Annotated in this window: 78 protein-coding genes and 1 pseudogene; 36 read left to right on the plus strand and 43 right to left on the minus strand. The window is 73.8% G+C overall.

Annotation, left to right across the window (positions count from 1 at the left end; translation table 11 throughout):
- The 4 genes from ACFXOZ_RS16230 to ACFXOZ_RS16245 form a co-directional block, all read right to left on the minus strand.
- Window positions 1–973, minus strand: a 973-nt coding sequence (locus ACFXOZ_RS16230; RefSeq protein WP_380590896.1) for an L-tyrosine/L-tryptophan isonitrile synthase family protein, incomplete at its 3' end; no start/stop codon positions are given.
- A 63-nt stretch (window positions 974–1,036) separates the two neighbouring features.
- Complete coding sequence (locus tag ACFXOZ_RS16235) at window positions 1,037–2,395, minus strand: cytochrome P450 (protein WP_380590899.1); 1,359 nt, start codon at window positions 2,393–2,395, stop codon at window positions 1,037–1,039.
- 39 nt (window positions 2,396–2,434) lie between these two features.
- Window positions 2,435–3,811: an MFS transporter gene (locus ACFXOZ_RS16240; protein WP_380590902.1), complete on the minus strand. Its 1,377-nt coding sequence runs from the start codon at window positions 3,809–3,811 to the stop codon at window positions 2,435–2,437.
- A 283-nt stretch (window positions 3,812–4,094) separates the two neighbouring features.
- Window positions 4,095–4,658 carry a sigma-70 family RNA polymerase sigma factor gene (locus ACFXOZ_RS16245; RefSeq protein WP_380520846.1) on the minus strand — a complete coding sequence of 188 codons (564 nt, stop codon included), beginning with the start codon at window positions 4,656–4,658 and terminating at the stop codon, window positions 4,095–4,097.
- A gap of 130 nt (window positions 4,659–4,788) precedes the next feature.
- On the opposite strand from ACFXOZ_RS16245, the gene ACFXOZ_RS16250 reads away from it, so the two are divergent.
- On the plus strand, window positions 4,789–5,055 hold the full coding sequence (locus ACFXOZ_RS16250; protein ID WP_380520848.1) for a zf-HC2 domain-containing protein: 267 nt from the start codon (window positions 4,789–4,791) through the stop codon (window positions 5,053–5,055).
- A 337-nt stretch (window positions 5,056–5,392) separates the two neighbouring features.
- On the opposite strand, the gene ACFXOZ_RS16255 is transcribed toward ACFXOZ_RS16250, so the two are convergent.
- Window positions 5,393–6,319: a hypothetical protein gene (locus tag ACFXOZ_RS16255; RefSeq protein ID WP_380590905.1), complete on the minus strand. Its 927-nt coding sequence runs from the start codon at window positions 6,317–6,319 to the stop codon at window positions 5,393–5,395.
- Between the two features lie 258 nt (window positions 6,320–6,577).
- On the opposite strand from ACFXOZ_RS16255, the gene ACFXOZ_RS16260 reads away from it, so the two are divergent.
- Window positions 6,578–7,837, plus strand: a complete 1,260-nt coding sequence (locus ACFXOZ_RS16260; protein WP_375890741.1) for a cytochrome P450 — start codon at window positions 6,578–6,580, stop codon at window positions 7,835–7,837.
- Window positions 7,838–7,899: 62 nt separating this feature from the next.
- On the opposite strand, the gene ACFXOZ_RS16265 is transcribed toward ACFXOZ_RS16260, so the two are convergent.
- Window positions 7,900–8,595, minus strand: a complete 696-nt coding sequence (locus ACFXOZ_RS16265; protein WP_375890739.1) for an N-acyl homoserine lactonase family protein — start codon at window positions 8,593–8,595, stop codon at window positions 7,900–7,902.
- A 227-nt stretch (window positions 8,596–8,822) separates the two neighbouring features.
- On the opposite strand from ACFXOZ_RS16265, the gene ACFXOZ_RS16270 reads away from it, so the two are divergent.
- On the plus strand, window positions 8,823–10,325 hold the full coding sequence (locus ACFXOZ_RS16270; RefSeq protein ID WP_380590909.1) for a CoA transferase: 1,503 nt from the start codon (window positions 8,823–8,825) through the stop codon (window positions 10,323–10,325).
- A gap of 97 nt (window positions 10,326–10,422) precedes the next feature.
- Window positions 10,423–11,061, plus strand: coding sequence for a DUF6461 domain-containing protein (locus ACFXOZ_RS16275; protein WP_380520858.1), 639 nt, complete (start codon window positions 10,423–10,425; stop codon window positions 11,059–11,061).
- 29 nt (window positions 11,062–11,090) lie between these two features.
- Here the strand turns inward: ACFXOZ_RS16275 and ACFXOZ_RS16280 are convergent, their stop codons facing one another.
- Window positions 11,091–11,771, minus strand: a complete 681-nt coding sequence (locus ACFXOZ_RS16280; protein WP_380520860.1) for an HdeD family acid-resistance protein — start codon at window positions 11,769–11,771, stop codon at window positions 11,091–11,093.
- A gap of 72 nt (window positions 11,772–11,843) precedes the next feature.
- On the opposite strand from ACFXOZ_RS16280, the gene ACFXOZ_RS16285 reads away from it, so the two are divergent.
- Complete coding sequence (locus ACFXOZ_RS16285; RefSeq protein WP_380590912.1) at window positions 11,844–13,754, plus strand: NAD-binding protein; 1,911 nt, start codon at window positions 11,844–11,846, stop codon at window positions 13,752–13,754.
- 142 nt (window positions 13,755–13,896) lie between these two features.
- Here ACFXOZ_RS16285 and ACFXOZ_RS16290 read toward each other — a convergent pair whose 3' ends face one another.
- From ACFXOZ_RS16290 to ACFXOZ_RS16310, 5 genes and pseudogenes are all read right to left on the minus strand, one after another.
- Window positions 13,897–14,688, minus strand: coding sequence for an enoyl-CoA hydratase (locus tag ACFXOZ_RS16290; protein WP_380590915.1), 792 nt, complete (start codon window positions 14,686–14,688; stop codon window positions 13,897–13,899).
- A gap of 142 nt (window positions 14,689–14,830) precedes the next feature.
- A pseudogene (locus ACFXOZ_RS16295) lies at window positions 14,831–17,484 on the minus strand (pyruvate dehydrogenase (acetyl-transferring), homodimeric type).
- 207 nt (window positions 17,485–17,691) lie between these two features.
- The gene (locus tag ACFXOZ_RS16300; protein WP_375890726.1) at window positions 17,692–18,369 is read right to left on the minus strand and encodes a GntR family transcriptional regulator; all 678 of its coding nucleotides are present in this window, start codon (window positions 18,367–18,369) and stop codon (window positions 17,692–17,694) included.
- Between the two features lie 103 nt (window positions 18,370–18,472).
- A complete protein-coding gene (locus ACFXOZ_RS16305; RefSeq protein WP_380590918.1) occupies window positions 18,473–19,597 on the minus strand; it encodes an enoyl-CoA hydratase/isomerase family protein in 1,125 nt (374 codons plus the stop codon).
- A gap of 189 nt (window positions 19,598–19,786) precedes the next feature.
- Window positions 19,787–20,431, minus strand: a complete 645-nt coding sequence (locus ACFXOZ_RS16310; protein ID WP_380520872.1) for a TetR/AcrR family transcriptional regulator — start codon at window positions 20,429–20,431, stop codon at window positions 19,787–19,789.
- 95 nt (window positions 20,432–20,526) lie between these two features.
- Here ACFXOZ_RS16310 and ACFXOZ_RS16315 point away from each other — a divergent pair, with 95 nt between their 5' ends.
- Window positions 20,527–21,300 (plus strand): SDR family oxidoreductase, encoded by a 774-nt coding sequence (locus ACFXOZ_RS16315; RefSeq protein ID WP_380590921.1) that lies wholly within the window; start codon window positions 20,527–20,529, stop codon window positions 21,298–21,300.
- 143 nt (window positions 21,301–21,443) lie between these two features.
- Here ACFXOZ_RS16315 and fahA read toward each other — a convergent pair whose 3' ends face one another.
- From fahA to ACFXOZ_RS16340, 5 genes are all read right to left on the minus strand, one after another.
- Window positions 21,444–22,664 carry a fumarylacetoacetase gene (gene fahA / locus ACFXOZ_RS16320; protein ID WP_380590923.1) on the minus strand — a complete coding sequence of 407 codons (1,221 nt, stop codon included), beginning with the start codon at window positions 22,662–22,664 and terminating at the stop codon, window positions 21,444–21,446.
- On the minus strand, window positions 22,661–23,530 hold the full coding sequence (locus ACFXOZ_RS16325; protein ID WP_380590926.1) for a hypothetical protein: 870 nt from the start codon (window positions 23,528–23,530) through the stop codon (window positions 22,661–22,663). The genes fahA and ACFXOZ_RS16325 overlap by 4 nt, the downstream gene beginning before the upstream one ends.
- Window positions 23,527–24,729: a homogentisate 1,2-dioxygenase gene (locus ACFXOZ_RS16330; RefSeq protein ID WP_380520880.1), complete on the minus strand. Its 1,203-nt coding sequence runs from the start codon at window positions 24,727–24,729 to the stop codon at window positions 23,527–23,529. Before ACFXOZ_RS16330 ends, ACFXOZ_RS16325 begins: the two co-directional genes overlap by 4 nt.
- Before the next feature lie 66 nt (window positions 24,730–24,795).
- Entirely contained in the window at window positions 24,796–26,010 is a 1,215-nt protein-coding gene (gene hppD, locus ACFXOZ_RS16335; protein WP_380590929.1) for a 4-hydroxyphenylpyruvate dioxygenase, read from the minus strand.
- A gap of 269 nt (window positions 26,011–26,279) precedes the next feature.
- On the minus strand, window positions 26,280–27,701 hold the full coding sequence (locus ACFXOZ_RS16340; protein ID WP_380590932.1) for a phosphoribosyltransferase family protein: 1,422 nt from the start codon (window positions 27,699–27,701) through the stop codon (window positions 26,280–26,282).
- Window positions 27,702–28,049: 348 nt separating this feature from the next.
- Between ACFXOZ_RS16340 and ACFXOZ_RS16345 the strand changes: the two genes are divergently transcribed.
- Genes ACFXOZ_RS16345 through ACFXOZ_RS16355 form a run of 3 tightly spaced genes read left to right on the plus strand, consistent with a single transcriptional unit; the run spans window position 28,050 to window position 29,598 of the window.
- Window positions 28,050–28,481 carry a hypothetical protein gene (locus ACFXOZ_RS16345; RefSeq protein ID WP_380590935.1) on the plus strand — a complete coding sequence of 144 codons (432 nt, stop codon included), beginning with the start codon at window positions 28,050–28,052 and terminating at the stop codon, window positions 28,479–28,481.
- Window positions 28,478–28,888 carry a hypothetical protein gene (locus ACFXOZ_RS16350; protein WP_380590938.1) on the plus strand — a complete coding sequence of 137 codons (411 nt, stop codon included), beginning with the start codon at window positions 28,478–28,480 and terminating at the stop codon, window positions 28,886–28,888. The genes ACFXOZ_RS16345 and ACFXOZ_RS16350 overlap by 4 nt, the downstream gene beginning before the upstream one ends.
- Before the next feature lie 26 nt (window positions 28,889–28,914).
- Window positions 28,915–29,598, plus strand: a complete 684-nt coding sequence (locus ACFXOZ_RS16355; protein ID WP_380590941.1) for a hypothetical protein — start codon at window positions 28,915–28,917, stop codon at window positions 29,596–29,598.
- 26 nt (window positions 29,599–29,624) lie between these two features.
- Here the strand turns inward: ACFXOZ_RS16355 and ACFXOZ_RS16360 are convergent, their stop codons facing one another.
- Together ACFXOZ_RS16360 and ACFXOZ_RS16365 are read right to left on the minus strand one after the other, a co-directional pair.
- Window positions 29,625–29,849: a hypothetical protein gene (locus tag ACFXOZ_RS16360; RefSeq protein WP_380590943.1), complete on the minus strand. Its 225-nt coding sequence runs from the start codon at window positions 29,847–29,849 to the stop codon at window positions 29,625–29,627.
- A gap of 178 nt (window positions 29,850–30,027) precedes the next feature.
- Window positions 30,028–32,127 (minus strand): ATP-binding protein, encoded by a 2,100-nt coding sequence (locus ACFXOZ_RS16365; RefSeq protein ID WP_380590945.1) that lies wholly within the window; start codon window positions 32,125–32,127, stop codon window positions 30,028–30,030.
- A 229-nt stretch (window positions 32,128–32,356) separates the two neighbouring features.
- Here ACFXOZ_RS16365 and ACFXOZ_RS16370 point away from each other — a divergent pair, with 229 nt between their 5' ends.
- Window positions 32,357–33,052, plus strand: a complete 696-nt coding sequence (locus ACFXOZ_RS16370) for a response regulator (protein ID WP_375890700.1) — start codon at window positions 32,357–32,359, stop codon at window positions 33,050–33,052.
- 110 nt (window positions 33,053–33,162) lie between these two features.
- Here ACFXOZ_RS16370 and ACFXOZ_RS16375 read toward each other — a convergent pair whose 3' ends face one another.
- Together ACFXOZ_RS16375 and ACFXOZ_RS16380 are read right to left on the minus strand one after the other, a co-directional pair.
- Window positions 33,163–34,863 carry an acyl-CoA dehydrogenase family protein gene (locus tag ACFXOZ_RS16375; RefSeq protein ID WP_380590948.1) on the minus strand — a complete coding sequence of 567 codons (1,701 nt, stop codon included), beginning with the start codon at window positions 34,861–34,863 and terminating at the stop codon, window positions 33,163–33,165.
- 143 nt (window positions 34,864–35,006) lie between these two features.
- Window positions 35,007–35,573, minus strand: coding sequence for a PadR family transcriptional regulator (locus ACFXOZ_RS16380; RefSeq protein WP_380395886.1), 567 nt, complete (start codon window positions 35,571–35,573; stop codon window positions 35,007–35,009).
- A gap of 188 nt (window positions 35,574–35,761) precedes the next feature.
- On the opposite strand from ACFXOZ_RS16380, the gene ACFXOZ_RS16385 reads away from it, so the two are divergent.
- Window positions 35,762–36,232: an SPW repeat protein gene (locus ACFXOZ_RS16385; RefSeq protein ID WP_380395887.1), complete on the plus strand. Its 471-nt coding sequence runs from the start codon at window positions 35,762–35,764 to the stop codon at window positions 36,230–36,232.
- Window positions 36,233–36,320: 88 nt separating this feature from the next.
- Here ACFXOZ_RS16385 and ACFXOZ_RS16390 read toward each other — a convergent pair whose 3' ends face one another.
- Together ACFXOZ_RS16390 and ACFXOZ_RS16395 are read right to left on the minus strand one after the other, a co-directional pair.
- The gene (locus ACFXOZ_RS16390; RefSeq protein WP_375890692.1) at window positions 36,321–37,727 is read right to left on the minus strand and encodes a class II fumarate hydratase; all 1,407 of its coding nucleotides are present in this window, start codon (window positions 37,725–37,727) and stop codon (window positions 36,321–36,323) included.
- A 53-nt stretch (window positions 37,728–37,780) separates the two neighbouring features.
- On the minus strand, window positions 37,781–38,581 hold the full coding sequence (locus ACFXOZ_RS16395) for a carbon-nitrogen hydrolase family protein (protein ID WP_380590951.1): 801 nt from the start codon (window positions 38,579–38,581) through the stop codon (window positions 37,781–37,783).
- Between the two features lie 295 nt (window positions 38,582–38,876).
- Between ACFXOZ_RS16395 and ACFXOZ_RS16400 the strand changes: the two genes are divergently transcribed.
- Window positions 38,877–40,745: a cholesterol oxidase substrate-binding domain-containing protein gene (locus tag ACFXOZ_RS16400; RefSeq protein ID WP_380590954.1), complete on the plus strand. Its 1,869-nt coding sequence runs from the start codon at window positions 38,877–38,879 to the stop codon at window positions 40,743–40,745.
- Window positions 40,746–40,838: 93 nt separating this feature from the next.
- Here ACFXOZ_RS16400 and ACFXOZ_RS16405 read toward each other — a convergent pair whose 3' ends face one another.
- Window positions 40,839–41,429: a helix-turn-helix domain-containing protein gene (locus ACFXOZ_RS16405; protein WP_375890687.1), complete on the minus strand. Its 591-nt coding sequence runs from the start codon at window positions 41,427–41,429 to the stop codon at window positions 40,839–40,841.
- 198 nt (window positions 41,430–41,627) lie between these two features.
- Between ACFXOZ_RS16405 and ACFXOZ_RS16410 the strand changes: the two genes are divergently transcribed.
- Both ACFXOZ_RS16410 and ACFXOZ_RS16415 read left to right on the plus strand, forming a co-directional pair.
- Window positions 41,628–42,383, plus strand: coding sequence for an AzlC family ABC transporter permease (locus tag ACFXOZ_RS16410; RefSeq protein ID WP_380590957.1), 756 nt, complete (start codon window positions 41,628–41,630; stop codon window positions 42,381–42,383).
- Complete coding sequence (locus ACFXOZ_RS16415; RefSeq protein WP_375890767.1) at window positions 42,383–42,691, plus strand: AzlD domain-containing protein; 309 nt, start codon at window positions 42,383–42,385, stop codon at window positions 42,689–42,691. The genes ACFXOZ_RS16410 and ACFXOZ_RS16415 overlap by 1 nt, the downstream gene beginning before the upstream one ends.
- 86 nt (window positions 42,692–42,777) lie before the next feature.
- Here the strand turns inward: ACFXOZ_RS16415 and ACFXOZ_RS16420 are convergent, their stop codons facing one another.
- Both ACFXOZ_RS16420 and ACFXOZ_RS16425 read right to left on the minus strand, forming a co-directional pair.
- Window positions 42,778–43,092, minus strand: a complete 315-nt coding sequence (locus ACFXOZ_RS16420) for a hypothetical protein (RefSeq protein ID WP_380395893.1) — start codon at window positions 43,090–43,092, stop codon at window positions 42,778–42,780.
- A gap of 59 nt (window positions 43,093–43,151) precedes the next feature.
- Entirely contained in the window at window positions 43,152–43,691 is a 540-nt protein-coding gene (locus ACFXOZ_RS16425; protein ID WP_380590960.1) for a GNAT family N-acetyltransferase, read from the minus strand.
- Window positions 43,692–43,780: 89 nt separating this feature from the next.
- Here ACFXOZ_RS16425 and ACFXOZ_RS16430 point away from each other — a divergent pair, with 89 nt between their 5' ends.
- The 6 genes from ACFXOZ_RS16430 to ACFXOZ_RS16455 all read left to right on the plus strand — a co-directional run bounded on the left by ACFXOZ_RS16430 (window position 43,781) and on the right by ACFXOZ_RS16455 (window position 49,801).
- Window positions 43,781–44,968, plus strand: coding sequence for an acyl-CoA dehydrogenase family protein (locus tag ACFXOZ_RS16430; RefSeq protein ID WP_380395895.1), 1,188 nt, complete (start codon window positions 43,781–43,783; stop codon window positions 44,966–44,968).
- 73 nt (window positions 44,969–45,041) lie between these two features.
- Window positions 45,042–45,419: a hypothetical protein gene (locus ACFXOZ_RS16435; RefSeq protein WP_375890678.1), complete on the plus strand. Its 378-nt coding sequence runs from the start codon at window positions 45,042–45,044 to the stop codon at window positions 45,417–45,419.
- 5 nt (window positions 45,420–45,424) lie between these two features.
- Window positions 45,425–46,222: an ATP-grasp domain-containing protein gene (locus ACFXOZ_RS16440; protein ID WP_380590963.1), complete on the plus strand. Its 798-nt coding sequence runs from the start codon at window positions 45,425–45,427 to the stop codon at window positions 46,220–46,222.
- 173 nt (window positions 46,223–46,395) lie between these two features.
- Complete coding sequence (locus tag ACFXOZ_RS16445; protein ID WP_380520916.1) at window positions 46,396–47,274, plus strand: alkaline phosphatase family protein; 879 nt, start codon at window positions 46,396–46,398, stop codon at window positions 47,272–47,274.
- 507 nt (window positions 47,275–47,781) lie between these two features.
- Window positions 47,782–48,264, plus strand: coding sequence for a hypothetical protein (locus ACFXOZ_RS16450; RefSeq protein WP_375890675.1), 483 nt, complete (start codon window positions 47,782–47,784; stop codon window positions 48,262–48,264).
- Between the two features lie 220 nt (window positions 48,265–48,484).
- Entirely contained in the window at window positions 48,485–49,801 is a 1,317-nt protein-coding gene (locus tag ACFXOZ_RS16455; protein WP_380520918.1) for a multidrug effflux MFS transporter, read from the plus strand.
- Between the two features lie 104 nt (window positions 49,802–49,905).
- On the opposite strand, the gene ACFXOZ_RS16460 is transcribed toward ACFXOZ_RS16455, so the two are convergent.
- The 10 genes from ACFXOZ_RS16460 to ACFXOZ_RS16505 all read right to left on the minus strand — a co-directional run bounded on the left by ACFXOZ_RS16460 (window position 49,906) and on the right by ACFXOZ_RS16505 (window position 61,639).
- Complete coding sequence (locus ACFXOZ_RS16460) at window positions 49,906–51,960, minus strand: glycosyl hydrolase family 18 protein (RefSeq protein WP_380590966.1); 2,055 nt, start codon at window positions 51,958–51,960, stop codon at window positions 49,906–49,908.
- A gap of 494 nt (window positions 51,961–52,454) precedes the next feature.
- Window positions 52,455–53,027, minus strand: coding sequence for a hypothetical protein (locus ACFXOZ_RS16465; protein WP_380590969.1), 573 nt, complete (start codon window positions 53,025–53,027; stop codon window positions 52,455–52,457).
- A 196-nt stretch (window positions 53,028–53,223) separates the two neighbouring features.
- The gene (locus ACFXOZ_RS16470) at window positions 53,224–54,201 is read right to left on the minus strand and encodes an ABC transporter substrate-binding protein (protein ID WP_375890666.1); all 978 of its coding nucleotides are present in this window, start codon (window positions 54,199–54,201) and stop codon (window positions 53,224–53,226) included.
- A 50-nt stretch (window positions 54,202–54,251) separates the two neighbouring features.
- On the minus strand, window positions 54,252–54,929 hold the full coding sequence (locus ACFXOZ_RS16475; RefSeq protein WP_380395903.1) for an ABC transporter permease: 678 nt from the start codon (window positions 54,927–54,929) through the stop codon (window positions 54,252–54,254).
- Window positions 54,926–55,594 (minus strand): ABC transporter permease, encoded by a 669-nt coding sequence (locus tag ACFXOZ_RS16480; protein WP_375890662.1) that lies wholly within the window; start codon window positions 55,592–55,594, stop codon window positions 54,926–54,928. Before ACFXOZ_RS16480 ends, ACFXOZ_RS16475 begins: the two co-directional genes overlap by 4 nt.
- The gene (locus ACFXOZ_RS16485) at window positions 55,584–56,765 is read right to left on the minus strand and encodes an ABC transporter ATP-binding protein (protein WP_380590972.1); all 1,182 of its coding nucleotides are present in this window, start codon (window positions 56,763–56,765) and stop codon (window positions 55,584–55,586) included. The genes ACFXOZ_RS16480 and ACFXOZ_RS16485 overlap by 11 nt, the downstream gene beginning before the upstream one ends.
- 278 nt (window positions 56,766–57,043) lie before the next feature.
- Window positions 57,044–57,430, minus strand: a complete 387-nt coding sequence (locus tag ACFXOZ_RS16490; RefSeq protein ID WP_375890658.1) for a rhodanese-like domain-containing protein — start codon at window positions 57,428–57,430, stop codon at window positions 57,044–57,046.
- Entirely contained in the window at window positions 57,424–58,011 is a 588-nt protein-coding gene (locus ACFXOZ_RS16495; RefSeq protein ID WP_380520929.1) for a cysteine dioxygenase, read from the minus strand. The genes ACFXOZ_RS16490 and ACFXOZ_RS16495 overlap by 7 nt, the downstream gene beginning before the upstream one ends.
- Window positions 58,012–58,228: 217 nt before the next feature.
- Entirely contained in the window at window positions 58,229–58,306 is a 78-nt protein-coding gene (locus tag ACFXOZ_RS16500) for a putative leader peptide (protein ID WP_101948289.1), read from the minus strand.
- Window positions 58,307–58,477: 171 nt separating this feature from the next.
- Window positions 58,478–61,639, minus strand: a complete 3,162-nt coding sequence (locus ACFXOZ_RS16505; protein ID WP_380590975.1) for a hypothetical protein — start codon at window positions 61,637–61,639, stop codon at window positions 58,478–58,480.
- Between the two features lie 485 nt (window positions 61,640–62,124).
- On the opposite strand from ACFXOZ_RS16505, the gene ACFXOZ_RS16510 reads away from it, so the two are divergent.
- From ACFXOZ_RS16510 to ACFXOZ_RS16525, 4 genes are all read left to right on the plus strand, one after another.
- Complete coding sequence (locus ACFXOZ_RS16510; RefSeq protein WP_375890653.1) at window positions 62,125–62,967, plus strand: nitrilase-related carbon-nitrogen hydrolase; 843 nt, start codon at window positions 62,125–62,127, stop codon at window positions 62,965–62,967.
- Window positions 62,968–62,978: 11 nt separating this feature from the next.
- Window positions 62,979–64,409 (plus strand): dihydropyrimidinase, encoded by a 1,431-nt coding sequence (gene hydA, locus ACFXOZ_RS16515; protein ID WP_380590978.1) that lies wholly within the window; start codon window positions 62,979–62,981, stop codon window positions 64,407–64,409.
- A gap of 146 nt (window positions 64,410–64,555) precedes the next feature.
- Window positions 64,556–65,569 carry a TIGR03842 family LLM class F420-dependent oxidoreductase gene (locus ACFXOZ_RS16520; protein WP_380520935.1) on the plus strand — a complete coding sequence of 338 codons (1,014 nt, stop codon included), beginning with the start codon at window positions 64,556–64,558 and terminating at the stop codon, window positions 65,567–65,569.
- 91 nt (window positions 65,570–65,660) lie between these two features.
- Window positions 65,661–67,244, plus strand: coding sequence for an NCS1 family nucleobase:cation symporter-1 (locus ACFXOZ_RS16525; RefSeq protein ID WP_380590981.1), 1,584 nt, complete (start codon window positions 65,661–65,663; stop codon window positions 67,242–67,244).
- Between the two features lie 107 nt (window positions 67,245–67,351).
- Here the strand turns inward: ACFXOZ_RS16525 and ACFXOZ_RS16530 are convergent, their stop codons facing one another.
- A complete protein-coding gene (locus ACFXOZ_RS16530; RefSeq protein WP_380590984.1) occupies window positions 67,352–68,593 on the minus strand; it encodes a glycosyltransferase in 1,242 nt (413 codons plus the stop codon).
- 185 nt (window positions 68,594–68,778) lie between these two features.
- On the opposite strand from ACFXOZ_RS16530, the gene ACFXOZ_RS16535 reads away from it, so the two are divergent.
- Both ACFXOZ_RS16535 and ACFXOZ_RS16540 read left to right on the plus strand, forming a co-directional pair.
- Window positions 68,779–69,045 carry a GlsB/YeaQ/YmgE family stress response membrane protein gene (locus ACFXOZ_RS16535; protein ID WP_375890644.1) on the plus strand — a complete coding sequence of 89 codons (267 nt, stop codon included), beginning with the start codon at window positions 68,779–68,781 and terminating at the stop codon, window positions 69,043–69,045.
- 50 nt (window positions 69,046–69,095) lie between these two features.
- Complete coding sequence (locus ACFXOZ_RS16540; protein WP_375890643.1) at window positions 69,096–69,359, plus strand: GlsB/YeaQ/YmgE family stress response membrane protein; 264 nt, start codon at window positions 69,096–69,098, stop codon at window positions 69,357–69,359.
- Window positions 69,360–69,440: 81 nt separating this feature from the next.
- Here ACFXOZ_RS16540 and ACFXOZ_RS16545 read toward each other — a convergent pair whose 3' ends face one another.
- The 4 genes from ACFXOZ_RS16545 to ACFXOZ_RS16560 all read right to left on the minus strand — a co-directional run bounded on the left by ACFXOZ_RS16545 (window position 69,441) and on the right by ACFXOZ_RS16560 (window position 73,231).
- A complete protein-coding gene (locus ACFXOZ_RS16545) occupies window positions 69,441–70,346 on the minus strand; it encodes an ADP-ribosylglycohydrolase family protein (protein WP_380590987.1) in 906 nt (301 codons plus the stop codon).
- Window positions 70,347–70,498: 152 nt separating this feature from the next.
- Window positions 70,499–71,119: a TetR family transcriptional regulator gene (locus ACFXOZ_RS16550; protein WP_380395915.1), complete on the minus strand. Its 621-nt coding sequence runs from the start codon at window positions 71,117–71,119 to the stop codon at window positions 70,499–70,501.
- A 66-nt stretch (window positions 71,120–71,185) separates the two neighbouring features.
- The gene (locus tag ACFXOZ_RS16555; RefSeq protein ID WP_380590990.1) at window positions 71,186–72,199 is read right to left on the minus strand and encodes an aldo/keto reductase; all 1,014 of its coding nucleotides are present in this window, start codon (window positions 72,197–72,199) and stop codon (window positions 71,186–71,188) included.
- Window positions 72,200–72,397: 198 nt separating this feature from the next.
- Window positions 72,398–73,231 carry a class I SAM-dependent methyltransferase gene (locus ACFXOZ_RS16560; RefSeq protein WP_380590993.1) on the minus strand — a complete coding sequence of 278 codons (834 nt, stop codon included), beginning with the start codon at window positions 73,229–73,231 and terminating at the stop codon, window positions 72,398–72,400.
- 163 nt (window positions 73,232–73,394) lie between these two features.
- Here ACFXOZ_RS16560 and ACFXOZ_RS16565 point away from each other — a divergent pair, with 163 nt between their 5' ends.
- The 8 genes from ACFXOZ_RS16565 (at window position 73,395) to paaE (ending at window position 81,918) form a co-directional block, all read left to right on the plus strand.
- Window positions 73,395–74,834 (plus strand): sensor histidine kinase, encoded by a 1,440-nt coding sequence (locus ACFXOZ_RS16565; protein ID WP_380590996.1) that lies wholly within the window; start codon window positions 73,395–73,397, stop codon window positions 74,832–74,834.
- Complete coding sequence (locus ACFXOZ_RS16570; RefSeq protein WP_380590999.1) at window positions 74,831–75,490, plus strand: response regulator; 660 nt, start codon at window positions 74,831–74,833, stop codon at window positions 75,488–75,490. Before ACFXOZ_RS16565 ends, ACFXOZ_RS16570 begins: the two co-directional genes overlap by 4 nt.
- A gap of 718 nt (window positions 75,491–76,208) precedes the next feature.
- A complete protein-coding gene (locus ACFXOZ_RS16575) occupies window positions 76,209–77,681 on the plus strand; it encodes a M20 family metallopeptidase (RefSeq protein WP_380591002.1) in 1,473 nt (490 codons plus the stop codon).
- A gap of 311 nt (window positions 77,682–77,992) precedes the next feature.
- Window positions 77,993–79,036 carry a 1,2-phenylacetyl-CoA epoxidase subunit PaaA gene (gene paaA / locus ACFXOZ_RS16580; protein ID WP_380591005.1) on the plus strand — a complete coding sequence of 348 codons (1,044 nt, stop codon included), beginning with the start codon at window positions 77,993–77,995 and terminating at the stop codon, window positions 79,034–79,036.
- Complete coding sequence (gene paaB, locus ACFXOZ_RS16585; protein WP_375890625.1) at window positions 79,033–79,338, plus strand: 1,2-phenylacetyl-CoA epoxidase subunit PaaB; 306 nt, start codon at window positions 79,033–79,035, stop codon at window positions 79,336–79,338. The genes paaA and paaB overlap by 4 nt, the downstream gene beginning before the upstream one ends.
- Window positions 79,322–80,257 (plus strand): 1,2-phenylacetyl-CoA epoxidase subunit PaaC, encoded by a 936-nt coding sequence (gene paaC, locus ACFXOZ_RS16590; protein WP_380591008.1) that lies wholly within the window; start codon window positions 79,322–79,324, stop codon window positions 80,255–80,257. Before paaB ends, paaC begins: the two co-directional genes overlap by 17 nt.
- Window positions 80,251–80,793, plus strand: a complete 543-nt coding sequence (paaD, locus tag ACFXOZ_RS16595) for a 1,2-phenylacetyl-CoA epoxidase subunit PaaD (protein WP_380591011.1) — start codon at window positions 80,251–80,253, stop codon at window positions 80,791–80,793. Before paaC ends, paaD begins: the two co-directional genes overlap by 7 nt.
- Window positions 80,794–81,918: a 1,2-phenylacetyl-CoA epoxidase subunit PaaE gene (gene paaE, locus ACFXOZ_RS16600; RefSeq protein ID WP_375890619.1), complete on the plus strand. Its 1,125-nt coding sequence runs from the start codon at window positions 80,794–80,796 to the stop codon at window positions 81,916–81,918.
- 9 nt (window positions 81,919–81,927) lie between these two features.
- Here the strand turns inward: paaE and ACFXOZ_RS16605 are convergent, their stop codons facing one another.
- Both ACFXOZ_RS16605 and ACFXOZ_RS16610 read right to left on the minus strand, forming a co-directional pair.
- Entirely contained in the window at window positions 81,928–83,079 is a 1,152-nt protein-coding gene (locus tag ACFXOZ_RS16605) for an NAD(P)-binding domain-containing protein (RefSeq protein ID WP_380591014.1), read from the minus strand.
- A gap of 196 nt (window positions 83,080–83,275) precedes the next feature.
- A complete protein-coding gene (locus ACFXOZ_RS16610) occupies window positions 83,276–83,647 on the minus strand; it encodes a YbjQ family protein (protein ID WP_375890615.1) in 372 nt (123 codons plus the stop codon).
- A gap of 124 nt (window positions 83,648–83,771) precedes the next feature.
- Here ACFXOZ_RS16610 and ACFXOZ_RS16615 point away from each other — a divergent pair, with 124 nt between their 5' ends.
- Together ACFXOZ_RS16615 and ACFXOZ_RS16620 are read left to right on the plus strand one after the other, a co-directional pair.
- Window positions 83,772–84,701 carry a hypothetical protein gene (locus tag ACFXOZ_RS16615; RefSeq protein ID WP_380520961.1) on the plus strand — a complete coding sequence of 310 codons (930 nt, stop codon included), beginning with the start codon at window positions 83,772–83,774 and terminating at the stop codon, window positions 84,699–84,701.
- A gap of 114 nt (window positions 84,702–84,815) precedes the next feature.
- Window positions 84,816–85,298, plus strand: coding sequence for a hypothetical protein (locus ACFXOZ_RS16620; RefSeq protein ID WP_380591017.1), 483 nt, complete (start codon window positions 84,816–84,818; stop codon window positions 85,296–85,298).
- Window positions 85,299–85,362: the final 64 nt, after the last annotated feature.

Genomic DNA, 85,362 nt, shown 5'->3' on the forward strand with positions numbered 1-85,362 from the left:
CCCGGGGCGGGGCGGGGTCCCCCCGGGGGGGGCCCGCCCGGCCGGCGCCCCCCCCGGGCCGCCCGAGCCGCGCGGCCTCCTCGTTGCGCAGCAACTCCCAGCCGCCGTCCGGCCGGTGGAGTGCCGCGGAGTGCCAGGGCGTCATCCAGGCGTCGGCGGCGGCGAGCAGCCGGATGCCGAACTTGGGCGCCCCGGCCGGCTGTGGATGGATCGACAGCCGCACCGCCCGAGGATGCTGCTCGGCGATCAACTCGCCCCAGGCGCGACTGCGTTGGATCACCCCGTAGGCGCGCCGGCGGCACTCCCGCTGGAGGGCCGACCTGGTGCCGGGGAAGTTCACGGCGTCCTCGGTGAGGAAGCGGGTGATGCCCCGGTAGAGCCGCAGGGTCTCCTGCTCGGTCAGCACCTGCTCGCGCAACTCCTCGACGCTCGGCGCGTACCGCGCGTGCACCCGGGCGCGCTTCTCGTCGTACGGCAGGTCGCCGAGCACCGCCCGCAGGTCGAAGGTGTCCAGGTGGCGCAGGCCCTCGCGCTCGATCATCGCGGTCAACTCGTCGGAGTACTCGTCGATGTGGTGGTCCGGGACGTCGATCAGGTCGCCGAAGATGTGGCCGTCCGAGCAGATCAGGATCCGGGCGCCGGGCGGGTGGATCCGGGCTATCCGCCGGCAGAGCCCGTCCAGGAAGGTCAGCGACAGCCGCTCGCCCTCGTCGGGCAGGTGGCCGAGCACCTTGGCCGGGTTCGGCGACTTGCAGGGGAAGCCCGGGAGGGTGAGGACGATCGGCTCACCGGCCGCGATGAAGTCCGCCAACTGCGCCAGCTGGAAGGGGAAGTGCTCGGGCCGGGCGTCGAACTCCGGGTCGGAGGCGCGGCGGTGCGGGAGCAGCAGGCCGAGGACGCGGGCGGCGAGCTGCGCCGTCGACGGCTGACCGGGGGCGCTGGTGGCGAGGGTGGCGGTGCCGACGGGCGGCATGATGGATCTCCTCCGGGGGCGGCGGGTAGGGCTGGTCGGTGGGTGTGGCGAGGGGCGGGGGGCTCAGCGGCGCCGGTCGTAGGCGACCGGCAGCCGGTTCACCCCGCGGGCCAGGACGGCCGGGATCCAGGCGAGTTCGTCCAGGCCGTCCCCGGGCGCACCGGCCGGGCGCAGCCCGTCCAGTCGGCCGACCAGGGCGTGGACGGCGATCTGGAGCTCGGCCCGGGCCAGGGCGGCGCCCGGGCAGTAGTGGATGCCGTGGCCGAAGGCGAGGTGGGCGTTCGGCGTGCGGTCGAGGTCGAGGCGGTCGGCCTCCGGGAACTGCGCGTCGTCCCGGTTGGCGGCGCAGAGCGAGACGATCACCGAGTCGCCGGCCGGTACGGTGGTGCCGAACAGGTCGCTGTCCTCGGCGAAGAAGCGCCAGGTGGTGAGCTCGAACGCGGCGTCGTGGCGCAGCAGTTCCTCCACCGCCCGGGCCAGTCGGCCGGGTTCGTCGAGGCCGGCGCGCAGCGCGGCCAGCTGCTCGGGGTGGCGCAGCAGGGTGATCAGCATGGTGGTGATCTGGTTGGTGACCGGCTCCTGGCCGGCGACCAGCAGCTGGAACACGATCGAGTCGAGCTCCTCGCGGCTCAACTCGCCCGCGTCGTGGGCGGCGACGAGCCGGCCCAGCAGGTCCTCGGCCTCGGTCCAGCCCGGCTCCCGGCAGTCCGCGCGCTTGCGGGCGACCACTTCGGCGATGTACGTCTGCAGCCCGCGCAGCCGTGCCTCGTACGCCGGTCGGCCAGGGTCCTGCGGGCCGACCGGCTGGACCACCTTGCCCCAGTCGCGGTCGAAGCGCTCGGCCAACTCGGCGGGCAGGCCGATGACTTCGGCCAGCACCCGGAAGGGGTAGTGGGCCGCGAAGCCCGCCACCAGGTCGGCGCCGCCGGTGGCGGGCAGGTCGTCCACCAGCGAGTCGGCGAGCTCCCGCAGCCGCGGGCGCAGCGACTCCACCCGGCGCGGGGCGAAGGCGTCCAGCACCAGGCGGCGCATCACGGTGTGCTTGGGCGGGTCCTGGTGCAGCAGGTGGACCTGGAGCTGGGAGTGCTGCGGCTCCGGCATGATCGAGGCCAGCCGGCGCCAGTTCTCGTTGCCCAGGCTGTGGTTCTTGCCGAGCCGGGGGTCGTTGAGGGTCGCGTGGGCGGCCTGGTGGCCGGTGACCAGCCAGGCGTGGATGCCGCTCGGGAACTCCACCCGGTGCACCGGCCCGGCCTCGCGCATCCGGGCGTAGAGCGGGTACGGGTCGCTCTTGTAGGCCTCGCCGTACAGCGGGACGGGACTGGGGAGCCGGTCGTGCCCGTACGGGCAGCGCGGGGGTTCGGCCTCGGCCGGGGCCTGCGCCCCGGTTCCGGACGTGGTGGGCATGGGTGCGGTGTCGGTCATGGGTGTGCTTCCTCCGAGGGGGCGGATGTGTCGGGGGCCCTACGCGCGCGGGCGGCGGCCGTGCAGGGCGAGCAGCGGTACGGCGGTGGCGGCGGCCACGGTGGCCAGGGCGATGCCCGCGTGGGTGCCGGTGGTGGCGCGGTCGCCCGCCAGGGCGGCGGCGGTGGCCAGGGCCGGGCCGAGGGCGAAGCCCAGGCTGCGGGAGAGTTGGACGGCGGAGCCGGCGGTGGCGAGCTTCCCGGGCGGGGCGGCGGTCATCACCAGGGCCTGGGTCGGGCCGCCGTTGAGGCCCATGCCGGCGCCCGCGACGGCCAGCCGGACGGCGATGTCGAGGGCCGACCAGTCGCCGCCCACCGGAATGAGCGAGGCCAGGCCGCAGGTGGTGACGACGGCGCCGGTGAGCGCCGTCGGCCGGGCGCCCCAGTGGTCGGCCAGCCGACCGCCGACCCGGCCGGCCAGCACCATGCCGAGCGGGAAGGCCAGCATGGTCAGCGCGGTGGCGGTGGCGCTCTCGCCCCGGGGGCCGCGCAACTGCTGGACCAGCAGGTACTGGCAGGCCGCGAAGCCGGCGGCGAGCGCGAGCACCGAGGCGTTCACCCCGGTCGTCCGGGCGGCCCGCAGCACCTCGGCGACCGGCCGCCCGCCCGGGCGGCGCAGCCACCGCAGCACCAGGGGGACGGCGGGCAGCGCGAGCAGCAGCCACGCCGGGGCCGTGGGTGCCAGGGTGAGCCCGAGCAGCACGGCGGCCACGGCTCCGCCGATCAGGGCGGCGTCGCCGAGCGAGCCCCGCTCGGGCAGACGGAGCCCACCGCGCCGCGGGGCGTGGCGGTGCACGATCAGTACGGCGGCCAAGCAGACCGGCAGCTTCACCAGGAAGACCGCCCGCCAGCCGAAGTGGTCCAGCAGCAGGCCGCCGACCACCGGCCCGGTGACGGCCCCGAGCGGCCCCAGCGTCGCGGGCACGCTCATCGCCCGCCCGCGCAGCTCGGGCCGGACGGAGGTCGCGGCCAGGACCGGCATCAGCACGAACAGGACGGCCCCGAAGACACCTTGCAGCAGCCGTGCGGCTATCAGCCAACTCGCCCACGGGGCAAGGGCGGCCAGCACGCTGCAGGCCGCGAAGCAGCTGACGGCGAGCAGGAGCGCGGACCGGGTGCCCACCTGGTCCAGCCACCGCCCGGCCGGCAACAGCAGCGCCACCAGGGGGAGTTGGTAGCCGAGCGCGGCCCACTGCGCGACCCCGGCGGAGACGTGCAGGCCGGAGGCCAGGTCGGTGAGCGCCAGGTTGACCACGTTCATGTCGAGCATCGCGACGAACGAGAGCATCCCTGCGGCCACGACCAGGCTCCACCGGTCCACCGGTTCGACCTGATGGTCCGTCAGGTCGTTCGTGGCCGAGGGGCGTTGCGCTCGCATGAAGGTCCTCCGTTCCCCGCTGCCGTACCGGCACCGCCTCGGCGGCGGCGTCCGGTACAGCAGTCGGAGGCGGGCGGGCTCCAGTTCCGAACACTTGGGGGATTATTCGGCGGAGGCCGTCGCGGCGTCGGCGGCGAACAGACGACAGCAGACGGATAACAGATGACAGAGTTCGAAATCCGTCATCTGTTATCCGTTAGCTGTTCGCTGTCATCTGTTCGCCGTCGGCCGTCGGCCGCCGACTGTTGGATGTCAGCCGTCAGCCGTCGGCTGCGCCCGCCCTTCAGCAGGCCGCCGCGAGTTCCCCGGCCTCGGCGGCCCGCAGGCGCGCGACCAGTTCCTCCCGTGCCCGGGCGACCCGGGAGCGGACGGTGCCGATCGGGCAGCCGGCGACCTCGGCCGCCTCCGCGTAGCTCAGGCCGACCACCTGGGTCAGGACGAAGGCCTCCCGTCGCTGGGCGGGTACCCGTTCGAGCAGGTCCCCGAGGGCGATCCCGTCCTCGAACCCGGCCGTCGGGGTGCCGCCCTGCCGTTCCGCCGCCTCCTGCCAGTCCGGCAGCGCCGCGCAGCGCGGCCGGGCGGCGGCCATCCGGTACCGGTCGATGACCGTGCGCCGGGCGATCGACAGCAGCCAGGTGCGGGCCGAGGAGCGACCGGCGAAGGCGGGCAGGCCGCGCAGGGCCCGTAGGAAGGTCTCCTGGGCGAGGTCGTCGGCGGACTGCACGTCGGTCAGGTGGGCGACGAAGCGCCAGACGTCCCGCTGGGTCGCCCGGACGAAGGCCTCGACGTCCGCCGCCCGGCCCGAGCGGGCGGTCAGCGCGAGTGCGGTGAGCTGGTCGTCATCCACGGCGGCCCCCGATCCGGCCCGCGCTGCCCCGGCCCGCGTGAGCCCGGCCTGTATTGACCCGGCCCGCGTGGGCCTGGCCCGCGCTGCCCCGGCCGGTACCGCCCTGGCCGCCGTGCGGGACGATGGTCATATGAGATGCGCGCAGTTCCGTACCGCTCTGTCCGCCCGGCTCGACGGCGAACCGAGCGGCCTGCCCGGCACCCGGCTGGACAAGCACCTGGCGCGCTGCGCCGGCTGCCGCGACTGGCTGGACCGGGCCGAGCGACTGCGCGCCCAGGTGCGGGCGGCCGCCGACGACGGCCCGGCGCCCGAGTGGGCGGCCGGGCTGTCCGCCCGGCTGGGGCTGGAGGGCCCGGTCGGCCCCGCGCCGGAGGCGCCGCAGGCCGCGGAACGGTAGGACGGTGGCGCCGGTGTGAACCGGTGCGCCGTCGAAGTGAGGCATGGGAAGGTCCCGAGGGGAAGGCAGGGAGCGGCGCCGCGCACAGCGGCACCGCAGGCGTCCATGGGCCGGCCGCGCGGCGCTGCGCACCTCCCGCGGAGGTGTCGGCGGTCGCGGATCCGGGCCCGGGCCCCGACGGCACCCACGGCGCGGGAGGCGACGACACGGGACGTGACGGCGCAAGGGCGCGGTGGAGCGGCAGGGCGACCTGCCCGACGGCGGGGTCCCGGAAGTTCCGGCAGCGGGGCCGGTCACCGACCGGTCATCGGCCGGATGGGGGAGCGCGTCGGGCGCGTCAGCAGGCGAGGGCGAACGCCGGTGGACCGCGCCGGACGACGGCATGCGTGAGCAGTACCGACCGGGCCAGGCCGTCCGGCCGTTCGACGGGCCGGGGGACGACCGGCGGCCGGTACCCGAAGGGGCGGGCGAACAGCGTCAGCAGCGGAAGCGGCAGCGCCCCGGCGACGACCGCCCCGAGGGCGGCGAGCAGCTCGAAGACCCGGACCAGCGCGGCGTCACCGCGCCAGAGCAGCAGTGCGCAGGCCAGCGCCGCCAGGACGTGGGCGAGTGCCATCCCGGGCGACATGCCGTGCGCCATGTCGTGGCCCATCCCGTGACTCATCCCGTGGGACGTCCCGTGGGCCGGGCCCGTCGGCAGTGCGTGAGACATCCCCGGCATGTCCGGCATCCCGGACATGCCCATGTCCATGGACGCCCCGTCGGCCATCCCGCCCCCGCCCCCGCTCCCGGGAGCGACCCCGGTCCCCGCCGTCGCTCCGTGGTGCATGCCCGCCATCGGCCGCAGGCTGCCCGCGGCCGGGGGGACGTCCGGGTCGATGCCCGCCATCCGGGCCAGCTCGGCGGGCGAGAGCCCGCCGGCCGTCCGGTCCGGGTTGCAGAGCAGCAGGGCGGCCCAGTCCGTGGCGGCGAGCCGGCCCAGGCCCCCGCCCCCGCGGCCGAGCGTCGCGGCGTGTTCGAAGAGCAGGTGCAGGGCGGCCTGCGCCGAGACCATCCAGGCGCTGATGACCCCGAGCCCGCGCCGCTTCCCGGCCAGCAGCCAGGTCAGTCCGAGGACCGCCCCGAACGCGCCGAGCAGGACCGGAGCCGAGACCCCGGCCCCGGCCATGGCGACGTGCGCCGCGGCGGCCATCGCCACGCACAGCGCGGCGAAGACCGCGGCGCGCAGCAGGCGGATCCGGTCGGTCATCACGATGGCACTCATCGTCGCACCCGCCACGCCCCGCCCGTGCCGCACCCTCCGGTGATGGCCGGTTCCGGCCCGTGAGACCATGCCCGGCCCGTCGGGTCGACCGGCCACCGGCCTCTAACACCACCCCGCACCACGGTCCAACCGGCTTGACACGCGCACCCTCCACTCACTAAATGTGCACACTCCGGCACGGAACGTGTGCGCCGGAACGAACCCTGACCGAACCGGCACGAGTCGGCGCGAACCCGACCGGAAGCAGGAGGCACGGCCATGGACACCCCGACGGAGGTCTCCGCCCCGGCGGCAGGCACCCCCGACCTCACCGACCCCCGCTTCTGGCAGCTACCCGCCCCCGCCCGCGCCGCCGCCTTCGCCGAGCTCCGCCGCCGCCCCGCCCCCGTCTACTTCGGCGACCGCGCCACCGGCCGGGGCTTCCACGCCCTGGTCCGGCACGCCGACGTGGTCGAGGCGAGCCGCAACCCCGCCGTCTTCCGCTCCGCCCCCGGGGTGACCACCCCCGAACCGGCCCGCTGGGTCCGGCTGCTGTTCGGCGACTCGATGGTCAACCTCGACGACCCCCGGCACGCCCAGCTGCGCCGGATCGTCTCCCGGGCCTTCACCCCGCGGCTGCTCGGCCGGGTCGAGGAGGACATCCGGCACGTCTGCACCGCCCTGGTCGACGCGGTCGAGCGCGACCGGCCCGAGGACTTCGTCCGCCCGGTGGCCGCCCAGCTCCCGTTCCAGGTGATCTGCACCATGATGGGCATCCCCGAACAGCCCCGGCGCACCATCCTCGACCTGGTCGACCGCAACTCCGCGGACGTCGGCGTGGCCCGGCCGCTGCGCCGACGGCTCCGGGTGCCCGGGCGAGGCCTGGCGGCGCTCGCCCGGATGCAGGGCATCGTGGCCGCGGTCGGCCGCGAGCGCCGACGCCGTCCCGCCGAGGACCTGATCTCCGCGCTGGTCGCCGCCGACGTGGACGGCCGCCGGCTCACCGGCCGCGAGCTGGGCGCCTTCTTCTCGCTGCTGCTGGTCGCCGGGGTCGAGACCACCCGCAACGCGCTCGCCCACGGGCTGCACCTGCTGACCGTCCACCCCGAACAGCGCGCGCTGCTGCTCGCCGACCTGGACGGCCGGCTCCCCGGGGCGGTGGACGAGATGGTCCGCCACGCCACCCCGATCGTCCAGTTCCGCCGGACCGTCGCCGTCGACCACGAGCTCGGCGGCCCCGGCGGCCCGCTGCTGCGGGCGGGGGAGAAGGTCACGCTGTACTACGGCTCGGCGAACCGGGACGAGGCGGTCTTCCCCGATCCGGAGGCCTTCGACATCACCCGCACCCCCAACCCCCACCTCGGGTACGGCGGCGGCGGGCCGCACTACTGCCTGGGCGCGCACCTGGCCCGGCAGGAGATGACGGCGCTGTTCCGCGAGCTGTTCACCCGGCTGCCCGGGGCGCGGTCGGTCGGCGAACCGGTGCTCGTCCCGTCCAGCTTCGACCACCGGGTCCGCTCGCTGGGCTTCACCTTCTGAACCCGCACCGCGCGGCTTCCGGACCCGCACGGCTCGGCCGGACCCGCACGGCTCGGCGTCGGCTAGACCGACAGCTCCCACACCGCGTGGTCGTGCGCGAACATCGCGTGGCACGGCCGGTGCTCCGCGACCCGGTCCAGCCAGGCCCGGTAGCCGGGCAGCGGCGCCGCCACCCCGTCGCGCGCGGCCTGCCGGGCCAGCACCGCCTGTCCGTACTCGGAGGCGAAGTCGTACGCCTGCCCGGCCAGCAGCACCCTGGAACCGTCCATGCGCTCGACCAGCAGCGACTGGTGCCCGGCGGTGTGGCCGGGCGTGGGCAGCACCCGGACGCCGGGCCAGAGTTCGGTCTCCCCGTCGAGCTCCTGGTGGACGGCGCCGGGGAAGTCGACCAGGGCGTCGATGGTGTAGCCGCCGCGCCGGGCGGTGGCCAGTTCCTCGGCCTGGACGAGGACCGGTGTCCCGGCGAACAGCGGATTGCCGCCGCAGTGGTCGAAGTGCAGGTGGCAGTTGACCACCAGGTCGATGTCCGAGACCGCGACGCCGGCGGCCGCGAGCGCCTCCGGCAGCGGACGGCGGGACGGGCGGTAGTGCGCCTCGGTCTCCGGCGAGCCCGCGCCGATCCCGGTGTCGAACAGCAGCAGCGACCCCGGGCCGCGGACGAGGTACGCGAGCACCGGCTCCACCCGCGGTTCGGGGCCGCCCACCTCGGCGGCCGGCCGGACTATGTGGCCCAGGTCCAGACGGCGGATCGTGTGCATGCGTCCCCCTTTTCGCTCAGCCCCCGTGTGCCGGCCGTGGCGGCCGCCGTTCGCACCCTACCCGGCGTCCGGAAGCCGCCGGCCGGACTTCGGCTGCTCGTCCGTCAGGGCTGCTCCGGCGGGCAGGAATGCGGGGCGGCGTGGGCGGCGTGGGCGGCGCGGGCGGTCGGCAGGCGCGGTGGCGTGCGTCACGGCGGGCGGTCCGGATGCGGAGCACAATGCGCGGCATGACCGATCGTCCGACACCGCCCGAGTCCGCGCTTGAGTCCGCGTCTGCACCCGGGGCCCGGCCCGAGCCCCGGCCCGAGCCCTGGCCCGAGTCCCGGTCCGCGGGCGGCCCCGCCGCCGACCGTCCCACCGCGGAGGTCTGGGCCGCCCTCGGCGGGTCGGCCGGGCTCCTCGACCGGGTGGCCTTCCACGGCCCGCAGGGCGGCCTGCCCTCGGGCCTGCCGGTGAGCCGGTTCGCCCGGGCCACGGTGGCCGCCTGCTCGCTGGCCGCCGCCGAACTCGCCGCGCTCCGCAGCGGCGGGCCCGTCCCCGCGGTCCGGGTGGACGAGGGGGCGGTCGCCACCTCCTTCGTCAGTGAGCGCCACCTGGAGATCGACGGCCGCAAGCCGGTCGGCTTCGCCCCGCTCTCCGGCTTCTGGCGCACCGCCGACGGCTGGATCCGCACCCACGCCAACTACCCGCACCACCGGGACCGGCTGCTCGCCGTCCTCGGACTCGCCCCCGGCGCCGGGCCCGAGCAACTCGCCGAGGCGCTCGGCAAACTGCCCGGCGAGCAGGTGCAGGAGCGCGCGTACGCGGCCGGGGCGCTCGCCGTGGCGGTCGCGCCGGTGAGCACGGCCGCGCACCCCCTGGTGGAGTGCCGGGAGATCGGCGCCGCGCCCGTGCGCCCGCTCGCCGCGGCCCCGGTGGACCGCCCCGCCGCCGGGATCCGCGTCCTCGACCTCAGCCGGGTGATCTCCGGACCGGTCGCCACCCGCACCCTCGCCCTGCTCGGCGCCGACGTGCTGCGGATCGACTCGCCCCGGCTGCCCGAGGCCGAGGACGCCCACACCGACACCGGCTTCGGCAAGCGCTCCACCCGCCTCGACCTCGCCGACCCGGCCGACCGCGCCACCTTCGAGGGCCTGCTCGACACCGCCGACGTCGTCGTCAACGCCTACCGGCCCGGCTCCCTCGACGCCCACGGCCTCGCCCCCGAGGCGCTGTTCGCCCGTCGGCCCGACCTGGTCCTCGCCCGGATCAGCGCCTGGGGCTGGACCGGCCCGTGGGCCGGACGCCGCGGCTTCGACAGCCTGGTCCAGGCCGGTGTCGGGATCGCCGCCCACGAGGCAGGGCCCGACGGCCGGCCCGGGGTGCTGCCCGCCCAGGCACTCGACCACGGCACCGGCTACCTCCTCGCCGCCGCCGTCCTGCGCGCCCTCACCGAGCAGCGCACCCACCGCCCCGGCGGCCGCCACCTGCGCTTCTCCTTCGTCGGCTCGGCCTCCTGGCTGATGCACGGCATCCCGGCCGGGCCGGCCGAACCGGTTGACCAGGGCGGCCCGGCCAGACCGGGGCTGCCGGGCACCGAGCCGTACGACCCGGCGCGCTGGCTCACCGAGACCGACTCGGCGTACGGGCGGCTGCGGTACGCCCTGCCGCCGATCGGCTACGCCGGCGCCCCCACGGACTGGGCCCGCCCGCCCGGGCGCTGGGGGACGGACGCGCCGGTCTGGCGCTGAGCGGGGTCGGGCCGGGGCATGGGCGGGGCCGGGGCGTGGACGGGGGCGGGGCGGGGGCGGGGTGGGCGGTGTCGGTGAGGTCTGACAGCATCACCGCATGACCGCCCCGCACGCCACCGACTTCACCTGGTTCGACCAGCGCTACCCCGTCCTGGGCGAGGCCTACTGCCTCACCCACGTCCAGGCGGTGACCGGTGAGGAACTGCTGCCCCGCTTCGACGCCCTGATCGGCCGGGAGGTGACCGGGCTGAACGCGGTCGTCGCCGCCTGGGAGACCTTCGACGACGGCGAGGACGCGGAAGCCGAGGAACTCTTCGACCTGGACGAGGACCGGCTGCTCGTCGCCGTCACCGAGCTCGACGGCTGGGCCCTCGCGATCGAACCGTACGGATACCTCGGCAGCCTGCCCGAGGTCATCTCCCGGCTCACCGAGGGCACCCGGCTGGTCTCGCACTTCCGCAACGCCAACGCGGTGGACCACTTCAACTGGTGGGAACGCGCCGCCTGCCGCCTGCAGTTCGAGCCGCTCTTCGCGGACCAGCGGCACGGCGCCGACGCCGACGCCCCGGGCATCCCCGAACTGCTCACGGCCTGCGGCTTCCGGCTGGACGGGGAGCGCGGCGCGCTGCACACCGAGGCCGCGTTCGCGCTCGCCGAGCGGCTCACCGACGTGCGGCTCACCCCGGAACGGCTGGAGGCCGCCACCTTCCGCCTCGGCTACGCGCGCCGACCGTAAGGCCGCGGCCTCCCCGCGGTGGCGGTGGGTCAGACCCCGGAGGGGATCCGCTTGGCCCGACCGCGCACCTGGACGGCGGTCGCGATCTCGACCAGGCCCAGGATCACCAGCCAGCACCCGGCCAGCACGGTCAGCGCGGCGATCGAGCCGACCGGCCAGACCATCAGCAGCACGCCGGCCAGGGTGTTGGCCGCGCCCGCGAAGGCCTGCCAGCCGCGGGCGGGCATCAACGGGTCGGAGATCGCGGCGGCGAGCTGGGTGATGCCGCGGAACAGCCAGCCGATCCCGATCCAGAGGGCGAGCAGCAGCAGCGACTGGACCGCGCTGCGGAAGCAGAGCAGCCCGAGCAGCACGCAGATCGCGCCGCTGATGAAGGCCAGCACCCGCAGGGCGGTGGTGGCGTGGGTGCCGAACGCGGCGACCAGCTGGACGACGCCGATGACCAGCAGGTAGAGGCCGAACAGCACGCCCACCACCAGCAGCGTCTCCCGTGGCCAGGCGAAGACGACGATCCCCAGCGCGAGCGAGGCCACTCCCGCGGCCAGCAGCACCTGCCAGGCGGCCTTGGCGAGCAGGCCGAGCGGGCCCTGGACCGGGGTTCCGTCGGGGGTGATGATGGGAGGGGCCACGGCGGCGTACTCCTCGTGGTCGGGGGCGGAGAACGAACCCCAGCCTCCGCGCACCGTCACCGGACCGCCCGTCAGGTACATCCGTTCGAGTGATCCCCCTCGGTCTCCGGATTGACACCCTCCGGTCACCTGCCGTCGATACCATCCGTCGGTATGACTTCTGAAGGGTGGGGGACCCCTCCGGTCGAGCCGATCAGCCAGCACTACATCGTGTGCGGGGGCAATGCCCTGGCGCACCGGCTGGTCCTGGAACTCGTCGAGCACTACGAAGTCCCGGTCGTCGTCCTGGTCACCGACCGCACCCGGGACCACGCACCGCGGATCGAAGAGATCACCGGCGTCGCCGCCGTCGTCGAATACCCGAACATCACCGAGGAGGCACTGCGCGCGGTCTCCGTCGACACCGCCCGCGGCCTGGCCCTGGTCGAGGGGAGCGACCAGGAGAACATCCACGCCGCGCTCAGCGCCCAGGGCCACAACCCGAACATCCGGATCGTCTTCCGGATGTTCAACCAGCGCCTCGGCGAGAACATCGAACGGCTGCTCAGGAACGGCGCCGCGCTCTCCGGCTCCGCCACCGCCGCCCCGGCCTTCGCCGCGGCGGCGCTCGGCCGGCCCAACTCGGTCGAGATCGGCGGCCGTTACCTGCACATCGCGTTCGACGACGCCATCACCCCGGACCGGATCTGCGTGGTCGCCGACCAGATCGACCGGCAGGACCTCAGCAGGATCCGCCTGCTGCCGGAACAGGAGGGCGACTCGGCCGAGTTCGTCCGGCTCGCCTCCGAGTTCGGCGGCGACGGGCCGGTCCGGCCCGGCGGGGTCCGCCGCGAGGCGGCGCAGGGGCCTGAGCCCGAGCCGGTGCCCGAGCCTGTGCCGGGGCCTGGCCTTGAGTCGGAGCCCGAGCCGGAGCCCGAGCCGGGGCCTGGCCTTGAGCCTCAGCCCGAGCCCGAGGAGTCGCCGGGTGGGATCGCCGCCCTCCAGGCGCTGCGGATGGAGCCCGGGGAGCCGATCACCTGGGCGCGGCGGCTGCGCTGGCGGGTGCTCGACACCATGCGCTTCTTCACCAGCGCCCGGATGCGGCTGGTGCTGCTCACCGCGCTCGCCGCCGTGCTGCTGGCGTTCAGCGTGCTCTGGTACCTCAGCCGGGACTTCGGCTGGACGGTCTACATCTCCCTGCTCGACCTGGCCGGCGCCGCCCAGCCCGACCAGCAGGTCGACATCGCCGCCGGGACGGGTACGGGCGGGGCCTGGCAGCGGGTCGCCCAGGTGGTGATCACCCTCTGCGGGATCACCTTCGCACCGGTCGCCACCGCCATCGTCGTCGAGGTGCTCGGCTCCGGACGGCGCGGACTTCCGCGCAACCCGAGCGCCGGCACCCGGGACCACGTGATCGTCGTCGGGCTCGGCAACGTCGGCACCCGGGTCGCGACCCAGCTGCACGAGATGGGGGTGCCGGTGGTCTGCATGGAGCGCGACCCGCAGGCCCGCGGCATCGCCGCCGCCCGGGCGCTCGGCATCCCGGTCGTCCTGGGCGACGGGCCGTTCGAGGAGCAGCTGCGCCGGGCCCGGTTGAAGCACAGCCGGGCGGTGGTCGCGGTCAGCGGGGACGACGCCACCAACCTGGAGGCGGCGTTGGAGGCGCGCCACGGCAATCCCGAGGTCCGGGTGGTGGTCCGGCTCTTCGACGACAACTTCGCCGGCCACTTCTACAAGACGCTGGACAACGCGGCCTCCCGTTCGGTCTCCTACCTGGCGGCGCCCGCCTTCGCCGCCGCGCTGATGGGCAGTGAGGTGCGCGGGACGCTCTCGGTCTTCCGGCACGCGCTGCTGATCGCCGAGCTGACGGTGGAGGACGGCAGCGGACTGATCGGCCTGAACCGGCACGACCTGGAGGACCCGGGCGGCGTCCGGGTCATCGCGGTCCGCTTCGCCCGCAGCAACCAGCTGCACTGGGGCTTCGCCGACCGCACCCGGCGACTGACCCCGGGCGACCGCATCGTGGTCGCCGCCACCCGCAGTGGGCTGGCGCGGCTGAACACGGTGCTGGTGGAGGAGGGCTGACGGCGAACAACTGACAACAAACAGATGACAGCGAACAGATTTCAGATGATGAAATCTGTTCGCTGTCATCTGTTGTCTGTTATCTGTTCGCCGCCACCCGCCACCGGTCACCCGTGGCCGGTCGTCGACCGCCTGTCGGTCGTCAGCGGTGCTCGAACTTCGGCGCCCGCTTCTCGGCGAAGGCGGCCATGCCCTCCTTCTGGTCCGCCGTGGCGAACACCGAGTGGAACAGCCGGCGTTCGAAGCGGACGCCCTCGGCGAGCGTCGTCTCGAAGGAGCGGTTGACGCTCTCCTTGAGCATGACCGCGGCCGGGCTGGACATCGCCGCGACGGTCTCGGCGGTGGCCAGCGCCTCGGTGAGCAGCTGGTCGGCCGGGACGATCCGGGCGACCAGGCCGGCCCGCTCGGCCTCCTCGGCGCCCATCATCCGGCCGGTGAGGCACAGGTCCATCGCCTTGGCCTTGCCGATGGCGCGGGTGAGGCGCTGCGAGCCGCCGATGCCCGGGAGGACGCCGAGCTTGATCTCCGGCTGCCCGAACTTCGCGGTGTCCGCAGCCAGCAGGATGTCGCACATCATCGCCAGCTCGCAGCCGCCGCCCAGCGCGAACCCGGCGACCGCCGCGACGACGGGCTTGCGCAGCGCGCCGAAGCGGTCCCACGGGCCCAGCCAGTCGTCGAGGTAGACGTCCGGGAACCGGTTGCCCTGCATCTCCTTGATGTCGGCGCCGGCCGCGAAGGCCTTCTCCGAGCCGGTGATCACCAGACAGCCGATCTCCGGGTCCCGGTCGAACGCGGTGGCCGCCGCCACGACCTCGTTCATCAGCTGGGTGTTCAGCGCGTTCAGCGCCTTCGGCCGGTTGAGCGTGATCAGCCCGACCCGGCCCTTGCGCTCGACCAGGATCGTCTCGTAGGTCTCGGTCCCGCTCTCGGTCATCGCCGCACTTCCCATCCGCTGCTCGGCCATTCCACTGCTCGCCGCCCTAGGGGCGCGCCCTGACCACCCAACGATCTACGACGCGCCCCGTCGCGCGCCAGTCCCGGCATGCGAGACGCCGGTCACCAGCGCGGCGGGGGGTTCAGAACCGGACGCCGTACCGTTCCGCGGCCTGCCGTACGGTCTCGGCCTTGACCCCGCCCCGGCGGGCCAGTGCGGCCAGCGCGGCGACCGTGACCGACTCGGCGTCCACCCCGAAGTGCCGCCGGGTGGCCGCCCGGCTGTCCGAGAGGCCGAAGCCGTCGGTGCCCAGGGAGGTCCAGTCCTGCTCGACCCAGGGGCGGATCTGGTCCGGCACCGCGCGCATCCAGTCGCTGACCGCCAGCACCGGGCCGGGTGCCCCGGCCAGCGCCCGGGTGACGTACGGGACGCGGTCCGCCGCGCCGGTGCCGGCCGCGGCCCGGGCCAGGTTGGCGGCGTCGCAGTCGAGCGCCTCCCGGCGCAGCTCGGTCCAGGACGGTGCGGACCAGACGTCGGCCGCCACGCCCCACTCCTCGCCGAGCAGCCGCTGTGCGGCGAGTGCCCAGTGCACGGCGGTGCCGGAGGCGAGGAGTTGGAGCGTCGGTGCGTCGGTGGGCAGGTGGTCGGCGTCGGCCGCGCGGTACCGGTAGAGCCCGCGCAGGATGCCGTCGACCACTCCCTCCCCGGCCACTCCGTTCGCGGCCGCCGGGCCGTCCGGGAGCGCGGGCTGGGGCAGTGGCTCGTTGTAGACGGTCAGGTAGTAGAACACGTCCTCGCCGTCCGGGTGTTGCTCGCTACGGCCGTACATCCGGCGCAGTCCCTCGCGGACGATCACGGCGACCTCGTAGCCGAAGGCCGGGTCGTAGGAGAGTGCGGCCGGGTTGGTGGAGGCGATCAACGGGGAGTGGCCGTCGGCGTGTTGCAGGCCTTCGCCGGTCATGGTGGTGCGCCCGGCGGTGGCGCCGATCAGGATTAGAACGGCACGACCGGCTCGCCGTGGGTGGCGTACGAGGTCGCGGCGGCGGTCAGCGAGGCCATCGAACCGGCCTCGGTGATGCCCTCGTTGAGGATCTGGCCGCTCACCGACTCCTTGTAGTGGAGGAGTTGGTCGCGGTCGACGGGGTCGTAGGTCTGGCCGAGCGGGGAGTAGATCCCGGCGGTCGGGAAAAGCGACTCCATGCCGAAGGTGCGCGCCTCGTCCGGGACGATCGGCACCCAGCGGTGGCCGGTGGCCCTGTCCCGGACGAGGTCCTTGACCAGCCGGACGAAGGCCATGGTGGTGGCGATCTCCTGCGTGCCGGAGCCCTTGAACAGTGTCTCGAAGGGCTTGGCGGGCAGTTCGGGCAGCGGGGTGAAGCGCACCCGGCGGGCCGGGGCGGGGCCCCCGAGCGCGGCGCGCCGTTCACGCAGGTAGCGGACCTCGGGCGAGTCCGGGCCCGGGTGCGCGTACGGGACCAGCTCGGCGTCCAGGGCGCTGTCGGGGATGGGGAGTTCGAGCAGGTCGCGCATGGCGCGGAACTGCGCCCCGGAGAGCTTCTTCATCTGGTGGTTGGCGTTGCGGGCCTCGAAGCCGGGGCCGAGGGTCCAGCCCTTGACGGTCTGCACCAGCACCACGGTGGGGGCGCCCCGGTGCTCCAGGGCGGCCCGGTAGGCGGCGTACACCTTGCGGGGCTCGTGGCCGCCGCGGGAGGTGGCGACGATCTCGGCGAGCCGTCGGTCCTCCAAGGAGTCGGCGAGGGCGCGCAGTCGGGGGTCGGCGTGGAAGAGGTGCGCGCGGATGTAGCGGGCGTCGGAGGCGGCGTAGGTCTGGAACTGCCCGTCCGGTACCTCGCCCAGCCGGCGGACCAGGGCGCCGCCGGTGTCGCGGGCCAGCAGCTCGTCCCAGGCCTCGCCCCACAGCGACTTGACCACGTTCCACCCGGCCGCGCGGAACTGGCGCTCCAGCTCCTGCACGATCTTCCCGTTGCCGCGGACCGGACCGTCCAGGCGCTGGAGGTTGCAGTTGACCACGAAGGTGAGGTTGTCCAGGCCCTCGCGTGCCGCCAGGGCGAGGGCGGCGGTGGACTCCGGCTCGTCCATCTCGCCGTCGCCGAGGAAGGCCCACACGTGCGAGCCGGAGGTGTCCTTGATCCCGCGCGCGGTCAAGTACCGGTTGAAACGGGCCTGGTGGATCGCGGAGAGCGGTCCGAGCCCCATCGAGACGGTGGGGAACTCCCAGAACCAGGGCAGTCGGCGCGGGTGCGGGTAGGAGGGCAGTCCGTCGCCGCCGGTCTCCTGGCGGAAGCGGTCCAGCTGGGCCTCCGTGAGCCGGCCCTCCAGGAAGGCGCGGGCGTACACGCCCGGGGTGGCGTGGCCCTGGACGTACAGCTGGTCGCCGGAGCCGTCGGCCTCCTTGCCCCGGAAGAAGTGCTGGAAGCCGACCTCGTACAGCCAGGCGGCCGAGGCGTAGGTGGCCATGTGCCCGCCGAGGCCGCCGCGGTGGTTGCCCCTGGTCACCATGGCGGCGGCGTTCCAGCGGTTCCAGGCGGTGATCCGCCGCTCCATCTCCTCGTCGCCGGGGAACTCGGGTTCGGCGGCGGTGGGGATGGTGTTGACGTACGGAGTGTCCAGGAGCGGGGGGACGTCGAGGCGGCGCAGTTGGGCGTGTTCGACGAGGCGGCGCAGCAGGTGGGCGGCGCGGTGGGGCCCGCCGAAGTCGCGGGCGGCGTCGAGCGAGTCGCGCCACTCCGCGAGCTCCTCGGGGTCCTGGTCGTGAAGCTGGTCGAGCTGGGACACGGGTGGTTCCCCTTTACCGGTTGCCTCAGGGCACTTATTCCGTGATGCGGAATAGTGTTTCTCCTAATGGAACTCACTGTGGACGGTAGGGACTGGCGGGACGGTGCGTCAACCGCTACCGGCGAGTGGTCTGCTCGATGATCGATCATCCCTGTACGAACAATGAGAGAGTGAGGAGATGCCGAGCGGGGGCGTCGAAGCCGGTGCTCAGTGGGAGCGGTCGGCGTACTCCAGGACGTGCTCCGCGAGCAGCCGCCCGACCTCCGGGTCCTGCCGCCGGAAGGCCTCGATCAGCGGGAGGTGGTCGGCGGCGTTCTCGTGCAGCTCGGGCCGGACCCGGTGCAGCGACAGCACCGTCCAGACCTCCACGCCCAGGCCCTCCCAGGTCCGCAGCAGCGTCCCGTTGCCCGAGGCGGCGACGATCTCGCGGTGGAAGGCCACCCCGTGCCGGGCCTGCCCGAGGGTGTCACCGGCCGCCGCGGCGCTCGCCATCCGTTCGGCGTGCCGCTCCAGTGCGGTGGTGTCACCGGCCAGCCGGACGACCGCGGCCTCGGCGGCCGGGCGTTCCAGTGCCGCCCGTACCAGGTAGACCTCGCGCAGTTCCGCCGGGCCGATCTCGCGCACCCGGACGCCCCGATTGGGCTCCGCGTCGAGCAGCCCGAGGGTCTGCAGCGAGCGCAGCGCCTCGCGCACCGGCGCCTGGCTGACGTTCAACTCGGCGGCCAGGCGCCGTTCGACGATCCGGTCACCGGGCTGCCAGCGACCGCCGAGCAGGCCCTCCAGCAGCAGCCCGCGCACCTGCTCGCCGAGCGGGACCCGGGACAGCGGGTCGGCGCCCCCGTCCGGCGTCGGCGTGGCCGCCCGCGTCGGCAGCGGATGGGTCATGGCGTTCTCCAGGCGTTCCGGGGAGCAGGTGTTCCGGCGGGGAAGGTGTTCCGGCGGGGTGGGCTTTCCGGCGGGGTGGGTGTTCCGGTGAGGGGCGGGCGGGTCAGGCGAGGCCCAACTCGTCGCCCTCGCGCGGGGCGAGGAAGCTCGCGACCTCGGCCTCCGTCACCTCGGCGAGCGTGCGCGGCGACCACTGCGGATCGCGGTCCTTGTCGATCACCTGGGCGCGGATGCCCTCGGCGAGGTCCGGCCGGTCGAGCGCGGCGCAGGAGATGCGGTACTCCTGGTCGAGCGCGGCCTCCAGCGAGGGCAGCGTACGGGCGCGGCGCAGTGCGGCCAGGGTGACCTTGACGGCGGTGGGGGAGTTTCCGAGCAGCAGCTCGGCGGCCTCCTTCGCCTCCGGCACGCCGGAGTCGAGCAGGAGCCGGACGATCTCCTCGACGGTGTCGGCCGCGTAGCAGGCGTCGATCCACTCCTGCTGAGCGGCCAATCCGGCGGGGCCGGTGGTCCCAGTGGTCCCGGTGGCTTCGCCGGCTCCGGTGGTTCCGGCGGTCGGCGCGGGCTCGGCGTGGGCGGCGACGGTCGCGGCCGGATCGGCGCCACCGGCGAGGGCGTCGAGCAGCTCGGGCAGGCGGGAGGACGGGACGAAGTGGTCCGCGAAACCGCACAGCAGCGCGTCGGCGGGGCCGATCGAGGCCGAGGTGAGCCCGAGGTGGGTGCCGAACTCGCCCGGGGCACGGGCGAGCAGGAGGCTGCCGCCGACGTCCGGGGTGAGCCCGATCCGGGTCTCGGGCATCGCGATCACGGAGCGCTCGGTGACGATCCGCACCGCGGCGTGGGCGGACAGGCCGATGCCGCCGCCCATGGTGATGCCGTCCATGACCGCGACGAAGGGCTTCGGGTAGCGGGCGATCAGCGCGTTCACCCGGTACTCGTCGCGGAAGAAGGCGCGGGTGCCGGCCCCGCCGGCCGTGACGTCGGCGTGCATCGCGCGCAGGTCCGCCCCCGCGCACAGGCCGCGCTCGCCGGCGCCGGTCAGGACGACGGCGCGCACCCGGTCGTCGGCGGCCCAGTCGTCCAGCGTCGCCCGGATGGCGGTGATCATGCCGTGGGTCAGGGAGTTGAGGGCCCGCGGACGGTTGAGCACGATCCGCCCGAGGCCGCCGTCGCCGTCCAGGACGGCCTGGACCTCCTGGACCGCTGCCGTCTCTGCCGCCCCTGCGCTCATCGGAACCGCTCCCGTCCCCTCGGTGATCTGGCCTGCCGCGGTCCACCGTACCGGGGCGGTGGGGCCGTTGTGATCACGAGGCCGCCCGGGCCTGCGGCCCCCCGGGTGGGGCGGCAGGGGCGGCCGGGGTGACGGTTGTGGCCGAGGTCGTGGCGGGCGCTCGTGGCGGGCGGCCGCGGCAGGTGGTGGCTACGGCCAGGCGCGCAGGGCGAGTTCGGCGACTCGGCCGAGCTCCTCGGCGGTGGCGCCGTCGCGGGCCTGCTGGGACATCCCCTGGATGACCGTGGCGAGATACCCGGCCAGCGCCTTCGGGTCGGTCCCGGGCGGCAGTTCGCCGTCCTGCCGGGCGGCGAGCAGCCGGTCCTCGAAGACCTGCCGGTTCCGGTTGCGCAGGTCGCGCAGGAGGGTCTGGACTCCGGCGTCCTGCGGGGTGACGTTGGTGGCGGCGCTGATCACCAGGCAGCCGGCGGGGTGGGACGGGTCCGGGTAGATCGCGGCGGCCTCGCGCAGGATCCGGGCGAAGGCGGCCCGGGCGCCGGTCTCCTCGGCCAGCGCGACGCCGACGAACGCGCCGACCGGGGAGTGCCCGTACCGGCGGACGACCTCCTCGAAGAGCGAGCGCTTGTCGCCGAAGGCGGCGTAGAGGCTGCCGGGGCGGATGCCCATGGCGGTGGTCAGGTCGGTGACGGAGGTGGCCTCGTAGCCGCGTTCCCAGAACAGCCGGGTCGCGGCGGACAGGGCCTCGTCCCGGTCGAAGGCGGGTGGCCGTCCGCGTCGGGGGCGGGGGGCCGGGCCGGCCGCCGGTGCGCTGTCGGGTGTCGCTGCCTCGGTCATGGATCGAATTTTAGAGCAGTCGCTCAAGAAGTGTGTGCTAGGTTCCTTTTTGAGTGATCGCTCAAGAAATGTGGACGCAGCAGGAGGGCTCGGTCATGGGTGCGTACGGACTCGAGGGCAAGGTGGCGCTGGTCACCGGCGGCAGCAGGGGGATCGGCCGGGCGATCGCCCGCCGGCTCGGACGGGACGGTGCCGTCGTCGCCGTCGGCTACGCCCGGGACGACGCGGCGGCACGGGAGGTGGTCGACGGGATCCGGGCCGACGGCGGGCGGGCCTTCGCGCTGCGCGCCGAACTGGGGCGGCACGGGGACGCGGCCGCGCTCTGGGCGGCCTTCGATGCGGAGGTCGGGGCGCACGCGCCCGGCGGCGGGGTCGACATCATCGTCAACAACGCCGGGATCGGACGCAGTTCGGACCTCGCGACACTGACCGAGGAGGGCTTCGACGAGGTGTTCGCGGTGAACGTCCGGGCGCCGTTCTTCGTGGTGCGGCACGGGCTGGAGCGGATGCGGGACGGCGGCCGGATCATCAACGTCTCCAGCGGGGCCGCCCGGCTGGCGATGCCGGAGATCATCGCCTACGGCGCGACCAAGGGCGCGCTCGACACCTTCACGCTCAACCTGGCCAAGCAGCTGGGCCCGCGCGGGATCACGGCGAACTCGGTCGCGCCCGGCGTGGTGGACACCGACGTCAACGCGGGTTGGCTGCGCGGCAACCCGCAGGCGGAGGCGCACGCGGCCTCGCTCGCCGCGCTCGGCCGGGTCGGGCAGCCGGAGGACATCGCGGACATCGTCGCCTTCCTGGCCTCGGACGATGCGCGCTGGGTCACCGGGCGGGTCGTCGACGCCACGGGCGGCGCCGGGCTGTAGGCGGGGGCGGGCACAGGCGGGGCGGGGGTGGGGCGGGCGAACAACGAACAGCTGACAGATTTCAGATGATGAAATCTGTCAGCTGTTGTCCGTCGTCTGTTATCTGTTACTTGTCATCTGTCAGCCGTCGAGCCGCCGAGCCGTCAGCCCCGCACCCGCCCAGAGACCTCGCCGAAGCCGACCGGCACGCCGTCCGGCCCCGGGGCCGTCGCCGTGATGACGACCTCGTCGCCGTCCTCCAGGAAGGTCCGGGTGGTGCCGTCCGGCAGCTTGAGCGGCTCCTCGCCGTTCCAGGTCAGCTCGATCAGCGCGCCGCGGGTGTCCCGCTCCGGCCCGCTGACCGTCCCCGAGGCGAACAGGTCGCCGGTGCGCAGCGAGGCGCCGTTGACGGTCATGTGGGTCAGCTGCTGCTGCGCCGTCCAGTACATGGAGGCGAACGGCGGCCGCGACACCAGGTGCCCGTTCAGCCGGACCTCCATGGCCAGGTCCAGGCCCCACGGCTCGCCGCCGCGGTCGTCCAGGTACGCCAGCGGCTCGACGTCGCGCTCCGGCGGCGTGACCCGGGCGTGCTGGAGGGCGTCCAGTGGCACGATCCACGGCGAGATCGAGGTCGCGAAGGACTTGCCCAGGAAGGGGCCGAGCGGCACGTACTCCCAGGCCTGGATGTCGCGCGCCGACCAGTCGTTGAGCAGGCAGACGCCGAAGACGTGCTCGCGGAAGTCGTCCAGCACGACCGGTCGGCCCAGCTCGGACGGCGTGCCGACGACGAAGCCGACCTCGGCCTCGATGTCCAGCCGCCGGGTCGGCCCGAAGCTCGGCGCGGTGTCGGCGGGCGCCTTGCGCTGCCCGTGCGGGCGCACCACCGGCGTGCCGGAGACCACGACCGTGCCCGCTCGCCCGTGGTAACCGATGGGCAGGTGCTTCCAGTTGGGCGTGAGCGGCTCCGAGCCCGGGCGGAAGATCCGGCCCAGGTTGGTGGCGTGGTGCTCGGAGGCGTAGAAGTCGACGTAGTCCGCGACCTCGAACGGCAGGTGCAGTTCGACCTCGTCGGCCGGCAGCAGCGCCGGCGGCAGCGCCTCCCGGAACGTCTCGTCGGTGAGCCAGGTGGTGAGGTCGGCGCGCACCTGCGTCCACGCCGAACGACCGGCCGCCATCAGCGGGTTGAGCGAGTCCGCGTCCAGCAGGACGGACGGCGCCCCGGCCGCTCGGGCGGCGGCCCCGGCGTCCAGCACGAAGTCCCCGACGCGCACGCCGATCCGGCGCCGCCCGGGCCGGTCGGCCGCGGTGAAGACGCCGTACGGCAGGTTGTGCACGCCGAACGGCGAGTCCTGGGCGCTGGCCAGCCAGCTGCGGGGGGTGCTCAACGGTCCTCCTGGAGGAGTGGACTGGGCGACAGCAGGCCGAGCGCGGCCAGGTCGTCCAGGGGTTCGGCGACGCTGCAGGTGCCGAACGCGGTGAACGAGTTGCGGATCACCGTAACCTGGTGCCCGGTGAGGGCGTGGACGGCCTTGGCCAGTACCTCGCCGTCGCGTTCGGCCAGGACCGCGGCGGCTGCCGCGCGGTCGGTCTCCTGGGCGGCCAGCAGCACGTTGAGGAAGCCGTGGTGCTCGAAGCCGGTCACCGGGTCGGTGTGCCGGACGGCGTTGTGCAGTCCGGCCGTGCACTTGTACGGCAGGCCGCGCTGCGCGCAGCCGGTGAGGAAGGCGGCCAGTTCGTCCTCGTCCGGGAAGGCCGCCGCGACGACCCCGCCGGTGCGGAACTTCGCCCGGTAGGCGCTGTCGACCAGGGCGTCCAGGGTCTCCTCCAGGCCGTCCCCGCGCAGGAGTTCGCGCGGCAGCTCGACGGCGGCCGGCACGTCCGGCGGCAGCAGCCGGTCCAGTTCGGCCACGGCCTCCCGCACGTCCCGGGTGGCGAGTTCGACGCCCGCGAGCTCGAACGGTGCGGCGGCGGTGAGCGCCGGCCCGAGCTCGGCGCTGCCCCCCGGCAGCACGAGCCCGACCCTGAGCGGCCCGGTGCCCGCCACCGCCGTGGCCAGTTCGCCCAACCGGCCCGCCCCGCACAGGAACGGGCCGACCGCGTCGGCGTACCAGGCCGTGCGGTGGACGCGGTGCGCGGGCACCGCCTCGACGACCGGCAGGTTCCCCGGGGGGAACACCGCCGCGTCGTCGAAGAGGCCGCGGAACAGCTCCGGGACCGGCGAAGCCTGTGCCGGCGAGCCGTCGGCGCTCATCGCGCGGGCCCCCGACCCGCCCAGGTCCAGGCGTAGTTGGCGTCCTCGCTCGCCCGCCCGCCCTCGCCGAGCTCCAGCGGGCGGAAGGTGTCCACCATGACGGCCAGTTCGTCGAAGAACTCCGCGCCGATGCTGCGCTCGTAGGCGCCCGGCTGCGGCCCGTGGGTGTGCCCGCCCGGGTGCAGCGAGATCGAGCCCTGGGCGATGCCGGAGCCCTTGCGGGCCGCGTAGTCGCCGCCGCAGTAGAACATCACCTCGTCGCTGTCCACGTTGGCGTGGTAGTAGGGCACCGGGATCGACAGCGGGTGGTAGTCCACCTTGCGGGGAACGAAGTTGCAGATCACGAAGTTGTTGCCCTCGAACACCTGGTGGGCCGGCGGCGGCTGGTGGATCCGCCCGGTGATCGGCTCGAAGTCCCGGATGTTGAAGGCGTACGGGTACAGGCAGCCGTCCCAGCCGACCACGTCGAAGGGGTGGTGCGGCACGGTGTAGCGGGTGCCCGCGACCCCGTTCGGGCCGCGGTGCTTGACCAGCACGTCGACGTCGCCGTCGGCGTCGACCACCAGCGGCCCGACCGGCCCGCGGAAGTCCCGCTCGCAGTACGGCGCGTGCTCCAGCAGCTGCCCGTACTTGGAGAGGTAGCGCTTGACCGGGGTGATGTGGCTGTTGGCCTCGATGCAGTAGGCGCGCAGCGGTTCGTCCCCGGTCGGCACCCAGCGGTGGGTGGTGGCGCGCGGGATGATCACGTAGTCGCCCTGGCCGACCTCGATCGAGCCGAAGACCGTCTCGACCGTGCCCGCGCCGGACTCCACGTACACGCACTCGTCGCCGAGCCCGTTGCGGTACAGCTCGCTCGGGGCCCCGGCGGCGACGTACGAGATCCGCACGTCGCCGTTGCCGAGGACGAGCCGGCGGCTTCCGACGACGTCCGCGGACTTCCACTCCTGGTCCGCGAACAGCTCGTGCAGCTTGAGGTGGCGGGGGAGCAGGGGATGGTTGGGCACCGTGGACTGGTCGGGCAGCTCCCACGGCACCGCGTCGACCACCGCCGAGGGGATGCCCCGGTGGTAGAGCAGCGAGGAGTCGGAGGAGAAGCCCTCCTCGCCCATCAACTCCTCGTAGTACAGCCCGCCTTCGGGTGTGCGGTGCTGGGTGTGCCGCTTGGGCGGGATGCTGCCCAGCTGCCGGTAGTACGCCATCTCCGTGCTCCTCCTCGACGCCTCGAACGTCCGTCAGGGCCGCCGTCAATCAGGGTAGGCCGACGCTCACAGGTTGCCGCGACGGTCCTGCTCGCGCTCGATGGACTCGAACAGCGCCTTGAAGTTGCCCTTGCCGAAGCCCAGCGAACCGTGCCGCTCGATGAACTCGTAGAAGACGGTCGGACGGTCGCCGATCGGCTTGGTGAAGATCTGCAGCAGGTAGCCGTCCTCGTCGCGGTCGACCAGGATGCCGCGCTTCTTCAACTCCTCGATCGGCACCCGCACCTTGCCGATGCGCTCCCGCAGTTCCGGGTCGTCGTAGTAGGCGTCCGGGGTGTTGAGGAACTCGACGCCGCGCGAGCGCAGCACGTCGACGGTGGTGAGGATGTCGTTGGTGGCGAGTGCCATGTGCTGGCAGCCGGGGCCGGTGTAGAACTCCAGGTACTCGTCGATCTGGGACTTCTTCTTGGCGATGGCCGGCTCGTTGAGCGGGAACTTCACCCGGTGGTTGCCGCTGGCGACGACCTTGGACATCAGGGCGGAGTACTCGGTGGCGATGTCGTCGCCGACGAACTCGGCCATGTTCACGAAGCCCATGACCCGGTTGTAGAACTGGACCCACTCGTCCATCCGGCCCAGCTCGACGTTGCCGACGGCGTGGTCGAGGGCCTGGAACAGGCGCTTGGGCGAGCCCTCCGGGTGGGTGACGCCGCTCTTGGCGACGACGTAGCCCGGCAGGTAGGGGCCGTTGTAGCGGGAGCGGTCGATCAGAGTGTGGCGGGTCTCGCCGTAGGTGGCGATGGCCGCGCGGCGCACGGTGCCGTTCTCGTCCGAGACGTCGTTCGGCTCCTCCAGGACGGTGGCGCCGCTGGCCCGGGCGTGCTCGATGCACTTGTCGACGTCCGGGACCTCCAGGGCGAGGTCGACCACGCCGTCGCCGTGCCGGCGGTGGTGGTCCAGCAGCGCGCTGTCCGGCTGGACGCCGCCCTTGATCACGAAGCGGCAGGAGCCGGAGCGCAGCACGTAGGCCTTGCGGTCGCGGCGGCCGGTCTCCGGGCCGGAGTAGGCGACCAGCTCCATGCCGAACACGACCTGGTAGAACTGGGCCGTCTGGGTGGCGTTGCCGACCACGAAGACGACCGCGTCCTGGGCGGTGACCGGGAACGGGTCGGAGGCCTGGTCGTGCTCGACGAGGCCGACGAGGCGGCGCAGCTGGTCGGCGTCGAGGCCGGCCTCGCGCTCCTCGGGGGTCAGCTCAAGGGCGTGGGACTGCGGGGTCATCGCTCGTTCCTCCAGTCAGGGCCTCGGCGTTGAGGCTTCCGGGGGTGTTCGGGGGCCTTGCGGCCCGCCGGGTCGGATCGCGTGGATCGCGGCCGCACGGCGACGGGTGGGCGGTGCGGTTGCGGAGAGCTTGCTCCTGTCGTGGGGGTTGGGCAACAGGTCGGTTTTTCACTGCTCAATGTGTACAAGCTGGCCAGGAAATCCCGGCTTCGGCTGCGCAAAATGCGCTGCCTCCGGGCGGTCGCCGCCCGAATTCTGTGCAGCCGCACCTACCGGTCCACGGGGCCGGGCCCGTCGGCGGGCGGGAGGTGGCGCAGGAACCAGTCCCCGGCCAGCTCAGCGGCCTGGTCGAGGGTGCCGGGCTCCTCGAACAGATGGCTCGCGCGCGGCACCACCACCAGCTCGCCCACGCCGCCCAGCCGGGCCAGGGCCCGCCGGTTGAGGTCCAGCACGGCGGTGTCCAGCGCGCCGACCACGAGCAGCGTCGGCGCGTCCACCCGGGCCAGCACGTCCGGCCCGGCGAGGTCCGGCCGCCCGCCCCGGGAGACCACGGCACCTACCGCGGGGCCCAGTTCGGCGGCCGTGTACAGCGCGGCGGCCGCGCCGGTGCTGGCGCCGAACAGCCCCAGCGGCAGCCCACGAGCCCCCTCGGTGCGCCCCAGCTCCTCGGCCACGGCGGTCAGCCGCGAACCGAGCAGGGCGACGTCGAACACCTTGCGCCGGTCCGGCTCCTCGGCCTCGGTGAGCAGGTCGAACAGCAGGGTGCCCAGCCCGCGGCGGTTCAGGTGCCGGGCGACGTGCCGGTTGCGCGGACTGCGCCGGCCGCTGCCGCTGCCGTGCGCGAAGACCACTGCCGCGCGGGCCCCGGCCGGCACGGTCAGCCGGCCGGTCAGCCGGACCCCGGCTACGGCCAGCGGCAGCTCGCGGTCGATGCCGTCCCCGCCGGGCGGCTCCTCGTCGGGCGGCTCCTCGTCGGGCGGCTCATCGTCGTGCGGTTGGCGGTCGTGCGGTTCGCCGTTGGGTGGCTCCCCGTCGGGCGGTCCGCGTCGGGCCTCGGCCAGCAGCCGCAGCACCTCCTCGTCGCCGGTCTGCGTGAAGTCGGCGTAGAACTCGCCGATCGCGAAGAACGGCGACGGCGTGTCGACGCAGACCAGCTCGTCGGCGACCTCGGACAGCCGCTCCGTCCAGTCCCGCGGCGCCACCGGGACGGCCAGCACCACCCGCGCCGCCCCGCGCGCCCGGACGATCCGGCAGGCGGCCCGGGCGGTCGAGCCGGTGGCGACGCCGTCGTCCACCACGACCACCGTGCGCCCGCGCAGGTCCGCCGCCGGGCGGTCGCCCCGGTAGCGCAGCGCCCGGCGCTCCAACTCGGCGCGCTCGCGCCGCTCCACCTGCGCCAGCTGCCCGTCACCCACCCCGGCGAGCCGGATGACCTGCTCGTTCAGCACCCGGACGCCGTCCTCGCCGATCGCCCCCATGCCCAGCTCGGGCTGGTACGGCACGCCCAGCTTGCGGATCACGCAGATGTCCAGCGGCGCACCGAGCGCCGCCGCCACCTCGGCCGCCACCGGTACGCCGCCCCGGGGCAGGGCGACCACCACGGTGCCGGGGCCGGCGAGGTGGCCGAGCCGGCCGGCCAGGCGGCGGCCGGCCTCTGCGCGGTCGGTGAAGGGGGTTCCGGTGACGTGCATTCCACGGCCTCCGGGTTCCACCGTACGCCGGTCCGGTACACCGGTCCCGGGCGTCGCTGCGGGGGGTTCGGTGGGCTGTCCGGCGGCCGCCTGCTGGGGGCCGTACGGGGGGCGTGCGGGGCCCGGTGGGACAGGGGGCGGGACCGGGGTGGGACCGGGGCGGCCACGGGCCCGGGACCGCGACGGGCACCGCCCGGGACTTCGCGCGTACGGGCCCGGGACGGTACGGCCGCGCGGCCGGGAACGGGACGGGACGACACCCCCGTGCGACCGGGACGGCGGGCGGCGGAACGTGGTGCGCAGAGGCGGTCCGCAGAGCCCGCCCAGAGCACCGAAGGAGCGTCCGAGATGCCGGGCACCGTCATCACCGACCTGCGCCGCCGCGGCTGCGCCGTCGACCCCGGAGGCCTGCTCGCGGGACCGCTGCGCGCCGTCGGCCTGCAGTGGCTCGAACCGGGACGGAGCGCCGAGGTGACCGCCGAGGGCGTCGAGCACGCGCTGTACGTCACCGCGGGCTCCGGCCTCGCCGCCCTGCCGGAGGACGTCGTGCACCCCGACCACCCCGAGCGCGCCGACACCGGCCTGCCGCTGGTCGAGGGCACCGCCGTCGTGCTCCCGCTCGGCGCGCGGACCGTCCTGACCGCCGGAACGGCCGGACTGGAGTACTTCCACGCCGTCCTGGCCGTCCCCCCGTCCGCGGAGCCGGCTGCCGAACCCTCCCCCGAAGTACCCGAAGGACTCGAAGAACCCGAAGTACCCGAAGAAGGTGACCAGAGGTGATCGTCACCACCGACACCGGCTCCGCCATGGTCCTGCTCGGCCCGAACGGGGAGCGGGTCCGGATCCGCTCACTGGCCCGTCGCGCCATGCTCGCCAGCGCCTGCGAGGCCTTCGACCACCTGCGGCTGAGCCCGGGCGCCCATCACGTCCTGCCCGGGCGGCCCGACGCCGAGACGGTACTGCACGTCCTGCGTGGCGCCGCCGTCATCGGGCAACTCGCCGACCAGCCGGACCATTTGGCCTCGGACGGCGACCTGCTGCTGGCCCGCAGGGGCCGCACCCTGCGGATCGAGGCCGGCCCGCTCGGCGCGGAACTGCTCTGCCTCACCCTGGCCGTGCCCCGCCACCGCGCCGGCACCCGGGCTTCCCTCGCCCGCCGTCGCGCCGAACGCCGCGACCGGCCCTGACCTTCACCGTTCTCCGGGAGCCACTTGTGATCCTCGTCCCCGCTGCCGTCCCGCGCACCGCGCCCGTCTTCCAGCGGCTGATCGACCCCGGGCACCGTCCGGCCGTCCGTGCCGCGCTGACCGTCGAGACCCTGCCGCCCGGCGTCCTGGTCGAGCAACTTCCTTGCGAACCGGTCGAGTCGGTCACCGTGGTGCTGGCCGGACGGCTGTCCGCGGGCGGCCGGATCCTGTCCCCGGGCGAGGCGCTGCACCACCCGCCCGGCAGCAGTCACCGGCTCACCGCCGTGCGCGGCGCACCGACCGCCGTGCTCACCGTCCGGCCGGTCCGGTCCGCAGCCGACATCCCCGTCCAGCGCGGCGGTTCGCGAGCCCTCGGGCCCGTCCGGTCCGCCCGGCGGATCGCCGTCGACACCGTGCTGCTCGCCCCCGGCGGGCAGCGCGGGCCGTACGCCGTGGCCGCGGTGGACACGTTCCTGGTGCTGCTCTCCGGCGCCGACGCCCGCCTCGCTCTCGACGACCGTGAAGTGCCCTTGTTCCCAGGTGACTTGGTCTACCTCCGGGCCGGTGAGCGGTACGTCCTGCGGGCCGGTGCGGGTGAGCCGGTGGCCGCCGTGCGTGGCCGGGTCGGCGCGGTTCTGGGACCTGAACAGGACCTCGAACCCATGCGAACGGGGCAGGCCCGTCCGCACAGTGGTGGGCAGAGCGATTGATCGATCGGATCGGCCGCTCGGAAGAATCAGGAGTACCGCCTCATGTCCACGAACACCGTGACTGCCTCGACGACTGCGACCATGATGATCTGTACGGCTGGAGTGCTGGCGGGCGTGATCGCGGCAGCCCTGGCACTGCGCAAGGTCTGTTCCGGCTCCGCCTCGGAGTCGATCGGGCGTTCCGGGTCGAAGTCCGGCACGGTCACGCCGAAGGATTGCCCGTTCGGATGCGGGCCCGGCCAGTAGCTCACCCCGGCCGCCCCCTCTTCCGACTGACAGATGACAACGAACAGCTGACAGATTTCAACATCTGTCAGCTGTTCGTTGTCATCTGTCAGCTGTTATCCGTCGGCTCTCGCCCGCTGCCGGCTGCCCGCTGCCCGCCGCCCGCTCGCACCGCCACCCCCGGGCCCGCTAGTGCTGAGCCCGCTACCGGTTGGCCGCCGCCGAGCGCGGCAGCACCGCCAGTACCTGCGTGCCGTGCTGCTGGGGCAGCGGTCCGACGGTGCAGCGGCCGCCGATCTCCGCGGCCCGGTCCGCCATCGACCGCAGGCCGACCCCGCCGCCGGGCGGTTCGTCGACGGTCTCGGTCTCCCGGTACCCGACCCCGTCGTCCTGCACGGTCAGCGTCAGCGCCTCGTCGTCCACCCGGAGCGCCACCCGCACGGTCCGGGCCCGGGCGTGCCGCAGCACGTTGTTGAGCGCCTCCGCGCTGATGCGGTAGGCCGCGACCTCCACCGCCGCCGCCAGCTCCGGCAGCGGCTCCGGCGAGACCTCGACCGTCACGGTCAGCCCGGCCCCGCTGAAGTTGTCCGCCAGCTGCCGGACCGCCCGGGCCAGTCCGAGTTCGCCCAGCGGCGCCGGCCCGAGCCGGTCGGTGATCCGGCGGACCTCCTGGATCGCCATCCCCAGGCCCTCGGAGACCGTGTGCAGCGGGTCCGCGAGCCCGCCGTCCGCCGTCGAGGCCGCGTTGTCCACCCGCAGTCGCAGGCCGGCCAGGGCCGGTCCGAGCCCGTCGTGGATGTCCCGCCGCAGCCACCGTCGTTCCTCCTCCCGGGCGGCGATGATCTGCTCCCGGCTGGCCAGCAGGTCCTCCTGGAGCTGCAGCGAGGCGACGGCGGGCGAGGCCTGGTCGGCGAGCGAGCGCAGGATGTCGACGTCGGTCGCCGCCAGCCGCTCCTCGCCCGTCCGCAGCCCGACGGTCAACTCGCCGATCGGCAGCCCGTTGTGGACGAGCGCGAAGCCCTGGCTGCGGCCGTTCAGCCGCCCGGCGGTGGCCAGCGTGCGCCGTCCGGCCCGGGTGGTGACGGCCAGGGTGACGCCGGGCAGTTTGAGTTCCTCGGCGACCGTCGCGCACAGCGCCGCCGGCAGCTGCTCCGGGTCGACGACCTGCCGCACCCGCCCCGCGAGCGTGCGCAGCACCTGGTACGGCTGCGCGCGTTCGCCGTAGTACAGCCGGTCCACCACGGCCACGGCTCGTCGTGCCGCCTTCGGCAGGGTGGCGCCGAGCGCGTACACCAGGGCGATCAGCAGCAGGGCGGGCCCACCGCGCCCCGGTAGCAGCGAGTTGGACAGTGCGGCGGCGGCCACCACGAACAGTCCGGTGACGCCGGTGCCCAGCAACAGGCCGATCAGGACGCTGCGGGCCGCCCGGTCGAGCCGCCAGCCGTGGTCCCGGATCACCAGGAAGCCGATCGCGACGGCCCAGACCGCCCCCGCCGCGGTGAACAGCCAGTAGCTGAGCCAGTAGTGGTCGGCCCGGTTGCGCATGTAGAAGTCCTGCAGCGCGACCCAGAGCACGTACGCCCCGAGCATGCCCGCCACCCGCAGCCGGTGCCGACGGGTCTCGGCCGCGTCGCGCCCCGGGACGGCGGCCGGCCGCAGCAGCCGGGACAGCAGGACCAGCGTGACGAACCCGAGCACGCACTCGCTGATCAGCAGGTCGTGGCCGCCCAGTCCGTCGACCACTCTCACAGCGAGGTGCGCCGGCGGGCTGTCGGCCAGCGGATTGGTCCGCCCGTAGGTCGTCGGGTCGGCGAGGCCCTGGGCCACCTCGGCGCTCACCCACACGCCGACGGCCCCGATGAACCACCACCATCGCCGCGTCGTCAGCCGTCCGCTCGGCAGCCAGAGCGGCAGCGCGTAGATGAGCGTCGTCCTGACCGCGCTGAGCACCGTGTCGAAGGCCAGCACGGCGCCGGCGATGCCCGGGTCGCGGACCTCGACCCAGAGCGGTGCGGCCGCCACCCGGGGGAGGATGTTGGTGAGCGCGTAGACGAGCATCACCCAGCCGAGCGGGCTGCCCGGGCGGTGCGCGTGGAGCAGCATGCCGGCCCCGGCGGTCGGCAGGGCGTAGACCAGGATGGCGAGTTCGTCGCGGGGGTGGGAGACGCCCGGTTCGCCGAGGTGGACGAGCACGTAGCAGATCCACACCGTCGCCGAGACGAAGCAGAGCGCGGTGACGACCGCGGCGGCGGTCAGTTGCCGCTCGGCCCGGGTGCGGCGCGGGGGAGAGGAGACCGTGATCATGGCACCACCTCGGTTCTCGACAGCGGGTGTTCCGCCGGCCGCGTCGTGGTCCGCCGGCGCCTCGTCCCCAGGGTGTCCGGTCCCAGTCTGCTCGGCCCGGTGTCCCGGTCGCCTGAGGCAGCGGTCACGCATTCCGGGCGGGACGGCGGTGGGCGCCACCCCCGCCGTGCGGACGACCTCCGGGCATGTCACGGAGAGTCACGTGATCGCCGCTGCTAGTGTCGGCCGGGTGGATGAACACCAGCTGGTCGCACCCTCCGGCCCGGCGGGCGGGGCGGCACCCGTTCGGGTACTGATCGTCGACGATCACCCCCTCTTCCGCGAGGGGCTCAAGGCGGCGCTGGAGAGTGCCGAGGGCGTCACCGTGGTGGCCGAGGCCGAGCGGGTCGCCGATGTCCCGGACGCGGTCGCCCGACACAGCCCGAACGTGGTGATCATGGACCTCTCCCTGCCCGACGGCTCCGGGCTGGAGGCCGTCCGCCGGCTCTCCGGCCAGGAGCAGTCCCCGCCGGTGCTGATGCTGACCATGTCGGACGACGACGGCAACCTGCTCGCCGCGCTCCAGGCGGGCGCCCGCGGCTACCTGGTCAAGGGCGCGGGGCGCGAGGAGGTGCTGCACGCCGTCCGGACGGTCGCCGCGGGCGGCGCGGTGTTCGGCGGCGAGGTCGCCGGGCGGATCACGGCGCTGCTGGCCGGGGCGAAGATGCGCGAGGCCGGGCAGCTCTTCCCCGACCTCACCGCCCGCGAGGCCGAGGTGCTGGACCTGGTCGCGCGCGGCCACGACAACCGGCGGATCGCCCGGGAGCTCGTGGTCGCGGAGAAGACCGTCCGCAACCACGTCACCCACATCTTCGAGAAACTGCACGTCGCGACCCGCGCGGAGGCCGTCGCCCGGGCCCGCGACATGGGCCTCGGCGACGGCTGAACCCGCCCCCGACGGGGGAGCTCCGCAGCCGTCCGGGGGTGCCGGTCCGCCGACCGGCACCCCCGGAGTCGTCCTGGTCCCACCGGACCTACGACTGCGTCACCACTGCGTCACGGCTGCATCTCGTACGCGCCCGAGAGCGCTTCGACCCGCGCCCACACCTTCGCGGCGCGCTCGGCGTCCGCCACCGGGCGGCGCACGTTGGCCAGCGCCCAGGCGGCCTGCTCCTCGGTGGCGGAGGCCTTGCCGTGCAGCTCGGTCGCGTGCGCGGAGAAGTCGCGGACCAGCGCGTCGAACACCTGGTCCAGGACATCGGCGTCGAGGCCGGTCAGCTCGGCCTGCTCCAGCACCAGCTGGCCGTAGACGATCAGCGCGAACAGCTGGCCGATCTCCAGCAGGAAGTCCAGGTCGGCCTGCTGCTCCTTGCTCGGCGCGTGCTTGAGCAGCAACTCGCAGAAGCCGTCGGCCTGCTCGCGGAAACGGGCGACGTTCGGCAGCTGGGCGTGCCGGTCGTAGGCGGCGCGCCAGTCGTGGAAGCGGATCGCGCCGAGGCCGCGGGCCGGGCCCTGGTGGAACAGGAAGGCGTCGTCGGCGGCGTCCAGCCGGGTCGGCACCGGCGGGTACTCGGCGGGCGCGAACAGGTAGTTGCCCATGAACTTGAGGATCAGCGCCAGGTTGACGTGGACCGTGCCCTCCAGCTTCGGCAGGCCGCGGATGTCCTTGGCGGCCTTGTCGAAGTAGGTGTCCGCCTCGAAGCCCTTGGCCGCGATGACGTCCCACATCAGGTTGATGACCTTCTCGCCCTCGGTGGTGACCTTCATCTTGGTCATCGGGTTGAAGAGCAGGTAGCGGCGGTCCTCGGCGGAGGCCGTGCGGAAGTAGTCGACGGCCCGCGCGCTGAACAGCTTCATCGCCACCAGACGGGCGTACGCGTCGGTCAACTCCCGCCGCACGTGCGGGAAGTCGGTGACCTTGCGGCCGTACAGCACCCGGTTGTGGGCGTGCGTGACGGCCTCGTACATCGCGTGCTCGCAGATGCCGACCGAGGCGGTGCAGAGGTTGAACTTGCCGACGTTGACGGTGTTCAGCGCGGCGTCGAAGGCGGCCTGCCCGGTGTGCAGCACGTCCTCGGCCCGGACCGGGTAGTCCTCCAGACGGAACTCGCTGACGTACATCTGGGCGTTCACGACGTTCTTGACCAGGTGGTACGCGTCGTGGCGGCTGTCGGCGGCGAAGAAGACGTAGCCCTCGGGGCCCTCGACGTCCGAGCGGCGGCCGAACACCGAGACCAGGCCGGCCACGTTGCCGTTGCCGATGTAGTACTTGGGGCCGGTCGCGGTGAAGCCGCCCTCGCCGTCCGGGGTGAGGATCATGTCGGTGGAGTAGATGTCGGCGCCGTGGGAGCGCTCGGACAGGCCGAAGGCCATCACGTGGCCCTCGGCGAGGAGCTTGGCGGCGCGGGCCCGGACGGCCTCGTTCTCGCTCTGCCAGACCGGGCCGAGGCCCAGGATGGTGACCTGCCAGGTGTACCAGTAGCCGAGGCCGTAGAAGCCGAGGATCTCGTTCAGCTCGGCGATCCGCGCGGTGTCCCAGCGCTTGTCGGCGTCGGCCGCGGACGGGGTCAGGAACTCCGCGAACAGGCCCTCCCTGGCGGCGAATTCGAGGAAGTCGCCGTACCAGGCGCGGTCGATGTAGGTGTCGATGAGCGCCTTCTTGCCGCGGGACTCGAACCAGTCGACGGTCGCGCGCAGCAGTCGGCGGGTCGGCTCGTCGAACTGCGCGGGGTCGTAGGTGCGCGGGTTGAAGAGCATCGGGGGCTCCCAGGGGGTCGAGGGTGTGAGGACTCGGCGGGGCGGGGTGCGGCGGGCGGGTGGACGGACGGCGGCGAACAGAGTTCAGAAGACAGATGTCAGCGAACAGATTTCAGATTTCAAACTCTGTCATCTGTTATCTGTCATCTGTGATCTGTTCCCCGTCCGTCCTCCGCGAGCCGGCGCAGGGTGGCGAGCACGTCGTCCAGCCAGGCGAGGGTCATCCGCTCGAACTCGATGCCGCCGCGCAGCACGACGTGCTGGAGCTCCTGCCGGGTGTCCAGCGCGGTGAGGTCGGGGAAGTCCCGCTGCTCGCCGTGCAGGTAGCGGGCGAGGAGGGCGGCGTGGCTGTCGCGGTGCCGCTCGACCTCGGAGATCAGCGCGGCCGGGTCGTCGAAGGCGGCGGCCCGGATCTTGACCGCGAGCTCGTGCCGTACGGTCTCCGGTTCGACCGGTTCGCGCAGCCAGTCGGCCAGCGCGGCCCGTCCGGGCCCGGCCGCCGAGTAGACCTTCTTGTCCGGGCGGCCGTCCTGCGCGACCTCCTCGGCGGCGACCCAGCCGTCCGCCTCCATCCGCCGCAGCACCCGGTAGATCTGCTGGTGGGTGGCGGTCCAGAAGCGTCCGATGGAGCGGTCGAAGCGCCGGGCCAGTTCGTACCCGGAGCCGGGCTGCTCCAGCAGCGAGACGAGGATCGCGTGCTCCAGTGCCATGCCCAGCATCCTGCTATGCAACGAGTTGCATAGGCAATGGGCCCTCGGAGTGTTGAGACGCAGGTCACCGGCGTGATCGGATGGTTATCGGTCATTCCGGACTATCAGGTGCAAAACCTTGGAGAAGCGCCAGAATAGGTACGGGGCTTGCCCCTTCCCATGGTCCGAAACCACAGGAGGTGGTATCGGTGGCAACCCATGTGCCGACAGGCATGGAGCACCACCCGGACATCGTCGAACTCCGGGAACACTACGAGCGGGTCACCTCGACCCCCCGCGCCCAGGGCGTCGAAGCCCTGGCCGTTCTGGCCGGCCTGTTCCTCGCGGCATCGCCGTGGATCGTCGGCTTCACCGCGTTCAGCACCCTGACCGTGACCTGCCTGATCGTCGGGCTGGCCTACACGGCACTGATGGCCGGCTACGGCTCGGCCTACGAGCGCACCCACGCGAGGGCCTGGGCCGCCGCCGCGCTCGGTATCTGGACGATCATCTCTCCCTGGGCCGTCTCCGGGTCCGTCGCGCACGGCAAGAACATCGTCACCTGCGTCATCGTCGGTGCCGTGATGTTCCTGCTCGGACTCGCGGCGATCTCGATGGCCACGATCACGTCGAACGGAGCAGCGATGCGGCTCGGCCGGGCCGGCCGCGCCAAGGGCTGACCTTCCCCGCAGCCCGCGTCCGGGGCACGGAGGGCACTCGTGCCCGCCGCGCCCCGGCGCACCGGCCGACGAGGCCGGGCCGGGCCGGCTACGGGTGCGTCATCCGCAGCACGTCCAGCGCCCGGTCCAGCTCCTCCTCGGTGAGCGCGCCCCGCTCGACGTACCCGCGTTCCAGCACCACCTGGCGGATGGTCTTCCGCTCGGCCAGCGCCTGCTTGGCGACCTTCGCCGCCTCCTCGTACCCGATGTAGCGGTTCAGCGGCGTCACCACCGAGGGCGAGGACTCCGCGTACTCGCGGGCCCGTTCGACGTTCGCGGTGATGCCGTCCACCGTCCGGTCCGCCAGCAGCCGGGCGCTGTTGGCCAGCAGCCGCACCGACTCCAGCACGTTGCGGGCGATCACCGGGAGCATCACGTTCAGCTCGAAGTTGCCGCTCGCGCCGGCCAGCGTCACCGTCGCGTCGTTGCCCACCACCTGGGCGGCGACCATCAGCACCACCTCGGGCAGCACCGGGTTCACCTTGCCCGGCATGATGGACGAGCCGGGCTGCAGATCCGGCAGGTTGATCTCGCCCAGGCCGGTGCGCGGACCGGAGCCCATCCACCGCAGGTCGTTCGCGATCTTCGTGAACCCCACCGCCACCGTGCGCAGTTGGCCGCTCAGCTCGACCAGCGCGTCCCGCGCGCCCTGCGCCTCGAAGTGGTCGCGGGCCTCGGTCAGCGGCAGCCCGGTGGCCCGGGCGACCTCCTCGATGACGGCCGCCGGGAACCCGGGCGGGGTGTTGATGCCAGTGCCCACCGCCGTTCCGCCGAGCGGCAGTTCGGCGACCCGGGGGAGGGTCGCCAGCAGCCGCTCCCGCCCGTGCCGCACCTGGGCCGCGTAGCCGCCGAACTCCTGGCCGAGGGTGACGGGCGTGGCGTCCATCAGGTGCGTACGGCCGGACTTGACCACCTGCGCGAACTCGACCGACTTGCGCTCCAGCGCCTCCGCCAGGTGCTCCAGCGCCGGGATCAGGTCGTGGGTGACGGCGGCGGTGGCGGCGATGTGGATCGAGGACGGGAACACGTCGTTGGACGACTGGCTGGCGTTCACCTGGTCGTTCGGGTGGACCGGCCGCCCCAGCCGTTCGCCGGCCAGGGTGGCGATCACCTCGTTGGCGTTCATGTTGGACGAGGTGCCCGAACCGGTCTGGAACACGTCCACCGGGAACTCGTCGTCCCAGCGGCCCTCCGCGACCTCCTCGGCGGCCGCCGCGATCGCCCCGGCCGTCTCCTCGTCCAGGACCCCGAGGCGGGCGTTCACCCGCGCCGCGGCCGCCTTGACCCGGGCCAGCGCGGCGATGTGCGCGCGCTCCAGCCGTTGGCCGGACACCGGGAAGTTCTCCACCGCCCGCTGCGTCTGCGCCTGCCACTTCGCGGCCGCCGGCACCCGCACCTCGCCCATCGAGTCGTGCTCGACCCGGTACTCCTGCGGCCTCTCCCGCTCGTCACCCATCGCGCGCTACACCTCCTGTACGGGCCGGTCCGGCCCGGTCACGGGACTTCCGATCACCACAGCCGCTCGCGGGCCCCGGGTATTTCCACCCACAGCAGCCCACCCGGCTCGGCGCCGAGCTGCCCGACGACCGTGCCGTCCGGGGCCCACACGCCGGAGCGGCCCGAGGTCTCCGCGAACTCGCCGCTGGCCCCGGCACTGGTGGACAGTACGCCCCAGACCCCGTGCGCGCCGGTCCGCTCCCGCAGGTGCCCGGCGAGCCGCTCGGCCTGCGCGGGGCCGGGACCGTACAGGGTGGAGGCGACGTAGGCGTCGATGCCGAGGGCGGCGGTCTCCTCGGCGTGGGCCGGGTCGGCGGCGTCGGCGCACACCGCCAGGCCGAGCCGCAGGCCGTCCAGCTCCAGCACGACGGGCCGCTCGCCGGGGCTGAACCGGTCGAGCTCCGGCCCGTGCAGCCGCATCTTGCGGTAGACGACCCGGGCGCCCCCGCCGGTGACCGCCAGGGTGGCGATGGACTCGCGCCCGTCGGCCTCCGCGACCGGCGCGCCGACCAGCGCCAGGGCGCCGGTGGCGCCGCAGGCCTCGACCAGCGGGGCGAGCCGGGCGTCCGCCGGGTCGACGGCGGGGGCGGTCAGGTCGTAGCCGGTCAGGGACAGCTCGGGGAACACCACCAGTCGGGTCCCCGCCTCCCGGACGGCCGCGGCGTGCCGTCCGGCGTTGACGGCCAGGGTGTCCGGACGGCCGGGGGCGGCGCAGACGGGCTGGGCGACGGTGACCGTGACGGCGGCGGCGGGGGTGGCGGGCGCGGTGCCGACGTCGGCGAGCGGCGCGGACGCAGGCGCGGACGAGGGCACGGCGGAGCCTCCGGCGGGCGGGGGAGTCGATGGTCAAGATCAACCTATGCGTCCCTCGGACGGCCGGGCAACAGTTCGGCGACCGCCGAAACCACGCCGCCCCGCCCCGCCGGCCGCACCGAGTGGACGGCCCTCGGCCGTTCGCGCCATGATCACTCGAACGAGTGAGATCCCGGCCGGAACGCTTCAAACGGTCGTACGGCACTTCGTACGCTCCTGACCGGGTCGGGCGGATTCCGACCGCCCCGGAGCGCCGCGATCCGGCCCGGGGAAACCGACGCAGGGGGCGGACCGGATGACCACAGAACACGACGGCAACGACACCCACCGCGGCCTGACCAGACGGCAGCTGCTCGGCGCCTCCGCGGCGCTCGGCGGCGCCGCCTGGCTGCTGCGCGGCACCATCGGCCCCGACAGCGCCGAGGCGGCCACGCCCGTACCGCCCGGCCTTCCCGCCGGCACCGAGCTGTACCAGCGGGTGTTCCAGAACTGGTCCGGCGAGATCCGCACCGACCAGCTGTGGACCTGCGCACCGCGCACCCCCGAAGAGGTCCCGGCCCTCGCCGACTGGGCGCACGCCAACGGCTGGCGGCTGCGCGCCACCGGCTACCGGCACACCTGGGCCCCGCTCACCGTCGCCAACGGCACCCCGGCCGACGCCCGCGTCCTGCTCGTGGACACCAACCGGTACCTCACGGCCATCACCGCCGACTCACCCACCACCGTGCGGGCGCAGACCGGCGCGAGCATGGACGCGCTGCTCACCCACCTGTCCGACCGGGGCCTCGGCCTGACGGCCTGCCCGGCGCCGGGCGACCTCACCGTCGGCGGAGTGCTCGCCATCGGCGGCCACGGCACCGCCACCGGCGCCGGCGGCGAACTGCGCCCGGACGGGCATGGCTACGGCTCGGTCAGCAACCAGGTGGTCAAGCTCACCGCCGTCGTCCTCGACCCGGCGACCGGCCGCTACGCGCTGCGCACCTTCGACCGCGCCGAGGCCGACAGCGCCGCGTTCCTGGTGCACCTCGGCCGCGCCTTCCTCACCGAGGTCGTGCTGCGCGTCGGAGCCGACCGCCCGCTGCGCTGCGTCAGCCGGCTGGACATCCCGGCGAGCGACCTGTTCGCCCGCCCCGGCACCCCCACCGGCGGCGGCGGACTGCTCGGCGGACTGCTGGGCGGCGGCGGTGGCCCGCGCACCCTCGCCGACTTCGTCGAGCGCGACGGCCGGGTCGAGGCGATCTGGTTCGCCTACACCGACTACCCGTGGCTCAAGACCTGGACCGTCGCCCCGAGCAAGCCGCTCGCCTCCCGGGCCGTCGACCAGCCCTACAACTACCCCTTCTCGGACAGCATTCCGGAACCGGTCGCCCGACTGGCCGGCCAAATCATCTCCGGCGCCTGGGGATCGGCCCCGCTGTTCGGCCAACTCCAGTACCTCATCGCCAAGGTGGCGCTCACCGGCGACCTCACCGACGTCCTGCTCTCCGGCGGACTGCTGCGTGACCTGCTCACCGGCGACCTGATCACCCACCTGCTCGCCGGCGGCCTGCGCTCCGACCTCTGGGGCCCCTCGCGCGCCCTGCTGCAGTACGTCCGGCCCACCACGCTGCGGGTCACCGCCAACGGCTACGCGATCCTGACCAAGCGCGCCGACCTGCAGTGGGTGGTCAGCGAATTCGCCGCCTACTACCGGCAGTTGCTCGGCGAGTACCAGGCCAGGGGCGAGTTCCCGGTGAACGGCGCGGTGGAGATCCGGGTCACCGGCCTGGACGACCCGTCCTACTCCGGCGTCCCCGGCGCCCGGCCGCCGCTGCTGTCCGCGCTGCGCCCCCGGGCGGACCGCCCTGAGTGGGACACCGCGGTCTGGCTCGACGTCCTCGCCTTCCCCGGCACGCCCGGACTGGAGCGCTTCGCCCGGGACTTGGAGCAGTGGCTGCTGCGCACCTTCGACGGCACCCGGGCCGGGGCGAGGGTCGAGTGGTCCAAGGGGTGGGCGTACACGGCGGACGCCGCCTGGTCCGACCAGGACGTGATCGGCCGGGCCATTCCCGACAGCCTGCGCGCCGGGGGCGGGCCCGGCTGGGACGAGGCGGTCGCCACGCTCGACCGGTACGACCCGCACCGGGTGTTCGGGAACCCATTCCTGGACGGGCTGTTGAAGTAACGGCGAACGGCGAACGGCTGACAGAGAACAGGTAACAGATGACAGCTGACAGATTTCGAAATCTGTCAGCTGTCATCTGTTTGCCGTCACCCGTCAGATGTGCTCCATCACGATCACCGCGAGGGTGTCCGGGGCCAGTGCGCGGAAGACGTGGGGGGCATCCCCGGGATAGCTGATGTAGTCGCCCGGGCCGAGTTCGACCGGCGTCTCGGTCGGGCCGACCAGGGCCCGGCCCGAGCCGATCAGCACGTGCTCGACGGTGCCGGGCATATGGGGCTCGGAAGCCCTGGTGTCGCCCGGCTGGGCCTCGATCCGGTAGATGTCGCGCCGGGCGTTCGGCGGGCAGGAGGAGAGCACCGTGGCCGCGTAGTTGGCCTGCTCGGAGTGGGTCACCGGGCCCTCGCCGGCCCGGAGCACCTTGACGGTGGGGCGCGGCGGGTCGACCAGCCTGCTGAACGGCACGTTCAGCGCGACCCCCAGCGCCCAGAGCGTCTCCACGCTGGGGTTGCCCGCGCCCGACTCCAGCTGCGAGAGCGTCGACTTGGCGATGCCGGCGCGGCGGGCCAGCTCGGCCATCGACAGTCCGCTGCGTTCGCGTTCGCGCCGGATGGACGCGGCGATCTGGCCGATCAGCTCCGCACCGGAGCCGTTGGCGCCCTCGGGTCGGGTGGTCCGGTCACTCATGCTCGCCACTCACGCTTTCTCCAGGCTCCTTCGGTCGGCTTCCCGCTGGTGGTGCCGTTCATGCTGCCACGCCGGTCCCCGGGTGGGTCGGGGTCATGGGGCCATGGGGCATGGGGCTGCGGGACCCAAGGGCGTTCGCCATATCGGTCCCTCCGTTCGCCTTGACGAACACGGGCTTCCCGGTTCATTCTGATGAACATGCGTTCGCTACTCCGAACACTCGAACATGCGACCCTTCGCGACATCGCCCTGGTCTGCCTCGCCGACGCACTCGTCGGCGCCTCCTTCGGCGCGATCAGCGTCTCCGGCGGCCTGCCGCTCTGGGTGCCGACCGCCCTCTCCGTCCTGGTCTTCGCGGGCGGCTCGCAGTTCGCGGCCGTCGGCGTGGTGCTGTCCGGTGGTGGCGTGCTCGCGGCCGTCGCCACCGGGCTGGTGCTCAACGCCCGGCTGCTCCCGTTCGGGTTCGCGGTCGCCGACGTACTCCAGGGCCCCTGGTGGCAAAGGCTGTTCGGGGCGCAGATGCTCACCGACGAGAGTGCGGCCTTCGCGCTCCAGCAGCACGAACCGCGCCGCCGCCGGGCGGCGTTCTGGGTCTGCGGGGTCTCGCTGTTCGTGGTGTGGAACGTGGCGGTGCTGCTCGGCGGCCTCGCCGGCGGACTGATCGGGGACACCGACGCGCTCGGGCTGGACGCGGCCTTCCCGGCCGTGCTGCTCGCGCTGGTGCTGCCCTCGCTCACCGACCGCGCGACTCGTACGGCCGCGGTGGTGGGCGCGGTGGTGGCCGTCGCGGCCACGCCCTTCGTGCCGGGCGGGCTGCCGGTGCTGCTGGCCCTGGCCGGGCTGCTGTTCGCCGGGCGGCCCGGGGCGGGGTCGGAACCGGGGGAGCCGGGGGAGCCGGGGGAGCCGGGAGAGCAGGCGGTCGCCCCGGCGGCCGTGAAGGAGGAGGTCCGATGATGCCGCTGTACGCGATCCTGCTGCTGGCCGCCGGCACGTACGCCTATCGGGTGGCCGGCCCACTGCTCGGGCACCGGCTCGCGCTCTCCGCGCGGGTCCGGCACCTGCTGGCGGTCGCGGCGGCGGTACTGCTGGTCGCACTGGTAGCGACCGGCGCGCTGACCCAGGGGCACGGCTTCGCCGGGTGGGCCCGCCCGGCGGGGGTGCTGGTCGCGGGCGTGCTCGCGTGGCGCCGGGCACCCTTCCCGGTGGTGGTCGTGGCCGGGGCGGCGACGGCGGCGCTGCTGAGGCTGTGCGGAGTGTGGTGACGGCGGACGGCGGACAGTGTTCAGCGAACAGATGACAGATTTCGAAATCTGTCATCTGTTCGCTGAACACTGTCATCTGTTATCTGTCAGTCGTCAGTCGTCAACCGCTCCGCCTGCACCTCGGGCCGCTTGCTGTCCCACAGCAGCTCCCACACCTTGAACACGCAGTGGTAGTCCCGCATGCTCCCCCGCGAGATCAGCAGGTAGGTGTCCCCGTCCCGCAGCAGCGTCTGCTGCCGACTGCTCATCGGATGCTCCGGGGTGTAGGTCGGGACGATCCGCCGCAGCTCCGCGACGGCCTCCTCCCGGGTGCCCTCGACCTCGCCGAGCACCTTGTTGCCCCAGGTCCGGTCCTTGCCGATCCCGACCGTCTCCTCGACGACCAGCGCCCAACGCGCCATGCCCCGCCTCCCCTTCCGTGTTCCGTACCGGCCGTTCGCGTTCGGCCCGGCCGTTCCCGTCAGCGCACCAGCGACTTGAAGAAGATGGTCGTCGGGTGCAGCACGCCGGTCGTGTCGGCCGCGTAGTCGGGCACCGAGCCGACCCGGGTCCAGCCCGCCGCCTCGTACATCCGCTCGGCCGGGCTGCCCGTCTCGGTGTCCAGCACCAGCAGCCGGATCCCCGACCGAGCCGCCCGCTCCTCCAGCGCCGCCAGCAGCCGCCCGGCCAGCCGCTGCCCGCGGTCCGCCGGGTGCACCATCAGCTTGGCCACCTCGCCCCGGTGCCGCCCGTTCGCCGTCGTGGCCGGCCGCAGCTGCACCGTCCCGGCGAGCCGCCCGTCGGCCGCCGCCCGGGCGGTCCACAGCACCAGCCGTCCGGCCGCGAGCTCGGGGACCAGTGCCCGCCACCACGCCGCGGACTCGTCCGGCTCCAGCGGGGCGAGGAAGCCGACCGAGGCACCGTCGTGGACGGTCGCCGTCAGCAGCCCGGCGAACTCGGCCACCGAGCCGTCCAGTTCCTCGGCCGTCACCTCGTCGACCACGTACGCCGTGCCGGACATGTCGCCTTCCTCACTCGCTCCCGTCGGTCCCTGACCGGGCGGGTTGCGGAATACTCGCCGATGTCCCGCCGAGACTACAAGGAGCTTCCATGCCGAAGCCGACCCGGATCGACCCGGCCGACCTGCTCGCGGTCGGCGACCTCCTCACCGACGAGGAGCGGCTGGTCCGTGACACCGTCCGCCGGTTCACCGAGGAGCGGATCCGCCCGCACATCGGCGACTGGTTCGAGCGCGGTGTCTTCCCGGCCCGCGAACTCGCCCCCGAACTCGGCGCGCTGGGCGTGCTCGGCATGCACCTCGACGGCTACGGCTGCGCGGGCGCCGACGCCGTGGCGTACGGGGTCGCGTGCATGGAGCTGGAGGCGGCCGACTCGGGGCTGCGCAGCTTCGTCTCGGTCCAGGGCTCGCTGGCGATGCGCTCGATCCACGCCTTCGGCTCGGAGGAGCAGAAGCAGCGCTGGCTGCCCGGGATGGCGGCCGGTGAGCTGATCGGCTGCTTCGGCCTCACCGAGCCCGACTTCGGCTCGGACCCGGCGAACATGCGCACCCGGGCGGTCCGCAAGGGCGGCGAGGGCGGCGACTGGGTGCTGTCCGGCAGCAAGATGTGGATCACCAACGGCAGCATCTCCGACGTCGCCGTGGTCTGGGCGCAGACCGAGGAGGGCGTGCGCGGCTTCCTGGTCGAGCGCGGCACCCGTGGCCTGACCGCGACCGACGTGCACGGCAAGCTCTCCCTGCGCGCCTCCGTCACCAGCGAGCTGGCCTTCGACGAGGTCGTGCTGCCTGCCGACGCCGTGCTGCCCGGCGTCACCGGCCTGCGCGGCCCGCTCTCCTCCCTCAACGAGGCCCGCTACGGCATCCTCTGGGGCACCGTCGGCGCCGCCCGCGACTGCTACACCGCCGCGCTGGACTACGCGAAGAGCCGGATCCAGTTCGACCGCCCGATCGCCGGCTTCCAGCTGACCCAGCAGAAGCTGGTCGAGATGATGCTGGAGGTCGAGAAGGCGTACCTGGTGGCCCTGCGGATCGGCCGGCTCAAGGAGGAGGGCGCGGCCCGCCCGCCGCACGTCAGCTTCGGCAAGCTCAACAACGTGCGCACCGCGCTGGAGATCGCCCGTAGCGCCCGGACCGTCCTCGGCGCCAACGGCATCACCACCGAGTACCCGGTGCTGCGGCACGCCAACAACCTGGAGTCGGTGCTCACCTACGAGGGCACCAGCGAGATCCACACCCTGGTCCTCGGCGAGGCCATCACCGGCGAGTCCGCCTACCGCTGACCGACCGCCGGCCCCGCCCCGAACGGCGAATAACCGGTGGCCGGGCCCCTCGCGGCCCGGCTACCGTCCCGCCATGACCAGTCAGCCCGCCCGGCAGCAGCCCCCGACCACCACCCTCTGGCGCCCCACCGGCCCGGAGGAGCTGGCCCTGGTCGAGGCCGCCGACCGGCGCGCCTGGCCGCCCCGGCTGCCCGAGCAGCCGATCTTCTACCCCGTGCTGAACGAGGACTACGCGATCCGGATCGCCCGCGACTGGAACGTGCCCGCCTCCGGCGTCGGCTACGTCACCCGCTTCGAGGTGGAGACGGACTTCCTCGCCCGCTACCCGGTGCAGCGGGCCGGCGGCCGGACGATCCTCGAACTCTGGGTGCCCGCCGAGGAGTTGGAGGAGTTCAACCGGCACATCGTCGGCCGGATCGAGGTCGTCCACGAGTTCCGGCCCGAGGGCTGACGGCCGTGCGCGCGCCCGTCCTGCTCACCTCCGCCCAGCCGACCGGCACCACCGGCCTGCTCACCGGGGCCGCCGCCCGCCGGGGCCTGGCCACCGCCGTACTGGCCGGGCCGGACACGGTCGGGCGGCTCGCCGGACGGCCCGTCCACTGGTACGGCGGGCCGCTCGCGGCCGCCCGGATCGCGGCGCCGCTCGGGCTCGCCCTGCTCGAACCCGAGGACGACTGGCTCGCCCGCCTCCCCGAGGAGTTCACCCGCCGCCGGATCGAACTCACCACCCTCGCCGAGGCCTGGACGCTGCGCCACCCCGCCTTCGTCAAGCCGCCCGCCGACAAGTCCTTCCCGCCCGCCGTCCACCCGGACGGCTCCCGGCTGCCCCGCACCGGCGAGCGGATCGGCCCGGACACCCCCGTCCTGGTCAGCGAGCCGGTGACCTTCACCGCCGAGTACCGGCTGTTCCTGCTCGACGGGCAGGTGCGCACCGGCAGCCGCTACGCGCGCTTCGGCCGGCTCGACCCGGCTCCGCTCACCGCCGAGGCCACCGCGTTCGCCCGCCGCCTGCTCGACGCCGTCGGGGGCACCGGGCCGCTCGCCCTGCCCAGCGCCGTCGCGCTGGACGTCGGCCCGATCGCCGACCCGTACGACCCGGTCGAGCACTGGGCCGTGGTGGAGGCCAACCTGCCCTGGTTCGCGAACTGCTACGCCGCGGACCCGGACGGCGTCCTGGACGTCGTCCTGCGCGCGGCGGGGCCGGCCGCCGACCTCGCGGAGTCCGACCGCCGCTTCGTCCGGGCGGCTGGCTGACCTCGCGACACCTCGCGACACCTCGCTAGGCTCCCGACGCTCCCGACACCTCGCGGACACCCGCCGTTCGGCACCCCGTCGCCGACCGGTACGGCCGGCCGTGAAGCATGGCGCGGTCGGCGGCGCCCTCGGCGGGCGCGGCCGGGTGTGCACGACCGAAAGGAAGCCCCACCATGTCCGCAGTCCAGTGGCCCCGCCCCCGCGTCCTCGTGGTCGGGATCGACGGAGTCCGCCACGACTACCTCGCCCAGGTGCCGATGCCGCGCCTCCAGGAGGTCGCCGAGGCCGGGTTCCTGGTGCCGGTCACCGTCGCGGACTCCACCCCGACCATGTCCGGACCGTGCTGGGCCACCATCGTGACCGGCGTCGAGCCCGCCAAGCACGGCGTCTGGGGCAACCACCTCGGCGGCAACCGGCTGGACGTCTTCCCCGACTTCGCCACCCGCCTCAACCGCGGCGACCGCCGCCGCACCTTCGTCGCGGCCGGCTGGGACCCGCTGATGATCAACGAGTCCGGCGGCCCGCTGTTCCGCGCCCCCGGCCGGCTCTCCTACGTGGCCCCCGCCGAGGACACCCCCGAGGCCTGGGAGGCCGTCGATGAGGAGGTCACCCGGGAGGCCGTCCACGTCCTGGGCACCGCCGACCCCGAGGCCTCCTTCGTCTACCTGGGCGCCGTGGACGAGACCGCCCACTTCCTCGGCTGCGGCGAGGAGTACCGCGCCTCGATGCGCACCGCCGACGAGCGCCTCGGCCGCCTGCTCGACGCCGTCCGCGGCCGGGAGGGCTATCCTCAGGAGCAGTGGACCGTCATCGTGGTCACCGACCACGGGCACGTCGACGCCGGCGGCCACGGCGGCCGCACCGTCGAGGAGCGGACCGCCTGGGTCGCCTGCGCCGGGCACGACATCCCGGCCGGCCCGCCCGCCGGCGAGATCCGCCACCCCGACGTCGCCGCCCAGGTGTACGCCTCGCTGCTGCGCCCGATCGACCCGCACTGGACCCTCGACGGCCGCCCCTTCCCCGTCGCCCGGCCGGTCGCCGCGACCGTCTGACCCGGCGCCCCGCCCCCAGTCCCAGCCCCGGTCCAGCCCTGGCTCCGGCCCGCCGTGCGGCCGGTCCGCCGCGGGCCGGTGCCCCGGGTGCAGCACACCGGGCTGCGGCGGCGCCCCGCCTGGGTCAGGCTCGATCGGGGCCCGGGACGTACCCGGGCCCGGCGTGGCAGCCCGAGCGCCGGAGCGGCACCTACCTCCGGGGTCGGCCCCACGGACATACGCCTGAAGGTGGAGACGGTACCCCGTGGGTTGGATGCAAGCTCGCGACCTGGTGGTGACGATCCGGAAGGTCGGCCCGCGCCACCATGGATACACCCGGACGGCGGACCGTTCAGCTCGGACGGGTCACGGACGGGCCGGCGACGGTCCCGGCCGCACCGGACGTCGTACAGGCGCCGGGCGTCGTACAGGCACCGCACGCAGCACAGGCAACGGACGCAGCACAGGCATCGGACGTACCGGACCCACCGGACGCACCGGCACCGCACACGGAGAGGGCAGCCAGGCATGAAGGGCATCGTGAGCAAGGTCGCGCTGGGAGTCGCGGGCACCGGCATGGCCGTCGCCGTGGCAGCGGTGGCAATCGGCCCGCGGGTGTCCGAGTGGTACGACGGGCGCCACCAGGAGCAGGCCGCGTTCGACAGCGGCTCGCAGGCCAAGGCCGAGCGTCGCTCGATGCCGACCTGGCTGCCCGACAACGCCTCCTCGGTCAAGTACCTGAGGTCCACCACCGGCGACGACCGGCTGCTGCGCGCCACCCTCCCCGAGGGCCGGCTGCCCTCCGGCTGCAACACCGGGGTGCCGGGCAAGGGGCCGCACCCGGTGCCGGTCTCGCTCAAGGCGGGCTGGTTCCCGGAGGGCATCGCGGCCAAGGCCATCGGCACCTGCGGGCACTACAATGTGACGCTCACCGGCAACCAGCTCTACGCGTGGCAGGACGGCGCGACACTGCAGGCGGCCCTTCGCGCCGAGCACGTCGCCAAGCACTGAGGGTGCTGACCGGGCACTGGTCCCGGATCAGCCGTCCTGACCAGGGAACGAACGGCCCGCCGGGCACCGGAAGGTGCGGGCGGGCCTTCGTCGTGCGCGTGCTGTGGATCGGCCGGTGGGCGGATCCGTCCCGGTGCACCCCTGCCGTCAACGCGTCCGAGGGGCTGCGATAGGACGGATCGCGAACGAACCCCACGTCACCGCGTCCGTTAGGAGAGCCATGCCCGGCCCGACCGTCGGTCCCACCGACGACACGTCGACCGATCCAGCCCAAGCCCCGGCCCCGGCGTCCGGCAGGTCGGCAGCCGCCGGCCGGGCCACCGTCGTCGTCCTCGGCGGCCTCACCGCGCTCGGCCCGCTCACCACCGACCTCTACCTGCCCGGCCTGCCCGCGATCGCCGACGACCTGGTCGCCGAACCGGCGGCCGTCCAGCTCACCCTCACCTTCTCGATGGTCGGGGTGGCGGCCGGGCAACTGCTCTTCGGGCCGCTCAGCGACCGCTTCGGGCGCCGGCCGCCACTGCTCGCCGGGCTGGTCGTCTACACCCTGTCCAGCGTGGTGTGCGTGTTCGCGCCGAACCTGGCGGTGCTGATCGCGGCCCGCTTCGTCCAGGGCGCGGCCGGGTCGGCCGGACTGGTCATCGGAAGGGCCGTCGCCCGGGACCGCTTCCAGGGCGTGGCGATGCTGCGCTTCCTCGCCTCGATCGCGCTGATCTCCGGGCTGGCACCGATCCTCGCCCCGATCATCGGGGCGCAGCTGATGCGCTTCACCTCCTGGCGCGGCACCTTCGGGGCGCTGACGGCGCTCGGACTGCTGCTCACCCTGGCCGCGTTCGGCGCGCTGCGCGAGAGCCTGCCGCCGCAGGCCCGGGACGGCGGTGGGGTCGCCGCGACGCTGCGCACGATGGCGCGGCTGCTGCGCCACCTGCCCTTCCTGGGGCTGGCGTTGACCAGCTCGCTGGCGTTCGGCGCGCTGTTCGGGTACATCAGCGGGTCTTCGACGGTCCTCCAGCACGTCTACCAGGTGTCGCCGCAGACCTACAGCCTGCTGTTCGGGCTGAACTCGCTCTCCATCGTGGTGATGACCCAGCTGAACGGGCGGGTGCTGGCGCCGCGCTTCGCCGCGAGGTCGCTGATGCTGGCCGGGCTCGGGACGGCGGTCGCGGCCGGGGTGGCGCTGGTGCTGCTGACCGCGGTGTGGGACTTCGGGTTGGCCGGGTTCTGCCCGCCGCTGTTCGTGCTGATGGGCAGCCTCGGGGTGGTGCTGCCGAACACGGCGGCGCAGGCGCTGAGCCTGGTGGAGCCGCAGGCGGCCGGGACGGCCTCGGCGCTGTTGGGGACGGGCAACTTCCTGTGCGGCGCGGTGGTCGCGCCGTTGAGCAGCCTCGGCGGGCGGCCGTCGGCGACCCTGCTGGCGCTGGTGGTGCTGGGCTGCGGTGTGCTGGCGCTGGCGACGTACGCGACGCTGTGCCGGCCTGGGCAGCTGCGGGAGGGGGCGGAGGGGTCTGAGCGGGCCCGAGTGGGCCCGGACAGATGACAACAAACGGATAACAGCTGACAGATGTTGAAATCTGTCAGCTGTTATCCGTTATCTGTTACTTGTCAGCTGTCAGCTGTCAGCTGCCGTCTGCCGCCCGTCGCTCAGGAGATCGAGAAGTCGTCCCCGTACACGCTGCCCTGCCCGTACCAGCCGTGCAGGTACACCGTGACGCTGCCGGAGGCGTCGGTGGTGAAGGGGACGGAGAGCTTGGTCCAGCCCGAGGAGATGGTCCAGGTGCTGGCGTTGGCGCCACCGCTGACACCCAGGTAGGCGTAGTTGCCCTGCACCCAACCGCTCAGCGTGTAGCTGGTGTTGGGCTTGAGCGTCACGGTCTGGGTGCAGTCGCCGGTCTGGCTCGCGGAGGCCGCGGCCTGCAGCGCGTACGAGCCGGAGTGGACCGGCGTGGTCACGATGCCGCCGCCGCTCTGGCAGGTCCAGGGGGCCACCTTGCCGGTCTCCAGGTCACCGTTGACCAGGCCGGTCGACGGGGCCGTGCCGGTGACGGTCAGCGAGTAGGTCGCCGTGTGGCTGCCGGAGGGCGCGGTGGCCGTCACGGTCAGCGGGTAGGTGCCCGCCGCCGCGGCCGAGGTGGTGGCGATGTTCAGGGTGGCGCTGTTGCCGGCGGTGACGCTACCGGGGGTGACGGTGGCGGTGACGCCGGTCGGGGCGCCGCCGACCGAGAGGTTGACGCTCTGCGCCGAGCCCGCCGTGACCGCCGTGGCGATCGCCGCCGAGGCGGACGAACCGGCCGCGACGGTACCGGAGTTCGGGTTCACCGCGACCGAGAAGTCGTTGCCCGGCTGGTTGCCCGTGACGGTCAGCGTGAAGACGCCGGTGTGGCTGCCGGAGGCCGCGCTGCCGGTGACCGTCAGCGGGTAACTCCCGGGCACCACCGACGAGGTGGTGGTGACGTTCAGGGTGGCGCTGTTGCCGGCGGTGACGCTGCCGGGGGTGACGGTGGCGGTGACGCCGGTCGGGGCGCCGCTGACCGAGAGGCTGACGCTCTGCGCCGAGCCCGCCGTGACCGCTGTCGCGATTGCCGCCGAGGCGGACGAACCAGCCTTTACGGTGGCGGAGTTGGGGTTCACCGCGACCGAGAAGTCGTTGGTCACCGTCGAGCCGCTGGTGAAGGGCGCGAAGATGTGGGTGAAGTCCCAGGTGCCCTGGTTGATCCCGGAGCAGGAGTCGTCCCCGCCCTTGCCCGGGCAGCCGCCGTTGTCGCGCTGGAGTGCCCAGAAGGACAGCGTGTTGATGCCCTTGGACACCGCCCAGTTGTACACGGTGGTGGCGTTGGCGACCGTGAAGGTCTCGGCGGCGCCGAAGTCGTCGATGCCGGGCATCTCGGTGATCCCGATCGAACCCCACAGCTGGGTGGGGGACTTGGTCGGGTAGAGCTGGGCCAGCTGGTTGTACAGGCCCTGCGCCGAGGTCTGGGTGTCCGCCGCCATGTCGTGGGTGGCGTTGTCGTAGTAGTCGAAGGTCATCATGTTGACGACGTCGATCCGCGCCTTGTTGCTGACGGCGTTGCGCAGTACCGCGAGGCCGTTGTCGGCCAGCCCGCCGGTGGTGGTCGGCAGCGTGTAGGAGAACTGGATGCTGCGCCCGTTGGCGGCGGCCCAGTCCTGCACGACCTTGATCGCCTTGTTGCGGCGGTCGATGCCGGCCGTGTTGGTCAGCGAGTTGTCCTCGATGTCGAGGTCGATCCGGCTGATGTCGTAGGTGGTGATCAGGTTCTCGTAGGCGGTCGCGATCTGGTTGACGTCGGTGCAGCTGTCCGCCAGTTCGGTGCCGGTGTTGTCGGCGGTGTAGCCGCCGAAGGAGGGGATCACGTCCCCGCCGTTGGCGCGGATGGTGGCGATGTCGGCGCCGAAGGTGGAGGAGGACACCGGCTTCGAGGTGTCGCCGTTCCAGTACGGGGTGCAGGAGCCCTTGGTGGCGGCCTGGAGGAAGGCCATCGTCAGGTACTTGGCGCCGGACTGGGCGGCCAGGGTGGCGGGGCTCTGACCGGTCCAGGACTCGAAGTAGGGCGCGAAGACCCGGGTGGGGAGCGGGGTGGCGGCCTGGGCGGAGCCCGTCCCGGCGGCGACCAGACCGGCCGAGGCGGCCAGTGTGACGCAGGCCGTCAGCGCGGCCCGGAGGGTTCTGCGAAGACGCATGGATTCTCCAACAGACGTGGTGGGGCAGGACGTTGGGGATGTGCGGGCCACGGCTCGTCCGGTGGTCGTGTGGGGTCGACCGCGCGGACGTGCGGAGCCGGAGGCGGGTGTGCGGGGGCGGGTGCAGGGGGCGTTCGATGCGGACACAAGGGCGTGCGGAGCCCACCGCCTCGGGTGGAGGCGGGAGGTGGTGCGGGAGGTGGTGCGAAGGTGCGCACGCCGTACGGAGCGGGGGTGGAGCGGAGCAGGGCAGGGCAGTGCCTCAGCCGCCGGTGGTCACACCCCCACAGTGCATCCCGGTCGGATCGACATGCTTATGTTTGGACTAGACCACTGGTCTGTCAAGAGACCTAACAGTTCGTCAGCGGACGGCCCCGGCCGCCGAAGGGCGGGGACGCCGATGGCCGCGCACCCGGCGGGCGGGGCGCGGCCACGGCTGCCCGGAGCTCAGGACACCGGGCGGTTCGGGGTGGTGCGGGGCGGCGTGGACGGCGTCAGCGCGCCGCCGGGCAGAGGGTGGAGCGCAGTGCGTCGTCGATCTTCGAGGCGGTGTCCGGTCCGAAGCCCTGCGGGTGCTCGGGCGAGGTGAAGTGCTGGTCGGCCAGTTGGGCCAGCTTCGCCTTGTCCTTGGGGAACTGGTACAGCGCCTGGCACTGCTTGCGGGCCTGTTCCACCGCCTGGTCGGGCTTGCCGCCGACGATCGCCGGGTCGATCGCGTTCAGTGCGGCGACCACCTTGCCGGTCAGGTCGGCGTCCGGCTTGGCGGGCAGGCCGGCGTCGGCCGGCGGTGCGGGCTTGGCCGGGGCCGAGCCGTCCGCGCCGGCCGTGGAGCCCGGGTCGGCGGGCGCGGACGGCGCGGCCGTGGTGGGTGCCGGGGTGCCTGTCGAGGCCGTGGCGTCGGCCGTTGCGTCAGCGGTGGCGGCGACGGTGGGGGAGCCGGCCGCGACGGTGGCCTTGGCCGAGCTCGAGCCGGAGCCCGATCCCGAGCTCGAACCGGAGCTGGAGCAGGCAGCGAGGCTCACCGCGGCGAGTGCCGTGAGGGAGGCGGCGAGGAGACGAGTGCGCATGGCGCCACACTGTCATGTTCGCGGCGTAGAAGGGAAGGTCCCGTGGGGCCGCCCCGAACGGCCCGGGAACGGCGAACGGCGGCCCCGGAGGGAAACCCTCCGCGCCGCCGTCCGCTGCCGTCGATCCCCGGGCCGGGCCAGGTCGAGCCGAGCCGGGTCCAGCCGGGTCCAGCCGGGTCAGGACCGGGTCGGACCGTCAGCCGAGCCCGTTGCTCTTCAGCCAGTCCTTGGCCACCGCCGACGGGTCCTCCTTGTCGACCGAGACCCGCTTCATCAGCGCCGTCAGCCCGGCCGTGTCGAGCTTGGCCGACACCGCGTTGAGCGCCGCCGTCGCGTTGGCGTCCACGCCGGCCTTGTTGATCAGCGGGGTGACGTTCTGCGCGCCGAAGACGTTCTTCGGGTCGCTCAGCGGCACCAGCTTGTACTGGACGATCTTCGGGTCGGTGGTGAACACGTTGCCGACCTGGATGTTGCCGTCCTTGAGCGCGTTCGCGGTGGTGTCGGCGGTTGGCTTCCACTCCTTGAAGGTCAGCCCGTAGACGTCCTTGAACTGCTGCTCGCGGCGGGTCTTGAACTCCGGCGGGCCGCCGATGGTGAACTCGCCGGCCTTGGCCGCGAGGTCCGCGATGCTCTTGAGGCTGTACTTGTCGGCGGTCTCCTGGGTGACGCTGAGCGAGTCCTTGTCCTCCGCGGGGGAGGAGTCGAGGATCGCCAGCGAGGCGGGCAGTGCCTTGGTCAGCGCCGCGTTCACGTCCGGGGTGGTGACGGCGGTGTTCTTGGCGTCCAGGTAGGCGAGCAGCGCGCCGTTGTACTCGGGCAGGACGGTCAGGTTGCCGCTCTGCAGCTGCCCGTAGAGCACCTCGCGGCTGCCGATGTTGAACTTCTCCTGGACCTTGACGCCCTTGGCCTTGAGGGCCTGGGAGTAGATCGAGCCGAGCAGCACGTTCTCGGGGAAGTTCGCCGAGCCGACCACCACGGTCCCGCCGGAACCGCCCGCACCGCCGGACCCGCCCGAGGCGGCACCGCTGCCGGAGGCCGTGGCGCCGGCGGAGGCGCTCGACCCGCCGCCGAGCGGGTCGCCGCTGCCCGATGAGCCGCAGGCGGTGGCGCCCAGGGCGAGTGCGGCGAGAGTGCCGAGGAGCACGGCGCGGCGGCTTCCCTTGAATGTCGACATGGTGACAGTTGTCCTTCCGGAGCGGATGGGAGGGAGAAGAGGGAGGGGCCTCAGCGGGTCCGGCGCTGGGCGCGCACCCCGGGCGGGAGCGCGAACCGGGCGAGCAGGGCGAAGAACAGTTGGGCGCCGACCGCGAGCAGCACCACCAGCAGCGCGCCGCCCACGGTCACCGCGTACTGCCGGGTGGCCAGCCCGTCGATGACGTAGCGGCCGAGGCCGCCCAGCCCGACGTAGGCGGCCACCGTGGCGGTCGCGATCACCTGGACGGTCGCGGTCCGGAAGCCCGCCAGCAGGGTCGGCGCGGCGGAGGGCAGGCAGACCTGGAACAGCACCTGCGGGTGGGTGAGGCCGATCCCGCGCGCGGCGTCCCGGACGTCCGGGTCGGTGCCGCGCACCCCCTCGACGGCCGCCACCAGCAGCGGCGGTGCCGCCAGGGCGACCAGCGGGAACAGGACGGCGGTGTCGCCGACCCCGGCGAGCAGCACCGCGAGCGTGACCAGGCCCAGGGTCGGCAGGGCGCGGGCGGCCCCCGCCAGCGCGGTGACCACCGTGACCCCGCGCCCGGTATAGCCGATCAGCAGCCCGAGCGGGACGGCCAGCAGTGCCGCGAAGAGCAGGGCCTCGCCGGAGAGCAGCAGGTGCTCGGAGACCCGGTGCACGATCGAGTCCGGACCGCTGCGGCGGTCCGGGGCGGAGAAGAAGTCGCTCAGCCAGTTCAGCCAGTTCACGAGCCCGCCCCCTGCTCCCGGACGGCCCACGGCGCGAGCAGCCGGCGGGCGGCCACCAGCAGCAGGTCGACGGCCAGCGCCAGCACGGCGATCAGCACGATCCCAGCCACGATCGGGGTCGGGAAGGTCCGCTGGAAGCCGTCGATGAACAGGTAGCCCAGCCCACCGCGGCCGATCAGCGCGCCGACGCTGGCCAGCGAGATGCTGGACACCGCCGCGACCCGCAGCCCGGCGATCAGGTACGGCACGGCGGCGGGCAGTTCGACGGCGGTCAGCCGGTGCCAGGGCCCGTACCCCATCGCGGTGGCGGCCTGCCGGACGGAGTCCGGGACGGCGCGCAGCCCGTCCACCGTGGTCGGCAGCAGGACGGCGAGGGCGTAGAAGGTGAGCGGGATCATCACGGTCGCCTGGGTGGCGAGCCCGGTGTACGGGATCAGCACCACGAAGACGGCCAGCGAGGGCAGCGCGTAGACGATGTTGAAGACGGCGGACAGCGGCTGGTACAGCCGGGGGAAGCGGGCGCAGGCCAGGCCGAGCGGGACCGCCAGCAGCAGGCCGATGAGCACCGGGACCAGGGCGATCACGGCGTGGTCGGCGAGCAGGTTGCCGAGGTAGCCGACGTGGTCGCCGATCCAGTACCAGCGGACGATCGGTTCATCGTCCACCGTCGGCTCCGTCCGCCGGGGTCTGCGCGGGTGGCTGCGGGAGCGCTTCGTCCGCCGCGTCCGCCGCGTCCGCTTCGTTCGCCGGGACCTCCGGGTCCGCCTTGGTGAGGGCGACCGGCGTGAGGGCCGGTGTGGGGGCGATCGGCGTGAGCGCGGCCAGGACGGCCTCCCGGCCCGCGGTGCCGACCGCCCGGCCGTCGGCGTCCAGCGCGACCGCGACCCCGGCGGGGGAGAGCACGGCGGCGTCCAGCGCGGCGCGCAGGGTGTCGGTGTCCGGGCGGTAGCCGGCGACCGGCTGCAGCTCGGTGGCACCGGCGGCGCGGTCGATCCAGCCGATCGGGCGGCGCTCGTCGTCCAGGGCCAACTCCCAGCCCCCGTGGCCGGGTCCGTCCTCGATCGGGCGGAGCTCGACGGCCTTCGCGGGCCGCAGGCCCAGGCCGCGCAGGCCCCGGTCGCGGCCGAGGAAGGCGGCCACGCCGTCGTCCGCGGGGGCGGTGAGCAGGGTGTGCGGGTCGGCCAGCTGGGCGATCCGGCCGTGCTCGCGCAGCACCACGACCTGGTCGCCGAGCCGCACGGCCTCCTCGATGTCATGGGTGACGAACAGCACGGTCTTGTGCAGCTCGGACTGCAGGCGCAGCAGCTCCTCCTGGAGCCCGGCCCGCACCACCGGGTCGACGGCGCTGAACGGTTCGTCCATCAGCAGGACCGGCGGGTCGGCGGCCAGCGCCCGTGCCACGCCGACCCGCTGCTGCTGGCCGCCGGAGAGCTGGAACGGGTAGCGCTTGGCGGTCTCGGGGGCGAGGCCGACCAGTTCGAGCAGTTCGGCGGCCCGGGCCCGGGCCTTCTTGCGGTCCCAACCGAGCAGGTAGGGGACGGTGGCGATGTTGTCGATTACCTTGCGGTGCGGGAACAGCCCCGCCTGCTGGATCACGTACCCGATGCCTCGGCGCAGCTTGGCGGGTTCCAGTTCGGCGACGTCGGTGCCGTCCAGCAGCACCCGGCCCGAGGTGGGCTCGACCATCCGGTTGACCATGCGCAGCAGGGTGGTCTTGCCGCACCCGGAGGGCCCGACCAGGACGGTTATCCGACCGGTCGGGACTTCCAGGTCCAGTCCCTCGACCGCGATGGTGCCGTCTGGGTGGCGCTTGCCGGCGCCCTCGAATCTGATCACGGAGTGTTTCCTCGTCAGGGCGCCCCGGGGAGGCGGCGCCTGTGTCGGTCGGTCTTTCGGGTCGTTCGGTTGGCGGCGGTCGCACCGCCCGGGCGTTCTTCCGCCCGCCTGGCTGCCCAGCTTCGGACCGGCGGAAACTCTGATCAGACTATGACCTGCATCATCTCCTGTCCCTGATTTACCGCCCGGCACGTGGCGTGACTCCCGGCCCGGCGGCCCGCCGGCCCGGGAGGTGACCCGGGCTCAGCCGCCCGGGAACACCCCATGTGACCTCGGGTTCAGTCGCCCGGACGGGTCGGCAGCCCGGACGCCGCCCAGCCGACGAAACCGCCGTCGAGATCCGTCGCCCGGTGCAGCCCGAGCTCGCGCAGCGAGGCCGCGGCCAGACTGGAGGCGTAGCCCTCGGAGCAGACCACGATCACCTCGACGTCGTAGCCCGAGGCCTCGGGGATCCGGTGACTGCCCGTAGGGTCGAGCCGCCACTCCAGCACGTTGCGCTCGATCACCAGCGCGCCGGGGATCCCGCCCTCGGCGGCCCGCTGCGCCACCGGACGGATGTCCACCAGCAGCGCGCCGTCCAGCTGGGCCTGGTACGCCTCCCGGGCGCGCGGGCGGTGGACGCCCTCGCGGGCCCGCTCCACCAGGTCGTCGATCGTGGTCACCATTGCTCCGGTCCTTCCTCAGAGGTGCGGACGAGCCCGCCGGCCCGCAGGTCGTAGTGCGCCATCGAGCTCAGCGGGGGCGAGTAGGCGTGCAGGGTGACCGCCGGGCCCGAGGCGGTGTTGCGCACGTCGTGCACGTACTCCGGGCCGAAGGCGCGGGCGGTGCCGGCCGGGACCCTGCGGATCAGCAGGCCCTGGTCGGGGCCGCCGAGGGACAGCTCCTCCAGCTCGCCGAGTGCGACGGTGAACGCGCCGCGCGAACCGCCGTGGTCGTGGAAGCCGGTCGACTGGCCGGGCAGCCAGCTGATCAGCCAGACCTCGTGGTCGTCGTCGGCGACCAGCCGCTGGTACCAGCGCTCCTCGGTGGAGAGCCGGACCAGGTGGATCCACTGGTCGGGCCGCTCGGCGAGCTCGCGGACCACGGTCCGCAGGGTGCTCGGGCTGAGCGGGGGCTGTGCGGGGTCGGCGGCGGGGCCGGTCGTGGGGCCGGTGACCGGGGCGGTGGTGGCGCCCGTGGCGGGGCCGGCGGCCGGTGGTTGCTCGGGGCGGCGGGTCGGGGTCTCGGTTGCGAGGTCCAGGCTCATGAGGCGTCCTCGGGTGCGGCGGGAACGTCGGGAGGGGCGCTCGGATCCGGCGGCGGGGCCGCGGGCTGCGGGCCGCGGGCCGGCGGAGCGGCCCGTGCTCGGCCGGGCACGGCACGGGCGGTGCCGCCGGGCGGGCGGGTTTCAGGACTGCGGGTACGGGTGCGCGGTGCGGGTCCTGGCAGTGGTCACAGGGCGGAACCGGCGAAGTGGAACAGGGTCAACAGGCACAGATGGAACTCGCCTGGCGTCGCAGATCGACGTGCAGGCGGCAAACCAGAGTGGTGCCGGAGTCCATGCCCCGGATCTTTTCCGAGCCGGTCGCACGAAGTCAAGCCGGGGCGCCCGTTCGTTGCGGCCTGTTGCGCCCCGTGAACGGGCGGCCCGACGCCCCGGCCGGGGAGCCGGCTCAGCGCGCTGCGCAGCCTGCTGCCCGGCTCCCTGCCTGGCTCCCTGCTCAGCTCCCTGCTCAGCTCCCGGTCCGGTCCTCGGCGGGCCGCTCGGGTGCTGTGGGCTCTTCGCCCCGCGGCTGCGCGGGCACGGGTGCGGGTGTCGCGGTGGCCGCCGCAGCGGCGGACAGCGCCCGTTCGATCACCGGGCCGGCCTGCTCGCCCAGGTAGCGGCCGAGCGTCTGGTAGGCGTCGAACTGCTGGTGGTCGAACCACTGGTCGCTGGTGCCGTCGTTCGGGAAGGCCGGGTGGGTCACCGCGTAGGACTGCAGCTCGTACGGCATGTCGGCGGTCAGCACCGCCTGGAGGACGATCAGCGTGCCGTGCCGTTCGGAGTCGGGCTCGCCGTCGATGGCCGGGTAGCGGACGTCCCCGGTGATCACGCCCCGGGCCGAGAGCCGTTCGGAGAGCTGGGCCGCCAGCCCGCGCAGGGGCGTGCCGCCGTCGGCGTCGGTCCCGTCGGCACCGGCCCCGTCGTGGTCGCTGCCGGGGTCGCTGCCGTGGCCCCCGTCGGGGGTGCGGCCGGTGGTGGCGCTGCCCGGGATCAGCAGCTCCGGTCGGTGCAGGGTGATGACGACGCCGAGCTCCTCGCGGGCCAGGGTGATGGCGGCGGCCAGGTTGGCGGCGTAGCCGGAGTCCCCGCTGGCGTCGATGCTCACTGCCGTCTGGACCCGGTGCCGTAGCAGTTCGACCAGCCCGAGGTTCTCGTAGTGCCCGCCGTCGGTGGTGAGCAGGAAGCGGTCGTCCGCCGGGAACCGGCCGGTCAGTTCGCGGAGCTGGTAGGGCAGTCGGCGTACGGCGGGCTCCCCGGCGCGGCGCCAGTCGGGCGTGCCGGACCAGGCCGGGCCGAGCTCCGCCGGGTTGGGCAGCCACGTCCCGAGCCGGGCGTTGGTGACCGCGAACAGGCCCTGGTAGACCCGGGACTGGCGGCCCATCGCGGAGGAGAAGGCGGCGCCGGAGACGGCCATCGCGGACTGCACGGTGAGGTCGCGGGCGATGTGCCGACGAGTCCGCCGCTCCAGCAGGTCGGTGCGCGCGTAGCCGACGTCCGGGCCGCCCACGTAGTCGTACGAGAGGGAGAAGGAGACCGCCCGACGGCCGGGCGGCGTACGGGAGTTGCCCGACAGGTTGGCCGCCGCCGAGAAGATCACCTGGGGGAAGTCGGGGTGCCGGGCGCCGTAGTGGCTCAGCCAGGTCTGCTCCCGGTAGAAGTCGTACCGGCGGGCGAGCGAGCGGCCGCCCTCGGTGGCCCGGCGGACGGCGAAGGCCGAGGCCAGGCGCAGCCGGTAGAACGGGTGCAGGCTCATCCAGGTCTGGTCGAGGTTGAGACCGACGGCGCCGAGCACCAGCGGCAGCAGCACCTGGACGGCCGTCGGCCAGGCGTACCCGGTGGCGATCGCCCAGCCGAGGGCCAGCAGCGCACCGGCCGTCAGGGTGCCGAGGGCGGCCCAGACCACCAGGTACTGCGGGAGGTTGGCGGTCAGCCCGCCGCCGATCCGGCCGGCGCCGCGCAGCGCCCCGGCGGCCGCGCGCACGCCGCTGCCGATCGCCCGGCGGTCGCGCCAGAGTATGCCGAGCAGCAGGGCGAGGTAGCTGAGCACCACGGTCAGGCTGAGCCCCGCGCCGGTCAGTCGCGGGCCGGCCGCCAGCGCCTGCTGGAGCCGGACCGCGCCCCAGGCCAGGCCCGGCACCGCCAGCACCCCGAGGGCCAGCAGCCCGGCCAGCGCGAGCGCGGCGTAGTTGAGCCGGCGCAGCGCGCGCGGCAGCAGCGCGTGCCAGCCGAGCGGTGGGAAGGCCAGCAGCCAGAGCAGCCAGCAGCAGGCCGCCGCGCCCAGTACCACGCCGAGGGCGGCCAGGGCGGGGGCGCGGAACTCCAACCCGCCCGGCACGGCGCCCGGGTGGCGCAGGCCGGCGGCGGCCAGGGCGTCCAGGTCGGTGACCGGGACGGCGTGGTAGAAGCGGCTGAGGCCGAGGCCGAGCACCAGCACGGCGGCCAGCAGCAGGGTGAGCGCCGAGAGCACGCCGCGCAGCAGCGTGCCGAGGGCGACCAGCCACTCGCCGGTGCCGTCGGCGATGTACTTGCTGTGGCGGCGGAGGTGGTCCTCCTCCGGGGAGCCGGGCTCCAGGACCGTGTCGGCCGTCAGGCCCGAGACGGCGCGGACCGGGCTGCCGGGGGCGGAGTCGCTGAGCGCGAGCTGCAGCGCGCCCACGGTGTACCCGCCGCCGGAGACGGAGACCAGGTAGCGGGCCCGTTTCAGCCACGGGCGCAGGGCCTGGAGCGCGCCGAGCGTGACGCAGGCCGAGCGGATGCCGCCGCCCGAGGCGCAGAAGCCCAGCTCGGCGGGCTCGCGGCCGGGCGGCACCCGGCCGGCGTCCCGCCAGTGGGCGTGGGCGCCGGGAGCGTCGGGTGGCGTCGCGGCCTCCGGTCGCCGGGAGTCGCGCGGCGGTTCGTGGGGTGGTTCGTGCGGTGGTTCGGACCGGGACGCGTGCCGGAGCCCGTGCCGGGGCCCGTGCAGCGGGCGGCCGTGCCGGGTGAGGACGGGCCAGGGCGGTATCAGCGCCGGGCGGTCCGGGTCGGCGTCGTCACCCGGCTTCACCGCCGTGGCGCGCAACCCGCGGGCGGCCCTGGCGGCCGTCACCGCGAGCAGGGCCGCGGCCGCCACCCCGGCGGGCAGGAGCAGCAGCCGGCTGACGGTGGTGAGCGCCGCCGCCACCGCGAAGGGGGTGTCGGAGTCGGCGTGGTCGAGCCCCAGGCGCAGCAGGACGTCGGCGGCGAGGTCGCAGCCGGCGGCGAGCAGCCCGGCGGCCCCGACCATCAGGGCCGGCCCGAGCCGGCGGCGCCGCCCGAGCACGTACCCGCCCAGCAGGGCCGCGGCCGTCAGCGTCAGCCCGTAGCCGGCGATCAGCCAGGGCTCGTCGCCCAGGGCGGCCCGGTACGCTCCGGAGCTCCCGCCGACCACCGCCTCGGCCGCCGCCCGGGAGCCGGCCAGGCGCAGGGCCGTCAGCCCGGCCCGCGGCACCTGCCCGGGGGCGAGGAGGAGGCCGGCGGCGAGCGGCAGCAGGGCACCGAGAGCGAGCAGCAGGCCGGCCCAGGCCGGCAGCGCGGGCGGCCGCCCCGCCGGCATGCCCGCCGTGCCCGACGTACCCGACGTGCGCTCCGCGCGCTCGTCCGTCGCTGTCATCAGTACCACCCCCCGTTCGGCCCCCGGCCGACCGTCGATCCCCGTGGCCGATCCCGCATCCGGCCCCGCACCCGATCGCCGGATGATCAGCTCATGATCACCGAAGTCGCCCCGTACGCGCGCCAGATGACGATCTGTCGCACCGTCAAGGCGCGTTTTACCCTGTCGTGGCCGATTCCGCACCCCCGGCGCCCGCTTTCACTCGAATGAGTAAGGAGGCCACCAATGGGGTAGATGAGCATTTCATCCCACCCATGGCCACCCGCGTGTCCGCGTAACAAGATCGCCCCGCAGGCGTTACCGCCGACGTATTGTCAGGCGACCGAAGCCCGGCCTACCGTCTACAGATCGCGCCTTCTACGCACGTAGACCCTTCCCGTAGACCCCCGCGGCCCCCGAGCGGAGCCGCGGGCGAGACCCGCCCCGTCAACCCTCAGACCGCGGGCCCGACCGCACGGCCGGGACGCGGAGTTGCGGAGGTACCCATGTCGCAGATCGTCCGTGCCGCGCTCGTCCAGACCCGCTGGACCGGCGACCAGGAGAGCATGATCGCGCTCCACGAGCGGTACGCCCGCGAGGCCGCCGCCCAGGGCGCGAAGATCATCGGCTTCCAGGAGGTGTTCAACGCCCCGTACTTCTGTCAGGTCCAGGAACCCGAGCACTACCGCTGGGCCGAGGCCGTCCCCGACGGGCCGACCGTGCGCCGGATGCAGGACCTCGCCCGCGAACTGGGCATGGTGATCGTCGTACCGGTCTACGAGGAGGAGCAGACCGGCGTCTACTACAACACCGCCGCGGTGATCGACGCGGACGGCAGCTACCTCGGCAAGTACCGCAAGCACCACATCCCGCAGGTCAAGGGCTTCTGGGAGAAGTACTACTTCAAGCCCGGCAACCTCGGCTGGCCCGTCTTCGACACCGCCGTCGGCAAGGTCGGCGTCTACATCTGCTACGACCGGCACTTCCCCGAGGGCTGGCGCGCCCTGGGCCTGGCCGGCGCGCAGATCGTCTACAACCCCTCCGCCACCAGCCGCGGCCTGTCCGCCTACCTCTGGCAGCTCGAACAGCCCGCCGCCGCCGTCGCCAACGAGTACTTCGTCGCCGCCATCAACCGGGTCGGCACCGAGGAGTACGGCGACAACGACTTCTACGGCACCTCCTACTTCGTCGACCCGCGCGGCCAGTTCGTCGGCGAGGCCGCCTCCGACAAGGAGGAGGAACTGGTCGTCCGCGACCTCGACCTCGGCCTGATCGAACAGGTCCGCCAGCAGTGGGCGTTCTACCGCGACCGCCGGCCCGACGCCTACGGACCCCTCGCCGAGGCCTGAGGAGCAGCGCGATGACCACCCGTGACCCGCAGCAGCGCACCGTCGTCCGCGGCGGCCTCGTCATCACCGCCACCGACGAACTCCACGCCGACGTCCTGATCGAGGGCGAGCGCGTCGCCGCCCTGGCCGCCACCGGCAGCGCCGCCGCCGAGGCCTGGACCGCCGACACCGTCATCGACGCCACCGGCCACTACGTCATCCCGGGCGGCGTCGACGCCCACACCCACATGGAGCTGCCGTTCGGCGGCACCGCCGCCTCCGACACCTTCGAGACCGGCACCCGCGCCGCCGCCTGGGGCGGCACCACCACCGTCGTCGACTTCGCGGTCCAGCCCGTCGGCGGGGCGCTGCGCGAGGGCCTGGACGCCTGGCACGCCAAGGCCGAGGGCAACTGCGCGATCGACTACGCCTTCCACACCATCGTCTCGGACGTCAACGACGCCGTCCTCAAGGAGATGGACACGCTGGTCGACTCCGGCGAGTCCACCTCCTTCAAGCTCTTCATGGCCTACCCCGGCGTCTTCTACAGCGACGACGGCCGCATCCTGCGCGCCATGCAGCGCGGCGCGGCCAACGGCGGGCTGATCATGATGCACGCCGAGAACGGCATCGCCATCGACGTCCTGGTCGAACAGGCCCTCGCCGCCGGGCGGACCGCCCCCCGCTACCACGGCGAGGTCCGGCGCGAACTCCTGGAGGCCGAGGCCACCCACCGGGCGATCAAGCTCGCCCAGGTGGCCGGCAGTCCGCTCTACGTGGTGCACGTCTCCGCCGCCTCGGCGCTCGACGAACTCGCCCGGGCCCGCGACGCCGGGCTCCCCGTCTTCGGCGAGACCTGCCCCCAGTACCTCTTCCTCTCCACCGACAATCTCGCCGAGGAGGGCGCCGACGGCTTCGAGGGCGCCAAGTACGTGTGCAGCACGCCGCTCCGGCCGCGCGAGCACCAGGAGGCGCTCTGGCGCGGGCTGCGCACCAACGACCTCCAGGTGGTCTCCACCGACCACTGCCCGTTCTGCTACGTCGGGCAGAAGGAACTCGGCCGCGGCGACTTCTCGAAGATCCCCAACGGCCTCCCGGGCGTGGAGAACCGGATGGACCTGCTGCACCAGGCCGTCGTGGACGGACGGATCAGCCGGCGCCGCTGGATCGAGATCGCCTGCACCACCCCGGCCCGGATGTTCGGGCTGCACCCGCGCAAGGGCACCGTCGCGCCCGGCGCCGACGCCGACCTCGTCGTCTACGACCCCACCGCGGTGCAGACCGTCTCCGCCGCCACCCACCACATGAACGTGGACTACTCGGCCTACGAGGGCCGCCGACTCACCGGCCGGGCCCGGACGGTGCTCTCGCGCGGCACCGTCGTGCTGGACGACGGCCGCTGGCTCGGCCGGGCCGGACACGGCGCCTTCCTGCGCCGGGACACCTGCCAGTACCTGACCTGATCCCCTTCGCCTTCCTTTCGGTTCTCGTCCCCCCTTCCCTTCCCTGTCCTTCTCTTCGCTTCGCCTTCGTCTCGCCTTCGTCGCCCGGGGCCGCGCCGAGTGCGCCGGCCCCGGGCCGCCCTCCCACCCCTCTCCCGGAGCACCCCATGGACATCGGCCTCGTCCTCCAGACCGACCCGCCGGCCCGCCTGCTCATCGACCGGATGATCCGCGCCGAACAGGCCGGGTTCAGCCACGGCTGGACCTTCGACTCCTGCGTGCTGTGGCAGGAGCCCTTCGTCATCTACAGCCGCATCCTGGCCGAGACCGAGCGCCTCACCGTCGGCCCGATGGTCACCAACCCCTCCACCCGCACCTGGGAGGTCACCGCCTCCCTGTTCGCCACCCTCAACGACATGTACGGCAACCGGACGGTGTGCGGCATCGGCCGCGGCGACTCCGCCATGCGGGTCGCAGGCCGACGCCCCGCCACCCTCGACCGGCTCTCCCAAGCCATGCACGCCGTCAAGGAGTTGGCCGAGGGACGCACCGCCGAGGTGGACGGCACCGAGATGCACCTGCCGTGGGTCGGCCCCGGCGCCTCGCTGCCGATCTGGATGGGCGCGTACGGGCCCAAGGCACTAGCCCTGACCGGACGTCAGGCAGACGGCTTCATCCTCCAGTTGGCCGACCCCTACCTCACCGAGTACATGGTCAAGGCCGTCCGGGCGGCCGCCGTCGAGGCGGGACGGGACCCGGCCGACGTCACCATCTGCGTCGCCGCTCCCGCGTACGTCACCGCCGACGACTCGCCCGCCGCGCTCGCCCACGCCCGGGAGCAGTGCCGGTGGTTCGGCGGGATGGTCGGCAACCACGTCGCCGATCTGGTCAGCCACTACGGCGAACACTCCGACCTGGTACCCGACGCCCTCACCGAGTACATCAAGGACCGCCAGGGCTACGACTACAGCCACCACGGACGGGCCGGGAACCCCGACACGGCCTTCGTCCCGGACGCGATCGTCGACCGCTTCTGCCTGATCGGACCGGTCGAGGCCCAGCGCGCCCGACTCGCCGAACTCCGCTCGCTCGGCGTCGACCAGTTCGCCGTCTACGCCATGCACGACGCGGTCGAGGCCACCATCGACGCCTACGGGGCGGACGTCATCCCACACCTCTGAACCGCCGGCCTCGTGAGTTCGTGGCCCCCTGGGTCTGTGGCCCCTGAGCCTGTGATTCCTTGATCCTGCCCGTGGCAGAAGGGAGTTGCCCATGGCCGACACCGTGACCGGCGGCGGCGGACAGCGGCAGCATCCCGACGGCCGGGTCGAACTCGACCCGGCCGAAGGGGTGTTGCCTCCCAACGGCTTCACCAGTGACGACCTCCGGCCGGTCCCGGTGCGGCGGCGTACCTGGACCACCTACAACTTCCTCGCGCTCTGGGTCGGCATGGCCCACAACATCCCCTCCTGGACGCTGGCTTCGGGCCTGGTCGCGCTCGGGATGGACTGGAAGCAGGCGGTGCTGACCATCGCGCTCGCCAACCTGATCGTGCTCGCGCCGATGCTCCTCACCGGACACGCCGGGACGAAGTACGGCATCCCCTTCCCGGTGTTCGCGCGGGCCTCGTTCGGGCTGCGTGGCGCCAATCTGCCCGCGCTCATCCGGGCGACCGTCGCCTGCGCCTGGTTCGGCATCCAGACCTGGATCGGGGGTGAGGGGATCTTCCTGCTGGCGGGCCGGCTTCTCGGCGAATCCTGGCGGACCGCAACCGAGTTCGGCGGCTACCCGTGGACGCAGTGGGCCTCCTTCCTGCTGTTCTGGCTGATCGAGATGGTCATCATCGCCCGGGGGATGGAGGCGCTACGGCGCTTCGAGAACTGGGCGGCGCCGTTCGTCATCGTCGGCGCGCTCGCCCTGCTGGTCTGGATCGGCATGAAGGCGGGCGGGCTCGGCCCGTTGCTCGACCAGCCGTCGAAACTGGGCTGGGGCGGCGGGTTCTGGAAGGTCTTCTTCCCGTCGCTGATGGGGATGATCGGCTTCTGGTCCACGCTGGCGCTCAACATCCCCGACTTCACCCGCTTCGGCGGCAGTCAGCGGGCCCAGATCCGTGGCCAGGCCCTCGGTCTGCCGACGACGATGACGCTCTTCGCGCTGCTGTCGGTGCTGGTCACCTCGGGCTCCGCGGCGGTGTACGGCGAACCGGTGTGGGACCCGATCAAGCTCGCCGCGAAGATGGAGAGCCCGGTGGCGCTCCTGTTCGCGCTGCTGACGGTCCTGATCGCGACGCTGTCGGTGAACATCGCGGCCAACGTCGTCTCCCCGGCGTACGACCTGGCCAACCTGGTGCCCCGGTTCGTCAACTTCCGTACCGGGGCGCTGATCACCGGCGTGGTCGGGATCGCCATCTTCCCGTGGAGGCTGACCGCCGACCCGCACGTCTACATCTACGTCTGGCTGGGCGTGGTCGGCGGCCTGCTCGGGACGGTCGCCGGGGTGCTGATCGCCGACTACTGGCTGCTGCGCCGCACCCGGCTGCAACTCGCCGAGCTCTACCGGCCGTTCGGCGCCTACTGGTACGTGGGCGGATGGAACTGGCGGGCGGTCACCGCGCTGCTGGTCGGCGGTCTGCTGGCGGTCGGGGGGTCGTACTCGACGGTGGACGCGCACGGGGTGAAGCAGGGGCCGTTCCCGGTGGACGGCCTGGTCCCGCTCCTCCAGCCGCTGGCGGACTACGGGTGGGCGGTGGGGCTCGCGTCGTCGGCGGTGGTCTACCTGGTGCTGAGCGCGGGGCGAGGAGAGGGACGGGGTGGAACGGGTCGGGGGCAGGAGGAACAAGGAGCAGCGGGCGGGTGACAACTGGCGGGTGACAGATGTCAGCGAACGGATAACAGATAACAGATGACAGCGAACAGATTTCGAAATCTGTTCGCTGTCATCTGTTATCCGCCATCTGTCATTTGTCACCCGTCACCCGTCGCCTCCACCGCGGCCAGGACCTTGGCGGCGCCGTCCTCGGTGGCGAGGGCGGCTGCGACGGAGCGGGCGCGGGTGCGGTAGCGGGGGTCGTCCAGGGCCTGGCGGATGGAGGCGGCCAGGTGGGCGGGGGTCAGGGCGCGCAGGGGTACCGGGCCGGGGGAGACGCCGAGCGCGGTGAGCCGCGCGGACCAGAAGGGGGCGTCCAGCTGGGCGGGCACCGGGACGGTGGGGGTGCCGGAGCGGAGGGTGGCCGCCGTGGTGCCCGCGCCCGCGTGGTGGACGACGGCCGCGGTGCGCGGGAACAGCCAGTCGTGCGGGGTGTCGCCGATGGTCAGTACGGTCTCCGAGTCCTCGGCGGCCAGGCCGCTCCAGCCGGACTGCAGGAGGAGGCGCACCCGGGCGGCGCGGCCGGCGGCGAGGACGGTCGCGGTGAGTCGTTCGGGATCGGGCACGACCAGGCTGCCGAAGCCGACGAAGACCGGGGGCGGTCCGGCGGCCAGGAAGTCGAGCAGCCGCTGCGGGGGCTGCCAGCCCGCGGGTCCGGCGGGCCACCAGTACCCGGCCACGTCCAGTCGGGGGTGCCAGTCCGTCGGCCTGGGGACGACGCGCGGCGAGAAGCCGTGCAGGACGGGGTGGTCGCGTCGGGCCCGGGTGATGCCCAGTGGCGGCAGCCCGAGCCGGCGGCGCAGTCCGCGGACGGCCGGCACGAACAGTTGGTCGGTGGCCGCCTGGACGGCGTGGCCGGCGAGCAGGTTGCCGGGCCGTCCGAGCGAGCGTGCGCCGGTCACGGCCGGGGCGAACTCGCGGGTGGGGGAGAGCGGTTGGAGGTACAGCCCGATGGTGGGGATGCCGGCCGCCTCGGCCGCGACCTGGCCGAGCGCACTGGTGGTGCTGGTGGTGAGCAGCAGGTCGGCACCGAGCGCCGTCGCGTCCGCGATGCCGTCGCCGAGGGCGGGCATGAACCTCCGCCCCAGGCGCAGGAGTTGCAGGACGACGCCGGGCCCGCTGCCGGCCCGCAGCAGTCGCCGGCCCTCGGTGGAGGCGAGTTCGGCCCGCGGGTCGACGGGCAGCGGACGGAACTCCAGTCCAGCGGCCCGTACCGAGTCGGCGAAGGTGGCGTGGGTGGCGACGGCCACCTGATGTCCGGCCGCCTGCAGGCGGACGCCGAGCCCGGTGAAGGGTGCGACGTCGCCCCGGGAGCCGGCGGTGGCGATCAGGATGCGCATGGCCGCAGTATTTCGGCGGGTACGACCGGCCGGAAGGACGCCACGCGCGGACCGGTCGGCTCCGGGTGGCCGGATCCCGCCGTCGGCCGGGGTCGGCCGGAACCGCCTCGGTGGGTGTCGGCGTCCTCCGTGGCAGAGCGCGCGGGACGGGGCCGTCGCGCCACGGACGGGAGGGACGGGTTCGGATGAGCGTCGTCGCGTGGATCGTGCTGGGCCTGGTGGCCGGGGCCCTGGCCAAGCTGCTGCTGCCCGGGAGGGACCCGGGCGGTCTGATCGTGACCACCCTGATCGGGATCGCCGGCTCCTTCGTCGGCGGCTGGATCGCGTCGCACTTCCTGCACCGGTCGATCACGGCGCGCTTCTTCGACGGGCCGACCTGGGTGTCGGCGATCGGCGGCGCGTTGGTGCTGCTGATCGCCTACCGGCTGCTGTTCGGCAACTCGCGCCGCTGACGGACGAGCGCGGCGGGGTCTCGTCACACCGATGACGCAAGGGGCGGCGGATGAGCTGGATGGAGTGGATCGTGCTCGGCCTGGTGTCGGGGACGCTGGCCAGGATGGCGATGTCGAGGGGGGAGCGCGGTCTGATCGGCAGCACCTTGATCGGGATCACCGGCTCCTACATCGGCACCTGGATCGTCCTGCACTGGATGCACGGGACGGTGAGGGTGGGCCTCCTCGACGTCACGACCTGGGTGTCGGCGATCGGCGGGGCGATGGTCCTGCTCATCGGCTACCGGGTGCTCCGCTTCCTTGCCCGGCGTTGACCGCCCGGCGGTGACTGCCTGGCGGTGACTGCCCGGCGTTGACCGCCCGGAGCTGACTGCCCGGCGCCTCCGGCGTTCCGGCTACCGGTCGGCGGCCCACTCCGGCAGCTCCTCGCAGGCCGCGAGCCAGTCGGCCGGTACGTCCGCTAGCCCGGTGCGGGCGGCCACCACGCCGGCGGCGATGGCGCAGGTGGTGTCCATGTCGCCCCAGCCCTCCAGGGTGTGCCAGATCGCGTCGGGCAGTGAGTCCAGGTGCCCGGCGGCGGACCAGAGGGCGAAGGGGACGGTGTCCGGGGCGGAGATCATCAGCCCCGAGCCCAGCACGTTGGCGGCGTGCCGGACGCTGGTGTGCTCCGGCAGCCGGGCGGCGATCCGCAGGCCGGAGCGGACGTCGCTCTCCGGCAGCCGGTCGGCGACCTCGGTGAGGAGCTCGGTCCGACCGGGCGCCCGGTGGCCCCGGCTGCGGACGGCGAGCGCCGCGGCGAGTGCCACCGCCACCGCCCCGGTGACCGCCTCGGGGTGGAAGTGGGTGGTGAGCGCCTGGAGTTCGGCCTGCCGGGCGACCTCGTCGAGGTCCTCGGCGAACCCGGCGCCCAGCGGGGCGACCCGCATCGCGGCGCCGTTCCCGTACGAGCCCTGGCCCTCGAACTGGCCCGAGGTGATGGCGAGCCAGTTCCCGCCGGCGCCGATCCCGCGCAGCACCCGGTGCATCGACGGGCCGTACTTGCGCTGGTACTCGCGGGCGTACTCGGCCGCGAACCCGGCGGCCAGCGCGTCCTGCCGGACCTCGCCGTGGGCGGCGAGGTGGCGGACCAGGACGAGGGCCATCGCCGTGTCGTCGGTCCAGTGCCAGGGCGCCGGGCGGACCAGGCGATCCGCCAGGGCGGCGGGTGCCTCGTCCACCGGGACGGAGAACCACCGGTCACCGAAGGCGTCGCCGAGCGCGAGCCCCCGCAGGCTGTCCAGGACGGGACCGGCCGCACGCATGTCATCCTCCGAGTGAGATCAACTGGGTGCGACAGTCTGCCTGAAAGGGTGAGGCGCCGACGACCGGATTTCGCTCCGGCCGCCGACGCCTCACCGCCCTCGCACGGGACGGGCTCCGCTCGGGGCGCGCTCCGCACGAGGACGGGCCCCGCTCAGAACTCCGTCGGCTCGGGGACCAGCTCGGCGGGCCTGCCCTTCAAGCCGCTGAGCACGAGCTTCCAGACCGCCGCGAAGCGCTCGTCCGCGGTCGGCTCGGACCAGGTGTGGGCGAAGACCGGGTTGTGGAAGGGGGCCGTGGCGTCGAAGACCGCGCGAGCGGTGGAGGGGACGTGGGCGAGCTGGAACTCCTTGGCGTCCATGCCGTCGTGGACGATCTGGGCGATCTGCTTGACCAGGGTCTCGACGTGCGCGTCGACGACCGTGCTGTTCTCCTCGGCCAGCACCAGGTAGGTGGCGAACAGCTCCGGGTCGTCCAGTGCCTTCTTCCGCTTGGCCCCGAACAGCGTGGTCAGCCAGCGCTGGAGGCGCTCGACGGCGCCGCCGGCGTCGTTCGCGACCATCTCCAGGTCGTAGTGCGCCTGGTTCAGCCAGCGCTGGGTGACCGCCTCCCGCAGCGCCGCCTTGCTGGGGAAGTGGCGGTAGACGCTGCTGTGGCTGACGCCGAGTTCCCGGGCGACGTCCACGACGGTGGCCTTGGCCGGGCCGAACCGCCGGAGGGCTTCCTCCGCCGCGATCAGGATCTGCTCGGCGGTGAGTGCGGTGTCCGTGGTCACGGGGCCGTCCTTAGGGTCGTGCGGTCGGGTGGTGCGGAGGGTTCTCGCCGGTCAGCGCGGGCTCGGTCAGCGCTCGCTGTCCAGGCGCGCCATCTGCGCGGCAGCGTACCGGTCGCCGGCCGCGGCCCCGGCGGGGACGGCGGCCTCGATGGCGGCCAGGTCGGCGGGGGTGAGGGTGACGTCCAGCGAGCCGAGCGCCTCGGTCAGCCGGTCGCGACGGCGGGCGCCGACCAGCGTGACGACGTCCTCGCCGCGCGAGGCCACCCAGGCGATGGCGATCTGGGCGACGCGGGCGCCCTTGGCGTCGGCGACCGCGCGCAGCGCCTCGACCAGGGCGAGGTTGTGGGTCAGGTTGTCGCCCTGGAAGCGGGGGCTGGCGGTGCGGAAGTCGGTGCCGGCGAGCGAGCGGTCCGGGTTCCAGTGGCCGCTGAGCAGGCCGCGGGAGAGCACGCCGTACGCGGTGATGCCGATCCCGAGTTCGCGGGCGGTGGGCAGGACGGCCGCCTCGATGGAGCGGCTGAGCAGCGAGTACTCGATCTGCAGGTCGCTGATCGGGTGGACGGCGGCGGCGCGGCGCAGGGTGTCGGCGCCGACCTCGGACAGGCCGATGTGGCGGACGTAGCCGTCCTTCACCAGGTCCGCGATGGCGCCGACGGTCTCCTCGATCGGGACCTTGGGGTCGAGCCGGGCGGGGCGGTAGACGTCGATGTGGTCGGTGCGCAGCCGGCGCAGGGTGTACGTCAGCGCGGTCTTGGTGGCGGCCGGGCTGGTGTCGTAGCCGAGCCACTGGCCGTCGGGGCCGCGCTGGGCGCCGAACTTCACGCTGATCTGGACGCTGTCGCGGTCGCGGCCGCGCAGGGCCTCGTGGATCAGCAGCTCGTTGTGGCCCATGCCGTAGAAGTCGCCGGTGTCGAGGAGGGTGATCCCGGCGTCCAGGGCGGCGTGGATGGTGGCGATGCTCTCGGCCTCGTCGGCCGGGCCGTAGAGGTCGGACATGCCCATGCAGCCGAGGCCGAGGGCGGAGGTGACGGGGCCGGAGGTGCCGAGGGGGCGCTGGGCGGGGCGGGTGGTCGAGGCCATGGGAGCTCCAGGGGCGGGTGCGGCGCCGGAGGGCGGGGGCAGTGTGACCCGGATCTCACTATGGCACGACAGCGAACAGATTTCAAAATCTGTTCGCTGTCTTTTGTCATTTGTTCGTGGCGATATGCCCGCTAGGAGTTGCGCCGCGAAGAGTTGCGCCGCGAAGAGTCGCGCCGCGAGGAGTCACGCCGCCTGGAGTCAGGAGTACGGCCCCGGCGAGCGCAGCAGGTGGGCCCGGGCGGGCGGCAGATTGCGCCACACCGTGCGCTCGCCCAGTCCGTACGTCGCCTCGAACCGCCGCAGCAGCCGCACCACCGCCCGGTGGCGGGCGCCCCGACGGGGGCCCGAGGTGAGGGTGCGGGCCGTCGTGGTGCCGAGGTACCCGAAGTAGGTCAGCTCGCCGCCCGGGGCCAGCAGGCGCAGGTAGAGGTCGAGGATGCGCCGGACCAGGGCCGGCTCGAAGTTGGTGAACGGCAGCCCGGACACGATCACGTCGTACCGCTCGTCCGCGGCCCCCGTCGGCGCGGCCGCCTCCGGCAGCTCCTCCACCCGGCAGGTCGACAGTCGCAGCCCCACCCCCGGCCGGCGCGCGGCCAGGACCGGGTCCTCCCGCAGCCGGTCGGCGAACCGCGGGTTCGCCTCGACCACGTGCAGCCGGTCGCCGGGGCGCAGCACCTGGGCCAGCCGGCGGGTCACCACGCCCGTGCCGGCGCCGACCTCCAGCACCGAGATCGGCCGGTTCGGACGGCTGGTGGCCGGCACCACCAGGGCGTTCACCAGCGCCGGTCCGCTCGGCGCCAGCGCGCCGGTGTCGTGGAAGGTGCGCAGGGCCTCGGCGAGGAACAGCAGGCGGTCCCCGCCGTACGGAGAGCCGTGCGTGCTGGGCGCGGCCTGCCCGGCTTGCGTGCTGTGCGTGTCGTGCGTTTCGTGCGCGCTGTGCTGGTCGTGCACGCCCTGCCGGTCGTGCGTTTCGGCTGAACTGTGCTGCTGCGGAGGGGAGTCGGGGCTCGGGTGGAGCTGTTCGGTCGTCATGTCGACGACGCTAGGGAGCGCGGGAACGCCGCGGATCGGCCGGTGAGCGGCGCCGACCCCCGACGAAAGTCGAGGGTGCCGACGTCCGGGAGGAGGGGGTGCCGCGCCGCCGTCCGCCCGTAGCATTCGAGCGGGTGGACGGGACCGGGCGGGGAGGAGCTCCATGCGCACAGGCCTGCTCGGCTGGTACGGCCCGGACCACCGGCCCTGGGCCGACAGCCTGTTGCTGCTCGGGATCCTCGGGCTCGCCGTCGAGGAGGGCGTCTTCCAGTGGCTGCACCTCGACGGCCCGCTGCGCCTGCCCCGGGTGGCGGTGGCCGTGCTCGCCGCGCTCTCGCTGCTGCTCGCCCGCCGTCACCCCGTCGCCTCGGCCGTCCTGCCGGTGCTCACCGGCGGGCTGCTCAACCGGGCCTTCCCGGGCTTGATCAGCGTCTACTACCTGGCCTCCCTCGGCCGGGTCGGTCCGGCGGCGGCCGGCGGCGCGGTGATCGCCGTGGGCAGCGCGATCACCGCGGACTCGCTGGTCGGCTGGGCCGGCACGACCGGTTCCCAACTCCTCCTCCAGGCGGCCACCTTGTCCTTCGGGCTGTGGCTGCACGGCCGCCGGGTGCTGATCCGGACGCTGCACGCCCAGGTCGAAACCCTGCGGCGGGAGCGGGAGTTGCGCGCCGAGCAGGCCCGCTCCGCCGAACGCGCCCGGATCGCCCGGGAGATGCACGACGTGCTGGCCCACCGGCTGAGCCTGCTGGTGCTGCACGCCGGAGTGCTGCGCGACCAGGCCCGGGCCGGGACCGTCGCCGCCGACCCGGACCGGCTCACCCACCGTCTCGAACTCCTGCGCACCACCGCCGCCCGCTCGCTCGACGATCTGCGCGACGTCCTGGGCGCCCTGCGCGCCGAACCGCCGGAGCGGCCCGCTGCCGAGGCAGACGTGCCCGTACCGTCCGGGGAGTGGTCCGCGCCGTTCAGGTCGTCGACCGGGGCGCTGTCCGGCCAGTCGTCCGTCCCGCTGTCCGGCCCGCCTCCCGTCCTGCCGCTTGTCCCGGCACCTGCGCTGCGCGACCTCACCGACCTGATCGACGAGGCGAACCAGGCCGGGCAGCAGGTCGAACTCGCCCTGGCGGGAGACCCGGAGGCCGTGCCCACCACCCATCGGCTCGCCGTGCACCGGGTGGTCCAGGAGGCGCTGACCAACGCCCGCAAGCACGCCCACGCCGCGCCCGTCACCGTCCGGGTCGGCTACGGGGCACCGGCGACCACCGTCGAGGTCCGCAACGGCCCCGGAGGGACGACGCCGAATGGGCCGGTCTCGGGTGGTGGGTACGGGCTGGTGGGCCTCGGCGAACGGGTCGGCGCGCTGGGCGGCCACCTGGACGCCGGGCCGGACGGTGCCGGCGGCTTCCGGCTCTCCGCCCGGCTGCCCGCGCCGGACCGGCCGGCGCAGTCCGTGCCGCCATCCCACGCCGTGGCGCCACCCCACGCCGTGGCGCCGCCGGAGGTCCCGCCGCCGGAGGTCACGCCGTCGAGGCCCCCGTCACCGGAGCCGCCGTCGCCGAGGTCGCCGTCCCGGAAGAAGCCCCCGCAGCCGAAGGACACCGCATGATCCGCACGATGGTGGTCGACGACGACGCACTGGTGCGCCTCGGCCTGGTCGACCTCCTCGCCCAGGACCCGGCCCTGACCGTGGTCGCCGAGGCCGCCGACGGGCTGCAGGCCGTCGAGCTCGCCCGCGGCCGCCGGATCGACGTCGCGCTGATGGACATCCGGATGCCCCGCCTCGACGGGATCGCCGCGACCCGGCGGCTGCGCCAACTCCCAGACGCCCCGCGGGTCATCGCGCTCACCACCTTCGACCTGGACGAGTACGTGTACCAGGCGCTCGCCGCCGGGGCGGACGGCTTCCTGCTCAAGGACACCCCGCCCGCCGAGATCGCCCGCGCCGTCCACGTGGTCGCCGCCGGCCAGGGGATGCTGCACCCCGCCGCCGCGCGACGGCTGATCGACCGGTACCACCGGGTCGGCGCGCCGCGCTCCGTCGCCGCCCGGGCCCGGGTCGCCGGGCTCACCCCGCGCGAGACCGACGTGCTGCGGGAGCTCGCCGACGGGCTGTCCAACGCCGAGATCGCGGGCGTCCTGGGAATGCGGGAGAGCACCGTCAAAGCGCACGTCAGTCGGATCCTGACCGCGCTCGGCGTGGCCAACCGGGTCCAGGCGGCGCTGCTCGCACGCGATGCGGGGCTCGTCGGGGACGGCGCCTGACCGCGGGCGCTCGCGAGGGCAGGGCGGGGCGCAGCGTCGGACGGTGTTCACACGGATGTTCCCCGGGCGTCGGTCCGGGTGTCGCCGCGGGCTTCCCTGAGCCGTCGCGTGCCTCCGGTTGGTACCGCCCGCTGAGCCGCTGTCACCCATCCGGCGTGGAAATGCCGTGCCTTGGCGGTTTGCGCTGCCGAACCCGGGCGGCGGGTCCATGGTGGAGATGGGCGCGATCCGGCGACCGTGCCCGCGCGTCGATCCGGGCCCGCCCGCCGAGCGCCCGCCGCTTCCGCCGACGGGTGCTCGGCACCGGGGCCCGTACCGGCACGCTGGGAGCAGGGCCACCTCGCAGGAAACCGAACGGTTCTTCTAGGCTCACATCTCGGCTTCCCTGCGGCGGTCCGGCCCTTGCGCCCGCCACCAGGAAGCCGCCGTCCACGGGGCTCCGGGCGGAACCGGGGCCACCGGATCGAGCGAGGAGGACGCAGATGCCAAGCACGCCGCCCAACCGTTCCACCGCACTTGGACCAGACGGGCCGTTCCGACGGGCCGTCCGGCCCCCCGGCCGACCGGCGCGGTCCGGCCGGGCCTGGTACCCGGGCGGGAGCGGTCGGCCGGTGCGGCCGCTGAATACCGGCTGCGGCCGCGGAGGCGAGCGTTGAGTCCCCAGATCGTCGGGTCACCGGCCGCACCGGGCAGCGCCGCGGAACCCGACCGCGTACCCGTGACCGTTCCCGCCGCGGCCGACGGTGAGGCCCTGGCCGCCCTGGGCGGTTCCGCCAAGGTCGGTTCGTCCACCGTTGGTTCGTCCACCGTCGGTTCCGCTGTCGAGAGCCCGCCGGTCGCGACGTCCACGACCGGTGCCGCGGTCAGGCCCGGTGCTACGGCCGCGTCGGTGGCCGCGGTGAAGGTCGATACCACGGCGAAGTCCGGTGTGATGGCGAAGTCCAGTGCGGTGGCGGTCGGATCCGCCGGCGCTGTTGCCGCTGTCGCCGCCGGTGCCGCTGCGACGAGCATCACCGCTGCGCTGCCCGGACTGCCGCAGGCGCTCAGCACCCGGGCCCGTACCCTCGCCGGCGCCGTCCGGCGGCGGTGCGCGGACCTGGCCCGGATCGAATCGCCGAGTGGTGACGCGCCCCGACTCGACGCGCTCGCCGAGGAGTTGGAGTCCGGATTCCGGGCCACCGGGGCAACCGCCCGCCGTGAACCCGGACCGGCCGGTGACCACCTGGTGCTGGAGTGGGAGGGGCGGGACGAGACCCTGCCCCACCTGCTGATCGTGGGGCACCACGACACCGTCTGGCCCGCCGGCACCCTGGCGGACTGGCCGGTGACCGAGCAGGACGGGCGGCTCACCGGGCCCGGGGTGGTCGACATGAAGGGCGGACTCGCCGTCCTGGAGGGCGCCTTGGCGCTGCTCGCCGACCTGGGGCAGCGGCCGCACCGCACCGTACGGCTGGTCGTGGTGTCCGACGAGGAGGTCGGCAGTCCGGACGGGCGTGGCCTGGTCGAGCGCCAACTGCGGGGCGCGGCGGCCGTCCTGGGACTGGAGCCGCCGCATCCGGACGGCCGGTTGAAGACCGCGCGGCGCGGCAGTACCCGGGTGCGGCTCACCGTCACCGGCCGGGAGGCCCACGCGGGCAACGACGCCCACGACGGGGTGTCGGCGGTGGACGAGCTGGTCGACCAGCTGGTGCTCGTCCGCGACCTCGCGGGCCAGCCCGGTACGGAGCTCAACACCGGTCGGATCAGCGGGGGTTCACGGGCGAACGTGGTCGCCGGACGGGCCGAGGCGGAGCTCGGCCTGCGCTTCTCCACCACCGAGGCGCAGCGCCGCACGCTCGACAACCTCGCGCGGCTGACCGCGTTGCGGCCGGGCGCGCGGGTGCGGACGGAGGTGCTGTCCAGCCGGCCGGCCTGGCCCGAGCGCACCGGTAACCCACTGCTCAGGCACGTGCGTTCGCTCGCCGCGGTGCTCGGGCAGCAGCTCGACGGCGCCCCGGCCGGCGGTGCCGGGGACACCAACCTGCCCGGCTCGCGCGGTCTGCCGACACTGGACGGTTTCGGCGCGGTCGGCGCCGGCGCCCACGCCCGGCACGAGTACATCAAGCTGGACCAGCTCGCGCCGCGTATCGCCCTGCTGGCGGCGCTGCTCGCGGTGCCGCTGCCGCGACTGCGGGACCGCGCGGAGGGGTGACCCTCGGTGGCTGACGGCTGACGGCTGACGGCTGACGGCTGACAGGTAACAGCGAACAGATAACAGCGAACAGATAACAGCTGACAGATTTCAGATTCTGTCAGCTGTTATCTGTTGTCTGTTTTCTGTTCGCCGCCCCTCGGCCTGCCCCTCGCTCCCTGCCCCTCGCGCCCGCCCATTCGTCGGCGTCCCTTGCCATCCCTCCGTCCCGCCGCGCAGAATGGTACCGACCGAACGGTCAGTCGGTTGGCTCCCCGCCGCCCAGGCCGGGAAGCCGGGAAGCCGGAGCAGGAACACGAGAGGGGACCGTGGTGACAACAGAGGTGGAAGAGGCGGTCCCCGCGCAGACGCCGGAGGACCGGTTCGACGCGGTGATCGCCGCCGAGCAGCGGATCGAGCCCCGGGACTGGATGCCCGACGCCTACCGGGCCACCCTGATCCGCCAGATCGCCCAGCACGCCCACTCCGAGATCATCGGCATGCAGCCCGAGGGCAACTGGCTCACCCGGGCCCCCTCGCTGCGCCGCAAGGCGATCCTGCTCGCCAAGGCCCAGGACGAGGCGGGCCACGGCCTCTACCTCTACGCCGCCGCCGAGACCCTCGGGGTCGACCGTGCCGAGCTCACCGAGAAGCTGATCAGCGGCCGCCAGAAGTACTCCTCGATCTTCAACTACCCCACCCTCACCTTCGCCGACGTCGGCGTGATCGGCTGGCTGGTGGACGGCGCCGCGATCTGCAACCAGGTCCCGCTCTGCCGCTGCAGCTACGGTCCGTACGCCCGCGCGATGGTGCGGGTCTGCAAGGAGGAGTCCTTCCACCAGCGCCAGGGCTACGAGCTCCTGATGACCCTGATGCGCGGTACCGAGGGCCAGCGCCGGATGGTCCAGGACGCGGTCGACCGCTGGTGGTGGCCGTCGCTGATGATGTTCGGCCCGCCGGACGCCGACTCGCCGAACACCGCCCGCTCGATGGCCTGGCGGATCAAGCGCCACACCAACGACGAGCTCCGGCAGCGCTTCGTCGACATGACCGTCCCGCAGGCCGAGCACCTGGGCGTCACCCTCCCCGACCCCGAGCTGCGCCGGAACGAGGAGCGCGGCGGCTGGGACTTCGGCGAGCCGGACTGGTCCGAGCTGACCAGGGTCATCCGTGGGCAGGGCCCGTGCAACGCCCAGCGGGTCGACCGCCGCCGGGCCGCGCACGAGGAGGGCGCCTGGGTGCGCGAGGCGGCCGTCGCCTACGCCGCCAAGCGCGCCGCCGACGCCGGACACGCCGCCGTCGCCGGACATGCCCCCGATGCCGGACACGCCGCGGCCGCCGAGCGGCCCACCCCCGAACAGGAGAACGAGAAGTGACCGAGTCCGAGGCAGGCCCCAAGGCCGGCTGGCCGCTGTACGAGGTGTTCGTGCGCCCCCGGCGCGGCCTGAACCACGTCCACGTCGGCTCGCTGCACGCCGCCGACGACCGGATGGCGCTGCTCGCCGCCCGCGACCTGTACACCCGCCGCAACGAGGGCGTCAGCCTCTGGGTCGTCCGCTCGGACGCGATCACCGCCTCCACCCCGGACGAGCGCGACCCGTTCTTCGAGCCCAGCGGCGACAAGGTCTACCGCCACCCGACCTTCTACGACATCCCCGAGGATGTCCCGCACATCTGACGGGGGAGCCACCGTGCACGACCACACCACGTCCGCCACCGAGGACGACCACGTCTACCTCAGCCTCGCCGGGGCCACCCCCGGCCCCGAGGGCGAGGGCCGCTGGGCGTACGGGACGGGCTTCACCGACCCGCTGCTCGGCGTGGACACCGCCCTGCCCGCCGGCCTGGCCGGTGCCGACCTCGCCGCCTACTGCCAGATGCTCGGCGACGACGCCCTGGTGCTCTCCCAGCGGCTGATCGAGTGGTGCACCCGGGCGCCCGAGCTGGAGGAGGAGGTCGCGCTCGCCAACCTGGGCCTGGACCTGCTCGGCCAGGCCCGGCTGCTGCTCACCCGGGCCGGCCAGGCGGACGGCTCCGGCCGCACCGAGGACGACCTGGCCTACTGGCGGGAGGACCACGAGTTCCGCAACGTCCGCCTGGTGGAGACCCCGAACGGCGACTTCGCGCACTCGATCGCCCGGCTGCTGCTGTTCGCCACCGCCCGCGGCGCGCTGTACGAGGCGCTGAGCGTCCACCCGGACCCGGTGCTGGCCGCGGTCGCGGCCCGGGGCGTCAAGGAGCTCGCGTACCACCGCGAGTACGCCACGGCCTGGACGCTGCGCCTCGGCGACGGCACGCCGTACTCGGCGGAGCGGATGCAGGCCGGGCTGGACGCCGTCTGGCCGCTGCTGGAGGAGCTGTTCACCGCGCACCCCGTGGAGCTGCGGGCCGGCGTCGACCCGGCCGGCCTGCGCGAACCGGTGCTGCGCGAGCTCGCCGCCGTCCTCGCCGAGGCCGGACTGACCGTGCCGGACCTCCCGCCGCTGGCCACCGTCCTGGGCCGGGCCGGCCGCGACGGGGTGCACACCGAGGCGCTCGGCCCGCTGCTCGCCGAGCTGCAGGTGGTGGCGCGCGCCCACCCGGGGGCGACGTGGTGACGGGCACCGCGGACACCGTCCGCGAGAGGGCCTGGTCGGTGGCCGCGGCCGTCCCGGACCCGGAGCTGCCCATGCTCACCCTGGCCGACCTGGGTGTGCTCGCCGGGGTCGAGGCGGACGACGGCAGCGGTACGGTGACGGCCTGGCTGACGCCGACCTACTCGGGCTGCCCGGCCGTCGCCGAGATGGCCGCCGACGTCGACCGCCGGCTGCGCTCCGCCGGGTACCCGGACGTCCGGGTGCGGCTGCGGCTGGACCCGCCGTGGTCCACCGACCTGATCACCGCCGAGGGCCGCCGCAAGCTCGCCGAGGCGGGCATCGCCCCGCCGCGCCCGACCTCGGCCCTCACGCCCCGCCCCGGGCCGGTCCCGCTCACCCTCGGCGCCACCCGCACGGGCGCCGCGGCCCCCGTGCCCTGCCCGCACTGCGGGGGCGCCGACACGGAGGAGCTGTCCCGCTTCGGCTCCACCGCCTGCAAGGCGCTCTGGCGCTGCCGCGCCTGCCGCGAGCCGTTCGAACGCGTCAAGGAGATCTGAATGCCCGCCGCGACCCCTGTGACGGACCCCGTCCGCCCGGCCCGTCGGCCGAGCTTCCACCGGCTGCGGATCGAGCGGGTGGAGCGGCTCTGCGAGGACGCCGTGGCGGTGACCTTCGCGGTGCCGGACGCCCTTGCGGACGAGTTCGCGTTCCGCCCCGGCCAGACCCTGACCCTGCGCAAGCTGGTGGACGGCACCGACGAGCGCCGCTCGTACTCGATCTGCGCGCCCGTCGGCGGCCCGCTGCGGATCGCCGTCCGCGAGGTGCCCGGCGGGCTGTTCTCGCGCTGGCTGGTGCGCGAGGCCCGGCCCGGCGAGGAGGTCGAGGTGCTGACCCCGTCCGGCCTGTTCTCCCCCGAACTCGGCGTCCCCGCCGATCACGTGCTGCTCGCGGCGGGTTCCGGCATCACCCCGATGCTGTCGATCGCCGCCTCCGTGCTGGCCGCCGACCGCCGTTCCACCGTCACCCTGCTCTACGGCAACCGGCGCAGCGACACCGTGATGTTCGCGGACGAGCTGGCCGACCTCAAGGACCGCTACCTCGGCCGGTTCCAGCTGGTCCACGTGCTCTCCCGGGAGACCAGGGACGCCGAACTGCTCAGCGGCCGGCTGGACCCGGAGCGGGTCCGGGCGCTGCTGGCGGCGCTGGTGGACGTCGACGCCGTCGGGCACTGGTGGCTGTGCGGGCCGTTCGGCATGGTCACCGGGGCGAAGGAACTGCTCGCCGACCTGGCCGTGCCCGGGGAGCGGGTGCACCAAGAACTGTTCCACGCCGAGGACGAGCCGCTCGCCGAGCGGGACGAGGACCTGGACGGCCCCGACGGCGCGGCCGGGGCCGAGGCCGGCGAGCGCAGCGAGGTCACCGTCGTCCTCGACGGCCGCGGCAGCACCCTCACCCTCCCGCGCGACCGCTCGATCCTGGACGGAGCCCAGCGCTCCCGCCCCGACCTGCCCTTCGCCTGCAAGGGCGGGGTGTGCGGCACCTGCCGGGCCCTGGTCACCGAGGGAGAGGTGGAGATGCGCCGCAACTTCGCGCTGGAGGAGAAGGAACTGGCGGCCGGCTACGTCCTCACCTGCCAGGCCCGGCCGGTCACCGACCGGGTCACCGTCGACTACGACCGCTGACCCGGGCCGTCAGGCGGGGACGGCGGCGGGGACGGGTACGGTCCCGCGCTCGGCCGCCCCAGCCGCCCCGGCCGCCCCGACCCGATCGTCCAGGCCGACCCGACCGGCCCGCCCGGTCGGGTCCCCGAGCAGCTCGACCAGGTCGTTGACGGCGGCGCGGCCCGCCCGGTTGGCGCCGATGGTGCTGGCGGACGGCCCGTAGCCGACCAGGTGGACGCGCGGGTCGGCGGTGGCGCGGGTGCCGGTGAGCGCGATGCCGCCGCCGGGGGAGCGCAGGCCGAGCGGGGCGAGGTGGCCGACCTCGGGGCGGAAACCGGTCGCCCAGACGATCGCGTCCACTGCCAACTCCTGGTCGCCCCAGGCGACTCCGTGCTCGGTGAGCCGGTCGAACATCGGGCGGCGGTGCAGCGCCCCCAGCTCCTCGGCGCGGCGGTAGGCGACGGACGGGCCGAGGCCGGTCACGCTCACCACGCTGCGCACCGGCAGGCCCTGGCGGACCCGCTCCTCGACCTTGGCGACCACCGCGCGCCCGTACTCGGGGGTGAACGGGCCCTCGTGGAAGACGGGTTCGGAACGGGTGACCCAGACCGTCTCGCCGACCGCGGCCACCTCGGACAGCACCTGGATCGCCGAGGCGCCGCCGCCCACCACCAGGACGCGCCGGCCCGCGAACTCCTCGGGGCCGCGGTACTCGGCGTAGTGCAGCTGACGGCCCGCGAAGTGGCCGGGGTAGTGGGGGAGGAACGGGCGGGTCCAGGTGCCGGTGGCGTTGATCAGCGCGCGGGTGGACCAGGTGCCGCGGTCGGTCTCGACCAGCAGCCGGGAGTCGGGGCGCTCGGACTCGGCGCGTACGGCGCGCACCGCGACCGGGCGCACGACCGGGAGCGCGTGCCGGGTCTCGTACGCCGTGAAGTACCCCGGCACGACCTCCCGCGCGCGGGCCTCCGGGTCGGGTGCCGGGAGCTCGGCGTCCGGGAGGTCGTGGAAGCCGTGCACGGTGGCCATCCGCAGGGACGGCGAGCGGTGGGCCCAGGCGCCGCCCGGGGCGGGGTTGGCGTCGAGCACGACGAAGCCGCCGTCGACTCCCGCCCGGTAGGGGGCGAAGCCGCGGCGGCCGAGGTGGTAGGCGGCGGACAGTCCGGCCTGTCCGGCACCCACCACCAGGACGTCCACGCGCCGTGCGCCGGCTTCGTCCGTTGGCCCTGCCGCCCCTGCCGCCCCTGTCGCCCCTGCTCCACCTGTTGCACCTGTTGCACCGTAAACAGTCACGCACGTGAAACATCGGGGTGGCGGTGGCTGTTCCCGCGCAGCGCGGGGGCGGCGTGGGGCGGCCAGGTCCGTGGTGAGGTGCTGGGCCTCAGCCGATCGGCGAGATCACCGCGGCGGTACCGTACGCGCAGACCTCGGTGCCGACGTCCGCCGCCTCCGTCACGTCGAAGCGCATCATCAGGACGGCGTTGCCGCCGCGCGCCTTGGTCTGCTCGATCAGCCGCTGCATCGCCTCGTTGCGGCTCTCGACCAGGGTCTTCGTCAGACCCCGCAGCTCGCCGCCGATCAGCGACTTGAGCCCGGCACCGATCTGGCTGCCGATGTGGCGGCTGCGCACGGTCAGCCCGAAGACCTCGCCGATCACGTGGTCGACCCGGAAGCCGGGGATGTCGTTGGTGGTCACGACCATGACGTCGGCGTTCGGGCCCTGCCCGCCGCCGTACTCGTTGATGTCAGCCATGGGGGCCATCCTGCCGGTGTCGTGCGTCCGGGTGACAGAGGCGCGGCCGGGCGGTGGCCGAGAAGCTCTCCGGAAGCTGGTACGGACCGGTGATCGGGCGGCCGAAAAGCCGTACCGTAGCCCCATGGGCGAGCGAAGCGATCATCCGCAGGGGCCGGGCGCGGCAGAGTACTCCGGCGCGCCGGAGATCGAGGCGACGGTGGTGCTGGGCCTGCGGATCAATGACTGGCCGGCGCTGCGCGCGGCCGCGATCAGGGCCGTCGAGGAGTTGGACTTCGACGGCGTCGACCCGGCCGGCCAGCGCCGTGAACTGCTGCGCGAGGTGGCCGAGGACGCCAACGCGGCGCTCGGCGCGCTGCTCCACCCGGACCGGCTGGTGGCCGCCATTCCCGGGGTCGAGGCGATCGGCGGCACGCTGGAGATCAGCGTCACCGAGGACTTCACCCCGGACTTCGCCGAACTGTTCCCGCTGGACGGCGAGGACGAGGAAGGCGGCGCGGGCGCCGACTGGACCCTCACCCCGCGCACCGCCTGCCTGCTGCACGCCCAGCTGCTCGGCCTGGCCGATGCCGCCTACGACGACCTCGACGAGCACGGGGACGACCCGGTGGTCGACGGCGAGGACGTCGACTGGACGGTCTTCGCCCGGCTGCCGCAGCGTACTTGGCGGCTCCACCGGAACTGGCGGCGCACCATGGCGCGGGCCTTCGACGACCTGGCCGACGACCTCGCGCTCGGCGAATGGCCGCTGCCGCGCTGCCTCGCCGATGAGATCGCGCTGCGGATGGCCCTGGTGGACGCCCGGACGCTGCTGGGCTCCCAGCCCGAGTCGGTGGCCGACATGATGGGCGACCTGCCCGCCGACCTGTACGACTACGACTGGGACGGCTGCCACGACGAACTGTTCGGCGTCTTCGGGCCGGACGACGGCGACCCGGAGCTCGGCGCGGAGCAGCGCACCGAACTGCTGCTGGCCGCGACGCACCCCGAGGGCTGGTTCCTGATGTACGAGGACGCCGAGGAGCGGGACCCGCAGCGCGGCTACCGGCGCTGAGCGGGCGGCCGGGCCTGTCCGGCGGACCTTGCCGGGCGGGATGCGTCGGACCGGCCCTAGGCTGCGGGCATGTCCGATGTGTCTGATGTGTCTGATGTGTTTGGGGTGTCCGGTGTGCGCGGTGCGTCCTCGGCGGAGTCGGGTCCGGACGAGTCGGCGCTCGGCCGGATCGCGCTCGGACTGGACGGCGTGCGGGCGGCGCAGCGCGGGCGGACCGCCGAGGCGCGGGCCAGCTTCGAGGCCCTCTGGGAGGAACTGGGCGAGCGGGACGTCTTCCACCGCTGCGTCCTGGCGCACTATCTGGCCGACCTCCAGGACGACCCCCGGGCCGAACTGGAGTGGGACCGGCGGGCCCTCGCGGCCGCCGACTCGCTGACCGCCGAGCGCGCCCGGACCTACGACTCCGCGCTCCAGGTACGGGCCTTCTATCCGTCGCTGCACCTCAACCTGGCCTCCGACCACCTCAAGCTCGGGGAGCCGGATCTCGCGCGCGAACAGCTGGAACGGGCGGTCCGGAGCCTGGACGCCCTGCCGGAGGACGCCTACAGCGCCGGGATCCGGGCGGCGGTGGACGAACTGCGGCAGCGGCTGCGCTGAATCCGGCCGGCCCGCCCCCGGCGACGTTCCCGACCCCGAGGACCGCGACGCGCGGCCGCAGTAC

Source organism: Kitasatospora sp. NPDC059160 (assembly GCF_042755465.1).
Taxonomy (GTDB): Bacteria; Actinomycetota; Actinomycetes; order Streptomycetales; family Streptomycetaceae; genus Kitasatospora.

Coding starts and splice junctions, on each gene's coding strand:
- ACFXOZ_RS16235 (WP_380590899.1), bottom strand. CDS start 2,395: ATGACCGACACCGCACCCATGCCCACCACGTCCGGAACCGGGGCGCAG.
- ACFXOZ_RS16240 (WP_380590902.1), bottom strand. CDS start 3,811: ATGCGAGCGCAACGCCCCTCGGCCACGAACGACCTGACGGACCATCAG.
- ACFXOZ_RS16250 (WP_380520848.1), top strand. CDS start 4,789: ATGAGATGCGCGCAGTTCCGTACCGCTCTGTCCGCCCGGCTCGACGGC.
- ACFXOZ_RS16255 (WP_380590905.1), bottom strand. CDS start 6,319: ATGAGTGCCATCGTGATGACCGACCGGATCCGCCTGCTGCGCGCCGCG.
- ACFXOZ_RS16260 (WP_375890741.1), top strand. CDS start 6,578: ATGGACACCCCGACGGAGGTCTCCGCCCCGGCGGCAGGCACCCCCGAC.
- ACFXOZ_RS16265 (WP_375890739.1), bottom strand. CDS start 8,595: ATGCACACGATCCGCCGTCTGGACCTGGGCCACATAGTCCGGCCGGCC.
- ACFXOZ_RS16270 (WP_380590909.1), top strand. CDS start 8,823: ATGACCGATCGTCCGACACCGCCCGAGTCCGCGCTTGAGTCCGCGTCT.
- ACFXOZ_RS16275 (WP_380520858.1), top strand. CDS start 10,423: ATGACCGCCCCGCACGCCACCGACTTCACCTGGTTCGACCAGCGCTAC.
- ACFXOZ_RS16280 (WP_380520860.1), bottom strand. CDS start 11,771: ATGTACCTGACGGGCGGTCCGGTGACGGTGCGCGGAGGCTGGGGTTCG.
- ACFXOZ_RS16285 (WP_380590912.1), top strand. CDS start 11,844: ATGACTTCTGAAGGGTGGGGGACCCCTCCGGTCGAGCCGATCAGCCAG.
- ACFXOZ_RS16290 (WP_380590915.1), bottom strand. CDS start 14,688: ATGACCGAGAGCGGGACCGAGACCTACGAGACGATCCTGGTCGAGCGC.
- ACFXOZ_RS16300 (WP_375890726.1), bottom strand. CDS start 18,369: ATGACCCATCCGCTGCCGACGCGGGCGGCCACGCCGACGCCGGACGGG.
- ACFXOZ_RS16305 (WP_380590918.1), bottom strand. CDS start 19,597: ATGAGCGCAGGGGCGGCAGAGACGGCAGCGGTCCAGGAGGTCCAGGCC.
- ACFXOZ_RS16310 (WP_380520872.1), bottom strand. CDS start 20,431: ATGACCGAGGCAGCGACACCCGACAGCGCACCGGCGGCCGGCCCGGCC.
- ACFXOZ_RS16315 (WP_380590921.1), top strand. CDS start 20,527: ATGGGTGCGTACGGACTCGAGGGCAAGGTGGCGCTGGTCACCGGCGGC.
- ACFXOZ_RS16325 (WP_380590926.1), bottom strand. CDS start 23,530: ATGAGCGCCGACGGCTCGCCGGCACAGGCTTCGCCGGTCCCGGAGCTG.
- ACFXOZ_RS16330 (WP_380520880.1), bottom strand. CDS start 24,729: ATGGCGTACTACCGGCAGCTGGGCAGCATCCCGCCCAAGCGGCACACC.
- hppD (WP_380590929.1), bottom strand. CDS start 26,010: ATGACCCCGCAGTCCCACGCCCTTGAGCTGACCCCCGAGGAGCGCGAG.
- ACFXOZ_RS16340 (WP_380590932.1), bottom strand. CDS start 27,701: ATGCACGTCACCGGAACCCCCTTCACCGACCGCGCAGAGGCCGGCCGC.
- ACFXOZ_RS16345 (WP_380590935.1), top strand. CDS start 28,050: ATGCCGGGCACCGTCATCACCGACCTGCGCCGCCGCGGCTGCGCCGTC.
- ACFXOZ_RS16365 (WP_380590945.1), bottom strand. CDS start 32,127: ATGATCACGGTCTCCTCTCCCCCGCGCCGCACCCGGGCCGAGCGGCAA.
- ACFXOZ_RS16375 (WP_380590948.1), bottom strand. CDS start 34,863: ATGCTCTTCAACCCGCGCACCTACGACCCCGCGCAGTTCGACGAGCCG.
- ACFXOZ_RS16380 (WP_380395886.1), bottom strand. CDS start 35,573: ATGGCACTGGAGCACGCGATCCTCGTCTCGCTGCTGGAGCAGCCCGGC.
- ACFXOZ_RS16390 (WP_375890692.1), bottom strand. CDS start 37,727: ATGGGTGACGAGCGGGAGAGGCCGCAGGAGTACCGGGTCGAGCACGAC.
- ACFXOZ_RS16400 (WP_380590954.1), top strand. CDS start 38,877: ATGACCACAGAACACGACGGCAACGACACCCACCGCGGCCTGACCAGA.
- ACFXOZ_RS16405 (WP_375890687.1), bottom strand. CDS start 41,429: ATGAGTGACCGGACCACCCGACCCGAGGGCGCCAACGGCTCCGGTGCG.
- ACFXOZ_RS16410 (WP_380590957.1), top strand. CDS start 41,628: ATGCGTTCGCTACTCCGAACACTCGAACATGCGACCCTTCGCGACATC.
- ACFXOZ_RS16415 (WP_375890767.1), top strand. CDS start 42,383: ATGCCGCTGTACGCGATCCTGCTGCTGGCCGCCGGCACGTACGCCTAT.
- ACFXOZ_RS16420 (WP_380395893.1), bottom strand. CDS start 43,092: ATGGCGCGTTGGGCGCTGGTCGTCGAGGAGACGGTCGGGATCGGCAAG.
- ACFXOZ_RS16425 (WP_380590960.1), bottom strand. CDS start 43,691: ATGTCCGGCACGGCGTACGTGGTCGACGAGGTGACGGCCGAGGAACTG.
- ACFXOZ_RS16430 (WP_380395895.1), top strand. CDS start 43,781: ATGCCGAAGCCGACCCGGATCGACCCGGCCGACCTGCTCGCGGTCGGC.
- ACFXOZ_RS16435 (WP_375890678.1), top strand. CDS start 45,042: ATGACCAGTCAGCCCGCCCGGCAGCAGCCCCCGACCACCACCCTCTGG.
- ACFXOZ_RS16445 (WP_380520916.1), top strand. CDS start 46,396: ATGTCCGCAGTCCAGTGGCCCCGCCCCCGCGTCCTCGTGGTCGGGATC.
- ACFXOZ_RS16450 (WP_375890675.1), top strand. CDS start 47,782: ATGAAGGGCATCGTGAGCAAGGTCGCGCTGGGAGTCGCGGGCACCGGC.
- ACFXOZ_RS16455 (WP_380520918.1), top strand. CDS start 48,485: ATGCCCGGCCCGACCGTCGGTCCCACCGACGACACGTCGACCGATCCA.
- ACFXOZ_RS16460 (WP_380590966.1), bottom strand. CDS start 51,960: ATGCGTCTTCGCAGAACCCTCCGGGCCGCGCTGACGGCCTGCGTCACA.
- ACFXOZ_RS16465 (WP_380590969.1), bottom strand. CDS start 53,027: ATGCGCACTCGTCTCCTCGCCGCCTCCCTCACGGCACTCGCCGCGGTG.
- ACFXOZ_RS16470 (WP_375890666.1), bottom strand. CDS start 54,201: ATGTCGACATTCAAGGGAAGCCGCCGCGCCGTGCTCCTCGGCACTCTC.
- ACFXOZ_RS16490 (WP_375890658.1), bottom strand. CDS start 57,430: ATGGTGACCACGATCGACGACCTGGTGGAGCGGGCCCGCGAGGGCGTC.
- ACFXOZ_RS16495 (WP_380520929.1), bottom strand. CDS start 58,011: ATGAGCCTGGACCTCGCAACCGAGACCCCGACCCGCCGCCCCGAGCAA.
- ACFXOZ_RS16500 (WP_101948289.1), bottom strand. CDS start 58,306: ATGGACTCCGGCACCACTCTGGTTTGCCGCCTGCACGTCGATCTGCGA.
- ACFXOZ_RS16505 (WP_380590975.1), bottom strand. CDS start 61,639: ATGACAGCGACGGACGAGCGCGCGGAGCGCACGTCGGGTACGTCGGGC.
- ACFXOZ_RS16510 (WP_375890653.1), top strand. CDS start 62,125: ATGTCGCAGATCGTCCGTGCCGCGCTCGTCCAGACCCGCTGGACCGGC.
- hydA (WP_380590978.1), top strand. CDS start 62,979: ATGACCACCCGTGACCCGCAGCAGCGCACCGTCGTCCGCGGCGGCCTC.
- ACFXOZ_RS16520 (WP_380520935.1), top strand. CDS start 64,556: ATGGACATCGGCCTCGTCCTCCAGACCGACCCGCCGGCCCGCCTGCTC.
- ACFXOZ_RS16525 (WP_380590981.1), top strand. CDS start 65,661: ATGGCCGACACCGTGACCGGCGGCGGCGGACAGCGGCAGCATCCCGAC.
- ACFXOZ_RS16530 (WP_380590984.1), bottom strand. CDS start 68,593: ATGCGCATCCTGATCGCCACCGCCGGCTCCCGGGGCGACGTCGCACCC.
- ACFXOZ_RS16535 (WP_375890644.1), top strand. CDS start 68,779: ATGAGCGTCGTCGCGTGGATCGTGCTGGGCCTGGTGGCCGGGGCCCTG.
- ACFXOZ_RS16540 (WP_375890643.1), top strand. CDS start 69,096: ATGAGCTGGATGGAGTGGATCGTGCTCGGCCTGGTGTCGGGGACGCTG.
- ACFXOZ_RS16545 (WP_380590987.1), bottom strand. CDS start 70,346: ATGCGTGCGGCCGGTCCCGTCCTGGACAGCCTGCGGGGGCTCGCGCTC.
- ACFXOZ_RS16555 (WP_380590990.1), bottom strand. CDS start 72,199: ATGGCCTCGACCACCCGCCCCGCCCAGCGCCCCCTCGGCACCTCCGGC.
- ACFXOZ_RS16560 (WP_380590993.1), bottom strand. CDS start 73,231: ATGACGACCGAACAGCTCCACCCGAGCCCCGACTCCCCTCCGCAGCAG.
- ACFXOZ_RS16565 (WP_380590996.1), top strand. CDS start 73,395: ATGCGCACAGGCCTGCTCGGCTGGTACGGCCCGGACCACCGGCCCTGG.
- ACFXOZ_RS16570 (WP_380590999.1), top strand. CDS start 74,831: ATGATCCGCACGATGGTGGTCGACGACGACGCACTGGTGCGCCTCGGC.
- paaC (WP_380591008.1), top strand. CDS start 79,322: ATGTCCCGCACATCTGACGGGGGAGCCACCGTGCACGACCACACCACG.
- paaE (WP_375890619.1), top strand. CDS start 80,794: ATGCCCGCCGCGACCCCTGTGACGGACCCCGTCCGCCCGGCCCGTCGG.
- ACFXOZ_RS16610 (WP_375890615.1), bottom strand. CDS start 83,647: ATGGCTGACATCAACGAGTACGGCGGCGGGCAGGGCCCGAACGCCGAC.
- ACFXOZ_RS16615 (WP_380520961.1), top strand. CDS start 83,772: ATGGGCGAGCGAAGCGATCATCCGCAGGGGCCGGGCGCGGCAGAGTAC.